Genomic DNA, 115,343 nt, shown 5'->3' on the forward strand with positions numbered 1-115,343 from the left:
GCGCTTTTGCGCGAGGCTGGTCCAGCCGGCGATCGGCGGCCACTGCCCGTCCTCGAGGAACATGGCCGCCGCGTCGCTGTCGCGCGCCAGCGCCCGGGTGGCCGAGGCGATGATGAGCGCCGCGTACCAGTCCACCAGGAGCCCCTCGCGCGCGAGCCCGATGGCCGGCTGCACGAGGTCGCGCCACGGCATCCGCCCGAAGCGGCCATGCGCGAGCCCCACACCGTCCACCAGCCCCGGCACGGCGACGGCGGTGGCGCCCAGCACGTTGCGCTCGCCCACCACCGCCTCCCAGGGGAACAGGTCGCCCGCGGGTCCCGTGCCCGCGAGCGGGTAGTCGGCGGGGTCGAGCCCGGCGGGCGAGCGCATGCCGTAGTTGACGGCATGGGCCCGCCCCTCGGCCGCGCGCCAGACCATCATCGCGCCGCCGCCCGCGGGGCCGCTCATCCAGGGCTCGACCACGCCGATGGCGAACGAGACGGCGACCGCGGCATCGACCGCATCACCGCCTGCCGCCAGCACCTCGGCGCCGATCTCGGCCGCGCGGCGGTGCTGGGCCGCGACGACGCCGCGGGGGGTTTCGATCACGGCCTTGCGGACCTGCTGGGTGCGGGAAAAATTCGAGCTCATGCGGCGGCTCCGGCGGGAAGGATCGGCGAGACGGGCGGGCGCCCCCGACAGGTATGGGCCGGCGCGCGACGGGGCGCAACCGCGATGCCGGGTCTTGGCCGACCCCCGCGCCCGCGCAACCGGGCGGCCTTGACCGCGATCAAGGACAGCCACGCGGGGCGCGCGCGAGACTTTCCCGCCATGGGAGGGTTGGCATGGCAAAGACGCCGCCTGGCACCGAGCGGACGGTCGCGCGCTTCGAAATCCGCGCCCGCGGCTACCTGACGGCGGAAGGCGAGCCGCGCGGCGCCCTGCCGTCCTTCGCCGAGGACCGCGACCAACTCGTGCGCCTCCACGCCGCGATGACGCGGACGCGGGCCTTCGACCAGAAGGCGGTCGCGCTGCAACGCACCGGGCGGCTTGGGACATTCGCCTCGTCGCTGGGGCAGGAGGCGGTCAGCGTGGGCCTCGCGGCAGCGATGCGGCCCGAGGACGTGCTGGTCCCCTCGTTCCGCGAGCAGGGCGCACAGCTGTGGCGCGGCGTGCGGATGGAGGAGTTGCTGCTCTACTGGGGCGGGGACGAGCGCGGCTCGGACTTCGCCGACCCCGCCGTGCGGCAGGATTTCCCGGTCTGCGTCCCCGTCGGCACCCAGTATCCGCATGCCGTGGGGGTCGCTCTCGCCTTCACGCTGAGGGGCGAGGCGCGGGTCGCGGTGGTCGCGGGGGGCGACGGTTCGACCTCTCGCGGCGATTTCCATGAGGCGCTGAACATGGCCGGGGTCTGGCGCCTGCCGGTGGTGTTCGTGATCAACAACAACCAATGGGCGATCTCGGTGCCGCTGGACCGCCAGACCGCCGCGCAGACGCTGGCGCAGAAGGCGATTGGCGCGGGTCTGCCGGGCGAGCAGGTCGATGGCTGCGACGTGATCGCGGTGCGCGACGCGGTTGGCCGGGCGGTCGAGCGCGCCCGCGCAGGCGAGGGCCCGAGCCTGATCGAGTGCGTCACCTACCGGCTGTCGGACCACACCACCGCCGATGACGCGACCCGCTACCGAGAGGACCGCGAGGTCAGCCGCCACTGGGCGGGCGAGCCGTTGAAGCGCCTGCGCGCGCATCTGGGCCGCGCGCATGGCTGGACCAAGGAGGAGGAGGAAGAGCTGCGCGCCCGCATCCACGCGGAGGTCGAGGCAGCGGCCGAGAGGTATTTGGCGATCCCGCCGCAGCTTGCCGCCTCGATCGTCGCACACATCCATGCGCATCTGCCCCCCGACCTCGAGGCCGTGCGCGCGCGCCTCGCGGAGGGCGGCGATGGCTGAGCTGACGCTGATCGAGGCGGTGCGCGCAGCGCTGGCACGCGCGCTCGAGGACGACCCCTCGGTCGTTGTCCTCGGCGAGGATGTGGGCCTCGACGGGGGCGTATTCCGCGCGACCGACGGGCTCTGGCAGCGCTTCGGCGAAAGGCGGGTGCGCGACACGCCCCTGTCCGAGGCCGCCATCGCGGGCGTGGCGGTCGGGCTTGCCGCGCAGGGCTTCCGGCCGGTTGCCGAGATCCAATTCCAGGGCTTCATCCACCCCGCGCTCGACCAGATCGCCAACCATGCGGCGCGGCTGAGAAACCGCACGCGCGGGCGCCTCACCTGCCCGATGGTGTTGCGCGCGCCCTATGGCGCGGGGGTCCACGCGCCCGAGCACCACTCGGAGAGCATCGAGGCGGTGTTCGCGCACATCCCCGGCCTGCGGGTCGTCATCCCGTCCTCGCCCGCGCGGGCCTACGGGCTCCTGCTCGCGGCGATCCGCGATCCCGACCCGGTGGTGTTCTTCGAACCCAAGCGCCTCTACCGCGCGGGAAAGGAGACGGTGACGGACGACGGCACGGCGCTGCCGCTCGACACCGCCTTCGTGGCGCGCGAGGGGCGGGACCTCACGCTGGTCGGCTGGGGGGCCGCGCTGAAGGAATGCCGCGAGGCCGCCGAGACGCTGGCGGGCGAGGGCGTCGAGGCCGAGATCGTCGATGTGGCGACGCTGAAGCCTTACGACGCGGAAACGGTGCTCGGCTCGGTGCGCCGCACCGGGCGCTGCGTGATCGCCCACGAGGCGCCGCGCACCGGAGGATTCGGTGCAGAGATCGCGGCGCGTGTGGCCGAGGACGCGCTCGACGTGCTGCGCGCGCCCATCCGGCGGGTGACGGCGCCCGACACGATCCCGCCGCTGCCGAGGCTCGAGCATCTCTACCTGCCTTCGGCGGGCCAGATCGCGCAGGCGGCGCGGGAGGTGGTGGCATGGCGGTGAGGCGCTTCGACCTGCCCGACCTCGGCGAGGGGCTGGAGGAAGCCGAGATCGTCGAGTGGCATGTCGCCCCGGGCGAGCGGGTGGTGGCCAACCAGCCGCTCGTCTCGGTCGAGACCGACAAGGCGGTCGTCGAGATCCCCGCGCCCTGGTCCGGCGTCGTCAAGGCGCTGCTGGCCGGACCGGGCGAGATCTTGCGGGTGGGCGCGCCGCTGGTCAGCTTCGAGGCCGCCGGTCGGCCCGATCCGGGCGCGGTCGTCGGACGGATCGACCCCGAAGCACCCACCCCGCCGTCCACGGCAGCGCCCGAAGGCGCGCCGAAGGCCCCTCAGGCAACGGCGGCCACGGCACCGGGTGGCCCGGTGCGGGCGATCCCCGCGGCGCGGGCGCTGGCCGCGCGGCATGGCATTTCGCTCGATGCCATCGCCGGCACCGGGCCGGGCGGCGCGATCACACTGAGCGATGTCGAGGCGCTGCTCGCCGCGGCGCCGGAAACTGAAGGCTGGGAAGAACTGCGGGGCGCGCGCCGCGCGATGGCGCGCAGGATGGCGGCGGCGGCCGAGGTGGTGCGCGCCACGCTCCACGATGTGGCCGAGGTGACGGCCTGGATGACGCCGGGATCCGACATCCTCGCGCGCCTCGTGCGCGCGACGGTCCGTGGGGTCGCGGCCGCACCCGTTCTGAACGCGTGGTTCGACGCGGGCGGGCCGTCGATCCGTCAGAACGTGCAGATCGACATCGGACTCGCCGTGGACACGCCCGAAGGGCTTTACGTGCCGGTTCTGCGCGATGCCGCGGCGCTTGGCGGCGCGGAGATGCGTGCCGAGGCCGAGCGGATGATCGCGAACGCGCGCGCCCATGCGTTGGGGCTCGCCGACCTTGCCGAGCCCACGATCACGCTTTCCAACTTCGGGCCGATCGGCGGGCGCCATGCCGAGCTGGTGATCAGCCCGCCGCAGGTCGCGATCCTGGGCGCGGGACGGGTCTATCCGGTCTATCGCGAGACCGGCGTCTGTCTGCTGCTGCCGATGTCGCTCAGCTTCGACCACCGCGCCGCGACCGGGGGCGATGCCGCGCGCTTCATGGCCGCCGTCGTCGCCGACCTGGAACGTCCCGACTGACAGCCGGAGGAAAGAGATGCCCGAGACATTCGCTCACGCCGACGATCTCGGCCCCGAGAAGGTGATCGAGATCACCGACCCCCGCGCCGGGCTGCGCGCCGTGCTGGTGGTGGACAACACCGCCGCCGGCCCTGCCATCGGCGGCTGCCGCATGGCACCGGACGTGTCGGTCGCGGAATGCGCGCGGCTCGCCCGCGCGATGACGCTGAAGAACGCCGCGGCGAGCCTGCCGCATGGCGGGGGCAAGTCGGTCATCTTTGCCGACCCGAAGATACCCGCGGAGGGAAAGGAGCGCCTGATCCGCAGCTTTGCCCGCGCCATCGGCGAGGTGCGAAGCTACATCGTCGGCCCCGACATGGGCACGGACGAGACCGCGATGGCCTGGGTGCGCGACGAGATCGGCCGTGCCGTGGGCCTGCCGCGCGAGGTTGGCGGCATTCCGCTCGACGAGATCGGGGCGACGGCGCATGGGCTGGTCGCCGCGGCGAAGGCGGCCGAGCCCTTCTCGGGCATCGCGCTGAAGGGCGCGCGCGTCGCCGTGCAGGGCTATGGCGCGGTCGGGCGCTGGGTTGCGCATTTCCTCGGGCGAGAGGGCGCCGTGATCGTCGCGGTCTCCGACTCGCGCGGCGGCATCGCAGCGGCGGACGGGCTCGACCTCGACCGGCTCGACGCGCTGAAGGCCGACGGGCGCAGCGTGGCAGAACTCGGCGGCGCCACCCGGCTCGACCCCGGCGAGATCATCGGCGCCGGGTGCGACATCCTGATCCCCGCCGCACGGCCCGACGTGATCCGCGCGGAGAACGCCGGACGCGTGCGCGCGAGGATGGTGCTGGAAGGCGCGAACATCCCCGCGACGGCCGAGGCCGAGGCCGCGCTGGCCGGGCGCGGGATCCTCGTCGTGCCCGACTTCATCGCCAATGCGGGCGGCGTGATCTGCGCCGCGGTCGAGCATCGCGGCGGCGGCGAGAGCGAGGCGCTTGCCGTCATCGCCGAGCGCGTCGGGCGCAACACCGCCGAGGTGCTGGACCGCGCGAGGCGCGACCACACTCTGCCCCGCGAGGCGGCCTTCGCGATGGCGGCCGAGCGGGTGCGCCGCGCGGCCTCGTTCCGGCGCTGACCGCCTCAGCCCAGCCGCACGCGCTTCTGCATCCAGAAGGCGGCAAGCGCCGTGAGCGAGAGCGTCGTCGTCATCAGGATGAAGGCCACCGCCGCGCCGAACGGCCAGTTGTTGAGCTGGAACTGCCCGAACACCAGCGGCGCCATCATCTTGAACTCGGGCCCACCCAGCAGCACGGGCGTGGCATAGGCGTTCATGCCCAGGATGAAGGTCAGGATCGTACCCGCGATGATGCCGGGCAACGCCATCGGCCACAGCACCCGGCGGAACATCGTCATCGGGGCCGCGCCCAGCGAGAAGGCAGCCTCCTCCATCGCCCGGTCGATGCCCTCGATCACGCTCTGCAGGGTCAGGACCATGAAGGGCAGGTTCACGGCGATGATGCCGATGATGACGGCCTGCGTGGTGAACATGAGCTCGGTCGGCCCCGAGGCGAGGCCGAGATCCATCAGCGAGATGCTAAGGAACCCCTGGCTGCCGAACAGCGTCATCCACCCCGCCGCGCGCACCGCGTTGCCGACGAAAAGCGGCATGACGACGAGGATGATCAGCACGTTCTTGAAGCGAGACTGCGTGCGCGCCAGCACATAGGCCAGCGGAAAGCCCATGATCAGGCAGACCAGCGTGCAGAACATCGCCACCCAGACCGTGGTGAAGAATACGTCGAGATAATAGATGTCGGTGAAGAACTTGACGTAGTTCGCGGGCGAGACCGTCTCGATCATCAGCTCGCGCGGGTCGTAGAGGTTGAGGCTGTAGCGCAGCAGCAAGAGCACCGGCAGCACGAGGCCGATCACGGTCATGACGGCCGCCGGGCCCACCAGCGAGCTTGCGGTGATCGGCGATCCGGTGCGGGCGCTGTCGCTCTGCATCCTCGGCTTCCGGGGCTGGCGGCGTGAGGGGCGCGGCCGGGTGGCGGCCGCGCCGGGGTTCGCGTCAGGCGGGGCTCAGCCCTTGAAGTCCTTGTCCCACCACTCCTTGAGGGCCACGTCGTTCTCCATCATGAAGCCGTAGTCCATGTTGACGAGGTTCGCGCGCTCCTCGGGCGTGAAGCCGATGCGCTCGTTGAGATCGGGCGCGACATTGGCGTTCGTCACCGTCGGGTTGTAGCCCATGTCGATGGCGAAATTCTCCTGCGCCCCCGCCTCGAGCATCGCGTCGAGATAGGCATAGGCGCCGTCGAGGTTGGGCGCGTTCTTGGGGATCGCGAAGCCCGAGACATAGGCGATCGCCCCCTCGCTTGGCGCCACCGACTTCACGTTGATGCCGGCGTTCTGCCACTGCACCGTGCGGGCCTTCCACATGATGCCGATGTCGATCTCGCTGGTGGCGAGACCCTGCGCGAAGGCCTCGTTGGTCGGGTAGATGCGCGCCCCCGCCTTGCGCACGTCGATCAGCCGCTGCTGGCCGGGCGCGAGGTTCGTGGTGCTGCCGCCCGCGGCCAGCGCGGCGGCAACCAGCGTGTACTGGTACTGGATGTCGATCAGGCCCAGCCGGTCGCTCCACTTGCCGTCGAACACGTCCGCATAGCTCTTGGGCGCGTCCACCTTGTCGGGGTTGTAGACCGCGACCATGCCCGAATAGATGTGGCCGACGCCGTGGGGGTATTTCATCGACTCGAGCAGGTTGGGCCCGTTCTTCAGGCGGCTGTAATCGACCTCCTGCGTCAGGCCCTGCTCGAACACCTGGTACATGTTGACGGCGCTGAGGCCCTGCAGGTCGGTGGTGCCGCGCGGCAGGCGCCGCTCGGCCGCCATCTTGGCGCGCCGCTCAGGGTCGCCGGCCTGGTCCTGGATCACCTCCCAGCCCGCGGGGATCAGGAAGGGCTGCTCGATGTTCTTGTTGAGCAGCCGCGCATAGTCGCCGCCCCAGGTGCCGACGACGACCCGGCCCTTGGCCTGGGCGCGGGCGACAAAGGGGCTCGAGATCGCGCTGACGGCCGCTAGGCCGCCCATGCCCTGCATGAGACGGCGCCGTGAGATCGGTCTGCTGGTCATGGTCCTCTCCCTTTCTGTGATCGGTGTCACTTTGCCTTCTCGCCGGAAAAGACGAAGGCCGCCGCGGCGGGCCATCCGATCCTGATCCGGTCGCCGACCCTGGGCAGGTCTCCCCCGCCCGTGTTCACCATCTGCGCGATCACGCGGTCGCTGTCCGTCAGGCGGCAATGCAGGTCCACGAGTCCGCCGAGATAGGAGACGAACTCGACCACCGCCTCGAAGCTGTTGTCGGCGCCGTTCGGCGCAAGACCAACGCGCTCGGGGCGAAGGCCCAGCACGGCAGGTCCGGCTTCGACAGCCGCGCAGGCGATCTCGATACCGCCATTGGTGCGGAACCTGCCCTGCCCGTCCGAGGTGCCCTCGAGGAAGCTGCCGCGCCCGACGAAGCCCGCGACGAAGCGGTCGGCCGGGCGCTCGTAGAGGTCGCGCTGCGTGCCGATCTGGCGCACCCGGCCCTCGTTCATCACCACCAGGCGGTCGGCGATGGTCAGCGCCTCCTCCTGGTCGTGGGTCACCATCACCGTGGTGATGCCAAGCTCGCGCTGCAGGTTGCGGATCTCGACCCGGACCTCCTCGCGCAGCTTGGCGTCGAGGTTCGAGAGCGGCTCGTCCAGCAGCAGGATGTCGGGGTGGAACACCAGCGCGCGCGCCAGCGCCACGCGCTGCTGCTGCCCGCCCGAAAGCTGGCGCGGCAGCCGGTCGCCCAGATGCCCGAGCCGCACGAGCCTCAGCGCCTCGGCCACGCGGGTGCCGATCTCGGCCGCAGGCGTCCGGCGCATCTCGAGCGCGAAGGCCACGTTCTGGTTCACCGTCATGTGCGGGAAGAGCGCGTAGCTCTGGAACACCAGCCCCGTGTTGCGCCGCCACGGCGGCAGGCGGGTGATGTCCCTGGCCCCCAGCCGCACGGTGCCGGACGAGGGCTCGACGAAGCCCGCGATCATCCTCAGCGTCGTCGTCTTGCCGCAGCCCGATGGGCCAAGCATGACGAGGAACTCGCCCTCCTCGACATCGAGCGTGACCTCGCGCGTCGCGAGGAAATCGCCGTAGCGCTTGGTGAGGTTTTCGAGTTCGAGACGCGCCATCAGACTGCCCGGCTAAGCTTCACGAAACGGTCGGTCACAAGCATCGCCACCGCCACCAGCACGATCTGTACGACCGAGATGGCGGCGATGGTGGGGTCCACCTTCCACTGCAGATACTGGAGGATCGCGATCGGCAGCGTCGTGCGCCCCGGACCGACCAGGAACAGGGTCATCTCGAGATTGCCGAAGGACGACACGAACCCGAACAGCGCCCCCGCCACCACGCCCGGCAGGATCGAGGGCAGCGTGACACGCCGGAACGTCGTCCAGGGCGTGGCGCCAAGATTCTGCGCGGCTTCCTCGAGCGTACGGTCGAAGCCCGCGAGGCTCGCCGTCACCAGCCGCACGATCCAGGGGATGGTCACCAGCACGTGGCCCCAAACTAGCCCGCCCAGCGAGCCGAGGATCGGCAGCCCGGTGTTGATCTCGGTCTCGACATGGAAGACGTAGATCGCCGTGCCCAGCACCACGCCGGGCACCATCAGCGGCAGCAGCAGCAGGTTGTTGATCGTCTCGCGCCCCCGGAAGCGGAAATGCGCGATCGCGACCGCCGCCGGCACCGCCACCGCGAGCCCGATGGCGGTCGAGATGAGCCCAAGCTGCGCGCTGAGCAGCAGACCGCGGATGAAGCGCTCGTTGCCCATGATCGCGACATACCAGTCGAGCGTGTAGCCGCGCGGCGGGTAGGACGGAATTTCCTGCGCGTAGAACGAGAGCCAGGTGACAAAGCCCAGCGGCAGCACGATATAGAGCATCGCCACCGCAGCAGCCGCCTTGAGCGCGAGGCGCCTCAGGCGTCGGCTGTCGAGGGCGCGGGCCAGCATCTCAGGTCAGCCGGTTCTTGTGGAAGCGGCCGCCCTTCATGATCGCGGCCATGTGGCGCCCCTGCCCTTCCAGCAGATAGATGTCCCTGGTGGGGTCGCCATCGAGCACGATCAGGTCGGCCCAGGCCCCGGGCGCAATGGTGCCGAGCTTGCCGGGGCGGCGGATCACCTCGGCCGCGATGGTGGTGGCGGCGCGGATCACCTCGATCGCGGGCTGCACCTCGGCGCGGATCGCGAACTCGCGGCTCTGCTCATCCAGCAGGTCCCCCAGCAGGTCCGAGCCATAGGCCACCTTGACCCCCGCCGAGCGGCAGTATTCGAGCGACTTGTAGCCGCCTTCCAGCACCATGGCGTTCTTCTCGAGCATCGAGGGCGGCATGCCATAGCCCGCCGCGCGCTCGGCCATCGCGACATAGGCGACAAGGTTCGCCACCAGATACGCGCCGCGCTCGGCCATCAGGCGCGCGCGCGCCTCGTCGATCAGATTGCCGTGCTCGATGGTGCGCACGCCGGCGGTGACGGCACGCTCGATCGCCTCGGCGGCGTAGGCATGGGCCAGCACGTAGCGGCCGAAGGCCTCGGCCTCCTCGACCGAGGCCTCGATCTCGGGGATGCTGAACTGCAGGCTGTCGAGCGGGTCGTTGGGCGAGGCGACGCCGCCCGAGACCATGATCTTCACATGGTCGCAGCCCTGCCGCATCTGCTCGCGCACCGCGCGGCGCACCTCGTCCACGCCATCGACCACCAGCCGAAGATAGGCCTGCCCGTTGCAGCAGGGGCAGTTGTAGCCGTCATTGGTGCGCCCGCGCCCGTCGGAATGCCCGCCCGTGGGCCCGATCGAGCGGCCGGCGATAAAGAGGCGCGGGCCCGTGATCAGCCCGGCGTCAACCGCCTGCTTCACGCCCCAATCGGTGCCGCCCGTGTCGCGAACCGTGGTGAAGCCGCGATCGAGCATCGAGCCCAGCCTGACGGCGGCGCGCGCCGTGGCGAGCGTCAGCGGCACGTCCTCCATCCGCCGCATATAGACTTCGCTGTGCATGCAGTGGACATGGCAGTCGATCAGCCCCGGCATCAGCACGCGCCCGCCGCAGTCGATCACATCCGCCGAGGCCGAGGCGATGGGGCGGTCCGAGACCTCGGCGATGCGCTCGCCCTCGACCAGCACCTCGTATCCGCCGCGCGGCTCGTCGAAGGCGGGGTCGAGCAGGGCGAGATTGGTGAAACGAAGCTGTGTCGTCGCGGCTCCCGGCACGGGCGGCCCTCCGTCAGTGCAGGTTGCGCTTGTGGATGCGGCCACCCTTCATGATGAGGTCGATCCGCCCGCCCTGCCCCGACAGCACGCCGAGGTCTGCCAGCGGGTCGCCGTCGACCAGCAGGAGGTCGGCATGCGCGCCGGGCTTCAGGCAGCCGAGCTTGCCCTCCTGCCGCAGCACCTGCGCGCCAATGAGCGTCGCCGAGCGCAGGATATCGATGGGCTTCATCACCTGCGAGCGGATCTGGAACTCGCGGCTCTGATCGACCTGGAGCTGACCCAGAAGGTCCGAACCGAAGGCTATGGACACACCCGCGCGCTGACAGATCTCGAGCGAACGCAGACCGCCGTCGATCACGAGATCGTTCTTCTCCAGCATCTCGCCGCTCATCCCGAACTCGCCCGCGCGCTCGCGCATGGCGTAGTAGGCGATTAGGTTGGGGATCAGGAACATCCCCTTCTCGGCCATCAGTTTCGCGCGCGGCTCGTCGATCAGGTTGCCGTGCTCGATCGTGCGCACGCCGCAATGGGCCGCGCGCTCGATCGCCTCGGGCGAATAGGCATGGGCGCAGACATAGCGGCCGAAGGCGTGCGCCTCGGTCACCGCCGCGCGGACCTCGTCCTCGCAGAACTGCATGCTGTCGAGCGGGTCGTAGGGCGAGGCGACCCCTCCGGACATCATGATCTTCACATGGTCGCAGCCCTGGCGCATCTCCTCGCGCACGGCCTTCTGCACGCCGGGTACGCCGTCGGCCACGCCCATCGCGAAGACCATGGCGTTGCAGCAATGGCAGCGCACGCCGTAATCGGTGCGCCGACGCGGATCGCTGTGCCCGCCGGTCGGGCCGATCGCCTTGCCGGCGATGAACAGGCGCGGGCCGGGGAACAGGCCCTGATCGACCGCGGTCTTGAGCCCCCAGTCGGCGCCGCCGGTGTCGCGCACCGTGGTGAAGCCGCGATCGAGCATCCCGCGCATCAGCTTCATGGCGTGGGCGGTCATCAGCGTCAGCGGCATCGACTCGAGGCTCGGGATCGACACCTCGCTCAGCACGACATGGACGTGGCAGTCGATCAGCCCCGGCATCAGCGTGCGGCCGCCGCCGTCGATCACCTCGGCGCCATCCGCCTTGATCGGGCGGTCGGCCACCTCGCGGATGGTGCCGCCCTCGATCAGCAACTCGTGGCCGGGACGGGTCTCGCCGACCTCGGGGTCGAACAGGCGAATGTTGCGGAACAGAAGCTGCGCCATGACCGACTCCGATTGATGCCCCCTGATTCATCACCAAAGCTGGATGATCGGGCCTAGTCAACACTCGCGTTTAACGCAGGGGCAAGGACGGCCGAGATCGCCTCGGCGTCGAGCCCGCCGCGGCGGGCGATGGCGACGAGGCGGCTCTCCGAGGGTGGCGGACCGCCCTCGAAGGCGATCTCGCGCCGCTTGCCGACCAGCTGGAAAACCGCCCGCCTGCCATCGAGATCGAGGATTCCCTTCGCGCGCAGGAGCGCCGGGGGAAGCGCCGCCACGGCCGCGCGGAACTCGGCGTGCCGCAGTGGACCATGGGCGCTCCACGACCACGACTCGAACTCGGCGTCATGCGCGTGATGCTCGTGGTCGTGGTGATCGCCCCCGCCCGCGTGATCGTGCCGGTGAGATGGATCGCTGCAGCGGGCGTCGCGACATGTCCCGCGGTCCCTCGCGGGGCCGGGCTCCGGCCCGAAGAGCAGCGCGCGCGGCACGTCGCCGTGGCGGGTCGGCACGGTCCTCAGGCGCGGCATCGCGGCCCTCAACGTCGCGTCGATGCGTTCCAGCGTGCCCGCGTCCACGAGGTCGGCCTTGTTCAGCAGCGCAAGATCCGCGCCGAAGGCCTGATCCATCGCAAGCTCGCTGTCGGCATAGCCCAGCCCCTCGAAATGCGCGGCGTCGATCACGCAGAAGATGCCGTCGAGCCGGGCGCGCGGCTCGTCGTCCAGCGCATCGGCGATGGCCAGCGGGCGCGACACGCCGCTCGCCTCGATCAGCAGGTGCCGGGGCGGCGCGGGCGCGTCCAGCAGGCTGCGCACCGCCGCCACGAGGTCGTCGCGGATCGAACAGCAGACGCAGCCATTGGCCAGCGACACCCGGTCGGCCGCGGTCTCGGCCACGAGGTCGGCGTCGATGTTGATCTCGCCGAAATCGTTCACCAGCACGCCAAAGCGCACCCCCTGCGGGTCGGCCAGCAGGCGCGAGAGCAATGTCGTCTTTCCGGCCCCAAGGAACCCAGTGAGGATGGTGACGGGAACGGGTGCGGCGTCGGTCATTGGCACAGGCTCCTGGATGGCGGTCGGCCGCAGTCTAGGGGCAGGCGGCGGGCAAATGCACCCCCTGCTTGCGCGCGCCGCGCCGGCTATTAAGGTTGCCACGGATCAGGACCGAAGGGGGCAAGTCATGACGAAGGGCGTGGGCGGCTCGACCGCCGAGATCGAGCTTGAGCGCACCCGCCCGGTGCGCGAGCGTATCGAGCCGATCAGCCGCGACGAGCGGCTGGAGCGCATCGAACGCGCGCAGGCCCGGATGGCCGAGGTCGGGGTCGCCGCGATGTGGCTCGATGGCTCGACCAACCTCGAATACTTCACCGGCGTGCGCCACGGGCAGACCGAGCGGATGATCGGCGCCATCCTGCCCGCCAAGGGCGAGCCGGTCTATGTCGCCCCCGCCTTCGAGGTCGAGAAGCTGCGCACAATGCTGACGATCGGCGAGACCGTCCATGGCTGGGAGGAGGACGAGAGCCCCTACGCCCTGTTCGTGACGGCACTGCGCGAGATGCAGATCGCCCGCGGCACCCTCGCCATCGACGAGCAGGCGCGCTTCTTCGTCGTGGACGGCATCCGCGCGGCGGCCGAGGCGGCGGGCGCGGACTATCGCCTGACGCCCTCGGGATCGGTCGCCGCGTGGTGCCGGGCGCGCAAGACCCCGCACGAAATCGCGCTGATCGGCCACGCGATGCGTGCAACGCTGGGCATCCAGGCGGCGGCCGCGCGCATCCTGCGCGAGGGTATCACGACAACCGAGGTGCAGGACTTCCTCGACCGCGCGCACCGCAAGGCCGGCTTCGATTCGGGCTGCCGCTTCGCCATCGCGCTGTTCGGCGAGGCCTCGGCCTATCCGCACGGCGTGCCGCACCCGCAGGTGCTGCGCGAGGGCGACATGGTGCTGGTCGACTGCGGCGCGCCGATGCACGGCTACGTGTCGGACATCACGCGCTCCTACGTGTTCGGCGAGCCCACGGCGCGGCAGCGCGAGATCTGGAACCTCGAGCACGCGGCGCAGGCCGCGGCCTTCGCCGCCATCCGTCCCGGCGTGCCCTGCGGCGCGGTGGACGACGCGGCGCGCGCGGTGATCGCGGGTGCGGGCCTCGGCCCCGGCTATGCCGTGCCGGGCCTGCCGCACCGGACCGGCCATGGCGTGGGCATGGACGGCCACGAGGAGCCCTATTTCGTCAAGGGCAACCGCCTGCCGATGGCGGTGGGCATGACGGGCTCGATCGAGCCCACGATCTGCATCTATGGCGAGTTTGGCGTGCGGCTGGAGGACCATTTCCACGTGACCCCCGAGGGCGCCGCCTGGCACACCCCGCCCAGTCCCTCGATCGACGACCCCTTCGGCAACGTGCCGGGCTGAAGCCCGGCGCGCCCTCACGGCTTCGGAGGCAGCCCCCGGTCGGGGCCCAGACGCTGCGTCGCCTCGTCCGTTGCCTGCTCGGGGAAGCCGGTGAGCGGCCCCGCCTCCTGCGCGTCGCGTTGGATATCGACCGTGCTGAGCGCATAGGCCGTAAGCAGCTCGGCCAGCGAGCGCAGGGCGTGCATGTGGATGCGCTCGTAGCCGTGGCTTGCGTCGATCCCGAAGGTCGCGAGCGCCGTGCGCACGTCCGCCCCCGCCTCGATGGCCGAGGCACTGTCCGAGCGGTAGAAGCGGAACACGTCGCGCTGGAAACGGATCTCGTTCTCGCGGCAAAGCTCGATCAGCTTGCGGGTGGTGTGGTAATCGAACGGCCCGCTCATGTCGGCCATGCCGATGGTCACGCCGAACTCGGCACTGTTCTGGCCCGCGGCGCTGGCGCCATTGTCGACCACCACCATTGACGCGATGTCATGCGTGAGGATGTGGCTCGCGCCGTGGCCCACCTCCTCGGACACCGAGAACAGCCACAGCGTGTCGACGGTCGGCACCGCGGCCGCCTCGAGCATCGCCTTGAGCGCCGCCAGCATCACCGCGACCCCCGCCTTATCGTCGAGATGGCGCGAGACGATGAAGCCGTTGTCGAGGAACTCGGGCTGCGGGTCGATGGCCACGATGTCGCCGATCTCGATACCCAGCTTCGCCACCTGAGCGCGATCGGTGGCAAGCGCGTCGACCCTCAACTCGACCTCGCTCCAGCCGATCGGTGCCGTGTCGACCGCGTCGCCGAAGGCATGGCCCGACGCGAGGCGGGGCAGGATGGAGCCGCGATAGCTGCCCTTTTCCGAGAAGATGGTGGCGCGCGCGCCCTCGGCAAAACGGGCGGACCAGTGGCCGATCGGCACCAGTTCCAGCCGCCCGTTCTCCTTCACGCTGCGCACTTGTGCGCCCAGCGTATCGAGATGCGAGATGATCGCCCGCGCGGGCTGCGGGTCGCGGCCTGCAAGACGCACGCGGATCGCGCCGCGCCGGGTGATCTCGAAGGGCGCGCCAAGGCGGTCAAGCTCGGCGCCCACCGCATGCGTCACGGCATCGGTGAAGCCGGTCGGGCTGGGGATATCGAGCAAGCGGCGCAACTGGTCGGCGAGATAGTCGGTGTCGATGGCAAGGCGTCCCATGGGCTCCCTTTCAATGGTCCGCGGTCGTGGCGCGCGCGCCGGGCGTGCTCGGGGCCGCCGCGCGGGCGCGCGAAAGCGGGAAGAGCAGGTCAACGAAGCGCTCTGCCGTCGGCTGGGGCTCGTGATTGGCGAGGCCAGGGCGTTCGTTCGCCTCGATGAAGGCGTAGTCGGGCTCGCGCGGCGACGTCACCATCAGGTCGATGCCGGTCACCGGAATGTCGATCGCGCGCGCGGCCGTGATCGCGGCCCTGATCAGCGCGGGATGCGTCTCGGCGGTCACGTCGTGAATGGTGCCGCCGGTGTGCAGGTTGGCGGTGCGCCGCACCGGCGTCTCGACCCCCTCGGGCAGCACGTCGTCGAGCCCGTAGCCGGCGGCGGCCAGCGTGCGCTCGGTCTCGGCATCGAGCGGGATTTCGCTCTCGCCCCCCGTCGCGGCGCTGCGCCTGCGGCTCTGCGCCTCGATCAGCGCGCGGGCGGTCGCGCGGCCGTCGCCGATGATCCGCGCTGGGCGGCGGATCGCGGCGGCGACCACCTTGCCGTCGATCACGATCAGGCGCAGGTCCTCGCCGCGCACGCATTCTTCGACCAGCACGCGGTCGCAGACCTCGTGCGCCGCGGCGACGGCACGGGCCACCTCGTCCGCGTCGCTCAGCCCCACCGATACAGCCCGCCCCTGCTCGCCGCGCGCGGGCTTGACGACCACCTCGCCGTGGCGGGCCAGGAAGCCGGCCAGCGCCGCCTCGTCGCACGCCTCGATCTGCTCGGGCACGCGCACCCCCGCGGCCGAGACGATCCGCCGCGTCACCGACTTGTCGTCGCAGATCGACATGGCGACGCCCGAGGTGAACTCGCTCAGCGCTTCGCGGCAGCGCACGGTGCGCCCGCCATGCGTGAGCGCGAAGAAGCCGCCCTCGGCGTCGGTCACCTCGACATGGATACCGCGCCGGCGGGCCTCGTCGACGATGATCCGGGCATAGGGGTTGAGCCCCTCGGCCGGGTCGGGGCCGGTGAACAGCCGCTCGTTGATCCGGTTGCGGCGCTTGATGGCAAAGGCCGGAACGCGGCGGAAGCCCAGCTTCTCGTAGAGCGCGATCGCCCCCTCGTTGTCATGCATCACCGAGAGGTCGAGGAAGGCTGCGCCGCGCGCCTTGAAATGGCTCGCGAGCCGGCGCACGAGCGCCTCGCCCACCCGCGGCCGCGCGGCCTGCGGATGGACCGCAAGGCACCAGAGCGAGCTGCCCCGCGCGGGATCGTCGAAGGCGCGCGCATGATCGACGCCGGTCACGGCGCCGAGGATCTCGCCCGTCGCCTCGTCCTCGGCCACGAAGACCGTGATCGTGCGGCTGTCGCGGCTGGTCCAGAAGAACTCGGGCGCCACCTGCACCATGCCGCGGGCGCCGTAGATCGCGTTCACGGCTTCGGCGTCCGCGCGCGAGCAGAGCCGGCGGATGAAGAAGCCACGCGCCCGTCCCGACGCCGCGCGCCAGGTCGCGAGATCCAGCCGATAGCTGTGCGAGGGGTCGAGGAACAACTCCTGCGGCGCCTTGGCCAGCAAAACATGCGGGTCGCGCACGTAGAAGGCGATGTCGCGCCGGTCGGGCGTCTCCTCGCGCATCGCATCGACGATGGCGGCAGGCTCTTCGAAGGTGTGGGCGAAGATCAGCCGCCCCCAGCCGAGGTCGATCACGGCGTCCTTCAGCGGCGCCTCGCCCCCCGGATGGGCCGGGGCCGCGCCGGCGAAGGCGCTGTCGCGCATCCGGCGCAGGCGATAGCCCTGGTCGCGGGTGGCGTGGGCGGTCTTGCGGGTCATCGGTCTCATCCCTCAGATGCCGTGGTCCTGGAGCCACAGTTCCAGCAGCGCGCACTGCCAGAGCTCCGAGCCACGCAGCGGCGTGATGTGCTCGGCCGGTGCCGCGAACAGCGCGTCGAGATAATCCTCGCGGTACAGCCCCCGCTCGCGTGCCGCCTTAGAGGTCAGCGCATCCCGCGCCATCGCCAGGAACGGCCCGTCGAGATACTTGAGCGCGGGGACAGGGAAATAGCCCTTCGGCCGGTCGATCACCTCGCGCGGCACGATGCGGCGCGCGACCGATTTCAGCACCCCCTTGCCGCCGTCAGCCAGCTTGATCCCGGCAGGCATCCGGGCCGCCAGCTCGACCAGTTCGTGATCGAGGAAGGGCACGCGGGCCTCGAGCCCCCAGGCCATGGTCATGTTGTCGACCCGCTTCACGGGGTCATCGGCCAGCATGATCTCGGTGTCGAGGCGCAGCGCCTTGTCCACCGGATCGGGCGCACCGGGGCGGGCGAAGTGGGCGGCCACCATCTCGCGGCTGGCATCGCCGTTCATCCAGCGGGGCGCGAGGTGGCGGCCCATGGTGTCGTGGTCGCGGTCGAAGAAGGCCCGCGCGTAGTCGCCCAGCGGGTCGTTCGAGCCCGCGAGCTTCGGATACCAGTGGTAGCCCGCGAACACCTCGTCGGCGCCCTGCCCGCTCTGGACCACCTTCACATGCCGCGCGACCTCGCGCGACAGCAGGTAGAAGCCGATGTTGTCATACGAGACCATCGGCTCGGACATGGCCGAGATCGCGGCGGGCAGCGCCTTCTGCAGCTCGGACGAGGGCACGAAGCGCTTGACGTGATCGGTCGCGAAGTGGCGCGCGACCAGGTCGGAATAGGCGAACTCGTCGCCCTTCTCGCCGTTCGCCGCCTCGAAGCCGATCGAGAAGGTGCGCAGGCCCTCCTGCCCCGCCTCGGCCAGGAGCCCCACGATCAGGCTCGAGTCGACCCCGCCCGAGAGCAGCACGCCCACGGGAACATCGGCCACCATGCGTCGCGCCACCGCCCGGCGCAGGCAGTCGAGCAGCATCTCTTCCCACTCCGGGGCCGCGCGGTCCTCGTCCTCGGGCCCGCGCTCAAAGCTCACGTCCCAGTAGCGGCGGTCCTCGGTCGTGCCATCGGGCTCGACGCGGCGGATGGTGGCGATCGGAAGCTTGCGCACGCCCTTGAGGATCGTACGCGGGGGTGCGACCACAGCGTGGAAGCTCATATAGCCATGCAGAGCGGCTGGGTCGATCGCGGTGTCGATGCCGCCTGCGGCCAGCAGCGCCGGCAGGGTCGAGGCGAAGCGCAGGCGCCCGGCCTCGTCCGTCACGTATAGCGGCTTGATGCCGAAGCGGTCGCGCGCGAGCCACAGCCGGCCAGTGGCGCGCTCGTGCACCGCATAGGCGAACATGCCGTGGAAGCGTTCGGGCGCGCGCGGCCCCCAGGCGTGATGGGCCTTCAGAACCACCTCGGTGTCACTGCGCGAGAAGAAGCGGTAGCCCTCGGCCTCGAGTTCGCGGCGCAGATCGGCGTGGTTGTAGATGCAGCCGTTGAACACGAGGTCGAGCCCCAGCTCGGGGTCGCTCATCGGCTGGGCGCCCGCGTCCGAGAGGTCGATGATGCTGAGCCGCCGGTGGCCCAGCGCCACGCGTCCGCGATGAACCGTGCCCACCCCGTCGGGCCCGCGCGGCGCCAGCGCCTCGAGCATCCGCTCGAGGCCCGCCAGCGAGGCCGTGCGCCCGTCGAAGGTGATTTCGCCTGCAAATCCGCACATGCGTCGGGAATCCTTTCGTGTCGAGTCGCGACATGGCGCGCGGCGCAAGCGCCGCGGCCGTCATTGGAAGATCCTGTCGTCGGGTGTCGGGCGCGCCTCAGCCCGTGGCGATGGCGCGCAGCATCCAAAGCGCCTTCTCATGCGCGGACATGCGCGCATTGGCGAGGTCCTCGGTCGCGCCGTCCTCGCGCTCGGCCGCAACGGCGGCGAGCTCGCGCAGGCGGCGCGTCAGCGTCTCGTGGTCCTCGATGAGTTCGGTCAGCATGCCGGCGGCGGGGCGGACCTCCTCCTCCTCGGACAGCTCGGCATGCGAGATCATCTCGGCGAAGGAGACCGGGGCAAAGGCGCCCAGCGCCCGGATCCGCTCGGCCAGCGTGTCCACCGCCTCGAAGAGGTCGCGATACTGCGCCTCGGTCAGTTCGTGGATCGGCTGGAACATCGGCCCGACAACGTTCCAGTGGCAGCCCTGGGTCTTGAGCATCAGCACCACGGTGTCGGCCAGCACGCCGTTGAGCGCGTTCGCGATCTCGGCCCGCCCGGTCACGCCGGTGCGCGGGGTCTCGGCCTTCGGCTCGGTCTTCAGGACCATGCTGGTCACGGAATTCCTCCTCATCGGTTTCGGACAGGCCGGAAGATGGGAGTGGAGATGCAATTTTTCAAGTTTTTTCATATACTTGGGATACATGTCCTGCGTCAGCGGCGCAACCTGCGCAAGGCCAGCAAGGGGGGCAGGCTCCATCGGGCAGGGAGGCCATGGGGTTTACCCCGGCGACGTCGGTGGAGTAAGTGATCCATCCCCGATGCGGAGAACGCCGATGTCCCGGACACCCCGACCGCCCAAGCGGACCGAGAAGCTGCAGCTCATGCTGAGCCGCGACGAGTTGCAGGCCATCGACGACTGGCGGTTCGGCAACCGGCTGCCCTCGCGCGCCGCGGCAATTCGCGAACTGCTGCGCCGCGGCCTTGCCGCCGAGGGCTTCGACGAGCCGCCGACCGACGCCCCCTCGGGCGATTTCCGGGTGGTAGAGGACTAGGCGGCCAGGCTCAGGCGTCAGACTCCCACTGCTCCTCGTCGCGGCGCAGAAGCTCGTAGATGCGCAGCGCCCGCCCGGTCAGCGGGCGTTCCAGTTCGCCCATCACGTCGGTCTGGGCCGCGAGATGGGCCGCTACCTCCTCGAGCTCGGCAAGGGTCGCGCCGCTTGCCGCGATCTCGGCCAGCTTGTGCTCGTCGATGTCGCCGAACAGGCGCATGAGGTCGTCGCGCGTCGCAGTCATTCCGGGGCCTCCCTGTGCCTCGACAGTCAGCGGGGCTCGTCGACGAAGCGCTGCGCGCCGATGCGGCGCACCGTGCTCGCATGCGGCCCCTTCTCGCTGTCGCCCTGATCGAGGGCGAGCTCGACGGGGTCCCCCTCGGCAAGGTCGTCGAACCCCCCGTTCACCACGGCGTTTCGGTGGAAGTAGACCAGCCGCCCGTCGGTGAGCGCGATCTGGCCGAAATCGCGCCCCGAATGCAGCTCGGCGATCCGGCCCTGCAACGGCGCGGCATGGGTCACCGGGCGCCCGGTATGGGTCTCCTGCCAGGCCTTGATGCGGCGTTCCATCGCGTCGAACGCGTCGCGGATCGCGACATAGACGTCCTCGTGCGCGTTCACGTCGCCGGGCTCGCGGTCGATGGCGAACACGGTTGCGGGCGCGCGCGCCTCGAGCCGCACGGCATAGTGCTTGCCCTTGCGATGGTGCTGGTGGGGCGCGTCGATCACGGCGCGGAAGCTGGTGAGCCGCCCGAAATGCTTCTCGAGCCGGGCAAGCCGTTCGCGCACCCGTGCCTCGATGGCCGGCGAGGGGTCCAATCCGTGAAAGGCGATCTCGAGGTCGGTCTGCATCTGCTCTGCCCTCCGCATGGCGCCGCGCGCAGCGGCGCCGATACCATGCAGCGTTTCAGAGCTGGCCGCGGTGCGCCATGATCGAAGTCAAATGCAACCCATGCGCGTGCGGTCAAACGCCGATCCGGCGCCCGGTGGCGGCGTCGAAGACATGCGCGGCGTGGGGCGGCACGGCATAACGCTGCACGGCCGGCAGATCGCTCTCGCGATGCACGCCGGGCAGGCTCGCGACGCATTCGGCGGTGCTTCCGGTCAGCCGGCCATGGACCAGCGTCTGCGCACCGACGGGCTCGCTCATCCCGGTCTCGATCGCGAGCGGGCCGTCGGCGTCGGGCACGAGATGCTCGGGCCGAATGCCCAGCATCACCTTGCCCGCGACCGGGCGGCCCAGCGGGATGCGCATGCCGTTCTCGAGCACGACCCCGTCCTCCGCCCCCTCGCCCGGCAGGACGTTCATCGAGGGGCTGCCGATGAACTGCGCGGCGAACAGCGTGGCCGGGCGCTCGTAGACCTCGAGCGGCGCGCCGATCTGCTCGGCATTGCCCTCGTTCATCACGATCATGCGGTCGGCCAGCGTCATCGCCTCGACCTGGTCGTGGGTGACGTAGAGCGAGGTAATGCCGAGCTTGCGCTGCAGCGCCTTGATCTCGAGCCGCATCTGCACCCTGAGCTTGGCGTCGAGGTTGGAGAGCGGCTCGTCGAACAGGAACACGGCCGGCTGGCGGACGATGGCGCGGCCCATGGCCACGCGCTGGCGCTGGCCGCCGGACAGCTCGCGCGGCCTGCGGGCGAGATAGGGTTCGAGTTGCAACAGCCGCGCGGCCTCGGCCACGCGCGCCGCGATCTCGGGCTTCGGCATGCGGGCGATCTTGAGCCCGTAGGCCATGTTGTCGAACACGCTCATATGCGGATAGAGCGCGTAGTTCTGGAAGACCATGGCAATGTTACGGTCCATCGGCTCGCGCTCGTTCACGCGCTGACCGTTGATGGCGATCTCGCCCGCGGTGACCGTCTCGAGCCCCGCCACCATGCGCAGGAGGGTGGACTTTCCGCAGCCCGAGGGGCCCACGATCACGATGAACTCGCCCTCAGCCACGTCGATGTCGACGCCGTGGATCACCTCGGTCGCGCCGAAGCTCTTGCGGACCTGCGTGAGCGTGAGTGTGGCCATGGGTTACTTCTCGCTCTCGACAAGGCCGCGGATGAACAGCTTCTGCATGAAGATGACGACGAGCACCGGCGGCAGCATGGCGAGGATTGAGGTCGCCATGATGACCGGCCAGTCGGCGATGTCGTCGCCCGACGGGAACATCTGCTTGATGCCCATGACGATCGTGTTCATCTGCGGGTCGGTGGTGATCAGCAGCGGCCAGAGATACTGGTTCCAGCCATAGATGAAGAGGATGACAAAAAGCGCCGCGATGTTCGTCCGGCTCATCGGCACCAGGATGTCGAGGAAGAACCGCATCGGACGGGCGCCATCGACGCGCGCCGCCTCGACCAGCTCGTCCGGCACCGTCATGAAGAACTGGCGGAACAGGAAGGTCGCGGTCGCAGAGGCAATCAGCGGCAGGATCAGGCCCGCGTGGCTGTTGAGCATGCCGAAGCCCGCGACCACCTCGTAGGTCGGCACGATGCGCACCTCGACCGGCAGCATCAGCGTGAGAAAGATCAGCCAGAAGAACGCCTTGCGGCCCGGAAAGCGGAAATAGACGATGGCGAAGGCCGACAGGAGCGAGATCGCGATCTTGCCGAGCGCGATTCCCAGCGCCATCACGGCCGAGTTCATCAGCATCTTCGCCACCGGCGCGTTGACGCCCGCGACCAGCGCCTTGCGGTAGTTCTCGAAGAACTGGTCGCCGGGCAGCACCGGCATGGGCGGGCGCACGATCTCGGGCTGCGTCACCGTCGAGGCCACGAAGGCGAGCCAGATCGGGAAGGCGATGACCATGACGCCCAGGATCAGCCCGGCATGGGTGAGCCACAGCGACCAGCCCCGCCGCTCGACCATGCCGGATTGCGCGCCGCCCGCCATCAGTAGTGCACCCGCCGCTCGATGAACCTGAACTGCACGACGGTCAGTACGCCCACCACCACCAGCAGGATCACCGACTGCGCCGCCGACGAGCCCAGATCCTGCCCGACGAAGCCATCGGCAAAGACCTTGTAGACGAGGATCGTCGTCGCCTGCTGCGGCCCGCCCGAGGTGATGGTGTGGATCACGCCGAAGGTCTCGAAGAAGGCATAGACGATGTTCACCACCAGCAGGAAGAACGTGGTGGGCGAGAGAAGCGGGAAGACGATGGTCCAAAATCGCGTCCAGAAGCGGGCGCCGTCGATTGCCGCCGCCTCGATCACCGAGCGCGGGATCGCCTGCAGCCCGGCGAGGAAGAACAGGAAGTTATAACTGATCCGCCCCCAGGCCGAGGCGACGACGACGAGGCCCATCGCCTCGCCCCCGTTCAGCACGTGGTTCCAGTCGTAGCCGAGCTGGCCCAGATACCACGCGACCACACCCACCCGCGTGTTGAACATGAACAGCCACAGGACGCCCGCCACCGCCGGCGCCACTGCGTAGGGCCAGATCAGCAGCGTGCGGTAGGTCCCCGAGCCCTTGATCAGCCGGTCCGCCAGCACCGCGAGGACGAGCGCCACGCCCATCGAGACCACCGTGACGAGGCTCGAAAAGATCGCCGTGGTGACGAAGCTCGCCCTGTAATAGGGATCGCCCAGCAGGAACTCGAAATTGCCGAGGCCCACGAACTGCGACTTGAGGCCGAAGGGGTCCGGGATGAACAGCGACTGCCAGACCGCCTGCCCCGCCGGGTAGAAGAAGAAGACGGCCGTCACCGCCACCTGCGGAGCGACCAGCAGGAGCGGCAGGAGCCAGCCCTTGAACGTGACGCGCTTTTCCATCGGTCAGGCCCGCGCCATCCCGGGCCTGACCCGGGACCTCCCGCATCGGCAGGAAGCCCCGGGCCCTCGCCCGGGAGGGCGCGCATGTCGTGTCAGCGGTTGGCCTGCTCGAAGCGGCGCAGCAGCGCGTTGCCGCGCTCGACCGCGCTGTCGAGCGCCTGCTGCGCGGTCTTGTTGCCCGCCCAGACGGCCTCCAGCTCCTCGTCGATGATGCCGCGGATCTGGTCGAACGAGCCGAGCCGCAACCCCTTGGAGTTCCCGGTCGGCGCCTTGGCGGTCATCTGCTGGCCGGCGATCTCGGTCCCCGAATTGGCGTCGTAGAAGCCCTCGGCCCTCGTCTTCTCGGCCGCGGCCAGGGTGATCGGCAGGTAGCCCGTGTTCTGGTGCCACCGGGCCTGCACCTCGGTCGAGGACAGGAAGTTGAGGAAGGCGGCGACGCCGTTGTATTCCTCGGCGTCATGGCCCGACAGGACCCAGATCGAGGCGCCGCCGATGATCGTGTTCTGCGGCGCGCCCTCGACCCCACCCCAATAGGGCAGAGGCCGGATCTCGAAGTCGAATTTCGCCTCGGCCTTGACGCCCGCATAGCCCGCCGACGACTCGGTGAACAGCGCACAATCGCCGGCGCGGAAGTTGGCTCCACCCTCGTTGCGGCGGCCGGCATAGACGAACTTGCCCTCCTTCGCCCAGTCGCCCATCGCCTGGATATGGCTGACCTGGACGGGCCCATTGAACACCAGCTCGGTGTCGAGCCCGGCGAAGCCGTTCTCCTTCGTGGCGAATGGCACGTTGTGCCAGGCCGAGAGGTTCTCGAGATGGATCCAGCTCTGCCACGCGGTCGTCATGGGGCAGGCATGGCCCGCGGCCTTGAGCGCGTCGAGCGCGCCGCCCACCGCCTGCCACGTCGAGAGGTCCATGTCGGGGTCGAGCCCCGCGCCCTTCAGCGCGTCGCGGTTGACGTAGAGAACCGGCGTCGAGGAGTTGTAGGGCAGCGAGAGCATCTCGCCCCCGGTCGTCGTGTAATAGCCCTTCACCGGTCCCAGATAGGCGTCCGGGTCGAAGGCCGCGCCGGCCCCGGCCATCACCTCGTGGACCGGCTTGATCGCGCCCTTGGCGGCCATCATCGTCGCGGTGCCGACCTCGAACACCATCAGCATGTGCGGCTGCTCGCCGGCACGGAAGGCGGCGATGCCGGCGTTCAGCGTCTCGGAATAGTTCCCCTTGTGGGTGGCGACCACGACATGGTCGGACTGGCTCGCGTTGAACTGCTCGACCTGCTCGGCCAGCAGCTCGCCCAGCCGCCCGGTGAAGGCGTGCCACCACTGGATCTCCGTCGCCGCGGCGGCCGGCGTCGCCAGCATGGTCAGCGACGCGAGCATCGCCGAGCCCAGATACAGACCTTTCATCCCGCTTCCCTCCCCGAAAGCTCATTGGAGCGCAAAACGCGGCGCCGCGGCCCGATGGCCCCGACTCCGCTTGCGCACAGCCTATCGAAGCATAGTGACATTCATAATACAAACCGATTTTCCTCTTTAACCACATAATATCATGTTATAAGTTTTGCCGCATCTCCCCTCTGCCGCATCCCCTGTCCGCCAGCAGGAAGCCGATGACGATCCGACTTCGCCAGCTCGAAGCCTTCCGCGCGGTCTCGCAGCTTGGCAGCGTGACGCTGGCCGCCCGGCAGCTCGAGATCTCGCAGCCCGCCGTGAGCCGGCTCCTCGCCAGCTTCTCGGACAGCGTCGGCTTCCGGCTGTTCGAGCGCAAGGGCGGCCGCCTGGTGCCGACGCAGGAGTCGCGTTACCTGCTGCGCGAGGTGGGCCGGCTGCTCGACAGCCTCGACCATATCGACCAGCTCACCCGCGATCTCTCGGCACGCAAGGCGGGCCATCTGCGCATCGCCTGCCTGCCGGGCTTCGCCACCAGCCACCTCCCCGCGGTGCTGGCGCGGTTCCTGCGCAACCGACCCGGCGTGACCGTGACGCTCGAGCCCGACCGACCCGAGCGCATCCTGGAATGGATCATCGGCGAGCAATACGACTGCGGCATCACCGACGGGTTCGAGGGGCATCCGGCGGTCGACTGCGAGGTGATCCGGATGCGCACCGTCTGCATCATGCCGCGCGGCCACCGGCTCGAGGCTAAGCCCGAGATCTGGCCCGAGGACCTCGCGGCCGAGCGGATGATCCACACCCGCCGCGACAGCGCCTTCTTCCGCGAGCTTGCCGACGCCTTCGCAGCGCGCAAGGTCCAGATCGACAGCCTGATCGAGACGCGCCAGTTCACCGCCGCCTGCATGCTGGTGGCCGAGGGCGCGGGCGTGTCGGTCGTGAGCGAGATGGACGCCCGCGGCTATGCCGACCGGGGGCTTGCGCTGCGCCCCTTCCGCCCGTCGGTGCCGCACCGGCTCGCCCTGCTGCGGCCCACCCATGCGCGCGCCTCGATGATCACGCTGGAATTCCTCGAAACCTTCGCCGACAGCCTCGCGCCGTTTCGCGAGGACGCGCAGGCCGGGGGCTAGCGCCGCCGCGGCCCATCGCGAGGTTGCACTGGGCCGACGACATCACGGCTTGGAACCGGCAGCCAAGCAATACGGCAGTTCGGTGCCATGCGTGATGGGCCCCGGGGTCTCTCGCGAGCAGCCACAATGACCCCTCGCGTGGAGGCAATCGCCCTCGATCCTCCCCCAATGGTTGAGTCCCCGAGTCGTGACGCCATGTGTGCCTAGCGTGGATTTTCGCTGGATGGTAACGGAAGATCGGGTGAAAGGTCATGGCTGCGAACAGTTTCTTCGGCTTTATGTCTCCTTTTGGGACGGCCTGACTCCAAAAGATGCAGTCCCCGGCGCAATCCGCGCGCAGCGGCGCGTATTTATGGATGTCCTTCAGGTTTCTGGAATTTCCCGCTAAAGTAGAATCTTCGCTCGTCGGACAGAAGCAGGCTCCGCATGCACCTCCCTGCCGCGATGGCTGCCCTGATGCTCGCCCTGCTCGCGCCGATGGCGGGCGGAGCAGGCACGGGCATGCCATCATCGCCCGGCGGGACGCTGACGCTCGAGCATCCCGGCCAGGCGATCGCCATCCTTGGGCCGCGGAGCCGGATCGACGCCTTCTTCGGGGCCGAGGGAGACCGCCTGCGGCTGACCGTCGTGATCGCCCGCACGCAAGGGGGAGGCGACATCCTGCGCGGGCATGTGCTCCTGCGCGACGGCCAGGGCTACACGCTGCGCCTCGGCGGCGGCGATGCCCCGGGCGGCAGCGAATCGTTCCACTTCTTGCGGCGCGGTGGCCGGGTCGATGCCCAACTGCTGATCGAAGTGCCGCCGGGAACCGGAGATGCGGCCGTCTCCGCGCTGTCCGGCATGACCGACGCGGCGCTTGGCCCGGAGGCCGCGATCCCGGCGCATGCAAGCCGGGACGGCGCGGCGGGCCCGCTGCCGGGTGCCAATCCCTTCTATCTCAACCAGCCCGCCCTCCCGCCGGTGCGACCGCAGCAGGCGCGCCTGCCCCTGCCGCCCGCGGGCGAGGGAAGCGCGCAAGCCCCCGCGCTCAGCCCGGCCGCTCCCGGCAAGCCCGTCGCGCTCTCGCGCCACGGCTTCACATCGCGCGCCGGTCCGGACCACATCGCGCGAATCGCCTCGCTCGACTGAGCGCCGCGCCGTCGCCGCCATGGCGCAGACCCGGCGCGGAGATCGCGTGCAGCCGCCGCGCGAATGGTCCTGCGGCGGACCGGCATCGCGGCGGACACCAGCCATTCCCCTCAAGATGATTGATAAATATCAGATTTTTCCAGCCACGGCGCCGTCAGGCCGGTGAGCCAAGGATATTTGCGCAGCCTTCCCTGTGTGAGCACCGTCACATCACGAACGGGTGATTCGGGGCATTCTTGTCTCAACGGCGAACGAGACGCCGCACGACAAGACGCATCGGAGACCAAGATGGCCTACATCGCTTATCCCTTCGCAATCGGACTGGTCGCGCTGGTCGGCATGCTGCCCCTGGTCTGAGGCGGGCCGCGGGGGTGCACGATTCCCCTCCGCGCCGCGCGCCGCACGGGGGACCAACGCGCCACCCGCGAACGGCGGCATCTTGAGTAGAGCGGCGGACACTGCCGCAACGAACGTCACTTCCGAGACTGACATGGCCTGCACCGCATTTCCTTTGTATTAGGCGTCGTCGCGTTCGTCGGGACGCTCCCGCTGATCTAAGCTGAACAGCGGGGCGGCCGCGCGGCCCCGGGAAAACAACGCGCAGCGCACCGGCGGAATTCGCCTGAAGAGGCATGCCTCCCCGGCCCTCCCCAATCACCATCCAAGTCGTCAGCAGCGCCCACGGCACCTCACCCGAGGGCGCGTGACGTTGGCCGGCTCTTATCCATGGGCAGATTCGTCATGCGAAGGGTCGAGATGGCGGCTCTCCCTCGTCAAGTGAATTGGCCCAAACGAAACACGGCGCGGCTCCGGTTCCCCGAAAACCACGCCGTGACGTGCAAAGCGTTCGGTCCTGTCGCTGGCGCTCAGCTCCCCCGGTCAGCCGCCAACCGGAATGCTCCTGCACTCGGCCCATTGCAGGGCGAAGTCATGGATCGACGACGAAGCGATCGACACGGGGTTAGAGCCGCAAGCACTGTACCGTCGGCAGGTTCAAATCGGCAGGGCGCACTGATTGCCTTGTACCGAATTTCGAAGCGCTGATCGTCTGGGCGGGATTTTGCCAAGAAGCCATGCTCGCAATCCGGGCCAGAACCCGATGGTCGGCAAAGTACGCGGCCCGCCAGCCGGCCGCCACCCGATGTCAAATCGGCGAGCGCTCGCAAGGGTCGAGTGCCAGTGCCCTCTCGTAAAGCTCATAGTGGCACCGGGCGGATTCCAGCCAGTTGAAGCGCTCAGTGGCGAGGCGAGTGGCATTTCGGCCCATTCTCTCGCGAAGGTCGCGATCCTCGAAGAGCTCAACGATCTGTCTGGCCAGTTCGACTTCGCTCATGCAATCGCAAAGGACCCTCCCGGCGCTCGCTTTGGCAATATCTTCCGAGATGTTCACGCCCTGTCCGACGAGCACCGGCAATCCCGCATGGAGAGCCTCGGCGATCGAGATGCCGAAATTCTCTTGGAGGGACGGCAGAACAAAAATGTCCGCGGCCGACATTGCCGCCCATTTTTCCTCATCACGCAAGAAGCCGGTAAAAGTGACATTCGAAGAGATGCCGAGCTCGCGCACCATGTCATCGAGCGTCTTCTCGTAGATGCGTGCGCCTGAGCCCGCGATGAACAGATGCGCATCGGCATGCCTTTCGACGACCAGCTTCATGGATCTGAACAACGTCTCGAGGTTCTTCTTGGGATGGAGACGGGACAGGAACAGAATCCGCCTCCCGTCGGCGCCATCACGGAAGCGCCGGCGTACCGTCGCATCGGTTATCGTGCTGCATCTGTCCGCAGGGTCGTCCGCGCCGAGCAGCACCACCTCGGAGTGGAGGAATCGCCCGAGTGTCCGGCCCGCCAGTTGGCGCTCCTCGTTCGTCGCGAAGACGACGAGTTCGGCCTCCCGGAGATTGCGACACTCGATCAAGCGGAGATAAACGGATTTCTTGAGCGCGCGGATGCTCATGGCGAAAGGATCGAGCATGCCGTGTGGTGAGAGAACATAAGGAACGTTATGACGTTGACATGCGCGGCGCGCGATCGTGTTCAGCGGATGCCAGAGCGTGTGGATGTGGACGAGGTCGGCGGCGCGGACGGCGTCATTCAACGCCTCCGCCGCTGTCGAAGCGTGACCCAGCAGGCGGGGGCGGTCGATCGGGAGGACCTTGATGTCGAACTCGCGACTCAACTCGGCGTAAAGCTCCGTGCCGTCATCGGGGCACATCAGGGATGTCGTCAGGATCGAGGCGTCCCAGCCAAACCTGCTTGCGTTCTCCGCAAGACGCCTTACCACGACCGGAGGCCCACCGGCAGAGGGGTGCATATAGGGACAGACCTGAAGGACCCGGCGCACCCGCGTCCTCGGGAGCGCTGAAACACTTGCGACCAAGTCCTTCGACATTCAAGCGCTCCGCCGAAACCAAGAATCGTTGACCATCGGTGCATAATCTTACTGCCTTACAAGGGGAATGACACTCGCGGCATGGGTGCAAAGAGGCTTTTTGACGACAGCCCCAACGGCGTGCAGCTCTCTTTCCTGGCGGACATCAGCCGGTTCCCTTCGCCACACGCCCATCGATCAATCTTACCGGTATATTGTCCGCCGCTTACTCTCCCCAGTGACCTGGGATCACGCGTTGCGATCGCGGAGGAAGCCGTCCATCAATCTTGGTTCTTCGCCCTGGGGTCCCACTTGCGTCAGCTCTCACGGCGACAGCTGCAAATTTGCTCGCTCCGATTTCTGACTCAGCGCGCCGCTCAGGATGGGATCGCGGACGGCAGCGATACGCCTTCAATTGTGCAGGCTAGCTTCTAGGACAGCCGATATCCGCTTGCGAAGTGTGGGGCGTTATCGCGCATGGCGTTAGGGGGAGGGGGGTATGATCCAAAACTCTCAAAACAACCCCATATAAAGTAGAAATCGGTTGTTCTTGATGGTCCAGGCCTCGGGTATGATGTCAGCGTCTTGAGGCATCGATCGGGGATCGCGGTGACGAAGGCGAAGACAAGCGAGGCGCACGACGAGGCGGATGACGACGTCCTCGGCCAGCTGGCCGAGGTCCTCGAAAACAATCCGAGAATGACCGCCGCCATGCAGAGGATCATGGCAGATTTGAACCGCGGCTCAGAACTCGGAGGAGTTCTCTGGCTGCCGGACGATCTTCCCGCGGGAGAGATCAATGCGCGGATCAACGCGGCGCAGGCAACCCTGAAGGACATCGCGCCGCGAGACGAACTCGAGGGCATGCTGGCGAGACAAATGATCGCGACCCATTCCGCGGCGATGGAATGCATGCGGCGGGCGATGATCCCGGGTCAGCTTTTCGAGGGACGGGATCAGAACCTGAAACACGCGGAAAAGCTGCTCGCCCTCTACGCGAAACAGCTCGAGGCGCTCGACAAGCATCGCGGCAAGGGACAGCAGAAAGTCACGGTCGAATACGTGCATGTCGCGCCCGGCGGCCAGGCCGTGGTCGGCAACATCGAGACCGGTGGGGGCAAGCGCCGGCAAGGAGCTCGCTCCCCTGCCGCACTGAAGCCGCAACTCGGCCACACGGACGATACCCCGATCGAGATGCCGGTCCCGCGAGAGGCTGTCAACGTGGAGCCGGACGAAGACTGAAGGGAAGACGCATGAGCGGCTCGCATCCCCGGAACACTGGCCCGATGCTGGAGAGCCCGCGCTGCGGGGCGCGAACGCGCAAGGGCACGCCCTGCCAGGCGCCGGCGGTTGCAGGTCGGAAACGCTGTCGCATGCATGGCGGCGCGAAAGGCTCCGGCGCGCCGCGGGGCAACAAGAATGCGCTGACGCATGGTATGTACACCGCCGAGGCGATCGCCGCCCAAAAGAAGCTGCGCGCCTTCATGAAAGAGGCAGAGGACACGCTCAAGGAATTGTCCGACTAGCCCCCCTGCCCTGCCGGGCTCTTCCGCACTTTGCATCCTCGCGTGGATCGATCGTCCGCATGTCGAGATCCAGGCCCGCTCCCGCCTCTCTGCCGCGTTCCCAGCCTAGGGTCCTCATTCTCTCCTGTTCGTGTCACGTAACTGTCATCACCCCGCCACGACTCTCTATTAGAGTCGGAAAACTCGTTAATCTGCATGAAGGCGTGTGTGATGTCGGACGACCCGAAGATGCCAAAGGACCCTACGCCAGCAGTGCTGGCCGCGATCGAGGCGCTGAGAGGCCATCACGGGTGGGAGCCGGCGGATATGTACCGCGCGATTCGCGGCGCGCTCCGGGTCCCGGCGTCGCGCCCCAGGGCCGCGCCGAAAGCCAACCCGCTGGAAGATCCGCGGCCGCTTACCTGCGACCCGGACACGCTCCTGAGCTGGTTCTAAGCCGCTGTCCGCGCGAGATCCGCTTCTGTCAGGCCAGGCTCCCTCGGGGAGAAGGGCTCGTTGGAGCGTTGTCGTGCTGCGCTCCGCGACGATCCGTGGAGCGTGGAGATCTTGGGCACGCTCAATGAAACAGATCAGTTCTCCAGGCTTTGAGGCTCGGGGCATCCCCTGAATAGACCTGCCCTCGTGAAATCAATCCAGACACAAGAAGGGCGCCGCATTGCTGCGGCGCCCTTCTTGTTATCCTGGACGCTTCGTTGAGCGTCGGCGATCCGCTTGAGACGATCAGATAGAATACCGAATGGTGATCTCGTGCTCATGCAGTGCGAGGAAGCTGGTGCTCAGGGTGCGAACTGTCACCGGGAGTTCACAGACATGACGAGAGGTGAGCAAGCCGTGGCCTGTCGTGCTCGTGCCCGTACGTTGCTGCGCCACTTGGACTGTCTTGTTACTGCCCCGTTCGTCGTCCTCCAAGACGCTCGGGCCGCGTGCGCGGTGTAATCGTGGCGGCACCAGGCGAGACCAGATGCGTGACTCAAAGGCGGCGATAGTCGAGCGCGGTTCGTCTCCTTCAATTTGGGAGCAGAGGGCGGCTGGGCTATGGTTTCTGCAGGTGGCACCAATAAGCGATGCCCGTACTCATTCGTTTCGAACCGGCTTCAGCCGGACCCCTGGCGATTTGATCGGATCACCGAGGAATTCGACGCCCTGAGCTTCGAGAGCCGCTTGGATGCGATCAGAGGTGTCGCGTGACCTGATCTGCGCTGCGCATCCTGCCTCATACCGCTGGATGGTCGCCCAGCCGACGCCCGAGAATGAGGCGAGCTCCTTTGCCGTTATGTTGAGCAATGCGCGAGCGGCCCTGATTTGCGCAGCAGAGATCATTGACGAGTCTTTTTGATATTCTGTATATCAATAAAGGTCACTTTTCAGATCTCCGTACGGGCGCCCCAATGCGATCACGGACACCGACAGTAGAAGAAATCTTTAATCTTGCAGAGGGCGCGTATGCGCCTCGCACGCTTTCAGCGTATCGGGCAGACTTGAACAACTTCATGCGGTGGTGCGAAAAGCTGGGTGAGCGCTGGCTCCCTGTTTCGGCCGAAACGCTCGCCAGGTTCGTGGATGAACATACCGCAGACCACAGAGCCTCGACGATCAGACGCCGCATCGCTGCAGTCGTCTTTGCTCACCGCGTCTGTGATCTTGCGGACCCTACGACAAACAGCCTGGTGCGCCTCGCGGTCCGTCGCGCGGCGCGCCTGAAGGGCGAGCGTCCCGAGCAGGCACAAGGACTCACTCACGCGATCCTCAAACAGATTCTTGATTGCTTGCCGAAAACACTTGCCGGGCTGCGCGACGCCGCCCTCCTGAGCGTTGGCTACGACACGCTTTGTCGGAGTTCGGAGATTGCACGGATTGAGATCAGGCACGTCGCTTGGAACGCCGACGGCACGGGGCGCCTTCTGGTGCCGTATTCCAAATCAGACGGCTTTGGGCGCGGTCGCATCGCGCACCTCTCTCCAGCAAGTTCAGACCGCGTATCCAGATGGCTCAGCGCGGCCTGCATTGCAGAAGGGCCATTGTTTCAGGGATTGCATCTGGGCCGCCCCTCTGGACGACAGCTTGAGACTTGTTCGATCCGACGTCTGGTCAAGCGCGCCGCTCAGAACGCCGACATCCCGGAACCGATGGCTGATCGGCTCTCCGGGCATTCGATGCGCGTCGGCGCCGCTCAGGATATGATGGTGAGCGGCTTCGATACACTTGCCATCATGCAGGCTGGCGGCTGGAAGAAACCCGATGTTGTCTTGCGATATGTAGAGAACTCTGAGACCAGGATGCTCCATCTCCGGCGTTGGAGAATTCTATTGAAGGAGGCCTCGCCATCAAGATCCTACACAGCTTTCCGAGCTGAATAAAATTCCGTTGGCTCTTTCAGTTTCTACGAAGCCAAGTCCGCACCACAGCCTGTGGTTGCGAGCCTGGAAGGCTGCGCCCGCGAAGTATGCGGACTCCACATCTCGGGACTTCAAGGGCCGCGGGCTGAACAACCGGCTCGAGAACTCACACCTACCACTGCGACGAAGAGAGCGAGCGATGCCCCGCTTCAGGTGGATGCGAAGTCTGCAGACCTTCGCCGCTTGCCACTCTTCCGTCCACAACCACTTCAATCAGGAACGATCCCTCTCGAGCAGACCAGTCTTCAAAGGGGCCCGCACCGCCGGACTCGACGAATGGCGGCAACTCTGTTCCCATTAGGTTGTCGCATGGTTAGCTAGACTGAGACTGGCTCGAATTCGCCTGACAGGCCCCTCCGAGACAATTACCTCTGCGCATATTGCTCAATAATTACAATCCAATATTGCAATTCTTAAAATCAATATTTTCAAGTCTCTTGCTTACCCTATATCACGGATATGGAGCGCATTTACTTACCAGATTCCGTATTTCTGATCGCTGAAACTGCGATCCGCGCGGGCTCACAAGATAGCAATTGAAATTTCGAGCACACACGGTAGTCATCTGAAAAAGTAAGCGAGTAACTCTCCCGCTCAGAAAGCCACTCGCGGACACGAACCGCGTCTGCGTTATGCCCGTTCGGAACATCTAGCATTATAAATGCATCCACTTCAGAACTTGCGTTACTCCACTGCGCGTAGTCGACCCAAGAAACCTCCGTCCAGCCGTAGATTTCACCGATGCCGCTTAGTAACTTTGCCGTCCGTGAATCGGTGACGACCAGCAGCCCTGGATGGGCGCTCTCTGCAAGGTGCAGCGCCTGGGTCATGCCCTCGCGAAGCGGAGTTGAGTATAGGCGCTCGGGAATGAGAAAAATTCCTGTGTAAAATGCGCAAACTCCAAACATTGCTATTAAGGCCGAGGGCTTAGCCAAGGGGTACCTCTCAGCCAGAATCAAGACAGACACGACCGCTGCAACGCCCATGAGCGGAATAATGAATGTGAAGTAACGTGGAAGCAGGCGTATTGCGAAGCTCCCATCCGTTTTTGGCAATATAAGCAACACCAGGACGCCGATAAGCGTGGCCAGTACGAGTAGTCCAGCCTTTTTCTGAAATGATGGGCGGTCTTTGAAGAAACCAATCGCGACCAAGGAGGCGCACCCCAGCAGCCAAGTCGGCCATGCACTAACTAACGGGTTATCATACAGGAGCAGGCGAGGAAGACCATACGTGAGACGGACGAAAGGGGACGGCGCAAATCTATCGTACGCGGAAACCCCATGAGCGCTTTCCAGTGAGCCGAGGTGCTGCCAGCGAGCAAGGCCATCGCCGATTAGATTGTAGAGATACACTACATCAATCGCAATGACCACAAATACGCCTAACACCACCATAAGCATCAGACGCTTTGGTGCTCCCATCCACCACCAAACAATTGCAGCTGTCGGCAGTATTAGAAGGGCAGTGATCCGCGTCAGCATTGCAAACCCAAATGCAAGCCCAAACAGAATGGCCAACCAATAATTCAGACCGGAATTCTTGTTCCGAAGCAGCAATATCAAGAGTGCGACCAATAATGATATCCATCCCGCCTCCATCGAATCGATCCAACCCTGACTAATCGGGACAACTAATAGGGGGCAAAACCCGAGGAGTATGATTGAACACACCGCGGCCGTGGTGCCGTAAGCCACATGTCCAAGAAAACCGATGCAGAACAGGATGCAACCCCAAACCAGCCATCGGCCAACCCAAATTCCGTTCGGGTTAGGCCCTACCACCGTCAATCCAACCGCCTGAAGCTCATGAAAGGGCCACCGCATCTCCCAATGAGAAAACTCCGCCACAACTCCCAAGGATGAACCGAGATATCGAAAGTCATCGGAACCTCGAACAGACCAGGAAGTGATACCCAATGATACTCCGGCCAAGGCAAACGCCGCGAAAATAATAACCCCGTATGAAATCCAAGAATTACGGTCCCGATCCTTCATGCCTTATTACTCCGGTATAAGTGTGGTGCCGTTTGCAATTCCCAACCTTCATCCACCTGAAGCCAGAGGCAGGCGGTCGGTTGGGCTTCACCGCGTCTCCGGTGAGGGCTTTATGCGACCTTCCTGGCTGGTTCCCGTTGGGCCGCATAGCCGCTCGGCGTCAAGTTTTCGACTGCCGAGTGCGGCCTTTGATCGTTGTAGTCGATCTTCCCGTCGTTGATCCCCTGACGGGCAAAGGCCATCGACAGGAGCTATGAGGCGTTGAGACATTCTTGGCGCAGCCTGCTCCTCAAAGCCTCTGTGAAGGTATTGTCGTTGGGCTTTCCGGGGACGGAGAAGTCTCGTTAGACACCGCGCCGTTAGGCCCAGAGATCGAGGTCGCGGGAGACGAACTCGGAGCCCTGGTTCACCCGGATCGCTTTGCGGAAGCTGACATCACCGCAGACCCGAACCAGCGTTGTGACCAACTCATCCCCGCGATAGCTGAACCTCTCGTCTAGCGCCGACGAGAAGCGCGAGAGGGCACCAACGATCGTAAACGTTCCGAGCTTCCGCCTGGTCGCGAGCTGGTCGTGCGCGAACTCCATTGCCCGTGTTTGGTTGGCTGCGGTCGCCTCGCGGCGGCCGTCGCGCAGCTTCACCTTCGCCCGGCACTTCGGCGCTTTGTTCCGTAACTGAAGCCCCAACTCGTTGGAGATGCCGTGGACCCGCTTGCGCCTGACCATCCAGCCTTCCCTTCTGAGCAGTACGTGAATCCCCGCGAACGTAATCCAATATTTCTCGAATTGAGTCACCCTCGCATCGCACCGGGCAAAAAAAACTCATTTTCAAAAAACGCTTAGCGTTTGCGCATACCATTTACTCAGATCGGAGAATTTCTTTTCATAATTATCAAACTAAAAAAAATACTCACACCAATCATCGAAACGATTTTTCCATATCTCTCAAATTCTAATATTGGGATATACGCTTTCAAGGTCTTCGCAGATGCAGGATATTCGGCTCGGATAAGTCCCCGGTCTGACGAGACGCGAGCCGGTACGGCGTCCGCACCAACCGTCACTTGAAAGTGTCTCCAAAACTGCACGGGCAAAGTCACCGCCGTTCCTTTGCAGCCAGAAATATCGAATTCTCGGCTACGACCAGACGGGCGCGAAATTTCCTTCGCACACCCATCTGCCGAGGCTACAATCTTATTGATGGCTGTTTCGGTTGACTTGGAAGGGTCATTGGACCGTATCGCGCCCCGCTCCAAATCCAATCGAGAGGAAAACTCCGGGGAAAGGTATTCAGGCGCTCCTCTGTTCGGAAGGCTCACCTGCGTAGTAAGTCCCGCGTATGCAGTTTGAGCGCCTCGGAAAATAAATCCTGACGACGCACAGGCAAAAATTAGGCCGACAACTATAAAACTCTTTAGCCTAAAGCACCCCTCAGAACGCTGCTTTGCAATCCAGTTCGTCAGCAAAAATAAAAAATTCAGCTCGAGAAATACGATAAAGCGAAATGGAAACTGTACACGCCTTATAATCCAAAACTCCCAGATTGGATACGATATTACCGTCATGAACAAAATTATAATAATTGACGAAATACAAAGCGACAAAAGAAGGACGTCACGATTTTTTCTAAAGTATATAGAAAAATAAAATAAGAAAATTCCATATGTGACCGTAATAACAAGTGTCCCAACAAAGGTAAGCGGATTTGGCACGACCGACAGCGACCGCCCAAATAACCATCTTGTTGAATTAAAGTATGGAAGGTAGAGCTTTCCCGGCGATACATCTCCAATCAGAGAAATAGCGGGGACAACGTAAACACCCGACAAAAGGGCCCCGATCAATAAGTGCGCAAGTAGCAATATACTCTGCTTAATGCAGGCTTTCAATTGGATTTTATTGAATAAAAAATAAGTCGGTAAAAAAAATAAAACAAAATGAACAAATAATAATGCAGATGGAATGTGAGACATCATCAATCCAGCAAATGCCGGCGCAAAAATCCAACGCGCATTTCCGCCTCCATTGAGAATCGCGATGAGCCCTAGCAAGAGGAGGGGCGTGAACACATAAGCCGTGACTTCGCCCACCGCCTGGCGGTGAAGCCAATCGCCAAAGAAGTGGTAAGGTCCGACTGTATAAATTGCGGCACCCAAAATGGCAGAAACTGGATCAGCATATCGCACGACCAGAATGTAAAATGTCACTCCAGAAGCTATGAACAACATCCCGCCAGCTAGAGCAAAAACTTCCGAAGGCGTGCACGGCTCGCAGAAAACGTTCGCTATGCTGCTTAGGAAAAACGGTAACGGCGCGTAGAAGAAAAAATCGAACCCTCCGAGCCCTCCCCATAAATTTGGAATATATCTAGGATATATGTTCTCAATACTGTGAACCTTTGAAAACCCAATGTGCCATGGTAAGTTAAAAATAACACTATACCCATAGGGTGTGCCCAACCGTGCGACAAATATTAGGAATAAAATGCATGCACAAAATACATACAAATAACTAATTTTTGACATATTTTTTTTTGTAGACGTCGAAAAAATGAAATTGTTTCGGTTCTCATTTTCATTCCGCATATCCCGCCTCCCCAGCCCCCCCCAGATCCCTTTGTACCACTTATCTCTCGCAGCCCGGCACATCACAAAATAAATCCTGGCGACCTCCCATTGAGCTTTTTAAAAGATTCTTCCGACTTCTGACGCGGAGAGGTAACAACTGAAATCCGCGTAAAGCGCAGAACGTCCGAGTTAATGAAACCCTTTTTTCCATCTAGAATTTTCCAAGGAACTGTGCGAACTGGAGCCTTGAGTCGACGGGAGGCTCCGCGGCGAATTTATGAACGACGAGGTCTTCTACTCGCTCCGAGCGGCACAAATCCCGATCGAGCAGTGGCGCAGCTATTACAACACCGTCCGGGCGTACAGCGGTCTCCGATGCCGTCCGCCTGCGACTGGAGGCCATCACCTCAATTGACCGCACGACCGCCGTGGATTAACGACCCAGCTGGAACGACTAATCTCAGGAAATCGCAATTGGAAGAAACCCAATCTTGTTTTGTGCGACGTCGATAACTCCGAGACCGAGAAGCCCCATCAACGTCGTTCCGCGATGCGAGCAAACGAGCCGTCACAATTGCTCAGCGCTACGCTAGCCGGGTACGAAAAATTCGGCCTGTCAAATGGGAAAATAATAATGTATTCAAGACAAAATTATGTAACACCACTAAACAATATGCAGTGATCCAGCATTCAAGTTTGGCAGAAACTCAAGATGTTTTGCGATCTTCAATTTTGCGCCGATAGCTTGCGACAATTGATCTCGGAACATATCTCAACGATGTGCGATAATTGCGACATGGGAGGCAGTCGCGTATATGTTTGGCTCAGCACTCGTTGTGTTCATGAAGTAGACATTCGGAAATTTTTTTCGAATTGTTTTTACGGTATCGAAGGCACTAAAACTGTAACTCACACCATCTCCCTCACTTTCTTTGTACATTTTCCCTCGGGTTTGAAGCCAAATTGCTGCCTTCCATAGACCTGCCGACTTCAGCGCACGCTTGACCAAGCGAGCAACACGACTCCCCTGCCCGATGTTGTTTGAGTCCGAGATAAGCACACCGCAGCGAGCAACGCGCACCATCTCGCGCGTAGCGGCTCGAAAGTCGGCGACGTGATGGAGCACCGCGGTCTCGATGACCCAATCAAATGAACTGTCATCGAAGGGTAAACACAGGGCATCGCCCTCAATGAGACTGCCGGGCAAAACGTCGCCACGCGCCGCACCACACTCTCTCATTTCTTTAACCGGCTCCACACCAATCACGTGTGCATCTGGAAATGCCTTTTGAAGATACGTAACGCCGCGCCCAGTACCCGCGCCCACATCAAGAAAGGACCCATGGCCAACCTGGCACGCGAACGATTCAAGAAGCCTCAAAGCCACCTTGTGCTCCGGATCTTCGTCAAGGTGAGCTGCGTCGTAATTTGCCGCAGTTCTTGCATAATACGCGCGCTGAATTTCGATTGCGTCTGAGCTATGCGAGTGGTTCATTTAGATCTCCCAATCTTGAGCTTAGGTTTGGCCAGTGATTTCATAATCCAAGATGATCGCGTTATGAGGCGCGCAAATTAAGAGCAAACTGGCCGTTGAACTGGAGCCCGTTTACTGGCCCGCGATGAGCTTGATTATTCAGTTTAGTATGGAGCATCGAAGCGGAGAGGCTGCATGACGACGTCATGGGTCAACGCACGCGAATCGTCTTCGTACTGAGGCAGCCAGGAAAGGGTACTCCGGTCCGCGAGGTCTGCCGAAAGGCCAAGCTCAGCGAGGCAAACTTCTCTAATCGGCGGAAGCATTATGGCGAGCCAACGGACGAGATATCAGGACGACGGCTGCGAACTTGCTTGATTCGACGTCTGGTCAAGCGCACCGAGCAGAACGCCGGAATCCCGGAACCAATTGCTGAACGGCTCTTCGGCCATTCGATGCGCGTCGGCGTTGCAAAGGATATGATAGTGAACGGTTTCTCAACTCTTGCGATCATGCAGGCTGGCGGCTGGAAGAAGCCGGACGTGGTTTTCCGGTATGTTGAGAACAACGAGACTAGGAGCCCCCACCATGGGCGTTGGGCGGCGCTCACACATAAGACGTCAGCATCATCGCGAACCGCAGCACTGGCATGGTAAGCGAACCCCCGCATGCTCCGTTGAACGCCCTTAACGACCGCAACAGCAGCGCTTAACTAAAGCCACAAGACTTTGAGGCGAACCGAAATCTCGTATATTCACCTACGGAGAAACTTTCTGGATCCGCATGACATTGTTAAAATCATCTCGCTCCAGCAATTTTTCCAATAATAATTCCCGAAAAATAAACTATATGCCTTCTTTTTGATCACGCCCCAACCAATTCATGAACTCTTCACTTTCATTTATCAACCCCAATCTCATTAATTGATCCGGTCCGTCATAAAAAGTCGACCGATCCGAGTATAGGCAAAGATCTTTTTTATTTTTTAGGACTTTTTGATACGAATGAATTTCGCCCCAATAACCCCGATCGGTTAGCCGTATTAAAAAATTTTTTCTGTTTTTCTGCGGAAAATCATTTAAGAATTTAAAATGCAGAAGGGCACCGGAAACACTTGCACGCTTTGAATTGTGCACGTAGTGCTGCCCCCTCCAAATTCTCATACCCTTTCGAAATTGAATTAAAGGCGTTTTATACATTATAGGAGAAACATTGAAGCTTCTTGATCGCGTATCTCCGCTTATATCAAAGTAAGGAGCAATCTCGATAGGGTTCTGGGCGCGTGAATAACAGACTCCGGTTACTTGTTCTTTTGGGTACATATCTATCATACGACACACCATCGCGTCATAATTGCTTTTCTCAAGAAATTTGATCAAATCATTAAGTGACACGATTTCCATTCTTGGCCATACAATAAATTCATCTATGTCAACAAATAGGCACCAGCAATTTAATCCGACCGTCTCAGCGGCAGCTTGGACCCACGCGCGCTTGTACGCAAAATTGCCCCTCACACTTATGCGAGTCGCATTAGCTTCAGCATCAATAATTTTCGCAGACTTATCTTTAGATTGATGGTCTAGAATAACAAAGCGGCTAACGCCAATTTTTTTATAGTAATTAAAAAAATACTCTAGTCTTAACTCCTCGTCTCGAGCAACTGCTATTAATGTAATTTCTTTTATTGGCTTTAAATATTTTCGGAGTTTAAATTTTAATTTTTCTTTTACAATCCATTCAATAAAAATAAAACTAATTTTAACTATAAATGAAAAAATTACCCCAAAGAGGCTATCGATTTTTTTCAAAATTAACATGATTTTACTCCTTTTTTTCCCGCAGTAAAATTTTTGGGTTTCGGCATTTGAATAATACCCGGCTTAACGAAGTTTACAGGAAATACACAAGGCATTTTTTGTAAATTCGCTGAGCAGCCGATATGCGGGATTTTCAAAAATTCTTGGGCGATTCGTGATAAAACTTTTTGCACTGACGCTGTCAGCGATTTTTATGTTTTCCTGCTTCCCGAATTAATTTATTGTAATTATATATTATTTTTAGAGTTTGCGCCTCTTCGGAGAAAGCTCCCAGACTTTCATTTAAAGCCGCCTCGCCCAATGAAGCCCGCAGTTCCGAGCTTCGTGCCAGCCTGCAGAGAGCGTCGCACCAGGCGTTTGTAGATTCAACTCGGCAAATGACGCCATCACGGCCATCCGTTACTGCCTCAACGATACCGTCAGCATCGCTAGCGCAGATTGCGAGACCGGAATGCATGGCTTCGAGCAACGCCAGAGGTAGGCCTTCGTAGCGAGACGGCATGGCGAAGATATCAAAACCAGCCATTCGAACCCGGGCATCGTCTCGCCAACCATCAATGATAACACGATCACCTAAGCCCATTTTTCTTGCGCGCAGCTCAAGAGTTGTCCGGAGGGATCCATCGCCAATCCAAACAAATTTCAGATTTGGCAGGATTTTAGCAGCTTCAGAGAAGGCATCGAGGAGGAAGATTGGGTTCTTCTGATCCTCTATGCGGCCGACTGCTCCAACAACGATTTCATCCTGCGACACGGCCCACTGCCGACGAGCATCAGCGCGTGCCTTGATCAGGCTCGAAGCATTGGTGCTGGGGACGGTCGGATGAACCGTCGAAATATCAAGCTCATACAACCCATTCCGCGCACGCAGTTTCGCGGCAGCGGCATCAGATACGCAGATGACGGCGGGGCGTACGCGCGCCAAGACCCCCGCAGCGACGAAATCCCTGAGCGCCCCCAACCGAGCCCCCAAGCTCTTGGCTGAGTGCGTGATATGGATAGTCGAGATCAACGGTTTGCCGCTCGCCCGCGCGGCTAGCAGGAGATCGAGACCATCCTCTGCGACCTGCTGATTTACGTGCACAATGTCCGGTGAATAGACCTCGATGAACGCCTGAACGCGCCTCTGCTGACGCCAGTCGAGCGAAGCGCCCAGACAACGCGTCCGGCGCTGATAGGTATTCGTTAGCGGAAGCCTATGCACCGCCGCGTAGGGCGAGATCTCATTTGCAAGCTGATCCATGGAGCGATCATCGCTCAACAGGATCCGGACGTCGCAACCGGCGAGGCTGAGCCCCTTTGCAAGATACATAAGGTAAATTTCGCCTCCACCGTGAGAGCCTGAGCTTGAGGAGATCAAGAGGGTTTTCATGGGATCCGCGATTGGACGCTGTTTGCAGAGGATAATGCAGAATTCAAGTGAGGGCGCTAATAAAAAATCTGTCACTTCCCTAGAGCGCACTAATGGACCGACATGAACTCGTCCTTAACCCGCTCGGGATCAAACATCTTACACATCTTTCTCTGTCGGTTAACCTTAAACGCTTAGGCACTTCTTGAACTACTCAGGCCCCAAGAAGGACTTGCGTTATCGATTGAATATCTGACTCGCAGGTGTTGCAGCTAAAGCAATGAACCTGTTCATCCCTCTCGGTCCGTGGTTTCGCATCGCATTTCCCGAACTCCGGAACGGCAGGCGTAGACTTCTCGATGGTCGGCGGAAGCACGGGAATAGGATCGAACATTTTGCACTGCTCTCATCCAGAACTGAGCGAACGATTTAAAAATCAACGAGACCATTTCGAAGAAGATCTCTTAGCGATATCGGAGGATGCCAGCCGCCAACGATCCAAGGCCTCGTCGAGGCCCCAGCGCTGTCTCCAATCACGCGCGGCGGCGGCCATCGATTTCCTGAGCGGTAGATCACTGGCGAGGGTGATGATGGATTCGCGAAGCGAGGTCACATCTCCGCTTTCAATTATGCGACCCGTCACGTCGTGGATCAAAAGATCGTGCGCCGAACCAACAGCTTTGCTGGCGATTATTGGCAGTCCCGCCCCGAGAGCCTCGTTCAGCACGACACCCCAGCCATCGTAGCGACTGGGTAGAATAAAAACGTCGGCCGCAGCAAACTCTTCAGGGAGATCGGCAGGATCGACATGTCCGGCAAACATAACCCGGTCTCCAAGGTGATGCACCCGTTCTTCGAGTTCTTCCCGCATCGGGCCATCGCCAAGTATCCTGAGCTCGATCCGTTGCATATCACGAGCGGCCCCCTCGAATGCTTCGATCAGCAAGTCGATACCTTTTCTCGGTATCAGTTGGCCGCTGAAGAGGAACATGACATGCCCCTCCGCGCGTGGCGGAGCCCGATCGGATGCGATACGAAACCGCTCGAGGTCACAGAAATACGGGATGTTGAAGACGGGCACGCCCGGAAAGAGGCGCTCGTATTCGCCTACCGCACGCGAACCGATGGCAAGAATGGCGTTCGCTCGGCAGATCGGTTCCTGAAGGCGCGTGCGCAGCCATCGGCCGAACTTGCCGCGTTTGATGGCATTTGGTGTCTCGCCCCAGTAGGCCCAGGGACGACCCTGCCTGCTCAGCCTGCGCATGGCGATCTGTGCCGTTGGCGACGAGTAGTCGCTGATGATGACAAGATCGGCCCGGATATCCCGCAGGCGGCGGAAAATGGCGGGATTAAACCTTCCAGCTGCCCCATGTCTCGAGAATTGAATTCCGGGAAGGATGGTCTCATAGGGATGAAGCCGCACAGGCGTCCATTGCCGGTCAGCCGCGGTGCCCGCGAAGTAGTCGACAGTGATATCGAACGACCCTGACGCGTCCAGCGCCTCGAAGGTTTCCCGCTGATAGGGCGACGGCATAACGGTTAGGAAGTGGAGCTTCACAACATTGGTGAAAGCGCTCTGTTGGGAACCCGGTCTGACGCCGGCGTCGAGCACGTCAATACTGGTCACGTCCAGCCCCTCGCACGATCTCCCTTAGCGGTCGCTGAGCGCGGCTTCTCATTACTCTTCTGAGCCAGACCCGGCCGAAGAGCCAGAGGGCCAGCGTCGGCAGCAGCGCGGGCGCGACCTGAAGGACGCTGCGCATCGAAAGTGCGGCGGCGAAGAAGCCGGAACAGTAGAGAATTAGCCCATAGTTCGAGCCGACCTGTTTCCCGACACGGTCCCAGTTGCCGGCGGTCGCGCCGAGAAGAAGCCCGGTCACAATGACCCCGAAGAGACCACCAGCCATGTAGGCTTCACCGATGAATGTCGCGGACAGCGTGAGCCCCTCGACCCCAAGCGCCTCTTCGATACCGATGCTCAACCCCTCTGGCTTACCCGGCCAGAGCGCACGGGGGATCGGCCGTATCATCGCCCAGTAAGGAATTTCGAGACCGAGATAGTCGAAGCGGGAAGGAAACACTTCGATCAGCTTGCAGATGTTGATCAGGTTGAGATCGACGAAAAGCGTCTCGCTCTCGAACTCGGCAAAATCGAAACGTGAGAGACCGATGCCACGGAAGGCCAGCATGTAATTCATCCCGAGCACTCCAATCGTTGCAACGACCACGCCGAACGACAGGATATGCGGCGTCTTTAGGTCCGGGCGGGCAAGGATGAAGGCGCCTGTGAATGTGAGCAGATGGATCAGAAACACGCTTCTGGTTCCGTCCGCAAATCCCTTAAACAGGGTAACGGCAAAGATCAAAACCACGAAAAGAAGCGTGAGAGAACGGAATGAGCGAAACCGGGCGAAGATCAGGCCCGCGAGGGGCGGGACGAGGAAGATCAGGAGGCCAACCTCGGTTAGGAGGGTGTTCCACCCGCCTAGGCTGCCACGGGCCCATGCTTGCCAGAACCTCGGAAGAGCCATCTGACGAATAGCTTCCTGGATGTCGAAATTCACGGCCAGCAGGATGTGCAGGTAGGCAAAGAAGGCGATCGCGAAGAACAGTTGGGCTAACAGTCTGGGGGGAACATCATACCGCGCCCCGAAGTCGGAGCCGCGCGCTGTCTTGACAATTATGTGGCGTCCCAAGGTCAGCGCAAAAAAACCCCAGAGGCTTGCGATCGTGCCATTTCGGGCGGTAGCGGTTGAGAGTTCAAGCGCGAACGACTGCTGTGGGAAGAGGAACTCCAAAAAGATGAGCCCGTAGAGCGAAACGAGCATCAAATTGTCAGCGCGGACCATTTGTCTGAGGCCGCTTCGTGCCTCCTGCAGCAGCGCAAGTGCAAGTGCGCCCCCTAAGACCTGTGCCGTTTCGGTGAAGATCACGTCAACATTCGACTGGATGCCGACATGCAGGATCAGGAATGACGCCGCAGAGCAAATTATGCCGGTCGAGAGCGCCATCAGCTGACGGGCTTGACGGGCACTTCGTTCTGGCCACGGACGGACTTGCGACCGGTTGGCGTTCATCCAATCAGGCTTAGCGCTGCAGCAACGTCTTCTAGCGACTGGCGCTCACCCGGCGCCACGGCAGCTGAAGCATGCTGGAGCCAGCTGGGATTGTCGATGCTCCGTTTGATAGCACTCACGATCTCGCGGGCATTACCTGCCTCCATCACGATGCCTGAGACACCATCCTCGATTACAGCACCGCACCTCGGTGTGACGAGGATCGGCAGCCGCCAGGAGCGCGCCTCGAGTTGCGTGAGGCCAAAACCATCGGACAATGTGGGGAATAACATCACGTCGGCATCACGGTAGAAGCGGTCCACCGCTTTACGGGGAACGTTGCCGTGCCAGACAATGTTTCCGCCATTGGTCGCGCTAGGCGACAAAGAGAGTTGGTTCGGTCCGACCACATGGAATTCGACTGGGGCCTCCGACAGGGCGCGCGCGGCCTCAAGAAGCGGGCCAAGGCCTTTTCTCAGATTCACCTGACCAAGAAACAGAACGCGCAGTGGACGGTTCTTGTCGAAGCGCTCCGGGTAAGATCGCCGGAAGCCGAAGGAGCTGGCCGGTGGATCGTAGGCGAGGGGAATAACCTTGAGACGGTCCGCCGAGACGCCCTCAGCGCGCAACGCGGAGGCCGACCAAAGGGAGTTCACCACGATCGTGTCGGCCAGTTCGAGCTCCCGACGCCACCCCGCCCAATATGCCTCTGGAGCCCGTTTCCAACCAGCAGCAAGCTCGGGATAACGCTTTGCTTCCTCTTCAACAATCTCTTCCTCGAAGATGCCGGGATCGATCTGGCCAAGAATCGTGCGCCAGCCCCGAGCCCGAGCGAACTCGAAGATCTGGTCTGCAGCATAGCTGTAGGCAAACAAGGACACTCGTCCTCCACGGAGATCGAGGCGTTCAAGAGATCTAATCGCGCGCACCTGAAACCAAGCGTTCCGGGCGATTATGCTCGTCCAGCCGCTTGGCGCCGTTAGACGAGAACCCACATCTCGAAGCGCCGCTGGGAGGCTGTGCGAGATGACAGCAGCGTCTGAAAGGTCACTTCGGAACCGTGCGCACAGGCCCGCCTTTAGGAAACAGAGAGGACCAAGGTGGGTCGCCCAAATGTCCGTCACGAGGGCGCGCAGAACCTTACGCCGATGGAGTGCGCTGGCCAGTGCATAATTCTCGCGAGCCCCGATCTGGCAGACGATCCAATCGCCGGTCATAGAGAATTCTTTAAGTGGCCCCATCCGAACGCAATTTGCGTAAGGATTTTAGTGTTCGCGTTCTAACCGGAGCACGCGCGTGGCGGTAACGCCAAAGATGCGATGGGATCCGCAGCAAACCGGGTATCACGCCTGCGAACCTGCCCATCTTGAGCGACCACGCGACGCGCTTCACAACCTGCAACGCGCCAAGCCCCCAATAAATTGGTGGATAACGCAAGAACGCGAGCAAGGCCGTGTTGGAGATGTGGGCACTGGTGATCTCTGCCGATACCTGATGTCCCCGAGATGTCGCATGCCGAACCCTGAGAAGCTCTGCCCTCAGAATCTCCCATCCGGCATCTGCAAGCTGCAGCGCGAGATCCGTCTCTTCGACGCCGTAGGCCGGTTGGATCGCGATGAAGCCCCCTGTGGAGAGAAAGGCCTCTCGTCGGTAGACGCATCCGCAGCCAATGAACGTTGCACTTGGCCTAACCGCTGATCTGAGAGGCGGCAAAGCCTCATCGTCATGCCTGATTGAGGCTGCCAAAACACCCGCACGCGGCGACGCCGCCAGGATCTCGGCCGCCCTTGCAAAGTAATCCAGATCGATCGGATGGCTATCGTCGTCAAAACTCGCGACAATCTCATGGTTCGCGGCAGCTATTAGTCGGTTGCGCGCACCTCCCGGCCCGAGGCGCCTCTCTGAATCAAACACGCGAACTCTTGGGAATTTTTCCCTTAGAACCGGCAGGGTGACCGCGTCGCCATGATCGATAAGAACCAAGATCTCATCTGGGGGCGGCCTACACGAGCTAATAACCGAGAGTGACTGTATAAGCGCTTCAGGACGCTCATACGTGGGAACTATCGCCGAAACGGCCAACGCACGCTTACCCGCATTGGCCTTGCTGCCCAAGCGGTTCGATGGCGCGCGCAGGAACTCCCGCAACGACGGAGTTCATGGGCACATCTCGGTTCACGACACTTCCCGCTCCAATCACCGCACCGTCACCGACCCTGACGCCCTTCAGGATGATTGCGCCCGCGCCAATCCAGACATTGGAACCGATGTGCACGGGCCTCGATACCAATGCCTGCGCCGAGATCAGTTCCCCAGTCCGTTTTCCATGGTCATGATCGGTGATGTAGCAGTCTGGCCCAATCATGCAATTGGCGCCAATCTCGATCAATTCGCAGGCATCGAGGAAGACGCGACGATTTATATAACAGTTCCGACCGATCCTGATGCGTGGCGTCATCTTTCGAGCGCCTGTCGAGAGGAGTGTGACGCCGGCTTCCATCGCGACACCCTCCGCTATCTCGACATCCCATGGATTTCTCGGGATGTCGATCGCAAGGAGGCGGCAGTCCTTTCCGATCTTTGCCCCTAGAATGCTCAGCCATGCGCCCCGCATCCTCGCCCCGATGGACGAAGGATACCTCAGGATTCGGTTGACGATTTCATCTCGCCTGACCTGGCAGCTCATCGACAGAACGCGGTTATATTACGAGCATTATTATCGCAACGCAGGGCAGAGACCGTACTGGAGCGCGGCTCTCGTAGATATCTGCTAGATTGGCACGCTGCGAGGCCATAAGCGGTTGCGGATGTGATCCTTCCCATCTCAGCCGGACACGGTATCTACCCAAGCAATTTCATGCGCAGGCTGGCAAGGCCGATCATCGCCCCGGCCCCAGCCAGAAATGAGAGCTTAAGCTGTCTCATGTGCCACTGGGCCGTCTTGGTATACAGCCACCAAGCCTCTGATAGGTGCCCTGTGCGGGTCGCACTTATGACAACTGGCCGCACATGTTGGCAGATGATAGAGCGACGTTGCGCCGCTCGCTCTGCTCCCCCTGGAAATCCTCCGCTGAGTTCGGATTCAACAAGTCTGCGTACACCGGTTGTCGACATCTTATGAATAGCAATCTGATTGCCTTCGTGGATGCGCCGGAAGAGTGTAACGGGGGAGAGTACTTGCCCAAAACCACCGACCTCTCCCAACCTCAATACAAGGTCGTGATCCTCTGCATTCACTCGCTCTTCACGAAAGCCGCCACTCGACAAGAATGCTCGTCTTGAAATGACGATCACCCCACTTCCACCATAATAGCCGAACCCGGCCGCATCGAAGTAACACGGCCAGTAATCTATGATCGGAGGTTTCTGCGTGTAAGCCTCGAGGGATTGACGGCAATGAAAGTCGACGTATCGCCCAAAGAGCATTGCAATATCGCCCTTATCTCCAACGGCGCTCGCGTAGGTCTCCAGAGCCCAAGGCGGCCAGAGGTCGTCGCAGTCGAGGAATGCTAGGTAGCGCCCTGACGCTATGGAAGCCCCGCTGTTCCGGGCAGCGCTGGGTCCGGCATTGGCTTGCCGAGCAATGCGTGCGCGCGGAACTTCCGATGCAAGGAACTCGAAAGTACCATCCGTAGAGCCATCGTCGACAACGATCAATTCGAAGTCGCGAAACGTTTGTGCTCGGACGGACTCAAGGCACTCCCGCAATAAGGGGAGCCTGTTGTATGATGGAATGATAATAGAAAAGAACGGGCTGTTCATCACGATTTTACCGACATGATCGAGCGCTTTATCTTGGCGACCCGCTCGGCGATCTCAAAGCCGAATGCATGATAGAAGAACTGGTAGCCTGGTGGCGCGGACAGACCAGTCGGGCGAAAGCCGCTTCGGTCCTTCCTGATCGTTGCCGCGATGGAGCGCGCCTCCGCCCGGTTTTCGGGCCATGCGCTACGCGCCAATTCGAAGCGCGCCTGATTGATCGCCCATTGCCGTTCAGGGGTCAGTGCGCCAGTGGCCTCAAGATGTGCCTCGAGCCTCGCCTCGATCTTGAGGCGTTCGCGGCGAACGAGAGGCATGTCCTTGGTCGAGAGGGTCCCCGTCTCAAACCGCCGGTACACGGCTCCAACGAAATTCGTGAAGGCGAACTTCTTCCCGGCCACGAGGAGTCGCAGATACAGTTCATGCTCCTGACAGCACGGCTGCTCTTTCCGCCAGCCGGCCACGTCGAGCAGCGCACTCCTCCGCCATAGCGGCCCTCCGGTTTGTGGGAGCTCCCAAAGCGCCAACATGCGCCACGGATCTACCGCGCCCTGAAACTTATGAGCCGGCGAGATTGCCCGGCCACTGACCGCTCCACACCTCAAGTACTCAACCTCAACAGGTCCAACCAAGACATCAACGTCCGGCTTGCTCTGAACCATCTCAAGGTTTGCCTTAAGCTTATTAGGAACCAATTCGTCATCGGCATCAAGGTACTGGACCCACTCGCCTTGGGACAATTCAAGCAACCGATTGCGAGCCACGGCGGCACCTTGGTTCGAGCCACCCTCGAAGCGAATGCGATCACCGAAACTACGAATTATCGCTGGACTGGAGTCGACCGAACCGTCGTCGAATACAATTATCTCACTTTTAGGATAATTTTGAGCCAGCGCGCTCTCAATGCAAGCGCCCACCCAACGCTCGGCGTTAAAACAAGGGATGAGTACAGACACCGCCGGCGTCACGTCAGACCCCAAACACCCACATTTAGTTTATGATCTTCGCCAAATAGTAGAATAATTATATTTTAATTTTGAATTATTTTTAACGCTCTATCATAAAAAAGCCACTCAATCCGCGCATTGTAATTCAGTCAATATTTCAAATACGGACCGGATATCGTACACGAAAAATTTTTTCAAAGACAAGATATGCAACCAGATGAACTTCTTCACGACAACCGGTCAAACGGTGGATTCATTGTCACTGTAAGCAGGAATTAGGGCAATACGTCGCCCATAATGGAAAGAAACCTAAAGCTGCATGGCGGCTCGGATCCGGTCAGAACAGCGCGCTTCGGTGAAGTGAGACAGCAATCGTGCCCGTCCCGCCATTCCCATTCTACGTGCCCGGTCGGGATCGGTAAGGAGCGCGCTTATGGCCTCTGCCATTCCATTGATATCGTGCTCATCGACGAGCAGTCCCGTTTCTCCATCGGCAACAGTCTCCACGAAGCCGTTATGTCGCGTCGCCACTACGGGAACTCCTGACGCCATAGCTTCAAGAAGCGACACCCCCAAACCTTCGGTATCGCCGTTGGGGGCCGTGACCGAGTGCTGGACGAAGATTGAAGCTCTCCCCATCATCTCGGCAACAATCTCCGTTGGCAAGGCGCCATGGAGTGTAACCGCATTCGACATGCCCTCCGCGGCAACAATTTCTGAACAACGAGGCATCAATTCTCCATCCCCGACCAAGTCAAGCCGAGCATCGGAGTGCCGGCGCAAGACCTCCGAGAAAGCCGCAAGAGTCTTGTCAGGCGCTTTCTTTGCTACGAGGCGACCCACGGCGATAATGCGCCCTGGCTCGGCTGAGCTCAACTTGAAGCGGTGTTGATCAATACCGTACGGCGCGATGAAGAGCTTATCCCGAGAGCAACCAAGAGCGATGAGCTTGTCTCTCATGAACTCAGATGCAACGAAAACGCCGGCAGCGGCGCGGAAGACTCTTGCGACATGGCGACCGACGCGTGGCACACGTGCAGCAGCAGCAACTTCGTAGCCGTGCGCATATGCATAGAGCGGCGTTCGTGTAGCATGAGCCAAGTTCACAAAGTTAGCCGCGTAGTCCAAGTACTCCACCAGCAAAGCAGACGGATTATGTTCTTCGAAGAACGCAACGGCCCGCCTGAAGTCATCGCGGCGCAGATCAGCGCGCACATGTCGACGGAAACGCGCTCCCACCGACTTGACAATGCGTTCCGGCAGCGAGCGCGGCGGCTCCCAGGAAGGACACGGGGCTAACATTGGGACGCCCATTTCCTCGGCGCCCTCCAAATTTTGTGAAATTATGATGGTGGCACCCGGCATGATCGTCCGCACGTGAGCGCGGATAAAGGTCTCCGATACTTCGGAGAAACTTGGCGCTGCAATCGCGAGTGGGCCGCGTCTGTAGTTCATTGAAATTAGCTATTGCGCGGGGCCGGAACAGCGTGATCTGCGGCCGACACCTCGATTCCGCTAACGCGCGTCGAGAGTGTAACGGAACGAGGTGCCACAGGTCGAGCACGCGGTAATGCTTCGGCGCTGCGTGCCATTTTACGGGCTAGCCGCTCAGTTTTGTTCATTGCAGCGGTGAGACCAAGACGAAGCGCTAAGCGGAAAATCCTGCGTCGGTCGCGGCTCCCAGTCAGCAGCCCCATAATTACTCTCAGGATCGAAATTGGCCGTAGAGAATCATCACCTCCGCGGCGAACAATTAGGCAATCGGCTAAGCACTGCCAATACTTGCGGCCCGCTCCCCCTTCCGTGATAAGCCGATTAAGGTAGCTGTGCGTTAGTCTCTCAGGGGGGATTATGTGCTGAAAGCGAAGTTTTTCCGAATAAACAAGCATTCCGCCGGAAATCGCCAGCATAAAACAGATTTCGCAGTCGTTTCCACCCGAAAGCGCCCCTCCCGAACGGTCAGTCAGTACTGGAAATCCAGATAAAGCAAAGAGATTCAGAATGTCCGCACGACGGACGGTTAGTCCTGCGCCGAAAAGATTTCGAGGGTCATTATCCGACACCACGACGTGCTCCGCCCCTACCTCATCAGATGCTCCGTAACGATCACCGCAAGCCCAGAAACCGATGCGCGAAAAGACGTAGCTAGGCGGATCGGTCTCAAAAACTGGGATACCTGGTCCGCCGACGGCCGCAAAGCGCGGATCATCCATGAGCCGAGCAGCCTCATCCACGTAGCCGGGGCATAACAGATTGTCATCGTCACAGAAGAGTACCAGTTCGTATTTTGCCTCAAGGGCGCCGCGATGGCGAGCGTAGCTGAGACCTTGTTGCGCCTCGCGCACGACATGCAAGGGTATGCAGGATCGGCCGGCGCGATCCCAAAAATCGCGAGCGATTTCACTCACCCCATCGGTAGAACAATTGTCGACGAGGATGACCTCGAACGGGCGCTGTCCCACCTGCGAGACAAGTGCGGAAAGAACTCTCGCAATCCGTCGCCCGCCATTATAGGTGCAAATTACAACAGAGGTGCCAATCTCGGGTTTGTCGGCTGGCTCCCGCGTCATGGATGCCAAGCCCCAGCCGTCCACCGCTTGACGAACTCTTTAAGCCGCTGTCGAGCGGCGAATCGTGCGACTCTGCCCAGCGCTTTAAAAGCGCTGATCCGATCTCCGGCAAGCCATAACCGCCGCCAGTCATCGAACGGAAGGTTGGCCTCGGATCGCCTGCGAGAAAGGAGGCTCACCACGAGTGCGTCTAAAGGTCCCCGTACAGAGAATGGATGAGGCCGTGAAAAGAGTCGCGATAATTCAGATAGTTCTATTGGTGCATCGCAGTTCCAATAGCGATCAAACACAGTCCGAAACGTCGGCACACGCCCCCTGTCGCTGGCAAAAATATGCCAAATTCGGGCGTCAAAGGCCTTCTCCGGCCTTAGCCCGAGCTGAGCATTGTAATCGGCGGCAAGCTCGATGACGGTCGCATTGCCATCTTCAATCGCGCTGTTTAGCGCCTGCTGGTCGTTGTGCCGACCGGTCACATGCCAGCACGTCTGCCATTTTTCATGCCAAGAGGCCGCCAGCGCATGGGCCGCGGATGTGTCACGCCAATAGACTACCCCAGAGTTCAGAGATACTCGCCTCGGTGGCCGCCAACCGCAGGCCTTAAAGACCTCTTCCTCTAAATCTACGAGAGCAGGCGTATTCCGATGCTGGTCTGCGACAGCGGCAAGGTCAGCGGTCTTGGCCGTAAGGGGAGAGAGATCGCCGCATACAATCGTGTCACTATCGAGGAAAAGGAAATGGCCGTTCACAAAATGGCGCGCCTTTGTCTTGAGGTGGCGGCTCCTCACACGCGCCTCAGCATCAGGGGCTTCTGCAACGACGATGTCGTCGAACCCTCCTTCGATCGCAGAGAGCCCCGGCAACGAGCTCGCATCGGTCAGAAGCGTCACGTGCGCACTCGCGTCCCATGCCCGAACTGAATGTGCTGAAATAGCCGTCATCCGGACATACCGGCTAGGACCATCGGATGTGAGAACGTAGAGATATTTCACATTCTCAACTTGGCTTGTGCTAGAGATACATGACGCTTTAGGGCGCGGGCGGCACGGAGCGGAACTCTGAAATGTGAGAGTAATCTTCGCCCCAGAACAGCCTCCTCAAAGTGCTGCGGCTCGGCCATCGCCCACTTAACGATAGTTGAACTATCAAGCTTCGTGAACACTATTGTGCGATAGCATTCGAGCGCAATCGCTGACAGGCGATCAATGTTCCACTGCGAAACTTTGCGCGCGAAACAGAACGCCGTGGACGACACGCGGCAATCCTCTTCAAGGAATCCTTCGGCGACATAGGCTTCGAGAAGCCGTGCAGAGATAATGTGCTTTAGATCGAGCCAGCGCGCCTCTCCCTCTGCGTGCGTGATCTTTGGGGGCCCTGCAACATCGTCGATGACCACGAGCGCACCTTCCGTAATCCGTTCACGGAAGAGTAGGAGATCCCGATCGAAGCGACCGTCCGCGTCTATCAATAATGCATCGAGACGGGTTGGCAGCTGTGAGGATGCTATCACTTCCTCACTTGTCCCGACGAAGAGAGCAATTGCATGCGAAAGTTCCGCGCGCGCGAAATTCCTTTCGACAATCCGGCGGTTCGCTTCCCGTGCGCCAAACTTGGTGCGAGAAGATGGCTCCCCACTAAAGCGGTCATCCTCGAGCCGATCGATCGTTATAAGCTTAAACTCCGGAGTTGCTAAACTAGCGCCCATGGTGAAGGCAATTGCCGACGCACCGTGCCCTGTGCCGATTTCGAGCGCATTCATGGGAGCGTGCGCGCGCGCAAACTCATAAAGGGCATCATAAACCTCGATGGGCATCGCGCCATTCGCCGCGAGGACGTTCTCGTGAAGGGTGCTCATCTAGTCAAGGCATCCACGCCGACCCCATCAATAGGCCGGTGGTGCGGGGCGGCCGGGCCGGTTAATTGCCACCAGAGCCCTGGCATGCGGCGTCGCTCCGAACATACGAGCCAGCGCTCATCGTCGCTGCAATCGGCAAGTTCCTCGAAGCAGAATGGGTCGCGCGCCCCCGTCCCAAACGCAACGCGGTCGAATGCACGTGCCCTGGTCCACAGACGCTCTCGCGCCTCGCCCGAAGGGTCGGCCCAACGATGGACTTCAACAACGAGCGTCGCATCCCGAAGTTTTCCAAGAACAAAGTCATTTAAGAGCGAGAACTCGGCCCCCTCCACGTCTATTAGCCAGACGGCCCCGCCCCCCCCCTCGAGGGACTGACTCGCTGCATCAACCATGTCGTCGCCGGCTTGTCCAAGGATCGTAAGACGATCGCTAACGCCATTCAGAGCAGCAGTCTCAGCGATCAGTGCGCGGCGGTCAGGCGATGTCTCGAAAGCGACCGCTCGGTCGCACCATCCTGCCCAAAGCGCACCAACCACATAGTAGCCATCGGCGGCGCCGACATTTACGAACGGCCTCGGCACCGAACAGGCTGCCGCAAGATGCTCCAAGAGTTCGCGCTCGTAAATCGCCAAAAGCAAACCCGCGCGGTCCAAGCTATTCCAACCCTTCGCGGGAGCGAGCTTTAGTCCCCTGAAGGGCCCGTAAGCAACCGTACTTCCCAAGCGCTTGTCAATCTCGGCGGCCACTCTTGCGCGAACAGCCCGAAGCGACGGCCCATCGCTCTGAACGAGCGCGGCAATGCCATCTTGTCCAAGCAGACGGAAGGCAAGCGAGGTGCGAATACGTCTCAGTGTGGATAAATCTTTTTTCAACCACATGAACACACACTCACCATCAAGCAGATAAGCTCAACAAGGATTCAGCTGCGGTTGAATACAGCGGGCATTGATCTTATCGGCCCTGGCCTCCCGCGCCTGATATGGAGGCTTTCTTCCACGAAAACGCCCGAAAGATACCAAGATTAGTGCACCTGATTAATCATTTATATCGCTTCAAACTTGGCAAACTGGTTCCATGACCTGCCACCCAATTTGCCCCGCGACCAGGCCGTTGAGTTGGACCGGTAAGCGCTGAGTCTCGCGTGCGACGAAGGACACCGGAGCCGTCTCATACTCATCCAAAATGCCATCGGACTGGCTCCATAACGCAATGCGACAAACAAACTCTCGATTCAGGAGCTGCCCGCCGGGAAAAGTCAGCAGAACTTCCCGCTCTCCCGGCTCGGCAAACGACACATCTGCTCCAGCGTTAGGAGAGTTCGAGGCAAAGACCACCGTACCTTCAGTGGTGAGAAGTGCAAAAGAGAGCGCGAGCTCTCGCGATGGTTCAATTGCCGTCAAGCGGACCCTTACTAGAATTGGTCGATCGAGTGAAAGTGGTAAGTCGCCATTCGCTGAGTCATCATTTTCGATCGCGACACGCGTTAGCTGTACATACTTCTTGGGGTCCGGTGGAAGATGCACATTGATCGCTTCGGAGGTTCCCGCGCCGCGATAGACTGATATGACTTCCTCGGGTTTTCCACTGGTCCTGATCTGTCCTCCTTCGATCAGCAACGCCTTCTCGCATAGCCTTACTACTGATGGGAGTTGATGGCTGACAAATATGACAGTGCGCCCTCCTCCAGCGATAGACTGCATCTTGCCGAGGCAGCGCTTTTGGAATTCAGCATCCCCAACCGCAAGCACCTCATCAACCAACAAGATATCGGGTTCAAGATGCGCAGCCACCGCAAATGCGAGACGAACATACATACCTGAAGAGTATCGCTTCACTGGGGTATCAAGAAATCTTTCGACGCCGGAAAACTCCACGATCTCATCGAATTTACGTCGAATCTCGCCAAATTTCATGCCAAGAATCGCACCATTCAAAAAGATGTTCTCTCTACCAGTCAGCTCTGGATGAAATCCAGTTCCAACTTCTAGCAGAGATGCAACCCGGCCGCGGATTTCCACACGCCCATTGGTGGGGTCAGTGATGCGGGAGAGAATCTTCAGTAGCGTCGATTTACCAGCACCATTACGGCCGATGATTCCCAGAACCTCCCCCTCACGGACCTCGAACGAGAGGTCCCGAAGTGCCCAAAACGTCTCAAGGGTGGATTGCCTGTCGCCGCCGCGTCGAAACCAACGTTGAAACTCATCGGTCAGCATTTCACTCAAGCGCCGATCTCGCACCTCCGCCCCATGACGGATCTGGTATGCCTTACCGAGGCTGTCCACACGGATGGCAATGCCGTCCATCAAATCACGTCGGCGAAGGTTCTCTCGGCACGCTTGAAACGATCGATACCGATCAAAAGCAGAGTGATCGTCGCTGTGAGCGAAATGAGCAGCCCTGGCCAATAGACAGTGCTCTCGCCGCCTAGGATTGCCCAGCGAAAGCCGTCAATTACACCGACCATAGGGTTGAGAGCATAAAATAAGAAGAGCGTCTCTCCCAATTTCTCTCGCACTACCGTGGTGGAGAAGCCGATAGGAGATATGTAGAGACCGAACTGAATGATGAAGGGGATTACGTAACGGAAATCGCGATACTTCACGTTGATTGACGCCAGCAATAGTCCCGGTCCGAGCGCTGATAGAAACGCGAGTGCGGTGAAGATTGGCAGCGTCATCATGCGCCAGCTAGGCCAAAACTGGTAGATCAGCATCAGCGCAATCAGAATCGAGAACGCGATCAGGAAGTCGATAAAGGACGTGATAACCGAAGCGATCGGGATCACCAACCGCGGGAAATAAACTTTTGAGATCAGGGGCGCATTGCCAACAAGCGAGTTGCCGGATGCAGAAAGCGAGTTTGCGAAGAACTGCCACGGCAACATCGCCGCGTAGACCATAATCGCATAAGGTGCCGCACCTTCCGATGGTAGCCCCGCCAGATTGCTGAATACCAGCGTCATCACGATCATCGTCAGCAAAGGTTGCAGCACGGCCCAAAGAACGCCCACCACCGTCTGCTTATAGCGAGCGGCGATGTCCCGCCACGCGAACATGAAGAACAACTCACGATAACGCCAAAGATCGCGCCAGTACTCCTTTTCAGCCCGCCCGGGCTCGAGAATTAGGGTCTCTCTCCTCATCACATGCGCCTACCTCCCCCTTCCTTGCATACTTCTTTTCCAAATCGCATCTGGTGCCATCGCCACGCATCTTCGACGGCAATCTCGAGTGGCTTCTGTGCTCTCCACTTCAGCTTCTCTTCTGCAAGCATCGGATCTGCCCACAGTTCATGTGGGTCTCCCGGGCGGCGAGGGACGTGGACTTTATTAATCAAACATCCGGTGACCGACTCTACGGCCGCCACCACCTCTGAAACGGACGCTCCGCGGCCAGTGCCCAAATTCAAGGCGATTGTCTCGCCACCTGCAATCAGATGATCAAGCGCCGCAATATGTGCCTCCGCAATATCGAGGACGTGCACATAGTCTCGGATCGCAGTCCCATCTGGTGTAGGATAATCATTGCCGAAGACGGAGATCTCGGGCCGCCTTCCGAGTGCTACGTCGAGAATTAGAGGGATGAGATGCGTCTCCGACTCATGGTCTTCTCCAACATCGCAGTCCGGATCTGCTCCCGCAGCGTTGAAGTATCGAAGCCTGACCGATCTAAGCCCATGGGCACGATCAAAACTCTCCATCATCATTTCGGCTGTTAGTTTCGAAGCGCCGTAAGGATTGATCGGGACTTTCGGAGCTCCCTCGTCAATTGGCAACTTGTCGGGCTTGCCATAAATCGCGCATGTAGAGGAGAAGATCAGATTGTTACAATCTGTTTTGCGCATCGCTTCAAGAAGCGCATAAGTTCCCGCGCCGTTGACGCTCCAGTAACGCTCTGGATGGCAAACCGACTCCCCTACCAGAGCGAGTGCAGCAAAATGCATGACCGCGACAGGCTGCTCAGCAGCAAGGACGGCTTCAAGACGCGCCTTATCACGGATGTCACCTTCGACGAGCTTGCCCCACTGTACGAAGCCCCTATGACCGGTGCTAAGGTTGTCGTAAACGATGGGAGCGTATCCTTGTTTCGCCAAGAGCTTGCAGCAGTGGCTTCCGATATATCCTGCGCCGCCCGTCACTAAAATTTTCAATGTCATACCTGCGCGGAGGGGGCCAATAGTAGCAGAAAATTCATACCGATTTGGGATGCGCTACAAGGAGCAATGCCCGAACACTCAATCACAGGAAGCCCGATCCTGCTTGAGTTCCCTCGACAGCTCCTCGATCTCCGCTTTCAGCGCATCATATTCGGCTTGCTTCCGGCGCAGAAACCCCGCCGTGAGGCTGGCTTTTGCGGCTATTCCGGCGGGCGTGAGGAGATAGGCATACTGAAGCTTGTTGGGCGACACCCGGAAGTTCCTGATCTTGACCTCACCCTTCTCGACCAGCGCCTGTATGCAATAGTTTAGCTTGCCCAGGCTGATCCCCACTTCTCGCGAGAGCTGTCGCTGCGAGATCTCCGGATTCTGCTCGATCAGGCGCAAGATCCGGAACCTGATATCGTCGTTATTGTTGGACAATTCGTGAGAGCGTGATGCCCGAGCGTGGGGACAAAGCTACCGCACGGGGGGTGACTCGGCGCCCCTCGAGGATTCTCGCAACGGCACGCTCGAAAGAGCGTTCATATTTGAACGCTATCGCCAAGTGGCCACGCGAGCAAGTGACAAGAAGGACAAGCTTGCGAACGGCCACGGGCTGGCCCTTTCATGTAGACGCGCGCCTTGGGGATGCCCTGTCGAACGGGTAGAAGACTCGTCCATTGATAATCCCTCCACATCAATCCGCGCCGACAGCGGGCCATTATGCAAATTCCAAGCATCCTGATGGGGATTGGACACCTCACAGGAACTCCTGCGCGGCAGATGGAAGCGCACCTGCAACAGCGTGGCCCGAGCCTCCGCATGCATCGCTCACGCAGCGGCAGGAGTTGTGGAGCCGACCGATATGCGGCATGATCAAGACTGAGTGATAAGTCGCCGAGATTAGGGTCCAAATGGCGTAAGATCGCCCCCTAGGATCGATGCGACACGGGCGCACGCGAGGCGTTCGGCGTTTTCCGAAGGATCTTGCAACGCCGTTGAGCGAAAGAAAAACTTGGCATGCGTAGCGTAACAGCGGCAGTTGCCGCAATGGTCCAGAAGGCAGTGTACCGTTGAACTTAAAGCCCAATGACCCTTGGCGAGAGCCGAAGCGCTCTCCACCCGCGTGGGGCGCCGGTGACAGGGCGCCATCTGCCGCACCGCCGCCTGAGGGCGAAACAGACGGCTTTGACATTCGTGCAATCCTTCATCTCCTGTGGATGAAGAAGTGGTTCATCCTGCTTTGCGGGCTGATTGGCACAGCGTTCGCTGCCTGGGAGGTGTCGAAGCAGGTGCCCCGTTACACGGCTTCGGCGCAAGTGATCCTGAACGTCGGCGACGTTCAGGACCCCACCGGGATGCGAAATCCGGTCCGCAGTTACCTCTTCAGCACAGCCAGCATCAACACCGAGTTGCGCAGCCTGCAATCCGAAGATCTGCTGCGACGCGTGGTCCAGTCCCTCGAGCTCCAGAACCACTGGGAATTCAATCCGTCGATTCCACCGCCACCGCAGGCAACGTCGGCTTCGACGCTCGAGAAGCTCTTCACAACCGTGACCGAACCCTTCCGGGATGCGCCGCCGCGGCCCTCCTTCACTCCAGCACTGGGCTCCCCGGAAGCGGCGGAATCAGCCGCCGTGAGCGCGCTTCGCGGTGTGGTCTCGACGCGCAATCTCGAAGGCTCGTACGTCTTCCTCATCTCTGCCCAAACGCTGTCACCAGAGATGGCGCCAGCGATTGTCAACGCCGTGGCGCAGGAGTACGTGGCCTCGCAGCGCGAAAGAAGTTTCAACGAGATCGAAGAATCGATCGTCTGGCTTGGTGAGCGTGTCGCCGAACTGAAAGTCGAACTCGAAACGGCAGAGGGGAAAGTCGCCGATTTTGCGGCTGACGCGTCGCTCCTCGGGGAGGAGGCTCTCGTTGCAGGCAGGCTTCAATTGAAGGCAATGCGCGACCAGGAGGCGGAGCTTTGGGAGACCGCCGAGCGGTTGCGCAAGCAGATCTCCAGCCTCGAGGAACTCAGGAGAAATGACGATTTCCCAGGTATCGCCCGCGCCGCAACCGACCCGGAGCTTCAGCGTCTGGCGCGGGGCCTCAGCCGAGATGATCCAGCCGAGAACGCTCTTCCCGAGTTCGATGCACTCTTCGCGCAACTGATCGTCTCGCTGGGCTCTCAGGCAGAACGCCTAGAGGGCCGTGCGCGCGACCTCGCGGCCGCCGTCACAGAGCTCGCTGCACAGGTCAGCGCGCAGTCCTCCGACCTGATCACCTTGCAGCAATTGAAACGCGAGGCGGACGCCGCCCGGGTGATCTATGAATCGTTTCTCGGCCGGCTGAAGGAGATGTCTGTCCGACAGGGTACGCAGCGATCGGACGTCAGTGTTTTGACGCTGGCACATGGACTGGGCAGGCCAATCTTCACGAACAAGACGAGAGACTCCTTGAAAGGGGGCCTGAAGGGGATCGGCCTCGCCATTATTCTCGTTCTCGCCTTGAACGCCATTCGGACGAGCATCCGTTCGCCGGAGGAGCTCGAGGCGGTGAGCGGGCATTCGGTGATCAGCGTCATTCCGAACGGGCCATCGCGTCACGCGAAGGCGGTGCTCGAGGAGATCGTGGAAAAACCAGGCTCGAGGCTTGGCGAAGCCGTGAGAAATCTACGCACGGCGATCCAGCTCTCGAATGTCGATGTCACGCCGAAAGTGGTGCTCGTGACGTCGTCAGTTCCTGAAGAGGGCAAGAGCGTTCTGGCCGCCGCCCTTGCGCAGACGACGGCACTTTCAGGCAAGCGGGTTCTCCTCGTGGACGCGGACCTGCGCCGGCGCGTTCTGAGCAAATTCTTCGACACGACCGGCAAACAGGGGCTCGTGAGCATCCTGAGCGGCGCCAGCAGCTTCGAAGACGCTCGCATCATCGACCAGCGGACAGGTCTGCACGTGGTGCTCGCCGAGGGGGGTAAGGTCACGCCCGTGGATCTCTTCGAGTCGGACCAGTTCGCGCGGTTCCTGTCGGACGCGCGCGAGCAATACGATCTCGTCGTGCTCGACACTCCACCTGTTCTCGCCGTGCCGGACGCGCGCGTTCTCGCCCAGCATGCAGACGCCACCGTCTACGCCGTCCGCTGGAACAAGACGTCCAGGCGCATGGTGAAAACCGGACTTGGTTCACTGAGCCAGGCGCACGTGCATGTCTCGGTTCTCGCGCTGACGCGCGTCGATCCGAAGCGGATGGATATATATGGATACTACGGTTACGGTACGCGTGGTTACGGCTTGGGGAAGTATTACTCGGCATGACGCGCCGAACGGCCGTTGATCACCGGACCACAGGAGACTGCTCCGTGAAACGCGTGACAGGCAGGCACCCGGAAAGAACTGAATGACGATGAACTGTCAGATGCCCCGTCAGCTCAAGTTTGACATCCAGCATGACACGCCCGCGCCAGCGCTCTCGGAGCATTCGCATACGCCGTGTTATGACAACCTGAACAAGCTCGAATGGCCGCATCATTTTGCGTTCGAGTGTTTCGGAGCGCGGATCGCGGTCCGCTCGGAAAGTATCGAACTGCTCGAGCAACTTCAGAGCTACGTGCCCTCGGTCGCCCGGCCATATGATGGTGAGGTCGTCGACTGCGTGTTCTCGGCGATCCGTGGCGGAAAGAAGCCGAACTCCCGGGTTCGAACCTTCAACATGCTCTATCAGAACCACTCGCCGGTGGTGAGGTCGCGCAAGCCGGAGGACCTCCTCAACGGTTTCGATACATGGCTTCCAATCGTCCTGGCGCATGCAGCGCGGGAGGGCGTTTTCGTTCATGCCGGCGTGGTCGCGTGGAAGGGCCGCGCGATCGTCGTGCCAGGGCCAACCCAGAGTGGGAAGACGACGCTCATCCAGGAGCTCGTGAAAGCCGGTGCTGAGTATTTCTCGGACGACTATGCCGTGATCGATCCTGACGGACAGGTTCATCCCTACCCGAAACCCCTTGCCGTCAAGACAAAAGGAAGCCTCGAGGCGCGGCTAATCCCGGTGGAGGATCTTGGCGGCCGACAGGCGAAGGCGCCCGCACCGGTTGGGCTCGTGATCATGACGCGCTACAAGGAAGGCGCGCGCTGGCGGCCGCAGCTGCTTTCCTCGGGCCAGGGCGCGCTTGCCTTGCTTTCGAATACGGTCGCCGTACAATCGACGCCGGAAAAGTCGATGGAGACCATGGCATCGATCTCGGATCAGGCGCGCGTCGTGCGAACCTCGCGCGGAGAGGCGGCGGAGGCAGCGGGCAAGATCTTGCGAATGATCGATCGCGTCGCGTGACGCAATGCGTTCAGGGAGTTCACGTTGACGGAAACACAGAACACTCCCATGGTCCGGACCGAAGGTCTGATCGTTCAGCCTGCCGGCAAGGAGATCGTCGTCTACGAAATTGCGACCGATCGTGCGAGCGCCCTGAGCGAATCAGCGAGTGCCGTGTTCCAGCTCTGCGACGGCACGAGAGACGCGAGACAGATCGCTGCGGAGATCGGGCAGGACGTCAAGCTTGTAAACGCGGCTCTCGATGGACTTGCGCGTGCCAACCTTCTTGAGAACTCGGGTGCATTTCGGATGGCACGAGGGTCGAGGCCGTCGCGCCGCGAGCTCATGCGAAATGCCGGCCTCACTGCCGCCGCGGCCATCCCATTCGTGACGACGATTTTGACTCCGAGCCCCGCTGCGGCGGTATCGGTTCGAGCTTGCATCGAGGTTCAGGGGATCCCATGCGACCAAAACAATTGCTGTCCGGATGGATTGATTTGCTCGAAGCCACGGAATCCGGACGGAAGTTGCGGCGACCCCTTCCAGTGTATCCCTGACGGATGTCAGTCGCTTCCAGGTTACCCGGATTGCCCCGTGAAACTGCCCAAGGTGACGTGCCAATAGCCTTGAGTGCGGATCGGCACGCGGATCTTTTTGCGCTCGCGAAACGCGAAGCCATCCTGGCAGCGGTCGCCACTTTCCTCGATGCCGAAGGCCTCAGACCTCTTTTCTTCAAGGGCTGGACCGTTGCGCAGTTCTACGACCGCCCGGACGAGCGGGCGATGGGCGATATCGACATCTGCGCAATGCCCAGAGAGTTCAGTGCTGTTCGCAGAGCACTCGAGACACTCGTGCCTCCGGCCGCTCGGGCCGCGACGGAACTGGAAGACGGAACCGTCAACCTTCACATCGCCGCCGGCGCGCCGCACCTGGGCGTGATGGTCGATCTGCATCGACATCTTGCAAAGTATCGGCTCGAGGTCGACGAAGTGTTTGCTCAGGCGCAGGAGCTGCGCGTTGGCGGGCAGGCGCGTATCCTGGTTCCCTGCCCCGAGCATCATCTGCGGATTTGCGCCATGCATTTCGTGATCGATGGTGGCGTGCATCGCCGTCCACTCGAGGACGTTGCTGCCATCGTCGCGGCCTGCACCGAGACCTTCGATTGGCAACGCGCGCTTGGCCATGACCCGATCGTCCGGGGCTGGGTCGCCTGCGCGGTGCGGCTTGCAGAGCAACTCCTGTCGCGCGATCGTGCCGCGGCCCTCCCTGACATGGTGCGCGACGTCGACCCGCCGGCCTGGCTGCTCAAGACTGTGAGAGCCGCGCTCAACCGAGGCGAGCAAATGGACGGTCAACGCATGAGACTCTCCGAGATTTATCGGCTCGCGCCCCGCCATCTTCCCAGGGAGATCGCGGCGCGCTGGCCGAACCCGATCAGGGCAAGCGTCGAGCTCAATCGCGCCTTTGACAACGCGCCGCGCTTCCCGATCCAGCTGGCGCATTTCCTGCGCGGCACCGTGCGCTATGCGATGCGGCCATTGGCTCGCCGGGTGTGATCGTTCTCTGTGATCACACCCAACCGCGCCCCGCGCGCGCGAGCCTTGCGCGATAACACCAGATGTTGCGCAAGGACAGCGCTCGAGAGCCCCATCGTGGGCCTCCAGTGATTGCCCCCGGGCTCTCCGACGCCGGCGACGGCGAGCGTCGGGCTCAATCATGTCTCTCGCGAGGCGTCGCGCCTGGCGCTCCTGGAGGCACATCTCGTTCACGGCATGACGCGCCACGTGCTTCGGCGGCTTGCGTCTGCGGCGTGGTCAACGCTTGGCCGTCCACCGCGCCTTGGCAACTTGCGGCGGTCAAACTCACTCTCTGCCACCGGTTGGCGCCAGTTCGGATGACGGCACCGCAATCTCCCGTCGGGCCCCGAGAAGTTCGAGCAGAACCCGCGCGCGGCCCGCTCCGTCGAGGGCCACGAGGCGTCCGACCTGCCCAGCCAGTGGGCCGGTGAGGAGTTCGACCGCCTGCCCCGGACGGAGTTCACGCGTGAGGTCAACGATGCCCGCCCGGTCTGCGGCCGCGATCAGGCCCTCGACAAGGCCGCGAGGCGCGGCAATCGGGAACGATCCATCCGTCACCAGCTGGGCCACGCCGTAGGTCCCCATGACTGCGCGCCAAGGGCCGCTGGCGAGGTCCAGCCTCACGAAAAGATAGCGGGGGAAGAGAGCGACACGGACCTCGCGTGTACGGCGCGCGTGGCGCACGGTCTTGAGCAGCTTCGGCAGAAAGACCTGAAATCCCTGGTTCTCGAGGTTTGCCCCGGCAAAGCTCTCCTTGTGCGGCTTGCTGCGCACCACGTACCAGCGCGGATCGGTCCCATCCGGCTCCTTGTCGCTGCCCGGCTTCATCCCCTTCTCCCCCAGGCTGCCTGCGCGACGCCGAAAGCCATTCGTGGCCTTCGCGAAGTCAGTCGGCGGGCCTGCTGTTCCGGCGTCGTCGCAAGCGCTCTGCCCCGGCCCACTTGACCTGTCACGGCAACTGCCTTCTCGTCCGCCATGACACGTTCGCCCGGGCCGCAGCGGACCCGATCGAGAGATTGATTTCCGCCCATTATGCCCCGCCTCGGGATGATGACTGCCGTCGCGGGCTCGACGCTCCGATCACGGGCCGGTCTCCCCGCTGCTCCCCAACGACCCAGAGCCCGACGATCTTCGGTGCGCCTTCGGGCAGTTGGCGCGTCCGAGGTATCGTCCGGAATTCTCATGGTCAGGCCGCAACGACTGACGCGAGCGCGAGCGCGACCGCCGCGCCAAACGCCGGAGAGAGCGCTCTCGCATCAATTTTGCCGGGTTCCACCATGTGCGCGGCGAAATCCGGCCGCGCTCAAGCAGGTCTTCGCAGCCGCGGGCCAAACTCCCGGAGCCCCTACTGTGCGTCGGCCAGAGTGCACTCTCCGTTGATGCCGCACACACTCGCACCGCCCTCAAGCAGGAGCAGGTTGGTTTCACCCGGGGTCACGGCGAAATCAAAGATGGTGCCCCGCACACCGATCGTCGCCGCGGGCGTCTGGATCAGGTAGGCGTCCTTCTGACCGCCGCCGGTGATGAAGCGGAAGGCGCCACTGAAGGCCCGAACGACGAACTGGTTGTCGGCCGCCCGGCCGCGGAAGACGAAGGAGTCCAGGATCAGGCTGGAATTGGGGCCGACCACCATGCGCGTTCCGTCCTTGAAGCGGAACGCGACCTCGCCATTCCCGTCGGTTGTCACGCGGTCGCCAAGGGACACTTGCATGCCCGTCTTGAGCGGCTGCTGTCCCACGGTGCCCTCGGTGGTGGCATTGTCCACCACAGCCACCGCCTCACCGATGAGTTCGGCTTCGGCGATACCGGCCTCGGTGAGGATGGCCAAGGCGGCAAGGAAGACGACGAGGATGCGCTTCATACTCAAATACTCTCATTCGTTTGCGATCTGAGACGCGGCCTGCTGCAAATTCCACGCCTGGACGATGTCGCAGCCCGCGTCACAGCCCCCGCCCCCCATGCGCCTCATTCACGTCAAACTCGTTCATCACCTTATATCATCAGGCGTCACGCCATTCTAGAACATTGATGCTGCGCCGCACGCGGGGGTTGTCTTGCGCCGACCTCGATCTTGGAGCGCAGGGGTCCCCGCAGCCCACCACGCATTGCAGGCGACCCGCACCAGATCGGTGCCATGCCCCCCCCCGATCACCGCAGGGAACCGGCCGGAGATCAACCGGCCGGGACGAGTTCCAGCTCGACTGCCTCGGGCGCCGCAAAGTCCTCCATCCGCGTCGGCATCTTGTTGATGAACTCGACAAGCTTCGGGCCGAAACGTCGCGCGAGAGGCCGACAGTCCTCGAGGGCCCGCTCGATCGACGGGGGATCGTTTCGACCGAGGGCCTCGATCAGACGAGCATGCTTCTCCCGCAACTCGGCAAAATCCGCAGAGGCGCTGACAGTCTCATCGCCGACCAGCACCATGAGGCTGACACGATCGGTCTTCCCCTTGAGCGCGACGCCTCCGGCCTCAAGGAAGGCGAAATCGGGCACCTGCTCGGCCGTCGAGCGGCAAACAACGAGATCATACCCGACCTCCTTGCACGCCGACTCAACCCGCGCTGCGACATTGACGGCATCGCCGATGGCCGAGTAGTTGAAGCGCTCGGCCGAGCCGACATTGCCGACGCAAGCGGGACCGGTGTTGATGCCGACGCCGATCTCGATTGGCCCGTCCCGGGCCACGTGCTCCGGCAACCCGAAGGACTGGTCGGCGTTCATCCCTTGCACGGCCGAGCGCATCTTCAAGGCGGCGGCGCAGGCGCGCCTGCAATGATCCGGCTGGCGCAGCGGCGCGTTCCAGAAGGCCATCACCGCGTCGCCAATGAACTTGTCGATCACGCCGGCCTCTTCCGCGATCTCGGCGCCGAGCCTGCTCAGCAGGCGGTTCAGAAAGCTCACCACCTCTTCGGGCGCAAGCCGCTCGCTCAAAGGCGTGAAGTTCCGCACGTCCGTGAACATCACGGTCAGCTCGCAGTTCTCGCCCCCGAGTTGCACCTGGCTGTAGTTTCGCTCGATATCCTTGAGGACCTCGGGATGAACATAGCGGCTGAACGCCGTTCGGATGCCGCGCTTCTCCCGGTCCGTCACGATATAGCGGAAGACGGTCACGATGAACCAGACAGCCAGGCCGCTCCCGAGCGGGAAGCTGAAATCGACGAGGACGCCAAGATCCCGAAAGGCGTACCAGATCCCGAAGGAAATGACGGCCGAGATCGCCGCGCCCACGAGGAGTGCCGTCTGTGCCGTGCCGAAGATCGTTGCGAGGCTCACCGCGAGGCAGGCGATGAGCATCGCGAGGAGTTCGGCGGTGCGCGTCCAGTCCTTCCTGACGAGGAACTGCTGCTGGATGATCTGTTCCATCGCCTGGGCATGCATCTCGACACCGGGCACGGTTTGTCCAAGCGCAGTCCGGTGAAGATCGAAAAGCCCTGTCGCCGAGGTGCCAATGAGGACGATCTTGCCGGAAAGATCGGGCACCAGCGCGGTCAGGCGTTCGTTGTCGAAGATGTCCGCGGCGCTGACATACCGGTCGGGCCGGTACTTGGTGTAGTAGAGAATCACCTCGCCGCGCGGGCCGGTCGGGACATCGAACGCCCCGATCCGCAGGGACTGCACGCGCCCGGCGCCTTCATCGGCATGCACGACATAGGTCTGCGCCCCCTGCGCGATCCGCAGGGATTCCGTGATCAGGCTGGGATAGAGATCCTCGCCGTCGGACCAGAGAAGCTGGACGACCCTGACGGCTTGTGCCGAGTTATCGGCCCTCAGATTGACCGATCCCACCCCTGCCGCGGCCTCCGCGAGAACCGGCAACAGGCGCGCGCCGCCCGGCAGTTTGGTGATGTAGGGGGCGGGATCGTCGCCGGTAAACGCGAAGCCGGCCTTCACGGGCGGCGCGCCGGTCACCTGGGGAGATGAGCCGAAACCCAGGACCACGTTGCCGCGGCGCAAGGCATCGGCGAAGATCTCGTCGTTGCTGAGCTCGCTGATCGTGACGTTGCCGCCTTCGCTCGAACGCAGCACCGGCCCCGGCACCTCCGGGCGCAGACCGCTCGAGGTCATGCGATCGGGCTCGACGAACAGGAAGTCGAAAGCGACAACTGCCGCACCTGCAGCGTGCAACCGGTCGACCAGCTCCGCCAACTGGTCACGCGGCCAGGGCCACTGGCCGAGCTTTTCGAGCGATGGCTCGTCGATATCGACGATCTTGATCGGTGCATCGATATAGGTGCGCGGCTCGGCCCGCTGCAGAAGATCGAAGGCCGTTTGCCGGGCTTCCCGGACAACGAAAGGGTCGAGGATGCGAAGCGTGATCAGGCCCGAGATCGCGACGAGGCTTATGAGGATGATGCTGAGATGGTAGCTGACAAATCGCTTCCAGCGGGCGTTGCGCGGTTTCTGCCCGCCATCCTCCGTCGACCTGTTCTTCCTGCTCCGCAGCACCAAAAAAAAACCGCCCTTCATCCAAGCTTACGCGTCAGATGTGCTCGCACATCACATGCGCGGCAGATGGAAAACACCACGTCCGCGTCCCGGTCATTCGCTGGGAGGGCTCCCCGTCGTACGTATGGCGGAGGAGCCGCTACCAGATGTTGCCACGACAGCGCCGATGACGGCTGCCGGTATCACGACCGCGGCCGCGATGACCGGAAGAGAAATCGCCCCGATCGCGCCGGCCGCGGCGAAGCCCGACCCCGCCGCAGCTGCGCCGCCCGGCACCCCGGTCGCCGCACCGCTCGCCGCGCCCGCGGCGGAGGCGGCACTGCCAGGATCGATCGCCACGCCGAAGCCCGAAAGGCAGCGCGCGCGCCTGTCTGCCGGCGCCTTGAAATCGTCGGGCAAGTGCGTGTCATTGCGGGTGAGATAGAAGGGGTCGACGTCAGAGGTCTGGTACTCATCCTCATCGAGGACGAAAGGCGTGTCCCCCTTGACGGCGCGGATATACTTGCAGCGCTCTTCCTCACTGGCACCGGCCTGCGGACCCGGCGTGCGTGCGTCCCCCTGGGTCACGGCGGCGAGCGTTTCCTGTGCCAATGTGGGGCCCGGCGCGAGCACCGAGAGGGCGAGCGCGGCAGCGGTCACAGCGCCGACGACGGTTCGAGACGGGCGTCGAAAGCAAGCCGGGAGCACGCCGAGGCACCAAGATGATGACGCGCCAAGGGAAGCACGAAAAATCAGACAGCTCGGACGCTCAGAAGACATTCCGGCTCCAATGGCTAAGTGCCTTTCAGCATCCAAACGTATCCCCACGGCGAATTGTTTTCCAGCGGCATCTCCATTGATGCCGAATCCGGACTTCACCGAGCCACGTCAAAAAGCGACATCCGCGCCATCCGACCGGGCGTCAGAAGGCGGCCACCTGGCTCGGGAACTGCAGGAAGAAGGACGGGGTGAGCTGGCTCAGGGCCCGGTTCCAATCGGTCACGAGCTGCGATGAGACAAAGACGAGATCATTGGGGCGCATGCGAAAATCGGCGGCGACCACCAGGTTGGCCGCGTTCTCCGCATCGAGATGATAGGCCGTGACACCGCCAACCCGCGCGGGATCGGTCGATCGGCGCAGCACATAGATCTTCGCGTAATCCGCGGTAGCGAGGTTCAATCGCCCTCCCCCGCCCAGGAGGACATTGGAGAGGCTCATGTATCCCTCGAAGGGCAGCTCCACCTCAGCGTTGCCCAGCTCGCCCGCGATGAAGGCGTAAGGACGCTGCACCGCCCCAAGCTCCAGACGCTCGTTGAAGAGGGCACGGTCGCGCGCGAGCTTTGCCTCGATCTCGTCCTCGATCGCCTTGCGGCGGTCGATTTCCGCCAGTTCCTGACCGCGCAGAAGCAACTGCTCCTGGAAATAGCGCTCCGCCTCGCCCGCAAGATCGGGCGGGAAGCCAACATAGATGCTGTCGCCGTCCAGCAGCAGCAACTTACCGAGGCCGGGATTGCTGAGATATGTCTGAAGACCGATCTGGTAGATCTCGCCACCGCGAAAAATCTGGATCTTCGTGACCTCAGGATCCTGAGCAACGACGCCGCCGGCAATGTTCAAGGCCACTTCGAGACTGAGCGGCTGCAAGGTGATCGGAACCAGGGACGGCGAGCCCACCATGCCTCCGATGGAGACGCGGCGGGAATTGAACTCGGCGACTTCCAGAGTGAAGGCCGGCCGGACACCGGCGGCGACGAGCGCCTTGAAGATCGCTTCCTCGGCATCTTTCAGCGTCATGCCGGCCACACCGATGCGACCGACATCGGGCACGGCAATCGCGCCATCGTCCTGGACGGTGTAGCCCTCGCGCTTGGACTGCGAGGCGATCAGCGCCGGCAGGCCGGCAATGGTCGTGCCCTCCGAACTCACGCTGATCAGAAGCACGTCCCCCATGCCAATGCGGTAAGGTCCGGGATCGATCTGCGGCGGAATCCGGTCGACCACGGGATCGGGGCGGGTCGCTCTTCGAGCCGTCGGCGCCGGCAGCGGGCGGGCAGTTCCATAGGACGCCAGACGCACCGACTCCGCAGCATTCGGCTGGAAGGCTGTCGGCAGACGCGGAGGGATATACGGTTCGAGGTTTGCGGCAGCGGCGGTCTCGTAGGTCAGCGGCACGACCTGCACATCGAGATCCGTCTGATAGAACGGCGCGTTCTTCCCCTCACTGACCTTCGGAACCGTGTAGATGACGCCGCACCCCGTCGATCCAAAAACGAACGCGCAAATAAGCCCGGCCTGCAGCCGCATGAGAGCCCCCGGTCGACTGATCACGGTCACTGAGAGTTCTCTTACCATCTCACGAGGTTGCGGTTAAGCGAGAGTTCCTCGAGCACCGGACTCCCGGGCCGCCTGCCGTCATTCGGTCACATCCGCACCGGGACCGAGCGCTGCGGCACGCAAGGCACGGGGCTCTTTGGGCATTTCGCTCCCTTGGTCGGACAGAGGGACGCCCAGGAAGCCGAGTTTTGTTCTGTGCCACTCCGGCAGAACGACGGCCTGCCGTCCGATCGCCTGCGGCCCAGGTGCTTGCTGGCCCAGACCCCGAAATGTAGTGTTGCCACGTGTTTGGGAGGGAGCCCTTGGGCCGGGGTCGTCTGCATTCGCTCGGAGCGTTCCATGGCGCGTCGGTGACGCGCTTCGCCGTGGTTCTCGCGCTCGTCCTGCTTGCCGCGCGAGAGGCACGCGGCGAGGAGCCGGCGATGCCACCGCGCCCGACGCACAACATCAACGGCATGACAGGCCTCATCGACGTGCCGAGTGCAGACATGCAGCCCGATGCGCAACTGTCATTCACATCGGGATTTTTTGGAGGCTTTCTGCGCAACACGCTCTCGGCGCAGATCTTTCCCGGGGTGGAGGCTGCCTTTCGCTACTCGATCCTCGACGACTTCTTCGGACCTGGCGGAACGCTCTACGATCGCAGCTTCGACGTGAAGTTCCGGCTGATCAGAGAGGGCCCCGAGTGGCCCTCGGTGGTCCTCGGCTTCCAGGATTTCCTTGGCACGGGCATCTACTCGGGCGAATACTTCGCGGGAACGAAACACGTCTTGGACGGAGACCTGGCGATCACCGGTGGCGTCGGCTGGGGACGTTTCGCAGGAACCAATGCTGTCGGGAACCCGCTCTGTTTCGACAACAACACCTTCTGCACGCGCGCCGGGCCGGCCGATACCGGCGGCACGGTCAATTTCGGCGATTTCTTCTCCGGTGAAGACATGGGGTTCTTCGGCGGCCTCTCCTGGCGAACGCCGCTCGACGGGCTCTCGCTCAAGGCCGAATACAGCGATGACGAGTACACCCGGGAAGGCGGCCCGGGGAACTTCAAGCCAAACATTCCCTTGAACTTCGGGGCAGAGTACCGGCCCCTGGAAGGCATCGAGGTCGGCGCATACTACATGTACGGCTCCACGTATGGCGTGCGCGTGACCATCAGTGCAAACCCGTTCCGGCCGCTCCTGGACTTCGACGACGAGCCGGCGGGACGGCCGGTTCAACCTCGCCCAGCCCCCGACCCTGCCGTGGCGGCGCCCCAACTTGGTGAATTGCGCGAAATACTGACGGGCGCTCCGGCAATGCTGCGCTACTCGGACAGCGGAGTCGAACGCGTTGAAGTCGAGACCGGGCGCAACGGACTGCGCTGGGCGACGGCGACACTTCCAAGTGCGGCGGATTACGTTTGCCCGGCCGAGGCCGCGAAGGCGATCGACGCCGAATACGGCGTCATCGATGCGGTAACGTTTCGCCACGCCGACGGCACACCCGTCTGCACCGTGGCACTGCGCCAGGCAGGTCAGGACGCCGTGCGTGCGGAGGTCCGGAAAGGCGCGGATTACCCGACCGACTGGTATGACGACGAGGCTGGCCGGCAAGAGATCGTCGAGCAGCTTGTGGTCGCTCTTGACGCCGACCGGATCGGGCTCTTCGGCATCGAACTCAAGGCGCGAGAGGTCTCGGTCTACATCGAGAACCAGAAGTTCCGCGCCATGCCGCGCGCGATCGGGCGCACCGCGCGCGCTCTTGCGGCCGTGATGCCGCCATCGGTCGAGCTGTTCGAGATCATCCCGGTGGAGAACAGCCTCCCGGTCGTCAGCGTGATGATCCAGCGCTCGTCGCTGGAAGACCAGGTCGGACGGCCGGATGCCGCGCGCGCCGTCTGGTTGTCGGCCCGTGTCCAGGACACCGAGCCACGGGACTGGCGCGATGTTGGGCGCACCATGGATCTGTTTCCGCGCCCCTACTGGTCAGTCGATCCTGCCGTGCGGGTCAACTATTTCGATCCGGACTCGCCGCTGCGTGCAGACCTCGACGGCGTCGTGAGCGGCGGGCTGGAGTTGGTCCCGGGGCTCAGCGCCAATGCGAGTGTGGCCAAACGGATCATCGGGAACCTCGACCAAATCGAGCTCGTGAGCGACTCGGTTCTGCCGCGCGTCCGGTCGGACAACGCCCTTTACCTGCGCGAAGGCGATCCGGGCATCGAGAGATTCACCGGCGACTACCTGACGAAGCTCGACGCGGACATTTACGGGCGCCTGTCCGTTGGCCTGCTCGAGGGCATGTTCGGCGGGGTGAGCGGCGAACTGCTCTGGCAACCGGTTGAGCAGAGCTGGGGGCTCGGCCTCGAAATGAACTGGGTCAAGCAGCGGGATTACGACCAGCTCTTCGGCTTTCGCGACTACGACGTCTTCACGGGCCACGCGAGCCTTTACTGGGACACCGGATGGTACGGGGTGAGCGTGCAAGTCGACGCCGGACGTTACCTGGCCCGAGACTGGGGCGGCACGCTGACGGTGAAGCGGCGGTTCCCCAACGGATGGGAACTTGGCGCTTTCGCGACATTCACCGATGTGCCCTTTTCCGAGTTCGGTGAAGGCAGCTTCGACAAGGGGCTCATCCTCACGATCCCGCTCAACTGGACGCTGCCCTTCGAGACGCGATCGACGATTTCGACCATCGTGCGCCCGGTGACCCGGGATGGCGGACAGCGCCTGATCGTCTCGAACCGCCTCTATCCGATCGTGCAGGATATGGGGCGCGCAGAGTTGCGCGAAAGCTGGCAGGGCTTCTGGAAGTGACCTGGTGCCTCGAACCTCACCTACGGCGCCTTCGCCGGGCACCCATGGCAGTGCTCCTGGCCGCACTGACGGGGTGTTCGAGCGGCGGCCCCGGGACATTCACACGCATCGGAGACACGCTCGTGTCGACACTGGCCACGACCGACGCGGGCGCCCAAGCACCGACGGTCAGCCGGGCCCGACTCAACGAGATTCCCTACGCGACGATTTCCGTGGCGACGGACGAGAGCGCGCCCGCCTACCTCGTTCCGCTTGCCGACAATGGCGGATATCTCGACTACCGCGACACGGCGGGCAACTCGGTGAGGGTGTTCGGCGGCGCTCTCGCCGGCATCGTGGCGGTCGGCTTTGATCTCGAGGGGGTTCGCCACGATGCGCGAGACCCGATCGCTCACGCGACGCCGCTGGCGTTGTGGCCCTCGGAGGTTTGGCGGGAGTATCAGTTCTCGCAGCGCGACCTCGGGCCCTACTCGATCGTGCTCAAATGCGTGATGCAGCCCCAGGGCCGCGAACCGATCGAGATCGTCGAGATCCCCTACGACCTCGTGCGGGTGGTGGAAACATGCAGAAATGTGCGCCGCGCGATCACCAACACCTACTGGATCGACGCGGGAACGGGCTTCATCTGGAAATCGCGACAGTGGGCCGGTCCGAGGCTCGGCCACCTCACGATCGAGGTCATTCGACCCTATTCCAGCTCGTAGCGCTGACGGATGCCACCCTCGGCAAAGGCGCGCTCGAGCGCACGCCGCCCGTCAGTGCCCGCGCATCGCTTCGGGACGCGCGCCTAGCGCGTCGCGCATTCACGATCAATGATGGCCTTGATGACGCCTTCGACCGAATTGTTCGCAGCCCCGTCGAACGCGGGGCTGCGGAGATCCCGCAGGATGACGGAAAGCAGATACGGGTTGCCGTCAGCCGCAACTTCCCGATCGAGATCGGTCATGCAGTTCGCCGTGGCGACCATGGCCGGGTCTTGCAGGTAGTTGTAGTAGTAATAGTGCAAGACAGTTGAGATGAAGCTCTCCCGCCGCCAATCTGGAATTCCATCGAACTCCGCAAAGCTCAAGCTCGCAGCCTCTTCGGCAGTTCCGAGGATCCCGGAACAGACCGCCACGACCAATACCAACCTGCGCCGCATGGTCTCCCTTCGCACCCCTACATCTCACCCAGAGCATTTCGTGACACATAAAGCAACGTTCTCACGCCGCCAAAATGTAGATTGGCAACACTTTTAGGCCATTTTGGGACAATCTGCGGCGCATCCGCCTTAGCGGCAGCAACCTCGGCGCGGTGGCAAAGGTCTTGGCCTCGATACGAAAAACCCTTGCTTCATACTTCCATCCGTCTGCCACGATTGTCGTCGAGGCATGACGGAGAGTGCGGGATCGCAACGTGGAGCGCCCTTCCTGACCCATCTGGCAACGGATGCGGGGGCAGCGGCTTCCGTGCGTTCAGAGCCCGACCGGTTCGCCCGGGCGCTCGCACGGAAAACATGCGCTGATCAACGCTTCGGGAGGAGTGCCAGGTTGTCACGACCCTTGTCGGCGACGGTCGTGGCCGTCGTCTTCACACTGCCTTCCTCAACGACGCGTGTGACCTCGGCATTCTTGCCATGCTCGATCGCCGCTTCATAGTTCTGTCGCGCGAGATCATATTCCCCGAGATTATGGTAGGCGACACCGAGATTCAGGAGCGCGAAGGGCTCGTTCGGATTCTCCGCAAGGATCTCGATGTATTTGTCGCGCGCTGCCGTGTAGTTCTGGGCCTGCATCAACTCCCAGCCCGCTTCGAGATCCCGGCTCCGCTGCGAAGCACATCCCGGCAAGGCGAGACCGAGCGTCAGAAACGCGATTGCGGCGAAGCGGCGCATGACAACCTCCCGTTCCGCCCGATCCGTCGGGCGCAGTGTCGGCAAGCTTAAGGCAGCCGAACGATAGAACGCTACCTCAAGTCTCTGACAAAATGACAGTCAGCATCCCGAACGGATGCGCAAGCGGCGCCAGCATTTTCCAATGGCGTGAGGCTGGCACGATCCTGATCGCATTTCTGCGTCACCGCCGCCGGCCCGAGAGCAACTCGTGCGCACACCCTGAACTCACCCGACAAATCGAGCCCGACACCGCGAGGTGCGGCAGCATCGCTTCGGAGAGGATCAAGCTCAGTGGTTCAGAGCGACACGCGAGCGAGAAGCCTCGGCGTCCGAAAGCCGAGTTTCGGGCGCGTTCACGGTCGAGATTGAAGGCGAAAAAGCAGAGAACCGGTTATCGGCGCCAAGGACCGCGTGGGCGCCAGCAGGCGGCTTCGAAGGCTCGGACGCCGGCGCGAAGTTCAGCACGGCGAAAAGCACCAGGACAGTCACGATCACAACTTGAGAGGCGATCTCCGTCGTCCTGACCGTGATCAGCCGTCCGCGCGTTCGCGGGACTTTACCGTTTTTCATTGCTCGCTCCCACTCCGCTTCCACCCAAGCGTGGCGACCGTTGCGCCGCCTTCGCGACCAGTTGCTCACCGAGTCAAAGAAACCGACATCGGCTGCGCTATGGGCACAGTTCTGATCATGCAGGAGAGTTGGGCCTTAAGATCGCGTGAATCTGGCGAAAAATAGATGAACGCAGCTTCGATTGTGGCGCCGCTCGGAGCGCTTCCGGACTGAGGAGACGCGGCACGGAGCCTGGTTTCGCGAGCTTCGGCTCGAGCCCCCGACATGTCCGAGACGATCGCCGTCGATTGGGGACGGCACACGGGGCTTGCATGTTTGTTCCCGTCCCGGTCGGAATCGATAGGCGCCTTCAGCCACCACGCGCGCTCGGGCTCTGCACCTGCGAGACCTCGCAGGCTTCCCGGTTCTGCCGGATTGACGCGATTGGATCCGCCCCAACATGACCACAAAACCGGGAAAATCCGCGTCGCAGAGAGATGCTCTTGCGCGACCGTCCATGACGGATAAGGATGCCAGCAGTCACCCTTCGCGTTCGTCCCGTCCGATCGGCGCCTGTCAAGATGAGAGAGGGAGATGTCGCGTCTCTTCGATTGCCGCAAGCGAATACTTGTAACCGGTGGTGCAGGCTTCCTCGGCTCCCATCTTCTCGACCGTCTGCTGGAGCAGGGCCATGAAGTGCTCTGCGCCGACAATCTCTTCACGGGCACGAAGCGAAATATCGAGCACCTGCACGACAACCCGCGCTTCGAGTTCCTGCGCCACGACGTGACGTTCCCGCTCTATGTCGAAGTCGACGAGATCTATAATCTCGCATGTCCTGCCTCGCCGGTGCACTATCAGCATGACCCGGTGCAGACGACCAAGACATCGGTTCATGGCGCAATCAACTTGCTGGGGCTGGCAAAACGCCTTCGATGCAAGATCTTCCAGGCATCGACCAGCGAGGTCTACGGCGATCCTGAAGTTCACCCGCAACCCGAAACATACTGGGGAAGGGTCAACCCGGTGGGCCGGCGCGCCTGCTACGACGAAGGCAAACGCTGCGCCGAGACGCTGTTCTTCGACTACCATCGACAACACGCGCTCAAGATCAAGGTTGCGCGCATCTTCAACACCTATGGGCCGCGAATGCATCACGCTGACGGCAGAGTGGTGTCGAACTTCATCATGCAGGCCCTGCGGAACCAACCGATCACCATCTATGGCGACGGGAAGCAAACCCGTTCCTTTTGCTATGTCGACGACATGATCGACGGCTTCCTCAAGTTCATGGCGAGTGACGATGGCCTACCAGGCCCTGTGAACCTTGGAAACCCGGACGAATTCACGATCCTCGAACTCGCGGAGAGGATCATCGCTATGACGGGCTCAAGGTCGGGCATCGTGATGCGAGAGCTGCCCGAGGACGACCCAAAGCAGCGCCAACCAGATATCTCGCTCGCGCGCGAGCGCCTGCAATGGGAGCCGTTCACACGCCTAGAGGATGGTCTCAAGTCCACCATCAGGTTCTTCGAAGACCGGATCACCGAAATGACGGGTGCCGCCCACTGACGCGTCCGGGCAGCCACATCGGGGCGGACGGTACCAGACATTTCGCTCTGCGGCTGGCCTCAACATGCCGGCGACGGGGCCGAGATCAGTGGATCGATGTTCGATCTGCAAGAAATGACTGTAGGGGGGACGCCTGACTCAATATCGGCTCTGGCGTCCGGCTGCGGCAGGATTGCCGGGATCACGTCTGTTCCGACGGCTTCGTGAACCGTCGCGCGGCGGATGGTCGGGCTTTCCGGCTGCTGATCATGCTCGATCGATTCATCCGCAAACGCCTGGTGATCTCGATGCGACGCGAGATGAACCCGACCGACGCAATCGATATTCTGACGGATCTGTTAATCCTACGCGGTGGGCAAGGCTTCATTCGCGCCGAGAATGGCCCAGAGTTCGTCGCCGAGACGGTGCGGGGTTGGCCGAACGACGTTCGCGCGAGAATGGCCTTCATCGAGCCTAATTCACAATGGTACAACGAATATCGCGCGAGCTTCGAAGGAAGACGCCGAGAAAACTTTCATGACGGCGAAATCTTCCAGCGCTTCACGAGGCAAAAATCCTGATCCAAAAATCACGCCACCACTACGCCATCATTCAGCCGCACAGCGCGCCTGGATACTGGTCAGTGGCACCGGACGTCATCACGTCAATGGACCGCACGCCCACCATGGACTAAAACTCCATTTGGACCGACCAATCCGGGCTGCTCACGATTCGGCCAAAGACGAAAGGGCCGCGCATGTTCGATCCCACCACCATCGTGGCCTCGGCCTTCGGGACCTATCTGAGCGAGCTGTATCTTCAGCATTTCTCGACCCGCAAGCCGCAATACGCGACCTTCATCGGGGGCGCGGCGCGGCTGGTGATGGAGCGGCTGGCGAACTCGGACGCGCTCTACCACAACGCCGAGCACACGATGATGGTCACGCTGGCGGGCCAGCAGATCATCCGCGGGCGGCTGCTCGCCAAGGCGCTTCAGCCCGAGGACTGGCTGCACTACACGGTCGCGCTGCTGATCCACGACATCGGCTATGTGCGCGGCACCTGCAGCGGCGACAGGCGGGACGCCTTCGTGATCAACGAGGCGGGCGAGACCGTGACGCCGCCGCGCGGCGCCTCGGACGCCTTCCTTGGGCCGTTCCACATCGAGCGGGCGAAAATCTACGCCCGCGAGCGCTTCGGCCCCTCGGAATACATCGACGAGGAGCGCATCGCGCGGGCCATCGAATACACCCGCTTCCCGGTTCCGCCGGGCCCAGACCATGCCGACACCGACAGCGAGCCCGCGCTGGTCCGCGCGGCCGACCTGATCGGGCAGATGGGCGACCCCTTCTACCGGCGCAAGACCAATGCGCTCTACCAGGAATTCGTCGAGACCGGCGTGGCCCAGCAACTCGGCTACAGCTCGCCCATGGACGTGGTCGAGCGCTATCCCGATTTCTTCTGGGCGCATGTCCAGCCCTATATCGGCCCGGCGCTGCGCTATCTCGAGCTGACCATCGAGGGCAAGGTCTGGGTCGCGCAGCTCTACAACCACATCTTCCAGGTCGAGTACAAGGCAAGCCATCTCGGGCCCTTCCCCGGACCCCAGGCCGAGGGGCCGGGCGACGGCGCGCGCCCGCCCGCGCGCATGCCGCGGCCCGACGCCCGGTGATCGCGGGAGCGGGCAACACCGCTCGCGACAGGCTGTGACAGCACACCAAAGCCGATCACGCGACGCGCAGCGACCATCACCGGCATCGCGCCCCTTGACGGTGGGCAGCGCAGCACCGCCCGGGCCAGACTGGGCGCGGCCTCGTCGTCGCCGCGCGCAAGCCGATTGCCAGACCCTCACTCGGCCCGCACCTGCGCGAAATGGCGGCATCCCTCAAGTCGCGGTGATTTCTGGAACCCCGCGCCGCACCGCGCTATCACGGGCGAGAGACCAACGGGACCTGACGCGGACATGATCCGCGACAAGGAAGTGCGAGAGTTGAGCGAAGGCTGCCCCGACACCACCCGACGCGCGTCGATCCTCGGCGAGCTGAATGGCGGCATTGCAGATCTGGGGGTCCTGCTTCCCTTCACGCTCGGGCTGGTGATGGCGGGGCTCGTCCCCGCCTCGGGCGCGCTCGCGGGCTTCGGGATCGCGTATCTGGTGTCGGCGGCGATCTACCGTGCGCCAATCCCCGTCCAGCCGATGAAGGCGATCGGCGCGGTTGCGCTGGCGGGCGGGCTCGCCTCGGGCAGCCTGATGCTGAGCGGTGTCGCGATGGGGGTGGCGCTTCTGCTCATCGGTCTCAGCGGGACGATCAGACGGCTTGCCTACCTGGTGCCGCAATCGGTCGTCGCGGGCCTTCAGCTCGGGCTTGGCGCGATGCTCGCGCACCATGCCGTCTCGCTCGTCCTGCCGTCCGTGCCTGTCGGGGCCGCGGCCGTCGCGTTCCTGTGGCTTGCCAGCGGGGCTGGGAGGCTGCCGGGCGCGCTTTTGCTCGTCGTGCTGTCGGCGGCGGTGAACGCTGCCTTCGGGGCCGGCCCGTCGCCGGTCGCACCGCCGCCCGGGCTGACGCTGCCGGCGCTTTCCGACCTGCCGGCGGCCCTGCGCGAGGGCGTCGTGCCGCAATTGCCGCTGACCTTGACCAATGCCGTCCTTGTGACCGCGGTCCTCGCGCGCGAGCTGTTCCCCGACCGTCGCGGGCGACTGACCGAGCGGCGGCTCTGCCTGACCAGCGGGGCGCTCAACCTGCTGCTCTGTCCCATGGGCGCGGTGCCGATGTGCCATGGCGCCGGCGGGCTCGCGGCGCATCACCGGTTCGGCGCGCGGAGCGGCCTTGGGACCGGGCTCCTTGGAGCGGCGCTCCTTGCGCTCGCCTTCGCGCCCGAAACGGCCCAGCTTGCGGCGCTGTCACTGGTGCCGCTGCCGGTTCTGGGGGCGCTCCTCCTGTTCGGCGCGGCCGAGCTCGCGACGAGCCGGAGGATCCTCGACGCCACGCTGTCCTGCCGCATCGTGATCGCGATCACCGCGGTCCTGACCTTCCTGCTCGATCCCGCCGTGGCGATCCTGATCGGCCTCGTCGCCGAGGCCGCGCGCCGTGTTATCGTTCGCGCCCTGCTCGCACCCGACGATGCGCGGCACCGCGGTTGAGGCGGCGCCGCGGCTGGATAGTTAACTTTTTCGATATGGTATTCTGGCGGCGGAGACGTAGGTCGACCCAGCTTCCCGCCATGCAGCCGCTTGAAGCCCCGAAGGGGCGGCGCTTGGGCGATGGAACGGGATGACAGGCACCAATCCGGGCAGCGTAGCGACTGCGCCATCGGGCGGAGCGATGCCGTCCGCGGCTGAGCCCGTCGCGCCGCCCCCGATCGCCGGCGCCGCCGAGACGGCCGCCCCGGCGATCGCGAACAGCCTCGGCTGCCACGCCCCACGGGCCCGTCACGCAGCTGTCGGGGGCGAGCGCCACCGCGCCCAGATGGCGCGCGTGCCGGCCCATCTCATGGCCGGGCGAGCGCTGGGCGAGGGGCGCTGGCTGCTGCTCGACGAGCCGACGGCTAGCCGCGACATCGCGCACCAGGCGGCGGTTCTGCGCGCGGCGCGCGGGGCCGCGTCGGCGGGGGCGGGCGTCCTGCCGTTGGCCCGGCGGCACCTAGCACCGGACCTCCGTGCCGCCGTCGGGCCGAGGCCGGGGATCAGCTGTCGCGGGATGCCCCCGGGGCTGCTTGGCCGCCACCGTCGCGGGCCGGGCGCGGGGGCGCGCCGCGATCCGCCCTTTGAGAAGGGAATCATCTGCGGCTAGGATCGGGCGCAGCATCCGCGCGGCATCGCTGCGCCCGCCTCGCTCGAAGTGGTTTCGCGTGACCAACCGCCTCTCCATCTCGGATCTCGGATACCGCTATGGCGACCGGGTCGCCCTCGACGGGGTGTCGTTCTCGGTGGCGGAAGGTCGGTTCTGCGCCCTTCTCGGCCCGAACGGGGCGGGGAAATCAACGCTCTTCGCGCTCCTCACCCGGCTTTTCGTCCCGCATTCGGGCCGGATCGAGATCGCAGGCATCGACCTCGCGCGCGCGCCGCGCGCCGCCCTCGCCCGGCTCGGCGTCGTGTTTCAGCAGCCCACGCTCGATCTCGACCTGACGGTGCGGCGGAACCTGCTCTACTTCGCGGCGCTGCACGGCCTATCCGGCCGCGCCTCGGCCCTCCGGGTCGATGCGGCGCTCGACCTTCTCGGGGTTCGGGACCGCGCGGGCGACCGCGCCCGCGACCTGAGCGGCGGACAGCGGCGGCGCGTCGAGATCGCGCGCGCGCTGGTCCATGAGCCAAGGCTGCTCCTGCTCGACGAGCCCACGGTCGGCCTCGACGCCGCCTCGCGCCGGTCGATCACGGACCACGTCCACGACCTCGCCGCAGGGGGGCTCACGGTGCTCTGGGCCACGCATCTCGTGGATGAGATCCGCCCCGGGGACGATGTCGTGATCCTGCACCGAGGCCGCGTGCTCGCCGCCGCGCAGGCCGCGGCGATCGCGGGGGCAGGAACCCTTCTCGCGCGCTTTCTTGAACTCACGGGCGAGGGCACGGCATGAGGGGCTGGTTGGTCTGCTTTCGCGCGATCCTGCTGCGCGAGGCCCTGCGTTTCCTGCATCAGCGCACGCGCTTCCTTGCCGCGCTGATCCGGCCGCTCCTCTGGCTCGTGGTGTTCGCCGCGGGGTTCCGCACGGCGCTCGGCCTGTCGATCACACCCCCCTACACGACCTACATCACCTACGAGGTCTACATCGTCCCTGGCCTCTGCGGAATGATCCAGCTCTTCAACGGGATGCAGTCCTCGCTCTCGCTGGTCTACGATCGCGAGATGGGCTCGATGCGAATCCTGCTGACGAGCCCGATGCCAAGGGCGTGGCTGCTGTTCTGCAAGGTGGCGGCGGGCGCGGCGATCTCGCTCCTGCAGGTCTATGCCTTCCTCGCGGTGGCGGCGGCGGCCGGGATCGCGATGCCGCCGGCGGGCTATCTCGCCGCCCTCCCGGCGCTCGCGGTGACGGGGCTGATGCTGGGGACCATCGGGCTCGCCCTCTCCTCGATCATCCGCCAGCTCGAGAACTTCGCTGGGGTGATGAACTTCGTGATCTTTCCGATGTTCTTCCTGTCCTCGGCGCTCTACCCGCTGTGGAAGCTGGCCGAGACATCCGACCTGCTCGCGGACATCTGCGCGATCAACCCGTTCACCCATGCGGTCGAGCTGATCCGCTTCGCGCTGCATGGCGAGCTCAATCCGGGCGCGCTCGGCTGGGTGGTCGCGGCGCTCGCCGTGTTCGGGCTGCTGGCGGCCTGGGGCTACGACCCCGCGCGCGGCCTGATCAACCGGCGCGGCTGAAGGGACACGTCAGCGCCGGCAGGCGGTCTCGGGGCGATCGATGCCCAGCGTGTCGAGCGTGTCGGTCTGATGCTGGAAGCCATCGAACGGCGCGATCGCGATGACGGCGTTATGGGTCGCGAGGAGGATCGGCTGGCGCAGTTGCCCGTCCCACGGCCGGAAGCTGCCGCGCACCCCCTTGTAGAGATCGAGCGCCAGATCTCCCGACCGGACGAGTTCGGCAATCCCCGCCCGATCGACCGTGCGACGCTGGCTCACCGCCTCGATGATGCTGCGCACCGCGACCCAGGCCGCCCAGTCGCCGGCCGCCATGTCGCGCCCCGCGGCGCGCCGGAAGCGCTGGTTGAGCTGCGGCGCGCCATAGCGCTCCAGCGTCCAGTGCCAGGCGACCGGCGTCAGCCCCTCGCTGCCTACGACCGGCCGCGGCAGGTAGGTGGCGAAGGGGACGTAGCGGCCGAACTCGCCTTCGGCATCCGCCAGCCAGATGACGTCATAGCGCGCGTCGCCGGTCAGCAGCGCGACATTGCCGAGATCGCGCTGCCGGGGATCGTTGGTCAGCTCGAAGGCGCGCTCGTCGGCGAGGTCGAGGCCGAACTTCCCGATCGAGCGGCGGATCGCCGCCGCCTCGGCCTCGTTCTCCGGCCCCGGTCCGCGCAGCACCAGGACGCGGGTCCACCCCCTGAACCGCAGATGCTGCGCAAGCGCATCCGTCAGCATCGACCGCGACGGCATCGCATGCAGCAGGGCGGGCGCGCAGTCGGCGCCGCGCCAGCGGTCGTCCACATGCCGGATGTTGACGAGCAACCCCTCGCCACCCTCGGCCGCGAGGACCGCGGCCATCGCCTGCTCCGGCAGATCGAGGAGAACGGCGAGTGCGCCCGATGCCCGCGCCGCGCGCACCTCGGCCGCGGCATCCCCGCCGGCAGCAAGCAACCTCTCGTCCAGCACGAAGCCGATGCCGAGCGCCCGGGCCAGCGCCTTCGTCCCCGCGACCGCGAGGCGCGCGCCGTCGACAGGGCGGTGACGGTCCTTCAGCGCAAGCCCGGTGTAGACGCGCTGCGGCTGATAGGCGGGGTCGTCGACGACGCCGAGATAGACGATGCGCGCCGGCTCGGCCGCGAGGGCCGGCAGCGCCAGCACCAGGGCGATGGCGAGGACGGCGAGCCTAGCGATCATCGATCAGGATGCCATAGGGGACCAGACCCGTCGGAGTCGAGGTCAGCGCCCTCAGGCTGGCCGTGTCGACGACGGTCACGTCGTCGGAGAGCCCGTTCGCAACGAAGAGCCGCGACTCGTCGGCCGAAAGGGCAAGTCCCCAGGCACGCTTGCCGACAAGGACATAGTCGAGCACCTCGCGCGCTGCGACATCCACCACCGCCACATGGTTCGCCCGGCCCAGTGCGACATAGGCGCGGCTGCCGTCCGCCGTGATCAGCACGTCGACGGGCGTGACCTGCTCGGGCCGGAAGCCCGTAGGCAGGAAGGCGATGTCGCCGACGAGCTTGAGGCTCGCCACGTCGATGATGTTCACGACGCCGGCGAGTTCCGCCGAGACCCACAACTCCGCCGCGTCCGGCGTCAGTGCGAAGCGGCGCGGCCGCGTGTCGACCAGGATGTCGGCGATCACCGCGTCGGCCTCGAGATCGATGACATGGACGAGGTTCGCCGCCTCGGACGCGACGAAGGCGAGCCGGCCGTCGGGCGTGATCTGGACCCCCTCGGGCTCCTCGCCCGTCTCGTATTCGGCCAGCAGCTCGCCCGTCTCGACGTCGTAGACCGAGGCCGCGGCGTCCTCCTCGTTCGACACCACCAGGCGCCGCCCGTCCGGGTGGAGGTCGAAGGTCTCGGGCGCGGGAACCCCGGTGATCCGGCGCAGCAGCGTCCGCGTCGCCGTCTCGTAGATGGCGATCTGGTCGTCGTCGGCGCAGCCCACGAAGAATTCCGAGCGGTCGGCGCTGAAATGCATGCCGCGCGGGCGGGCGCAGGTCTCCATCGTGTCGACGATCGCAAGGTCGGGGCCGATCACGGTCAGCGTGTTCCCGCGCTCGTTCGAGACGATCGCGATGCCCGACGCGGCCCAGGCGGAGCCGGCGACCGACACCGCGCACAGCGCCCCGGACAGACCTTTCAGCATCGCCCCCAATCTTCCGGTTCCGTTCGTCGGCACTGTACCCGCTTGTGCGAATCTGTCTTATTGTCGCAGTTTCTAAGCATATAAGTTCCGCAAGGGGGAGGAAATACATAATGAAATTGCTCAGGTTCACCCTCGCGGCCGCGATGGCGGCCACATTGACGGGGGGCGCGGTCTCGGCGCAGGAGGAGACGAGCGCCAGCACGCTCTACGGCGATCTTTCGCATGTGACGCAGGACATGCTCGACCGCGCCGCCGGGGACGGGAACAACTTCCTTCACACCAACGGCAACTACCATCAGACCCGCTACTACCCGGCACGGCAGATCAACACCGACAACGTGCGCGGCCTGCGCCCGGCCTGGATCTTCCAGACCGAGATCGTCGACACCATGGAGACGAGCCCGATCGTCGTGAACGGCATCATGTATGTCACCACGGCGTTCAACCATGTCTACGCGCTCGACGCGCGGACGGGGCGGCAGATCTGGCACCACAAGCACAACATGGGCCCCGTGACCACCTATTGCTGCGGCCCGAACAACCGCGGCGTCGCGGTCTCGGGCGACAGGGTGTTCATGGGCACGCTCGACGCGAAGCTGGTCGCGCTCGACGCCAAGACCGGCAAGCAGCTGTGGGAGACGCAGATCGCGGACCCCGAACTCGGCTATTCCGAGACGATGGCGCCGACCGTCGTCAACGACATGGTGCTGATCGGCACCAATGGCGGCGAGTATGGCATTCGCGGCTTCGTCAAGGCCTTCGACGCCGCCACGGGCGAGCTGAAATGGACCTTCCACACCATCCCCGAGAACTCGGTGGGGGTCTGGGCCACGCATGACGCCACGGGCCGTGACATGCTGCGCGACATCGAGGCCGAGAAGGCCGCGCTCGCGAAGATGGGCGATCCCTACGAGACTCTTGGCGGCGGCGTGTGGCAGAACCCTGCCGTCGACCTCGAGACGAACCGGATCTACTTCGTCGTCGGCAACCCCTCTCCCGACCTCGACGGCTCGCTTCGGCCGGGCGACAACCTCTACACCGACAGCCTCGTCGCCGTGGACATGAACACCGGCGAATACATCTGCCACTTCCAGTACATCGCCCATGATGTCTGGGACCTCGACGCAGTCTCGCCGCCGATCATCACGACGGTGAAGGATGGCGGCGGCAACGACGTGAAGGGTATCCTGCACGCGGGCAAGACGGGCTATGTCTATGTCCACAAGGCCGACGACTGCTCGCTGATCCGCTTCTCCGAGCCGATGGTGAGCCAGGAGGGGCGCTGGACCCTGCCGACAGCCGAGGGCGCAAGGATGCTGCCCGGCGCCAATGGCGGCGTCGAGTGGTCGCCCATGGCGATCGACCCCAACCTGCATCTCAGCTACGCGATCAACCTGCACCAGCCGATGACCTACACGGTCAAGTCGAGCCCGTACCCCGAGGGCAAGCTGTGGCTCGGCGGCTCGTTCGACGTGATCCCCGAGGAGGAGCAGTGGGGCAATGTCAGCGCCGTCGACTACAACACCGGCAAGATCCGCTGGAAGGTCCGCACCGAGCAGCCGATGATCGGCGGCATCCTTGCGACGGCCGGCGGGCTGGTCTTTACCGGCGAGGGCAACGGGCTCTTCAAGGCATACGACTCGGCCACGGGCTCGGAACTCTGGCGCTTCCAGGCCGGTGCCGGCGTGAACGCCCCGCCGTCGAGCTACACGGTTGACGGCAAGCAGTACATCGTCGTCGCCGCGGGCGGGAACGCGCAGCTCAACTACAAGCGCGGGAACAACATCATCGCCTTCACCCTTGCCGACTGACCTGTCTGGCGTGATGACATGACGGGGCGGGGCCGCGCGGCCCCGCCCTTTTTCAGGCCGATCGGGAGAAGCTTTCATGAGACATCTCGCCGCCCTCATCTCCGCGTCCCTGGCAGCCACGCCGGCGGTTGCGCAGGATGCCTTCGTGCTTGAGGACGCGGTCGCACTCTGCGCCACCTGTCATGGCGAGGAGGGCAAGCCGATCGATCCAGAATACCCCATCATATGGGGCGAGCAGTATTTCTACATCTACACGCAGCTGAGGGACTTTGCCGCCGGGCGGCGGGCAAGCGACGTGATGACGCCGATGGCGGCGCAGTTCAGCCGCGACCAGATGAAGGCGATCGCAGAATATTTCGCCGCGAGACCTTGGCCCACGATCGAGGCGAGCATGGAGGAAGGCGACGCGGCAATCGCCGAGAAGGGGATCACCGGCGGCCAGTGCAGCGCCTGCCACGGCAAGTGGCAGGGCGATAGCCGCATTCCGCGCCTCGCGGGCCGGCAGCCGGGCTACCTGCGCAAGACCATGCACGACTTCAAGAACGAGGTGCGTACGAACGCGCCCGACAAGACGAGCACGATGAAGCAGCTCGACGACCAGACGATCGACGCGCTCGCGCGGTATCTCGCGACGCTCTGAGATCGCCTGCTACCGCCTGCCCGCCTCAGCGGGCGAGCAACCGGCGCAGCTCGGGCGACGCGACAAGGTCCGCCGCGCGCGCACCGGCGTGATCGCGCCGTGAGGGGTCGGCCCCCTGCTCCAGCAGCCAGGCGACCATCGCGGCATGGCCGCGCTCGGCTGCGATCATCAGCGCGTCGCGTCCGCGCTTGTCCACCGGCGAGAGATCGGCGCCGGCCGCGACCAACGCGCCCGCCGCGGCGATCGCCTCGCGCTCGGGCGCATCGTTGGCATGGCCCGCGGCCCACATGAGCGGCGTGAGGCCGTTGCCGCGCGGCGCGGCGACATCGACCCCCGCCGCGATCAGGACCGAGACGACCTGAGCGAAGCCGCGCCCCGCGGCGTAGATCATGGCGTCCTTGCCGGATGCGTCCGCCCTGCCTGGTTCGGCGCCGCCCTCGATCAGCTGCTGCACCATTCGGGCGTCGCCGTTGAAGGCGGCGGCGATCAGGGGCGTCACGCCCTTGATGTCGGCGGCGTCCGGATCGGCCCCTGCCGCGAGCAGGCGCCGCACCATGGGACGCCGCTTCGCCCTGGCCGCGTGCAGCAGCGGCGTCGCACCCCGCAGGTCACGATGATCCAGCGCCGCCCCCGCCGCGAGGAGGAGGTCGACGACCTCCCCTGCCCCGCGCGCGGACGCGAGGGTCAGCGCGGTGGCGCCGGTCCGGTTCCGCGCCGTCACCGAAGCCCCCCGGGCAAGCATGTCCGCGGCGATGCCGGGACAGTCGAGCGATGCCGCCTCGAACAGCGCCTCGGCAAGTGCCCGGCCCTCGAGCGGCCGCGCCGATTGCTGGAGGTCGCGCGCAAGCGCGAGGCAGACATGGCTTGGCCCCGGCTGGGCCGCCGCGGTCGCGGTGATCGCGGCGACCAGCCCGACGGCCAGCGCGAATGGCGCGAGGCGTCTCATTCCACGACGAACTCGCCGCGGAAGCCCTGCGTCTCGAGTCCCTCGACGAAGAACTCGTAGCGCCCGGGACGGATAGGCACGAAATAGATGTCGATCGCGCCGGCATCGTCGAACTCGATCGCGTGGAGGCCCATCGGCTTCACCTCCCGCTCCTCGATCACCACCTGGTCGATCCAGCTCTCGCGGAACAGCCCGGGAGCGAGAAGCTTGTACTCGTCGCGCCCGTCGCTCTCGATCCGCCAGCGGTAATAGGTGCCGCTCTCGGCCTTGTAGCTTCGGATCGAGAACCCGTCGGCGGCGTCGATCGTCATGGGCTCGAGCCGCGTCGCCCGCCGCGTGGGGTCCTCGGCCGCGGCCGGAGACGAGACGAGCGCCGCCAGCACGAGCAACCGCAGTTGAAATCTCATCGTCCTGCCTCCGGCGTCCTCGGTCGGCCGGCCGGGATCCTACGGCACGGGCCTGCCATCGCCCACGGTAATCAATGGCTTCGCGCGCGTCCATCGCAGGAGGGGCACGGGAGCCCGATGCGGGATGGCCCCCTGCGCCGTGGGGACGCAGCCGCTCCCTTGCTTGGCACGCGCCGGTTTCTCGCGGCGCGGTGCGGAAGATGGCGGGGGCGCCCCCCCGACCGTCACGATCCGGCGGCAGGGGAAAGCGCGAACGGAGTCCGATCCGCGCGGAAGTCGCGAGGCACAATCTTTGCGGTATCTGAATACAATCATGGACTGAAAGATGGGGTAGTTTCTGTCATAATACATTAATTCGGCGGACTTTTTTCTGCCGAAGTAGGCGGGCTCTGCGGCAGGCAATGCCGCGGCAGTCGCGAGACGAGATCCCGCACCCCGATCGCTTCCGGAAGCCCTGCTACCACCGTAACCTTCGGATCGACGGGATCCAGGGGCGTCGGGTCAAGGCGTCCAGTTCGACATCGTCGGAATTTCGTTGCCACAATACTTTCCAAGTGAAGCATTTAATAAAACACGAACATATTGGCTCGGAAGCGCGTAGCCGCTCGTAAATCGTGATGACAATAACCTGCCGCCCGGAACAAATACCGTCGGCGACGCGCGAAGTATTGAATAAGCACGTCAAGATTCAAGTGGGTCAACATGAAAACTCAGAGAATCAGCTCGACCGCATTCATTGCTGCGCTCCTTGGCGGTGCCCTCGCAATGTCGGTAGGTCTTGCGCTTGCCGCGTCGGAATCGCAGAGGATCTGCGAGGCCGGCGACGGCACCCGGGACAAGAGCACCAAGACCTGCGCTTATCCGGTCGTGGAGACGAAGCCCGGCAACAACAACGGCAACGCGACGTGGGAGGAGGAGACGACGGACACCGCCCACGGCACGCTGAAGAACGCGCAATCGACGAGCGATACCAGCTGCGAGGGGCCGGGCGGCAGCACCTCGAAGTGCTGACCATGGCCTCGCCGCCCGAGGGAGCCTCGGGGCGGCGGGTCGTTGAGTCCGGCTGAGATCCGCCGATCCAGCGCCGCCTTTCCGGCGTCGGATCGGTCACTGCCACGAGGTTCCGATACGTATCCTTCTCGGCGTCGTTGCGGTTACCTGGGCCATGGCGCTGTTCTGGCCCGGAGCGCCGGGGCTGCTCGACGGTGCCCTCGGTCGCATGGCGGCCGGGCCGTGGAACTCCGCGCAAGAGCCTCAGGCGAGCGGCATCTATCGCACCGCACAGGTCGGGCGTGGCGACCTCGTCACCAGCGTCGAGGCCGCCGGCACGCTCAACGCCCTCGTCGTCGTCGATGTGGGCTCGCAGATCTCCGGTCTCGTTACCGATCTGTTCGCAGATTTCAACTCGGCCGTGGAGCGCGGGCAGGTGATCGCGCGCGTGGACCCCGAGATCTACGAGGCACGCGTCGCGCAGGACCTGAGCCGGATGCAGCGCGAAGCCTCGGTCGTCGAGGCCGATGTCAGCCGCTTCGCCGCGGGCCAGGTCGTCGAGTTCACCGTCGACGCCTTCCCCGGGGACGTGTTTCCCGGCACCGTGCGCCAGATCCGCAAGGCGCCGCATGTCGTCCAGAACGTCGTGACCTACGTGGTCGTCATCGACGCCGACAACCCCGGCGAATTGATGCTGCCGGGCATGACCGCCAATATCCGCGTCGTCGTCGGCGAGCGGACGGACGTGCTCCTCGTCCCCAATGCGGCACTGCGCTTTCGCCCGGCCCAAGCCGCCGCGGCGCCCGCAGCACCCTCCGTCGGCGCGAGCGGCGCAGCAGGCCCGGCCGGGCGGGTCTTCCGGCTTGGACCGGATGGGCAGCCGGTCACCGTCACGCTCCGCCTCGGTCTCACGGACGGGCGGATGACCGAGGTGCTGTCGGGCGACCTCGGCGAAGGCGACCACGTCATCATGGGACGCGCCGCGGGCGCAGATGCGGTGGCGTCGCCGATCCTCGCCCGCTTCCGGCTGCGTTGAGGGGTGGCACGGTGAGCCTCATCGACATCCAGTCCCCGCGGCACTGCTTCCGCACGGCCGCGGGCCCGGTCTGGGCGCTCGACGGCGTGAGCCTCGCGATCCGCGCGGGCGAGTTCGTTGCCGTCATGGGCCCGTCGGGATCAGGCAAGTCGACCTTCATGAGCATTCTCGGCTGCCTCGACCGACCCACCGAGGGGCGCTACCGCCTGGCGGGCGTCGATGTGGCGAGCCTTGCCGCCGACCGTCTGGCGGCGCTTCGCAACCGCGGCATAGACTTCGTGTTCCAGTCGTTCAACCTCCTGCCGCGGGCGACGGCGCTGGAGAATGTCGGGTTGCCGCTGATCGATCGGCCGATGCGCGCCAGCGAGCGGCGTCGATGCGCCCTCGCGATGCTGGAGTGCCTCGGGCTTGCCGACCGGGCGGGGCATATGCCCTCGCAACTGTCGGGCGGGCAACAGCAGCGCGTCGCGATCGCGCGCGCCCTGGTCGGCGAGCCGCTGGTTCTCCTGGCCGACGAGCCGACCGTCGCGCTCGACAGCCGGACAGGGGGCGAGATCCTGGATCTCTTCCGCAAGTTTAACGCCGAGGGCCTCACCATTGTCATGGTGACCCACGACGCCGGAGTGGCCGCACGCGCGGGGCGCACCGTGACCTTCCGCGACGGGCGCGTCGCGCCGCCCAACGGCGCGCCACACGCCTTCGCGCCGCCCAACGGCGCGCCACACACCTTCGCGCCGCCCAACGGGGCGCCACACATCTTCGCGCCGCCCAACGGCGCGCCGCCCATCGTCGCGATCGGGGAGCACTGACGATGGCCGGTAGCCTGCGCGTGGCGCTTCGCTCGCTCAGTGCCCACCCTCTACGCAGCGCGCTCACCATCCTCGGCATCGTCATCGGCATCGCGTCGGTGGTCGTCATCATCGCCACAGGCACCGGCGCCCGCGAGCGGATCGCCGAGCAGATCGGGAACCTCGGCGCCAACCTCGTCAGCATCAATCCCGGCAGCGCGCGTGATACCAGCGTGCGGCTCGGCAGCAGCAACTCGCCGATGCTGAGCGAGGACGACGCCGCCGCGATCGCGCGCGAGATCCCCGGCCTCGTCGCGGTTGCGCCCGTGCTCTACGCGCGGGCCCAATTCACCGCGGGGCCTCGAACTGGGCCGGGGGCATCGGCGGCGTCACGCCCGACTATTTCAGCGCACGGGAATGGATCGTGGCCGACGGGCAGGAAATGACCCCGGACAACGACGCGCGCGCGGCCAGGGTGCTGCTGCTGGGCACCACGCTGCGGGACAAGCTGTTCGGCGACGCGGACGCGATCGGAGCGAGCCTTCGCATCCGGGACGTCCCCTTCACGGTGATCGGCATCCTCGAGCGCAAGGGCCAGAGCGTCTGGGGCGAGGACCAGGACGATGTCGCGCTGGTGCCGCTCACCACCGCGCGGCGCCACTTCGTCGGCACGAGTCGGGCGAGCCCGCGCTTCGTCCACAACATCACGGTGAAGTTCGGCGACGCCAGCACCGCCGAGGACGTCATGGCGGCGATCGCAGACCTGCTGCGCCAGCGCCACGGGCTTGGCGCGAGCCGCGACGAGAGCTTCCTGATCAGCAACCTCGCGGAGGCCGCGGGCGTCGAGGAGACCACCTCGCGGGTCGTGTCCACCATGCTCACTGCCGTGGCGTCGGTGTCGCTGGTCGTGGGCGGCATCGGCGTCATGAACATCATGCTCGTGACCGTCGCCGAGCGGACCCGCGAGATCGGGCTGCGCCTCGCGGTCGGCGCCCGCCGGCGCGACGTCGTCGCCCAGTTCCTTGTCGAGGCAGCTGCGCTGGCGACGCTCGGCGGGGTCGTGGGCGCTGTGGCTGGCCTCGCAGGCGCCGTCGCCATCGGCGCTTTCGCGGGCTGGCCGGTCGTAATCGACCTGAGCGCCCTGATCGCGGCTGTGGCGATCGCCGCGATCACCGGGCTCGTCTTCGGCGTCTTTCCGGCGGTCCGCGCCGCTCGGCTCGACCCCATGGCGGCATTGCGGATGGAGTAGGTCGGCCCCGGGCGTGGCCATTCCCGCCTCGATGCTTCAGGGCCCTCACGCGACATCGGGCAGGCTGTTGCCCGACCAGGCCGAGCCCGGTCGCGGCTGGCCCGAACGGCGTGACGTCGCTGCACGGGCCGGCGCCGCGACAGGCGCTCATGGATGCACTTAGCAACGCCTGGCGGCGGCGTGCAGGCAGGACGAAAGCGTTCTCAGATCCAGATCGCCGTGACGCGCTCGACCGTCCAGTAGGCCGCGACGATGCCGATTGCGTATATCGCGGCGATCCGGCCGGCGGGCAGCGGCCGGGACCGGAACGCCCTCCATGTCGCGCCGAGCCCGAGAACGGCCGCGACGAACAGGATCTGCCCCGCCTCGACCCCGAGGTTGAAGAACAGGAGCGCCGCCGGCACCGCCTCGGGTGGCAACCCGATCTCGCCAAGCGCCCCGGCGAAGCCGAAGCCGTGGAGGAGCCCGAAGGCGAAGGCGATGGACCAGGGTGGCAGCGCGCGCCGCGCCATGCACTCGCCTCGCGCTTCGCCGAGCGCCTCGGCCGCGACGACGACTATCGAGAGCGCGATGAGCGCCTCGACAAGGGGCCCCGGCAGACTGACATGGCCGAGCGTGGAGAGGCCGAGCGTCACCGAATGCGCGAGCGTGAAGGCCGTGAGCGTCGCAAGGAGCACCCGCCAGCCCACGACGATCATCATCAGCGCCGCGACGAAAAGCAGATGGTCGACGCCGAGAAGGATGTGCTCGACGCCGAGCAGAAAATAGGCGGCCGCCACCTGCCCGAGGCGACGCTCGCCCTCGAGGATCGCCATCGGCGCGCGCGCGTCGAGACGGGACGTCTCGGTCCCGCCATTGGCATAGGTTACGCGCACGAGGACGTCGCCGCCAAAGCGCTCGAGGCCACGGACACCGATCTCCGTCCCCGCGAGGCCGCGGGGGCAGTCGAAGCGCTGCGCCGTCTCCATCCGGGTTCCATCGAGGCGCGCGAGGGGCGGCGTTGCGGGCCGGCAGCCGGCTGGCATGGCCAAGGTCAGCGGAGCGATCCGCTCGCCCCGGGCGGGAACGCGCCAGAGCGTGTCGAACCGTCCGGGCTCGTCCTCGATCATGCTGAGGAGCGCCGAGCGCACCTCGTGCGCGGCGGCACGCCCCGGCAGCGCGCCGGCGAGGAGCGCGAGGACGAGCGCGAACACCGCCGCGTACCTCATTCTGCCGCCCCCTCGATCACGATCTCGTAGCGCGCGCGCAGGCGGGCGACGAGATCGGCCTCGGCGCGCGGCGCCTGCTCCTGGGCGAGATCGGCTGCGACACGGTCCCGAACGGACTCGAAGCCGGGCAGATGCGCGGGAAGCACGGCCCCTAGGCGCACGAGGTGCAGGCCGAAGGCGGACTCGACCGGCCCCTCCCAGCGATCGGGCTCGAGCGACGCAATCCGACTAACGAAGCCCGCCCCGAACACCCGGTCGATCCCCTCGGCGGTGACCTCGTTCAGCGCCCGCGGCAGGAGGGAGGGCCGAGCAAGTTCCGTGGGGTCTTCGATCTCGCGCGTGGCCTTCCGCAGCGCCGCCACCTCGGCATCCGAGCCGAGGAACACCTGCTCGAAGCTGTAGCGCGCCGGCTCGGTGTACCGCGCGTGGTTGGCGGTGAAATAGGCGTGCAGCTCGCCCGCATCCGGCGCCACGACGGCGAGGCTGTCCTGCAGCAGGAACTGCATCTTCTGCCTGAGCTGCCGCCGGATCGTCGCATCGTCGCGGTCGAGGCCGAGGGCGAGCGCCTCGCGGTAGAGCACCTCCTCGGCGATGCGATCCTCGATCAGCCGCTCGCGCGTCGCGGCGTCGGGTCGCGCGCCCCAGGCGCGGGCGTGGCGCTCCTCGAGGAGCGCGACCGTGCGGGCATCGATCACGATGCGTTGCGGCGGCGGCGCCTCGTCCGGGCCGAAGGCCGCGTGGGCGACGAAGAGCGCCGCCCCGAGCACGAGAAACTGCACCAGCGGCTCTCGCGCAAGGCGGCCGGGCATGCGCATGCGTCAGCCCTTGGGCGTGTACCAGATGGGCGAGGTGTAGGCCCGCTCCTGGTGCACCATCGGCACCTCGGCGGGCGGCGTCACCCCGAAGAATTTCGCGTCATAGGCGGTCCAGCGCGGGGTCGGGATCTCGAGCACGCGCGCGTAGTAGAAGGCGCGTTGCCGCGGATCGAACTCGGGATCCGTCCAGACGGTGATCAACTCGGGGTCGCCGATCGTGTTGGTCCAGCTTGCCTCGGCCACATCGACCGTGTTGCCGACCGCGGGCAGCTTGCCGTCCGCGCCGGGCTGGCGCCTGTCGGCATCGCCCCAGACGACATCGTGGACGCGCTCGTGCCGGGTACCGTCCTCGGCGATCCAGCCCTTGATGATCTGGATGCGGTCGAGATTGGCGCCGATCGGGTCCTTGAGCGCGGCGACGAGGAAGCTGGGCGCCCTTCCCTCGGGAGCATCCGTCAGGTCGCCGCCCATCGGCACACCCTTGGTGTAGCCGGTCTCGGCCGGCAGGCGGCTTTCGGCATCCTCGGGGACGTAGTCCCAACCGCCGAAGAAGCGGACGATCATCCGGCTGCCGGTGGTCGCGTAGGTCTCGCGCCGCTCCATCGCGTCGAACAGGGCCTCGCGCGTGTTCTCGGTCGCCCAGACGGCGGCGTAGCCGGCCGCGCCGACTTCCCATTCCATGATCGAAAGGTCGCCATGCTTCATGAACATGCGCGTCACTCGCTCGGGGTTCGGCTCCATGCTGCTGAGCTTGCCGAAGAAGTTGTCCTCCTCGATCGCCGTGAGGCCGGTATGGGCGTCGGTCGACCCGATCAGGCCGAACTTGTAGGGGTTGGTCCCGAGTTCGGGCGCGAGCGCGAGGCCGTTCTTCAGTGCCGAGCGGACGTATTCGAAGTCCAGCATCTCGGGCGTCTTCGCCTCGGTCAGCGTGAGGTTGCCCTTGTCCCAGGTCTCGTAGTCGGCGAACTCGTCGTTGGGCGAGAGGTAAGGGTGCGTCTCGCCATCGCCCTTGGTCTGGGTCGCCTCGTAGAGCGGCTCCCAGCGCGCACGGCCCTCGGCGTAAGAAGAGTCGATCGGCCTGCCGGTGAAGGACTCGATGCGCGGGAACATGCGCCCGTTCGAGAGGTTGCCATTGTGCGCGATCGCCAGCACATCGCCGCCAGTCTTCGCCTCGTAATCCTCCATCCATTTCCACAGGTCGCGCGGGTTGTCGCTGCCCCAGGGCTTCAGCGTCACGAGGGGCTCGACCTGCCGCGCGAAGCTGCCATCGTCGCGATAGATGACATTGCGGTGGAGGTTGTTGCCGGCGGTGTTCGAGGTCCACTCGTAGCCGATGAAGGCGGTAAAGCGCCCGGGTTCGTTCGCTTCCTCGGCCGCCTTGATCGTCTCATGCCAGGCCGAGCGATAGGTGGGCGTGCCGGGCACCGAGAGGAGCGCCGGCGGAAACTTGCCGGCCGAAAAGGTTTGAACGATGTCGAGCGCCGCCTCGATGCCCCTGCCCGAACTGATCAGCTGATACCACTCGCGCCCCTTCGGGTCGGCCAGCGTCGCCGGATCGCCGGCGAAGAGCTTGGGGAAGAAGCCCATGTTGTCCGAATGGTCGGCGACCACGAGGAAGTCGAGCGGGCGCGACAGCTTGACCGGCTGTCCGCTCGAGGCCATGACCTGCTCGCCCCGGGCAAAGCGGTAGGCGGCGGCCGGATCGAGCCGGGCTCCCGCCGCGCCGGCATCCATGGACAATGCCGTATGCAGATGCGTGTCGCCGAAGAACGGCCGCGTGGGGAAATTGCGATCCGCATAGGGCGAGTAGGGCCGCGCCCGCGCCGTGGCCGCAAGCGCCTGCGGGTCCATGCTCGCAGCATCGACGCCGACCGGGGCCGCCTGCTGCGCGAGCGAGGCGACCGGGCCGAGAACCGCCGCCACAGCGATCCCGGCCGATGCGATGCGAAGAATGTGATCCAGTTTCATCATGCCGCTCCTGTCGCGTCGCCAAGGCCCCCACGGCGCGCGGGGCACAGCTTTCCCGCGCGCCTTCATCCCCCGAGCAGAAACAGAACTACAATCCCATACCGCACAATAACGCGTGTTGTGGTATTGCGTCGCGGCCGTCGGCGCGGGGAAGGCTCGGCAACCGGTCGCATGGTCCGGTCCGGTGCCGTCCCCTCCAGACCGGATCGGTTCGATCGTGTCCGAAACGGCCTCCGTCCTCCCTCCAGCCTTCGGCGGCCGGGCCCAGCCTGAAGTCCCGCGGTCGGTTGACCGGTGACGTGAGCGTGGATGCCGGGCAGCCGGGGCGATGCCTACGGCGCCTGCACGACTTCTTGGAGAAGGTTCCACAATTTCGGCAGGGACGAGACTTTCAGGCGTTCATTGCTGGTGTGGACGTTCTCCAGCGTTGGCCCGATCGACACGATCTCCATGGCAGGATACTTCGCGGCGATGTAGCCGCATTCGAGGCCCGCATGGACGACGCTGGTTGCCATCGGGGCGCCGAACAGCTTCGAATAGGACGCGAGCACCGCGCGGTAGAGGCCCGTGCCCGTGTTCGGCGGCCACGCAGGAAACGATCCCCGCTGAATGCTCGTGGCTCCGGCAGCGCGGGCATGAGCCGCGATCCGTTGGGCAAGCGCCTGCAGATGATCGGCGCGGAAGCTGCGCTGGAACGTCGCGATGGCCAGGGCCCTGTCGGTGCTCGTCACGATTCCGATGTTGCTGGAACTCTCCGGCAGGCCGTCGAACTCTTCCGACCACGCAGTCACGCCCTGAGGGATCGCGGCCAGAAGCCTCACGGCATTCGCGGACGCCTCGGCTGACGCCGCCGGTTGCAGCGCATTCGCGGCGCGCGTCAGGGTCAGCGTCATCCCGGCTTCGGCGGGATACCTGACACGCGCGTCGGCCGCGAAATCAGCAACGCGCCGCTCGAGCGCCGCCACGTCGCCGGCCGCGACGGCAATTCCTGCAACGGCCGATGTCGCGATGGCGTTGGCCACGCCCCCACCTTCGATGCCGGTCAGCTGGAACGGGAAGGCGCCCAGCAGCAGCTCGGCGATTAGGATGTTAGCATTCGGCCGGTTCTTGTCGATGTCGAGGCCGGAATGCCCCCCGAGCAAGCCCGACACCTTCAGGTCGAATACCGTCATCTCGGCGGCAAGCGGGGTCATCGCCAGTGGCAGCTCGATGTCCGTGTGGAGCCCGCCCGCGGCGCCGAGCGTGACGGTCGCGTCATCTTCCGAATCGAGATTGATGTATCGCGTCCCCGTCAGCAGGCCGGGATCGAGGCCCGCGGCACCGCTCATGTCCTTCTCCTCATCCGCGGTAATCAGGACCTCGAGTTTCGGATGCGGCTTGGTCGCCCTCTCGACCAGCGTCAGTGCGAGCGCAATGCCGATGCCGTCGTCCGCGCCCAGTGTCGTGCCAGTGGCGCGCACCCAGTCGCCGTCCCGGATCACCGGGATCGGGTCCCTGGTGAAGTCATGGGCCGAGCCCTCGGCCTTCGCGCAAACCATGTCCATGTGCGCCTGCAGGACAACGCCCGGGCGATCCTCCCACCCGGCCGTCGCCGGGACGGTGATCAGCACGTTCCGGTGCGCGTCGCTCGACACCGCGAGGCCCCGCGCGCCCGCCCATTCGACCAGCCAGGCGGAGATCCGGGCCTCGTCCTTGGAACAGCGCGGCACCGCGTTGATCTGCTCGAACGTCGAAAGGATCGCCCGTTCCAGTTCTAGGTCGGCGCCAGTCTGTGCCGAACTCACGCCGACGCCGTGCGCAAGGCACGTCAGTCCGGCGCAGAGCCCCCGTGCGAGGGCCCGGATGCGCAGTGATTTCGCCAGCATCGATCGCCTCTTCGATCCGTCGAGACCGTTGCCCTGAACGCCTCGACCCGGCTGCGTTCATCCGGCGACGCGGGCCGGTCGCCCTGCCGCCGACCGAGACCGGACCATGGCGCCAACGCAAATGGTCGGGCGAGACCGACCGCCGGAACATGTGACAAAAAGGACGAATTCGACGAAATCGACTCGTTCCGTGCGAGTGTAGGCAATACTGTCAGAACAGCGAACCCTGTTATCGCAAGTGGCGATGATGACGCGAGCCACGAGAAGCCGGCGCGGCCGGATGCGAAATGGAGCTGACATGATGTCGGGCCCGTATCGTCGTCGCAGGCGGACGCTCCGGGGCCGGACCTTGGAGCAGCGCATTGCTTGCGGCGTGGTCATTCTCCCGCGGCGTGGCCCGGCCTGCGGCGGCGTGAGCGGGCTGGGTGATGCGAGGCATTCGTGAATTTTCATGGCGCATCACGCACGAGTGTCGTGATGTATTTCATTTCAATGAAATGAACACGACGGCTGGCACGATGATCGGAAGATTGCGTTCAAAGGACCTGTTACGTTCCCTGGCCGTGGCACTCGTCGTTGCGCTTGCCTCGGGGCCATCCTTCAGTCCCGCCCACGCCGAGGCAACGTCGCGCGATGCGCCACCCGCGGAGGCGAGCGCGCCGGCGTCGGCCCGCGCAGAAGGTGCCACGCAATTCCTGGTGAGGACCGAGAGCCCGCGCGAGACGATGGCAAGCTTCATGCGCCTGCGCGATGCGCTGGAAGCCGCGGTGGCAGCCTATCGACAGGACAGCAGCCGCGAGGCGGCTCAGCGCGTGTCCCTGGTCGCCACTCAGATGGGGACGCTGTACGACTTCTCGCAAATTCCTGCGGCTTCGCGAAAGGACCTCGGGAGCGACACGGCCGCCTACGTCCTCGACATCCTCGGCAGGGTTCGACTGCCGCGCCTCGATGAAATCCCCGATCTTGCGACGGTCGAGGAGAAGGGCCTCGATTACTACGCAATCCCCGAAACCCCGTTGCGTCTGGTGCGAATGGACGACGGGGCGCGCACGGGACAATTCCTGTTCAGCGCACACACCGTCGAGGCGGCACCATGGTTCTACCGGGGCGTCGAGCAGTTGCCTCTCCGCAGCTCACTCCCGATCAGCAGCTGGATCGAGGAAAGCCGGCAGCTGACCGGCCCGATGATCCCGGCCGCTCTCGTCGATGCAATCCCGGAGGGGCTGAAGCCGTCGCTGCTCGGCACTCCGGCGTGGAAGGTGCTGGTGGTCGCAGCCCTCGCCCTGTTCGCGGCCGGCATTCTGGTAGCGCTGCGACGCGTGACGCGGCATGGCAGGAGGGCGAGCCGGCACGCAGTGCTCTGGCGGAGGCTCTGCCAGCCGCTTGCCGTCGTCGCCGTGACCATGCTGGTCGAAGACTTTGCCGCCCATCAGCTCAACGTCGCCGGTGCATTTGCGCTCGCGCTCGATACGGTCCTGAACGCCGTTCTCTATCTGGCGCTTGCATGGGCGGTCTGGCTGGCTGCGCTGGCGGGCTTCGAGATGCTGATCGGCGGGCGCGACGCCTCGAGCAAGGACATCGATGCCAACATGCTCCGGCTCGTGGCCAGGATCGTCGGCGTCGTCTGCGTCATCGCGGTTCTTGCCACCGGGGCGCAGGCGATGGGCGTGCCGGTCATCAGCGTTCTCGCCGGTCTCGGCGTGGGCGGTCTTGCCGTCGCCCTGGCGATCCGGCCGACGCTTGAGAACCTCATCGGGGGAATGATCCTCTATCTCGACAAGCCGATCCGCGTGGGGGACTTCTGCAGCTTCGGTTCGCAGAACGGGGTCGTCGAGAACATCGGCGTCCGCTCGACGCTGATCCGGGCAAGGGACCGGACGCTGATCTCGATCCCCAACGCCCAGTTCGCCGACATGCCGATCGTCAACTGGACGCAGTGCGACCAGATGCTGATCGAGGAGACCATCGGATTGCGCTACGACACCGGAGGCGATCAACTCCGCCACGTTCTCGAGAAGCTGCGCGAGATGCTCTGCGGCCATCCCAGCATCGATCCAGAGACGGTGACGGTGCACTTCGCCGGCTATGGCAGTTCCTCGCTCGACGTGTCTATCCGCGTCTACGCCAGGACCCTTGACTGGAACGAGTTCCTTGCGATCAAGGAGGAGGTCCTTTTCCGCGTGAAGGACGTCGTCGAGGGCTCCGGCACTGGCTTCGCCCTCCCCTCGCAGACGCTCTATCTCGGCCGCGACAAGGGGCCGGACCCGGAACTGACCGACAGGGCGAACAGCGAGGTCGCCTCGTGGAGACGGAGCGGAAGGCTGCATGTCCCCCGTCTCGCAGCCGCGGCCATCGAGAGGCTCGCAGGCAGGACCGGCCACCCGCAACCGGCGTCCCCGGATCATCACGTAGCGGAGGCGGAACGCCCTGCGGGCGGAGAGCGCTCGGCCACCGCGTCGCTCGAGCAAGAGGCGGGCGGTGCCGACAAGGCGCTGCATCATGGGCCCCGCGACGAGCGATAACGCGCGGCGGCGAGTTTCCGCGTGGCAGGCGCGGGACGCGAGGCGCGCTCTCTGCGATCATTTGCGTCCCGCGTCGGGACGCTCGCCCCGCGGCGCGTGCCGAAAACCGCTCCGTCAGAACTTCCAGCCGACCGTGAGGAGGCCGTAATCCGACTTGAGGCGCCTCTCCGCGTGGACGTCGTGCATCCACTTGCCCGCCACCGCGAGCCTCCCTCCGGCGAAGGCCGGGGTCCAGACGAAGCCGGGGCCGATGCCCACCGACTCGGACTTGAAATCCCCGAGGCGCGCCCCTGCTCCGCTGTCGCCCGACACCTGCTGATACCAGTAGCCCTTCACCCCGATGGCTACGGTATCCGTGACGAAGTGGTTCGCGGTGAAATCGAGATGGAACTCGGCTCCGGTCTTGTAGTCGGTGTCGTCGTTCTTCGTGTTGATCATGATGCCGGGGGCGAGCGAGACCTCGGTTCTCGAGGCGGGGTCGAACCATGTCACGGCCGCCCCGGTGTCGAAGCTCCAGTAGTTGCGGCCAAGATTGACGCGCTTGTCGAGATCATAGGCGCCTGTGGGGACGATCACCGTCTCGGCCAGCTTGAAGTGGAAGTCGCCGAGGCTCCAGTTCATCTGGAACGGGATCAGGGCCATGTCGCTGAGATTGAAGCTGTCGGCGCTGCCGCGCACCACACCCCCGCCCGGGCCGGTCAGCGTCGCGTCGATCTCGGCATAGCCGAAGGGGACAAGCGCACCCACGGTGTAGCTGCCGCCAAGGACCTTCTTCTCGAAGGTGTAGGTCGCCATCGCGAGATCGAGGACCACCGTCATGTCCAGTGCGGTGTTAACGCGCCCCTGCAGGACCGCCCGGTCAACATCGCCCGACTGCACCCAGACGACATTCGCGACCTGCGCGCCCGGCCTCGGCGGCAGCGCGAGGCCGAGATCGCCAGCGATACCGGGGATGTAATGGCTCGACCCACCCTCGGCCGCATCTGCGCGGTCCGCCGCGGGCACCCCCGCAACAAGGCAGGCCGCGAGACCGAGGGCGCCACGCAGTGCATTTCCCATCGTCATTCTCCTCCGCACTCACTCACGTCGCGTGCCCGCCGATCGTTCCGGGCGCGGTGTCGCCCGTCCGCCGGTGGGGAGCAGGGGGGCGGAAAGCCCTTGGTGGTCGGCCCCAAGGCCCCCGGAGAGATCCCTCCACTCCGTGGCGAGAGCGGAAAACGCAAAGGCATCATCACCTCCCCTCAGGTGATTGCGGCACTGGCCTTGAAGCACCCGAGCGGGATCCCTCGCGGCCATCATCGCAGCATAGGCTTCCTTCGCCGGCGCTCAACATGGGTTCTTCTGCCGCAGACCGCCTCGACAACCGGAACCCCGGCCCGCGGACCTGCGCCGTCGCCAGGAGCGGGACGCCTTGCAGGCACCTCTGCCGATGCATGGCCTGCCCGCGTTCCAAGGCGATCGTCGGACTCGACCCGGGACCGACCCTATAATACAAATCTGCATGTATTATTCAGCAGCGGCCGATCGACGGGACGCGCCGCCACCTGAGCACGCCATGGGAAACGACGATGCTGCGTAGAACGACGCGCCGCCTGGGGGGTACCCAAACAATTCGCTTCGCCATCACGCTTGCCTGCCTTCTCGTCGGAGCCGCCGGGGTCGCCCACGCGCAGGTGGCTGTCGACCGGACGGTCCTTCCGATCGCGGCGCCGCCTGTGCCGAACTTCAATGTGCTCGACGTGCGCGATGCGGTTGCGCCTCCGCTTTTCCAGGTCAAGGCACCCGAGGGCGCGCCGAACGTCCTGATCGTGCTGGTGGACGACCTCGGCTTTGCCGGGACATCCTCATTCGGTGGCCCCGTCTCGACGCCCGAGTTCGACGCACTTGCGGCCGAAGGACTGCGCTTTGTCGACTTCCACACCACCGCCCTCTGTTCGCCCACTCGCACGGCGCTGAAGAGCGGGCGGAACCACCATGTGAACAACATGTCCAGCGTCGCCGAACTCGGCACATCGTTCCCCGGGAGCACCGGCCAGATTCCCGACGCGGTCGCACCTCTGGCCGAGATCCTGCGCCTGAATGGCTACAGCACCGCGGCCTTCGGCAAATGGCACGAGACCGCGGCATGGGAGGTCAGCATCTCGGGCCCCTTCGATCGGTGGCCGACCCGGCAGGGCTTCGACAAGTTCTACGGCTTCATCGGTGGCGAGACGAACCAGTGGGCACCCTTCATTTATGACGGCGTGCACCCGGTCGACTTGCCCGATGACCCGGAATATCACTTCCTCACCGACATGACGGACCAGGCGGCGGCATGGATCCGCTATCAGAAGGCCCTCGCGCCGGATCGCCCCTTCTTCGTCTATTTCGCCCCCGGTGCGGTCCATGCCCCCCACCACGTGCCCGAGGAATGGAGCGCGCGCTGGAAGGGCAAGTTCGATCAGGGCTGGGACGAGCTGCGGGCGGAAACCCTATCGCGTCAGCTTGCGAGCGGGATCGTCCCCGACGGCACGATCCTCGCGACGAAGCCCGATGCCATCCCCGACTGGGACAGCCTGACCGAGGACGAAAAGCGGCTGTTCGCCCGGCAGGGGGAGGTCTTCGCAGGGTACATCGAGATGACCGACCACGAGATCGGACGCGTGATCGATGCGATCGAGGCGACGGGGCAGATCGACAATACGCTGATCTTCCTGATCTATGGTGACAACGGCACGAGCGCCGAGGGCGGGCGCTACGGCCTCTACAACGAGATGACCTATTTCAACGGCGGCCAGCTGACGGTTGACGAATTGCTGGCCTTCTCGGATCGATGGGGCTCGCCGGAGACCTATCCTCACATGGCCGCAGGATGGGCGACCCTCTTCAACACGCCCTTTGGCTGGATGAAGCAGGTCGGCTCCGATCATGGCGGGACCAAGGTCGGCATGGCCGTTCACTGGCCGGCGGGCATCAAGGCCAAGGGCGAACAGCGCGGCCAGTTCTCCCACGTGATCGACGTAGCGCCCACGGTCCTCGAAGCCGCCGGCCTGCCCGAGCCGCGGATGGTCAATGGCGTGCCGCAGGTGCCGATGCAAGGCGTGAGCATGCTCTACGCCTTCGACGACGCGGAGGCGCCGGAGCGTCATGTCACCCAGTATTTCGAGATGTTCGGGAACCGCGCGCTCTATCGCGACGGATGGTGGGCGCGCACGATCCACAAGGTTCCGTGGGACACCGAGGCGCGGCGGCCCCTGGCCGATGACCTCTGGGAACTCTTCGACACCGCGACCGACTTCAGCCTGGCACGGGACCTTGCCGGCGAGCATCCCGACCGGCTGGCCGAACTGCAGGCGATGTTCATGGCCGAGGCCGGGCGCAACCATGTCCTGCCGCTCGACGACCGGCTTGTCGAGCGGGGGAACGCGGCTCTTGCAGGCCGGCCAGACCTGATGGCGGGGCGAAAGACCCTCACGCTCGCCGACGGCATGACGGGGATGAGCGAAAATGTCTTCATCAATGTGAAGAACCGATCGAAGACGATCACCGCCAGGGTTGACGTGCCCGAGGGCGGCGGCCACGGCACGATCCTCGCTCAGGCCGGGCGGTTCGGCGGCTGGTCGCTCTACGTCGCGGACGGAATCCCCGCCTACCGCTACAACTTCCTTGGGCAGGAGGCCTACACCGTCTCGGCGCCAGGCCCGCTGCCCGCGGGAAGCCACGAGATCCGTTTCGAGTTCGCCTATGACGGCGGCGGCCTGGGCAAGGGCGGCACGGGAACCCTCTTCATCGACGGCGAGGCGGTCGCGAGCGGTCGCATCGAGCGGACGCAGCCGATCGTCTTCTCCGCCGACGAGACCGCAGATGTGGGCATCGACCTCGCGACCGCCGTCGTCGAGGAAATCGGTTCCGGAGCGAGGTCGCGCTTCACGGGAAGGATCGAGACGGTCACGATCGACGTGGAATAGCCCGCCAGCTGCCAACAGGCCAACTCAAGACCAACCACGCCGGGTTCGCCCTGGGCCCGAACGTATCGGGACTTGGCGCCACCATCGGCTGGGCACCGCGCAGGTCCGCGGCTGAAGGGCGCGACCACCGCGCCCGGCGAACGGGTCGACACCGCCGCTGCCCGGCGCACCGCGTCGGCGCCGGCCACCGCCTCGTTCTGAACCTGATCTGCCAGCCCCAGCCCACTCACCAGTTGCCGCGCGTAGGGCTCGCCGTCCTCCACGCCGTCGCCGTCCACGTCCTGGGTGTTGGTGCGGTAGCTGTATCCGAGCGCGTTGCAGTCGCCGATCTTCGTCGCGAAGGTCAGGATGTTGATCGCCCCTGCATCGAAGATCCTCTCGCCGACGATGTAGAGCTTCGAGTATTGTGGAGCGGATCCGGTCTCGTGACCATATGCCCGTAACAGGGTCCCGGACACGGCCGTTCCCTCCTTTGCGGGGCGCATGCCGTCCCGACCAGGCGGCGCCGGGCCGGCCTCGGTCATGATGCCGACGGTTTCGCGAGGTCGTTGGCATCCGAAGGCGCCCGGAGTTCCCGGCGCCGGCGCCTGCGCGGTCGCCCGCGGCGCATCGCGAACGGCCGGCCGGGAGCGTCAAAGCCGCATGGAGCGCTGGGGGTTCGTTATCACCGCGCGTGATTTCGGGATCTCGTGCGAGCGCAAACGCCCCTTCGGACCAAGGGCGTCGGCGATGACGAGGGGGCGTCGGGCTGCAGGTGGCTTGGCCCCTCTACGCGACGCGGGTCGCAAGGACGACGCAGCGGCGCCTTCCGGCGAGGCTGACGACGCGTGGGCAACGCCGCCAAGCCCAGCAGCCCGACGCGACTCTAACTTTCCGGTTCGGTTGGTATCGTTGCTGCCAGCCGGAACACCTCGACGGGTTCTCGCAAGCCCTTGAAATCGATCTCGCCGACGGCGTCGGTTCGAAAGGCGTCTTCCACCACCATGCGCGCGCGGGGGGAGAGGAGGATCTCGCCATCCTCGGCCTTGTCGCACAGGCGCGCGGCCAGGTTCACCGTCGTGCCGGAGGCGGTGTAGTCATACCTGCCCTCCGATCCGACCATGCCAACGGTCGCATAGCCCAGCGAAATGCCGACCCCGAAACCAAGCCGGTGGCCCAGCCGCTTCCAGCCCCTGCACAACTCCTGCATCCGCGCACGCATGGCGATCGCCAGGCGCACGGCGTCGCCGGCGGGGTCCTCGCAGGGCAGCGGGTCGTTGAGGATCACCATGATTCCGTCGCCCATGCGCTTGTCGACGCCAGCCCCATGCGACGAGATCAGCTTGCCCATCTCCTCGTGGTAGGTCTGGAGAACCTCGATGGTTTCCTCCGGCTCCGCCGTCTCGCAGAACGCGGTGAAGCCGCGGATGTCGCAGAACAGCGTAGCGATCAGCGCCCGGTGGCTCGACAGCATCTCCTCGCCCCGGGTGACCACCGTCTCCGCCACCGCCGGCGAGAGGAAGCGCTTGAGCCGTCCCATCCGCTCGATTTCGCCCACCTGCTCGTCCACGCGGGCTTCCAGCGAAGCGTTGAGCGCCTGCACTTCCTCGGTGCGTGCCGCGAGCGCCTTGAACTGGCGGACATTCTCGATGGCGATCACCGCCTGGGCGGCAAAGGTTTCGATCAAGGCGATCTCGGTTTCCGTGAAGGGGCGCACCTCGTGGCGGTTGAGGTTGATGCAGCCGAACGCCACCCCGTCCTTGAGCAGGGGGACCGACAGGCGACTTCGCACGCCATCCACCTCGACGAGGCGCACCCGGATGGGATCGCGCGCCCGATAGAGCGGATCGTCGGCAATGTCGGGATTGTGGATCACCCGGCCTTCCCGGATCGATGTCGGCGTCTGGTGCGGAAGGCTCAGGTCGAACTCCTGCCCGATCTCGAAGACCCCCTGATCGGCATCCGAGACGCAGACCAGCCGGGACCTGGTGCGCGCCTCGTTCGCGAGGTGCAGACCGACATCGGGCGAGTCGCAGAGGCGGGCCGCGTTTCGGACGATCGTCTCGAGGACGGGTTTCACGTCATCTGGACTGCGGCTGATGACCTGCAGGATCTCGCGGGTCGCCGCTTCGCGTTCCAGCCGCATCTGCAACTCGCGGAACTGGCGGACGTTGTCGATGGCGATCACCGCCTGCTGCGCGAAGGTCTCGAGGAGCGCGATCTGTTCGGTGCTAAAGGCCATCACCTCCCGGCGATAGACCCCGATGCAGCCGATCGCCATCGCGTCACGCAGCAGCGGCACCGCGAGAAAGGTGCGGATGCCTTCGATCTCGACGGCATCGACACGCTGGCGATCGCCCCGACGATAGCCCTCCGTGTCGGCTATGTCCTCGATGTGGACGACGCGGCCCTCGACGATTGCACGCGGAACCGAGGCGTCGTCGTCGAGCGACCATCGGGTCAGCGCCGTCTCCAGATAGTCGGAGCGCGCGCCGAGGCTCGCGGCGAGGCTTGCATGGGTGCGCGCGTCGTCGACGAGGTAGAGGCCGCCGAACGGCACTCGGCAGAGCCGCCCCGCATTGCGCAGGATGACGTCGAACACCGGCTTCTCGTCGTCGCGGCTCCGGCTGATGACCGACAGGATCTCACGCGTTGCCGCCTCGCGCGCTGACGCATGCTCAAGGTCGGATCCATGCTCAGCCTGGGTTTCCGAGGCAGGGTTCAAGGCAATGTTCCCGGATGGTAGCCGCTCGAAACACTAGAGTGCGAGGCGACTGAAATCCAACGATCCGTTTCGTCGTGCCCCCGGCATGAGACGTGGGGTCCGCGGGTTCCTTCGAAATTTTCGGAACGACGCGGCGTCGGCCACGACGGTGGCCGCGACGACGGTCTGCAACGCCCGCCGCGCGGTTCTCGATGCCGGGCGCCGCGAACGGCCATGCCCGTGGCGGACCGTAGCGGCGCGCCGCGGGCCCAGCCGCTCTCGAACGCCTCGGCGCCTTGCGTCTGCGACGGAGCATGCCGCGTGCCAATGCTCAGCCGGCCGACGGAGCACCCATCGGCCGGGCAACGGGAACGCGACCCCGAACGGTCAGGTCCGCGGCTCAGCGGTCGGGCAGAGGCCGTCGAGCCTCAGGCCTTCCACCTGCGCGTGCGCTCGAACCGGCCACGAACCGCGTCGAGTTCCGCCTGGAGATCGGCGAGAAGCTGCTCGACCTCGGCCTTCTCCCACTCGTAGGCCGGCGTGCTGAGATTGCCGATCGTCGAGATCGCCTTCAAGGCCTTCTCCTTGCGTTTCCCGCTCATGCTCAGGAACTTCTCGCGCTTCTCGCTCACTGGTCTCTCCAACTCCGATTTCATCATCCGGTCATGCTGCGTAGCCGAGCAAGGCGAGAACGCCAAGCCTTTCGCGTCGCGGAGCGGGACTCGAGCACATGATGAAGCCGGGCGGTCACCGCCGGGACCCGTCTCGGCCGGCTCCCACGCGCATCGACGTCGCCCGACCTCTCGCGGAACCGACGCGGAATTGGTCGAGCCGATGGATGCCGCGATCGCTGGCAGCATCGCGAGCATCCCGGGCGCAAGGCGATCGGAGCGCTCGATCACGCTGGCCGCTCCGTCTTCGACGGCGCCAGCCCAGGCGCCCCGGCGCCGCCTCAGCGCCAGCCCGAGGCGAGGAGGCGGGCCTCCTCCTCCGGCGCCAGGGGATCGCCGGCGCCGATTGCGTCGAGGGTCGCCTCGATGGCCATGTCCGCCCCCGCGCCCGAGGCCGGACGGAATGCGCCGTCGGCGGGCACGGCCGCATCCGCCATCGCGGCGATGGCCAGAACCTCCCAGCCGCCGCGGGGCTCGCGGCAGGCGATGCCGACGCGGGGTGCGACGCCGGGGCCGGTCTCGAACTCGCGGCAGGGCCGGCCCGTCGCGTCGCGGAACGTCACGACCGGGCGCACCGCGTCGGCCGAAAGCGTCCCGCTGGGCAATGTCTCGAGCGCCGCCGCAAGCGCCGTGCCCGCCGAGGCAAGCCCGCCAGCCGCGGACTCGGCGGCCTGATCGGCGCGGTCCGCAGGGCCCGCGAGGAACGTGCCCGAGGCAACGCCCAGCAGCAGGGCAACCGACGCCGCCGCGGCCATCGGCAGCCATGCGGGCTGGCGTGCCGCTTGCCGGAAGGCGACCACGCGCCCCGGCGCGGCATCGGCGCCATCCCCGGCCGTGGCGGCCGCACCGACCGGCGCTGGGGCCGCCAGCGCGGCGGCGATGGCCGGCGGCATCTCGCCCGCGTCCGGCAGGGGGTGGGCGGCAGCGAGGCGAGCGTTCAGCTCGCGGAGCCGCCCCGCCAGCGCGCGCGCGGCAGGGTCATCAGCGAGACGCGCCCGGACATCCGCATCCGCCGCGGCGTCGAGTTCGCCATCCACATGGGCCGCGATCTCCTGATCGGCCAGTCGTCTCGTCATGCCGACACCTCGTCCGAAAGCTGCAGAAGGCGCCGCCTCGCGCGGGCAAGGCGGCTCATCACCGTGCCGATCGGAACGCCAGTGATCTCGGCCACCTCCCGGTAGGAAAGGCCCTCGATGGCCACCAGCGCCAGGACGGCGCGCTGGTCCTCGGGCAGCGCGGCCATCTCGCGCCGGACGGCGGCCAGCGTCAGGCTGTCCTCGGCGCGCCGCGCACCGAGACCGCCATCGGACCAGGCCTCGAGCACGTCGTCCGCGGCACGTTCCCCCCGCGACCTGCTCAGCCGCAGGTGATCGAGGAATGCATTTCGCGCGATCCGGAACATCCAGCTGTCGAGCCGGGTGCCGGGGGCGAACTGGTCGAGTCGCGAAAGGGCCTTCACGCAAGCGGTCTGCACGATGTCGTCTCCCAGCTCGGCCGAACCCGACAGGGCCCGGGCGAAACGCCTCAGCCGGGGAACGAGGGCAGCGATCTCCGTCCGAAGCTCGTCTTGCATCGCTGCCTCGATCCTGATGTCGGAAAGGAAACGACCGGGGGCATTTTTTATTCCCCTACGAGGGAATATCTTCTGCCTTCGAAGCGTTTCCATCACTCGAACCGAGCTGCCGAGAAAAAATTCATGAAGCGATTGAACCCCCTGCTGGGAGCGATGCTCCTTCTGGTGCTCTGCGGCCTTGCGGACCGCATCGAGCCCGCCCTGAGGCTTGGCGGCCATGCGCTGGCCGATGACGGGGGTGACGGCGGCGATGGGGGCGACGGAGGCGATGGCGGCGACGGAGGCGATGGCGACGGGGACGGCGACGGAGACGACGGCGGGGGCGACGACGGCGACGACGGCGACGATGGGGACGATGGCGACGACGACCGCGACGATGACGACCGCGACGATGACGATGATGACTCGCGGGGCCTGCGCGGCACGGCTGTCGGCCGGGCGCTGAGCGGCCTGTTCGGTGGTAACGAGGGGGGGCGGGAGACGCCCAGCTTCCGTCGCAGCGAGATCATCGGCCACGGGGTCGACGGTGCGGCTCGCGCCGCCCTCGCCGATGCAGGGTTCCGCGAGGTTGACCGCTACACGCTCGCCTCGCTCGGCCAGAGCGTGACGCGACTGGGCCTGCCGCGCGGGCTCGACGCCGAGGAGGGCCTCGCGGTCGCGGCCTCGCTGGCGCCGGGGGCACTCTTCGAGCTCAATCACCTGTATTCGCCCGAGGGCACCGGGTGTGCCGGCGATGGCTGCTGGGGCGCGCAACTCGTCGGGCTCTCCGCCCTGCCCGAGAACGCCTGCGCCGACGGCGCGCCGATCGCGATCGTGGACACCGGGGTCGAGCGGTCCCACCCCGCCCTTCGCGGAGCGGCAATCACCGCGCGCAGCTTCCGCGATGCCCGTGCCGAGCCCGCATCGCGCGTTCATGGCACGGCGATCGCGGCCCTGCTGGTCGGCCGGGGCGAGGACGGCGCGCAACCCCTCGCACCGGGCGCGCGGCTTCTGGTCGCCGAGGCCTTCGGCCGCGAGATCGACGAGCCGAGGGCCGACCTCGTCGCCGTGCTGCGCGGGCTCGACTGGGCGGTCGGCGAGGGCGCCCGGGTCGTCGGCCTCAGCTTCGCCGGAGCCCCGAACCGGGTGCTCGAGATCGGCATCCGTGCGGCCACCGCACGTGCCAACCTGGTCGCTGCGGCCGGCAATGACGGGCCGGGCGGAAGTCCAGCCTATCCCGCCGCCTATCCCGAGGTGATCGCGGCAGCCGCCGTGGACAGCCGCCAGCGCCCTTACCGGCGCGGCAACCGCGGCACCTATCTCGACGTCGCGGCACCCGGCGTAGGCGTCCGGTCGGCCGACGCCGGCGGCGGGGCGGCGGACTTTACCGGCACGAGCTTCGCGGTGCCCTTCGTGATGGCGGCGATGCTCCGGGCCCGAGCCGAGACCGGCGGCGATCCTGCCGCGGCGCGCCATCTGCTGATTTCCGCAGCGCGCGACATCGGCGCCCCCGGCCGGGACGAGATCTACGGCTACGGCCTGCTCCAGGCTCCGGGCGAGCGCTGCTGGTGAGGCGGCAATCGGCCGCTCGCGCGCTTTCGCGAGGGAATCTTGCACTGTTCGGGGAATAAGCCGCTCTCGCCCGCGTTCTCCATCCGACCCCCTCAGCGGTTCGGCGGGGGATGAGACGGGAGTGACGGGAATGCAATCCAACAAGGTGGTGTGGCTCGGCCTTGCGATCCTGATGGCCGGCTGCGGCGCGGGCGAGCACAAAACGAAGGAACTGTCGAAGGCTTTCGCGCCGACGCCGGAGACCAGGACGCTGGAGCGCGCGCTACCCCCGACCCGGGCGCCGTCGGCGGACGAGTTCCGCAGCATGACGGTCGTCAGCCTGCTCGACGGCCGGTCCGAGCGGATCAGGATCACGCCCTTCGGCAATGGCGTCCGCATCCGCGAGGAGAGCGGCTGCATCTCGACCCGTGTTCTCGACTGGTTCTCGCCAAGCGACAGCTACGCCAACTGCGGCACCTCGAAGGACTGGCACACCGCCTCCGGCACGGTCCGCGTCATCGACGATCTCTACCCGCTCACCGTGGGAAGCACGGGGCGCTATGAGCGCCGGGCCGTGTCGCATACCGGAAAGGTCTCGACCCGCGAGACGCGCTGCGAGGTGACCGATGCGGTCGAGGTGCAAGGCCCCGGCAAACATGCCCGACCCGCATACGTCGTGACCTGTGACGACGGGCGCGTCCGCCGGACGACATGGTACGCCCCCGGTACGGGGCCGGTCGCCTATCGCGAGGACCACCACGAGGACGGCGTGCGCGAGGCCTGGGTTCGCGCCGACTGAAGGCGGCTGACCGGGCTGCGGCGACGGGACGCTCCCGGTCGACCCGGCCGCGCGGCGAACATCCCGCCGGCCCGGGCGCGAGGGGCCTGCACTGAAACCCGAGAGAGGATGACGAGACCATGGATGGCACATCGATCCATCTTGCAGCCGAGGCGCCGGTCGCGGGGGGCGAACTCCTGTTCCGGCCACCCGCGGGCCGCCGCGGCCTCGCCTGCTGGCTGGCGCTGCCGAACGAGGTCGCGCCGGGAAAGGCGCCGCTCGTGGCGGTGCACGGCATCCACCGCGGCGCCGAGGCGCAGGCACGCGCCTTCGCAGCACGGGCCTTCGCCGAGGGGCGTCCCGTGATCGCGCCGCTGTTCGACCAGGCCGCCTGGCCCGCCTACCAGCAGGTCGTTCGCAAGGGCCGGGCGGATCTGGCCCTGCTCGCGCTTCTCGACGACCTGCGGGCCATCGGGGTCTGTGGCGGGCGGCGGATCGCGCTTGCCGGCTATTCCGGCGGCGGGCAGTTCGCACATCGCTTCGCCATGCTCTATCCCCATATGATCGAGCGGCTGACGGTGACCTCGGCGGGCTGGTTCACCTTTCCCGACGCGGCCCCCTTCCCCTATGGCCACGGCCCCGCGCCGAAGGCTCGCGGAGACTGGGGCACGCGCATGGCGGCCGGTCTCGGACGGTTCCTTGAGCTTCCGGTCGCGGTCTGCGTCGGGGCGCTCGACGACCAGTCCGACCCGACCCTGCGCCACCGACCGGACCTCGATCTCCAGCAGGGCACCAACCGCGTTGCCCGCGCCCGCGCGTGGGCCGAGACGCTGCGCTCCGCGGCCGGGGCGCGCGGCATCGCGGCACGGGTGACCTTCAGCCTCCTGCCCGGATGCGGCCACGACTTCGGCGACTGCGTCACGCGCGGAGGGCTCGACCGGATCGTGCTGCCGCAGGGCGCCGCCGGTCCGGACCCCGACAGCCGCTGAACGGACGTCCGGTCCGCCTCGCCGACACACATCCCCGACCTTGCGACCGAACCCCAGTCACGGAGAGCGCGATGCCGAAAGTCACAATCCTCCCGTCCCAAGCCTGGCGGCGCGCCAAGCGCGCCTTTTCCACCCGTCGCGTGCGCTGGGAGGATGCCGTCGGCCTTGCCGACCCGATGTCGCCCGTCGTCTCGGGGGACCTGGTCCTCGCCCGTGTGGAGACGCTCGGCTCGCACAAGCGCCTCCAGCTCGAATGCGGCCGGCCCTCGCAGCTCTATCCCGGCGACCTGATCGTCGCGGCCTGCGCGGATCGCTATGCGCCCGACCAGTTCGAGGGCGTGGCCGAACTCGGCCGCCGCGGGGCCGACCTGCTCGCCGGCGGCGGCATCATCGGGCGGATGCGCCACCGGAACGCAAGGATTTCGGCTCCGACGCGGGTCGTCCCGCTCGGCCTCATGACCGACGCGGGCGGCGAGGTGATCAATGTCGCCCGCTACGGCCTCGCCCGGCGCGAGCGCCCGCGCGGCCTGCCGGCGGTCGCGGTGGTCGGCGCCTCGATGAACGCGGGCAAGACCACGGCGGCGGCCAGCCTCGTGCACGGGCTGTCCCGCGGCGGGCATGCGGTGGCAGCGATCAAGGCGACCGGAACGGGCGCGTGCGGCGATTTCACCAGCTATGTCGACGCCGGCGCGCAGTTCGTCGCCGACTTCACCGACGCCGGCATGGCCTCGACCTACCGGCTGGCCCTGCCGCGGATCGAGGCCGGTCTCGACAGCCTGCTGGGCCACGCCGCCGAAGCAGGCGCCGACATCGCCATCGTCGAGCTGGCTGACGGGCTGCTGCAGCGCGAGACGGCGGCTCTCTTGCGCGCGGCGCATGTGCGCGATGCCTTCGCGACCTTCGTGTTCGCGGCGCCCGACGCGATGGCCGCGGCCGGAGGTTGCGCCATGCTGCGCGCCCTGGGGATCGAGCCGGCGGTCCTGACGGGCACCGTGAGCCTCTCGCCCCTCGGCGCCGCCGAGGCCGAGGCGGCAACGCGCCTGCCGGTCACGGGG

General features: G+C 64.6%; 99 protein-coding genes and 3 pseudogenes (2 of these 102 running past the window's edge). 39 read left to right on the plus strand and 63 right to left on the minus strand.

Features of this window, described 5'->3' with window-relative positions; genetic code table 11:
* A protein-coding gene (locus tag M1105_RS07475) for a gamma-glutamyltransferase (protein ID WP_249579730.1) crosses the window boundary here: on the minus strand, nt 1-630 show its start. Its footprint begins 951 nt before the window's first position; 630 of the gene's 1,581 nt are visible here — the first part of the coding sequence; it begins with the start codon at nt 628-630; its stop codon lies off the left edge, out of view.
* Between the two features lie 194 nt (nt 631-824).
* Here M1105_RS07475 and pdhA point away from each other — a divergent pair, with 194 nt between their 5' ends.
* From pdhA to M1105_RS07495, 4 genes are read left to right on the plus strand one after another with little or no spacing between them, the layout of a single operon-like run.
* A complete protein-coding gene (pdhA, locus tag M1105_RS07480; RefSeq protein ID WP_249579731.1) occupies nt 825-1,925 on the plus strand; it encodes a pyruvate dehydrogenase (acetyl-transferring) E1 component subunit alpha in 1,101 nt (366 codons plus the stop codon).
* Nucleotides 1,918-2,898: an alpha-ketoacid dehydrogenase subunit beta gene (locus M1105_RS07485; protein ID WP_249579732.1), complete on the plus strand. Its 981-nt coding sequence runs from the start codon at nt 1,918-1,920 to the stop codon at nt 2,896-2,898. The genes pdhA and M1105_RS07485 overlap by 8 nt, the downstream gene beginning before the upstream one ends.
* A complete protein-coding gene (locus tag M1105_RS07490; protein ID WP_249579733.1) occupies nt 2,889-4,016 on the plus strand; it encodes a dihydrolipoamide acetyltransferase family protein in 1,128 nt (375 codons plus the stop codon). Before M1105_RS07485 ends, M1105_RS07490 begins: the two co-directional genes overlap by 10 nt.
* Nucleotides 4,017-4,032: 16 nt before the next feature.
* The gene (locus M1105_RS07495; RefSeq protein ID WP_249579734.1) at nt 4,033-5,133 is read left to right on the plus strand and encodes a Glu/Leu/Phe/Val family dehydrogenase; all 1,101 of its coding nucleotides are present in this window, start codon (nt 4,033-4,035) and stop codon (nt 5,131-5,133) included.
* Between the two features lie 5 nt (nt 5,134-5,138).
* On the opposite strand, the gene M1105_RS07500 is transcribed toward M1105_RS07495, so the two are convergent.
* The 7 genes from M1105_RS07500 to M1105_RS07530 form a co-directional block, all read right to left on the minus strand.
* Entirely contained in the window at nt 5,139-6,005 is an 867-nt protein-coding gene (locus tag M1105_RS07500) for an ABC transporter permease (RefSeq protein ID WP_249579735.1), read from the minus strand.
* A gap of 75 nt (nt 6,006-6,080) precedes the next feature.
* A complete protein-coding gene (locus tag M1105_RS07505) occupies nt 6,081-7,130 on the minus strand; it encodes an ABC transporter substrate-binding protein (RefSeq protein ID WP_249579736.1) in 1,050 nt (349 codons plus the stop codon).
* A 26-nt stretch (nt 7,131-7,156) separates the two neighbouring features.
* Nucleotides 7,157-8,212, minus strand: a complete 1,056-nt coding sequence (locus M1105_RS07510; protein ID WP_249579737.1) for an ABC transporter ATP-binding protein — start codon at nt 8,210-8,212, stop codon at nt 7,157-7,159.
* On the minus strand, nt 8,212-9,036 hold the full coding sequence (locus tag M1105_RS07515; protein ID WP_249579738.1) for an ABC transporter permease: 825 nt from the start codon (nt 9,034-9,036) through the stop codon (nt 8,212-8,214). The genes M1105_RS07510 and M1105_RS07515 overlap by 1 nt, the downstream gene beginning before the upstream one ends.
* A gap of 1 nt (nt 9,037) precedes the next feature.
* On the minus strand, nt 9,038-10,288 hold the full coding sequence (locus M1105_RS07520; RefSeq protein WP_249579739.1) for a metal-dependent hydrolase family protein: 1,251 nt from the start codon (nt 10,286-10,288) through the stop codon (nt 9,038-9,040).
* A 13-nt stretch (nt 10,289-10,301) separates the two neighbouring features.
* Nucleotides 10,302-11,537, minus strand: a complete 1,236-nt coding sequence (locus M1105_RS07525) for a metal-dependent hydrolase family protein (protein ID WP_249579740.1) — start codon at nt 11,535-11,537, stop codon at nt 10,302-10,304.
* A gap of 53 nt (nt 11,538-11,590) precedes the next feature.
* Nucleotides 11,591-12,586, minus strand: a complete 996-nt coding sequence (locus tag M1105_RS07530; protein ID WP_249579741.1) for a CobW family GTP-binding protein — start codon at nt 12,584-12,586, stop codon at nt 11,591-11,593.
* Between the two features lie 127 nt (nt 12,587-12,713).
* Between M1105_RS07530 and M1105_RS07535 the strand changes: the two genes are divergently transcribed.
* The gene (locus tag M1105_RS07535) at nt 12,714-13,946 is read left to right on the plus strand and encodes a M24 family metallopeptidase (RefSeq protein WP_249579742.1); all 1,233 of its coding nucleotides are present in this window, start codon (nt 12,714-12,716) and stop codon (nt 13,944-13,946) included.
* 14 nt (nt 13,947-13,960) lie between these two features.
* Here the strand turns inward: M1105_RS07535 and M1105_RS07540 are convergent, their stop codons facing one another.
* From M1105_RS07540 to M1105_RS07555, 4 genes are all read right to left on the minus strand, one after another.
* On the minus strand, nt 13,961-15,121 hold the full coding sequence (locus M1105_RS07540) for an osmoprotectant NAGGN system M42 family peptidase (RefSeq protein WP_249579743.1): 1,161 nt from the start codon (nt 15,119-15,121) through the stop codon (nt 13,961-13,963).
* Between the two features lie 10 nt (nt 15,122-15,131).
* Nucleotides 15,132-16,931, minus strand: a complete 1,800-nt coding sequence (ngg, locus tag M1105_RS07545) for an N-acetylglutaminylglutamine synthetase (RefSeq protein WP_249579744.1) — start codon at nt 16,929-16,931, stop codon at nt 15,132-15,134.
* 12 nt (nt 16,932-16,943) lie between these two features.
* Entirely contained in the window at nt 16,944-18,716 is a 1,773-nt protein-coding gene (locus M1105_RS07550; RefSeq protein WP_249579745.1) for an N-acetylglutaminylglutamine amidotransferase, read from the minus strand.
* Nucleotides 18,717-18,813: 97 nt separating this feature from the next.
* Nucleotides 18,814-19,305: a Dps family protein gene (locus tag M1105_RS07555; protein WP_249580153.1), complete on the minus strand. Its 492-nt coding sequence runs from the start codon at nt 19,303-19,305 to the stop codon at nt 18,814-18,816.
* A 226-nt stretch (nt 19,306-19,531) separates the two neighbouring features.
* Between M1105_RS07555 and M1105_RS07560 the strand changes: the two genes are divergently transcribed.
* Nucleotides 19,532-19,750 carry a hypothetical protein gene (locus tag M1105_RS07560; protein ID WP_249579746.1) on the plus strand — a complete coding sequence of 73 codons (219 nt, stop codon included), beginning with the start codon at nt 19,532-19,534 and terminating at the stop codon, nt 19,748-19,750.
* A 10-nt stretch (nt 19,751-19,760) separates the two neighbouring features.
* Here the strand turns inward: M1105_RS07560 and M1105_RS07565 are convergent, their stop codons facing one another.
* The 6 genes from M1105_RS07565 to ugpB all read right to left on the minus strand — a co-directional run bounded on the left by M1105_RS07565 (nt 19,761) and on the right by ugpB (nt 24,921).
* A complete protein-coding gene (locus tag M1105_RS07565; protein WP_249579747.1) occupies nt 19,761-19,991 on the minus strand; it encodes a hypothetical protein in 231 nt (76 codons plus the stop codon).
* 26 nt (nt 19,992-20,017) lie between these two features.
* A complete protein-coding gene (locus M1105_RS07570; RefSeq protein WP_249579748.1) occupies nt 20,018-20,599 on the minus strand; it encodes an HPF/RaiA family ribosome-associated protein in 582 nt (193 codons plus the stop codon).
* Nucleotides 20,600-20,711: 112 nt separating this feature from the next.
* Complete coding sequence (ugpC, locus tag M1105_RS07575) at nt 20,712-21,770, minus strand: sn-glycerol-3-phosphate ABC transporter ATP-binding protein UgpC (RefSeq protein WP_249579749.1); 1,059 nt, start codon at nt 21,768-21,770, stop codon at nt 20,712-20,714.
* A gap of 3 nt (nt 21,771-21,773) precedes the next feature.
* On the minus strand, nt 21,774-22,610 hold the full coding sequence (ugpE, locus tag M1105_RS07580) for a sn-glycerol-3-phosphate ABC transporter permease UgpE (protein ID WP_249580154.1): 837 nt from the start codon (nt 22,608-22,610) through the stop codon (nt 21,774-21,776).
* A gap of 23 nt (nt 22,611-22,633) precedes the next feature.
* Nucleotides 22,634-23,515: a sn-glycerol-3-phosphate ABC transporter permease UgpA gene (ugpA, locus tag M1105_RS07585; RefSeq protein WP_249579750.1), complete on the minus strand. Its 882-nt coding sequence runs from the start codon at nt 23,513-23,515 to the stop codon at nt 22,634-22,636.
* Between the two features lie 92 nt (nt 23,516-23,607).
* On the minus strand, nt 23,608-24,921 hold the full coding sequence (gene ugpB / locus M1105_RS07590) for a sn-glycerol-3-phosphate ABC transporter substrate-binding protein UgpB (protein ID WP_249579751.1): 1,314 nt from the start codon (nt 24,919-24,921) through the stop codon (nt 23,608-23,610).
* 203 nt (nt 24,922-25,124) lie between these two features.
* Between ugpB and M1105_RS07595 the strand changes: the two genes are divergently transcribed.
* On the plus strand, nt 25,125-26,036 hold the full coding sequence (locus M1105_RS07595; protein ID WP_249579752.1) for a LysR substrate-binding domain-containing protein: 912 nt from the start codon (nt 25,125-25,127) through the stop codon (nt 26,034-26,036).
* A 426-nt stretch (nt 26,037-26,462) separates the two neighbouring features.
* Entirely contained in the window at nt 26,463-27,164 is a 702-nt protein-coding gene (locus M1105_RS07600; protein WP_249579753.1) for a hypothetical protein, read from the plus strand.
* 1,144 nt (nt 27,165-28,308) lie between these two features.
* Here the strand turns inward: M1105_RS07600 and M1105_RS07605 are convergent.
* Entirely contained in the window at nt 28,309-29,556 is a 1,248-nt protein-coding gene (locus M1105_RS07605) for a glycosyltransferase (protein WP_319936775.1), read from the minus strand.
* Between the two features lie 588 nt (nt 29,557-30,144).
* Between M1105_RS07605 and M1105_RS07610 the strand changes: the two genes are divergently transcribed.
* The 4 genes and pseudogenes from M1105_RS07610 to M1105_RS07625 form a co-directional block, all read left to right on the plus strand.
* The gene (locus M1105_RS07610) at nt 30,145-30,777 is read left to right on the plus strand and encodes a hypothetical protein (protein WP_249579754.1); all 633 of its coding nucleotides are present in this window, start codon (nt 30,145-30,147) and stop codon (nt 30,775-30,777) included.
* A gap of 44 nt (nt 30,778-30,821) precedes the next feature.
* Nucleotides 30,822-31,061 (plus strand): HGGxSTG domain-containing protein, encoded by a 240-nt coding sequence (locus tag M1105_RS20810; protein ID WP_319936784.1) that lies wholly within the window; start codon nt 30,822-30,824, stop codon nt 31,059-31,061.
* 1,319 nt (nt 31,062-32,380) lie between these two features.
* The gene (locus M1105_RS07620) at nt 32,381-33,418 is read left to right on the plus strand and encodes a tyrosine-type recombinase/integrase (protein WP_249579756.1); all 1,038 of its coding nucleotides are present in this window, start codon (nt 32,381-32,383) and stop codon (nt 33,416-33,418) included.
* Nucleotides 33,419-33,473: 55 nt separating this feature from the next.
* Nucleotides 33,474-33,758: pseudogene (locus tag M1105_RS07625) on the plus strand (DDE-type integrase/transposase/recombinase); the annotation flags it as partial.
* 169 nt (nt 33,759-33,927) lie between these two features.
* Here M1105_RS07625 and M1105_RS07630 read toward each other — a convergent pair.
* The 4 genes from M1105_RS07630 to M1105_RS07640 all read right to left on the minus strand — a co-directional run bounded on the left by M1105_RS07630 (nt 33,928) and on the right by M1105_RS07640 (nt 38,038).
* The gene (locus M1105_RS07630; protein ID WP_249579757.1) at nt 33,928-35,454 is read right to left on the minus strand and encodes a hypothetical protein; all 1,527 of its coding nucleotides are present in this window, start codon (nt 35,452-35,454) and stop codon (nt 33,928-33,930) included.
* A 110-nt stretch (nt 35,455-35,564) separates the two neighbouring features.
* Nucleotides 35,565-35,696, minus strand: coding sequence for an integrase core domain-containing protein (locus M1105_RS20920; RefSeq protein WP_406600607.1), 132 nt, complete (start codon nt 35,694-35,696; stop codon nt 35,565-35,567).
* A 117-nt stretch (nt 35,697-35,813) separates the two neighbouring features.
* A complete protein-coding gene (locus M1105_RS07635; protein WP_249579758.1) occupies nt 35,814-36,248 on the minus strand; it encodes a hypothetical protein in 435 nt (144 codons plus the stop codon).
* Between the two features lie 68 nt (nt 36,249-36,316).
* Nucleotides 36,317-38,038 (minus strand): hypothetical protein, encoded by a 1,722-nt coding sequence (locus M1105_RS07640; RefSeq protein WP_249579759.1) that lies wholly within the window; start codon nt 38,036-38,038, stop codon nt 36,317-36,319.
* 250 nt (nt 38,039-38,288) lie between these two features.
* On the opposite strand from M1105_RS07640, the pseudogene M1105_RS07645 reads away from it, so the two are divergent.
* A pseudogene (locus M1105_RS07645) lies at nt 38,289-38,435 on the plus strand (integrase core domain-containing protein); the annotation flags it as partial.
* A 357-nt stretch (nt 38,436-38,792) separates the two neighbouring features.
* Here M1105_RS07645 and M1105_RS07650 read toward each other — a convergent pair.
* The gene (locus tag M1105_RS07650; protein WP_249579760.1) at nt 38,793-39,515 is read right to left on the minus strand and encodes a class I SAM-dependent methyltransferase; all 723 of its coding nucleotides are present in this window, start codon (nt 39,513-39,515) and stop codon (nt 38,793-38,795) included.
* 185 nt (nt 39,516-39,700) lie between these two features.
* Here M1105_RS07650 and M1105_RS20925 point away from each other — a divergent pair, with 185 nt between their 5' ends.
* Nucleotides 39,701-40,150, plus strand: coding sequence for a tyrosine-type recombinase/integrase (locus tag M1105_RS20925; RefSeq protein ID WP_406600608.1), 450 nt, complete (start codon nt 39,701-39,703; stop codon nt 40,148-40,150).
* Between the two features lie 189 nt (nt 40,151-40,339).
* Here the strand turns inward: M1105_RS20925 and M1105_RS07655 are convergent, their stop codons facing one another.
* The 18 genes from M1105_RS07655 to M1105_RS07740 form a co-directional block, all read right to left on the minus strand.
* Nucleotides 40,340-41,314: a glycosyltransferase family 2 protein gene (locus M1105_RS07655; RefSeq protein ID WP_249579761.1), complete on the minus strand. Its 975-nt coding sequence runs from the start codon at nt 41,312-41,314 to the stop codon at nt 40,340-40,342.
* A 181-nt stretch (nt 41,315-41,495) separates the two neighbouring features.
* A complete protein-coding gene (locus M1105_RS07660; RefSeq protein ID WP_264759552.1) occupies nt 41,496-42,686 on the minus strand; it encodes a glycosyltransferase family 4 protein in 1,191 nt (396 codons plus the stop codon).
* Nucleotides 42,687-43,101: 415 nt separating this feature from the next.
* Nucleotides 43,102-44,292 carry a glycosyltransferase family 4 protein gene (locus M1105_RS07665; RefSeq protein ID WP_249579762.1) on the minus strand — a complete coding sequence of 397 codons (1,191 nt, stop codon included), beginning with the start codon at nt 44,290-44,292 and terminating at the stop codon, nt 43,102-43,104.
* Nucleotides 44,279-45,676, minus strand: coding sequence for an O-antigen polymerase (locus M1105_RS07670; RefSeq protein ID WP_249579763.1), 1,398 nt, complete (start codon nt 45,674-45,676; stop codon nt 44,279-44,281). Before M1105_RS07670 ends, M1105_RS07665 begins: the two co-directional genes overlap by 14 nt.
* A gap of 62 nt (nt 45,677-45,738) precedes the next feature.
* On the minus strand, nt 45,739-46,596 hold the full coding sequence (locus M1105_RS07675) for a glycosyltransferase family 4 protein (protein ID WP_249579764.1): 858 nt from the start codon (nt 46,594-46,596) through the stop codon (nt 45,739-45,741).
* 352 nt (nt 46,597-46,948) lie between these two features.
* Complete coding sequence (locus M1105_RS07680) at nt 46,949-47,869, minus strand: glycosyltransferase family 2 protein (RefSeq protein WP_319936776.1); 921 nt, start codon at nt 47,867-47,869, stop codon at nt 46,949-46,951.
* A complete protein-coding gene (locus M1105_RS20815) occupies nt 47,811-48,407 on the minus strand; it encodes an acyltransferase (RefSeq protein WP_319936777.1) in 597 nt (198 codons plus the stop codon). Before M1105_RS20815 ends, M1105_RS07680 begins: the two co-directional genes overlap by 59 nt.
* A gap of 155 nt (nt 48,408-48,562) precedes the next feature.
* A complete protein-coding gene (locus M1105_RS07690) occupies nt 48,563-49,483 on the minus strand; it encodes a glycosyltransferase family 2 protein (protein ID WP_249579765.1) in 921 nt (306 codons plus the stop codon).
* Nucleotides 49,483-50,448, minus strand: coding sequence for a glycosyltransferase family 2 protein (locus M1105_RS07695; RefSeq protein WP_249579766.1), 966 nt, complete (start codon nt 50,446-50,448; stop codon nt 49,483-49,485). The genes M1105_RS07690 and M1105_RS07695 overlap by 1 nt, the downstream gene beginning before the upstream one ends.
* Nucleotides 50,449-50,736: 288 nt before the next feature.
* Nucleotides 50,737-51,882, minus strand: coding sequence for a glycosyltransferase (locus tag M1105_RS07700; RefSeq protein WP_249579767.1), 1,146 nt, complete (start codon nt 51,880-51,882; stop codon nt 50,737-50,739).
* A gap of 5 nt (nt 51,883-51,887) precedes the next feature.
* Nucleotides 51,888-52,997, minus strand: a complete 1,110-nt coding sequence (locus M1105_RS07705) for a glycosyltransferase (protein ID WP_249580158.1) — start codon at nt 52,995-52,997, stop codon at nt 51,888-51,890.
* A complete protein-coding gene (locus M1105_RS07710) occupies nt 52,994-53,884 on the minus strand; it encodes a putative nucleotide-diphospho-sugar transferase (protein ID WP_249579768.1) in 891 nt (296 codons plus the stop codon). Before M1105_RS07710 ends, M1105_RS07705 begins: the two co-directional genes overlap by 4 nt.
* 98 nt (nt 53,885-53,982) lie before the next feature.
* Nucleotides 53,983-54,849 carry an O-methyltransferase gene (locus M1105_RS07715; protein WP_249579769.1) on the minus strand — a complete coding sequence of 289 codons (867 nt, stop codon included), beginning with the start codon at nt 54,847-54,849 and terminating at the stop codon, nt 53,983-53,985.
* Complete coding sequence (locus tag M1105_RS07720; RefSeq protein ID WP_249579770.1) at nt 54,846-55,727, minus strand: hypothetical protein; 882 nt, start codon at nt 55,725-55,727, stop codon at nt 54,846-54,848. The genes M1105_RS07715 and M1105_RS07720 overlap by 4 nt, the downstream gene beginning before the upstream one ends.
* 174 nt (nt 55,728-55,901) lie before the next feature.
* A complete protein-coding gene (locus tag M1105_RS07725; protein WP_249579771.1) occupies nt 55,902-57,155 on the minus strand; it encodes an ABC transporter ATP-binding protein in 1,254 nt (417 codons plus the stop codon).
* Nucleotides 57,155-57,994 (minus strand): ABC transporter permease, encoded by an 840-nt coding sequence (locus M1105_RS07730; RefSeq protein WP_249579772.1) that lies wholly within the window; start codon nt 57,992-57,994, stop codon nt 57,155-57,157. Before M1105_RS07730 ends, M1105_RS07725 begins: the two co-directional genes overlap by 1 nt.
* Nucleotides 57,994-59,007, minus strand: a complete 1,014-nt coding sequence (gene galE, locus M1105_RS07735) for a UDP-glucose 4-epimerase GalE (RefSeq protein ID WP_249579773.1) — start codon at nt 59,005-59,007, stop codon at nt 57,994-57,996. Before galE ends, M1105_RS07730 begins: the two co-directional genes overlap by 1 nt.
* Nucleotides 59,008-59,085: 78 nt before the next feature.
* Nucleotides 59,086-59,430: a MarR family EPS-associated transcriptional regulator gene (locus M1105_RS07740; RefSeq protein ID WP_264759554.1), complete on the minus strand. Its 345-nt coding sequence runs from the start codon at nt 59,428-59,430 to the stop codon at nt 59,086-59,088.
* Nucleotides 59,431-60,062: 632 nt separating this feature from the next.
* On the opposite strand from M1105_RS07740, the gene M1105_RS07745 reads away from it, so the two are divergent.
* The 3 genes from M1105_RS07745 to M1105_RS07755 all read left to right on the plus strand — a co-directional run bounded on the left by M1105_RS07745 (nt 60,063) and on the right by M1105_RS07755 (nt 64,829).
* On the plus strand, nt 60,063-62,285 hold the full coding sequence (locus M1105_RS07745) for a GumC family protein (protein ID WP_264759555.1): 2,223 nt from the start codon (nt 60,063-60,065) through the stop codon (nt 62,283-62,285).
* 82 nt (nt 62,286-62,367) lie between these two features.
* Entirely contained in the window at nt 62,368-63,294 is a 927-nt protein-coding gene (locus M1105_RS07750; protein WP_249579776.1) for a phosphoenolpyruvate carboxykinase (ATP), read from the plus strand.
* A gap of 605 nt (nt 63,295-63,899) precedes the next feature.
* Nucleotides 63,900-64,829 (plus strand): nucleotidyltransferase family protein, encoded by a 930-nt coding sequence (locus tag M1105_RS07755; protein ID WP_249579777.1) that lies wholly within the window; start codon nt 63,900-63,902, stop codon nt 64,827-64,829.
* Nucleotides 64,830-65,135: 306 nt separating this feature from the next.
* On the opposite strand, the gene M1105_RS07760 is transcribed toward M1105_RS07755, so the two are convergent.
* From M1105_RS07760 to M1105_RS07780, 5 genes are all read right to left on the minus strand, one after another.
* Complete coding sequence (locus M1105_RS07760; protein ID WP_249579778.1) at nt 65,136-65,678, minus strand: transcriptional activator RfaH; 543 nt, start codon at nt 65,676-65,678, stop codon at nt 65,136-65,138.
* A gap of 517 nt (nt 65,679-66,195) precedes the next feature.
* Nucleotides 66,196-66,711 (minus strand): FecR family protein, encoded by a 516-nt coding sequence (locus M1105_RS07765; RefSeq protein WP_249579779.1) that lies wholly within the window; start codon nt 66,709-66,711, stop codon nt 66,196-66,198.
* A gap of 311 nt (nt 66,712-67,022) precedes the next feature.
* The gene (locus tag M1105_RS07770; protein WP_249579780.1) at nt 67,023-69,317 is read right to left on the minus strand and encodes a CHASE2 domain-containing protein; all 2,295 of its coding nucleotides are present in this window, start codon (nt 69,315-69,317) and stop codon (nt 67,023-67,025) included.
* Nucleotides 69,318-69,389: 72 nt separating this feature from the next.
* A complete protein-coding gene (locus M1105_RS07775) occupies nt 69,390-69,935 on the minus strand; it encodes a hypothetical protein (RefSeq protein WP_249579781.1) in 546 nt (181 codons plus the stop codon).
* A gap of 262 nt (nt 69,936-70,197) precedes the next feature.
* Nucleotides 70,198-71,580, minus strand: a complete 1,383-nt coding sequence (locus M1105_RS07780; RefSeq protein ID WP_249579782.1) for a polysaccharide biosynthesis/export family protein — start codon at nt 71,578-71,580, stop codon at nt 70,198-70,200.
* A 332-nt stretch (nt 71,581-71,912) separates the two neighbouring features.
* On the opposite strand from M1105_RS07780, the gene M1105_RS07785 reads away from it, so the two are divergent.
* Together M1105_RS07785 and M1105_RS07790 are read left to right on the plus strand one after the other, a co-directional pair.
* A complete protein-coding gene (locus M1105_RS07785) occupies nt 71,913-74,405 on the plus strand; it encodes a YjbH domain-containing protein (RefSeq protein ID WP_249579783.1) in 2,493 nt (830 codons plus the stop codon).
* Nucleotides 74,406-74,527: 122 nt separating this feature from the next.
* A complete protein-coding gene (locus tag M1105_RS07790) occupies nt 74,528-75,109 on the plus strand; it encodes a YjbF family lipoprotein (protein ID WP_249579784.1) in 582 nt (193 codons plus the stop codon).
* A gap of 83 nt (nt 75,110-75,192) precedes the next feature.
* On the opposite strand, the gene M1105_RS07795 is transcribed toward M1105_RS07790, so the two are convergent.
* From M1105_RS07795 to M1105_RS07805, 3 genes are all read right to left on the minus strand, one after another.
* A complete protein-coding gene (locus M1105_RS07795; RefSeq protein WP_249579785.1) occupies nt 75,193-75,546 on the minus strand; it encodes a hypothetical protein in 354 nt (117 codons plus the stop codon).
* Between the two features lie 363 nt (nt 75,547-75,909).
* Nucleotides 75,910-76,278 carry a tetratricopeptide repeat protein gene (locus tag M1105_RS07800; RefSeq protein ID WP_249579786.1) on the minus strand — a complete coding sequence of 123 codons (369 nt, stop codon included), beginning with the start codon at nt 76,276-76,278 and terminating at the stop codon, nt 75,910-75,912.
* 288 nt (nt 76,279-76,566) lie between these two features.
* Entirely contained in the window at nt 76,567-76,848 is a 282-nt protein-coding gene (locus tag M1105_RS07805) for a hypothetical protein (protein WP_249579787.1), read from the minus strand.
* Between the two features lie 573 nt (nt 76,849-77,421).
* On the opposite strand from M1105_RS07805, the gene M1105_RS07810 reads away from it, so the two are divergent.
* The 7 genes from M1105_RS07810 to M1105_RS07840 all read left to right on the plus strand — a co-directional run bounded on the left by M1105_RS07810 (nt 77,422) and on the right by M1105_RS07840 (nt 83,738).
* Nucleotides 77,422-78,399, plus strand: coding sequence for a UDP-glucuronic acid decarboxylase family protein (locus tag M1105_RS07810; RefSeq protein WP_249579788.1), 978 nt, complete (start codon nt 77,422-77,424; stop codon nt 78,397-78,399).
* A 203-nt stretch (nt 78,400-78,602) separates the two neighbouring features.
* Entirely contained in the window at nt 78,603-78,959 is a 357-nt protein-coding gene (locus M1105_RS07815; RefSeq protein ID WP_249579789.1) for a transposase family protein, read from the plus strand.
* 176 nt (nt 78,960-79,135) lie between these two features.
* Nucleotides 79,136-80,050 (plus strand): hypothetical protein, encoded by a 915-nt coding sequence (locus M1105_RS07820; protein WP_249579790.1) that lies wholly within the window; start codon nt 79,136-79,138, stop codon nt 80,048-80,050.
* A 291-nt stretch (nt 80,051-80,341) separates the two neighbouring features.
* Complete coding sequence (locus tag M1105_RS07825) at nt 80,342-81,520, plus strand: putative sulfate/molybdate transporter (RefSeq protein WP_249579791.1); 1,179 nt, start codon at nt 80,342-80,344, stop codon at nt 81,518-81,520.
* A gap of 181 nt (nt 81,521-81,701) precedes the next feature.
* Complete coding sequence (locus M1105_RS07830; RefSeq protein WP_249579792.1) at nt 81,702-82,169, plus strand: hypothetical protein; 468 nt, start codon at nt 81,702-81,704, stop codon at nt 82,167-82,169.
* Between the two features lie 58 nt (nt 82,170-82,227).
* A complete protein-coding gene (locus tag M1105_RS07835; protein WP_249579793.1) occupies nt 82,228-82,950 on the plus strand; it encodes an ATP-binding cassette domain-containing protein in 723 nt (240 codons plus the stop codon).
* On the plus strand, nt 82,947-83,738 hold the full coding sequence (locus M1105_RS07840) for an ABC transporter permease (RefSeq protein WP_249579794.1): 792 nt from the start codon (nt 82,947-82,949) through the stop codon (nt 83,736-83,738). The genes M1105_RS07835 and M1105_RS07840 overlap by 4 nt, the downstream gene beginning before the upstream one ends.
* A 9-nt stretch (nt 83,739-83,747) precedes the next feature.
* Here M1105_RS07840 and M1105_RS07845 read toward each other — a convergent pair whose 3' ends face one another.
* Together M1105_RS07845 and M1105_RS07850 are read right to left on the minus strand one after the other, a co-directional pair.
* Nucleotides 83,748-84,914 (minus strand): type 1 periplasmic-binding domain-containing protein, encoded by a 1,167-nt coding sequence (locus tag M1105_RS07845; RefSeq protein ID WP_249579795.1) that lies wholly within the window; start codon nt 84,912-84,914, stop codon nt 83,748-83,750.
* The gene (locus tag M1105_RS07850; RefSeq protein ID WP_249579796.1) at nt 84,904-85,872 is read right to left on the minus strand and encodes a PQQ-dependent catabolism-associated beta-propeller protein; all 969 of its coding nucleotides are present in this window, start codon (nt 85,870-85,872) and stop codon (nt 84,904-84,906) included. Before M1105_RS07850 ends, M1105_RS07845 begins: the two co-directional genes overlap by 11 nt.
* Before the next feature lie 110 nt (nt 85,873-85,982).
* Here M1105_RS07850 and M1105_RS07855 point away from each other — a divergent pair, with 110 nt between their 5' ends.
* Together M1105_RS07855 and M1105_RS07860 are read left to right on the plus strand one after the other, a co-directional pair.
* Complete coding sequence (locus M1105_RS07855; protein ID WP_249579797.1) at nt 85,983-87,683, plus strand: pyrroloquinoline quinone-dependent dehydrogenase; 1,701 nt, start codon at nt 85,983-85,985, stop codon at nt 87,681-87,683.
* 76 nt (nt 87,684-87,759) lie between these two features.
* A complete protein-coding gene (locus M1105_RS07860) occupies nt 87,760-88,323 on the plus strand; it encodes a c-type cytochrome (RefSeq protein WP_249579798.1) in 564 nt (187 codons plus the stop codon).
* Nucleotides 88,324-88,348: 25 nt separating this feature from the next.
* On the opposite strand, the gene M1105_RS07865 is transcribed toward M1105_RS07860, so the two are convergent.
* Nucleotides 88,349-89,269, minus strand: a complete 921-nt coding sequence (locus M1105_RS07865; RefSeq protein ID WP_249579799.1) for an ankyrin repeat domain-containing protein — start codon at nt 89,267-89,269, stop codon at nt 88,349-88,351.
* Entirely contained in the window at nt 89,266-89,676 is a 411-nt protein-coding gene (locus M1105_RS07870; RefSeq protein WP_249579800.1) for a hypothetical protein, read from the minus strand. Before M1105_RS07870 ends, M1105_RS07865 begins: the two co-directional genes overlap by 4 nt.
* Before the next feature lie 765 nt (nt 89,677-90,441).
* Here M1105_RS07870 and M1105_RS07875 point away from each other — a divergent pair.
* From M1105_RS07875 to M1105_RS20935, 5 genes and pseudogenes are all read left to right on the plus strand, one after another.
* Complete coding sequence (locus tag M1105_RS07875; RefSeq protein ID WP_249579801.1) at nt 90,442-90,687, plus strand: hypothetical protein; 246 nt, start codon at nt 90,442-90,444, stop codon at nt 90,685-90,687.
* A 154-nt stretch (nt 90,688-90,841) separates the two neighbouring features.
* A complete protein-coding gene (locus M1105_RS07880; protein WP_249579802.1) occupies nt 90,842-91,702 on the plus strand; it encodes an efflux RND transporter periplasmic adaptor subunit in 861 nt (286 codons plus the stop codon).
* Nucleotides 91,703-91,713: 11 nt separating this feature from the next.
* On the plus strand, nt 91,714-92,511 hold the full coding sequence (locus tag M1105_RS07885) for an ABC transporter ATP-binding protein (RefSeq protein ID WP_249579803.1): 798 nt from the start codon (nt 91,714-91,716) through the stop codon (nt 92,509-92,511).
* 2 nt (nt 92,512-92,513) lie between these two features.
* Nucleotides 92,514-93,193 (plus strand): annotated as a pseudogene (locus M1105_RS20930) (ABC transporter permease); the annotation flags it as partial.
* Nucleotides 93,194-93,424: 231 nt separating this feature from the next.
* Nucleotides 93,425-93,739, plus strand: a complete 315-nt coding sequence (locus M1105_RS20935; RefSeq protein ID WP_249580159.1) for an ABC transporter permease — start codon at nt 93,425-93,427, stop codon at nt 93,737-93,739.
* Nucleotides 93,740-93,942: 203 nt separating this feature from the next.
* Here the strand turns inward: M1105_RS20935 and M1105_RS07900 are convergent, their stop codons facing one another.
* From M1105_RS07900 to pepD, 4 genes are all read right to left on the minus strand, one after another.
* Nucleotides 93,943-94,947, minus strand: a complete 1,005-nt coding sequence (locus M1105_RS07900; protein ID WP_249579804.1) for a HupE/UreJ family protein — start codon at nt 94,945-94,947, stop codon at nt 93,943-93,945.
* Nucleotides 94,944-95,726 (minus strand): peptidyl-prolyl cis-trans isomerase, encoded by a 783-nt coding sequence (locus M1105_RS07905; RefSeq protein WP_249579805.1) that lies wholly within the window; start codon nt 95,724-95,726, stop codon nt 94,944-94,946. Before M1105_RS07905 ends, M1105_RS07900 begins: the two co-directional genes overlap by 4 nt.
* 39 nt (nt 95,727-95,765) lie before the next feature.
* Nucleotides 95,766-97,730, minus strand: a complete 1,965-nt coding sequence (locus tag M1105_RS07910) for a DUF3604 domain-containing protein (RefSeq protein ID WP_249579806.1) — start codon at nt 97,728-97,730, stop codon at nt 95,766-95,768.
* Nucleotides 97,731-98,062: 332 nt separating this feature from the next.
* Nucleotides 98,063-99,595 (minus strand): beta-Ala-His dipeptidase, encoded by a 1,533-nt coding sequence (gene pepD / locus M1105_RS07915; RefSeq protein ID WP_249579807.1) that lies wholly within the window; start codon nt 99,593-99,595, stop codon nt 98,063-98,065.
* A gap of 428 nt (nt 99,596-100,023) precedes the next feature.
* On the opposite strand from pepD, the gene M1105_RS07920 reads away from it, so the two are divergent.
* The gene (locus tag M1105_RS07920; protein WP_249580160.1) at nt 100,024-102,117 is read left to right on the plus strand and encodes a mechanosensitive ion channel family protein; all 2,094 of its coding nucleotides are present in this window, start codon (nt 100,024-100,026) and stop codon (nt 102,115-102,117) included.
* Between the two features lie 114 nt (nt 102,118-102,231).
* Here the strand turns inward: M1105_RS07920 and M1105_RS07925 are convergent, their stop codons facing one another.
* A complete protein-coding gene (locus tag M1105_RS07925) occupies nt 102,232-103,176 on the minus strand; it encodes a SphA family protein (RefSeq protein WP_249579808.1) in 945 nt (314 codons plus the stop codon).
* A 509-nt stretch (nt 103,177-103,685) separates the two neighbouring features.
* Between M1105_RS07925 and M1105_RS07930 the strand changes: the two genes are divergently transcribed.
* Nucleotides 103,686-106,064, plus strand: coding sequence for an arylsulfatase (locus tag M1105_RS07930; protein WP_249579809.1), 2,379 nt, complete (start codon nt 103,686-103,688; stop codon nt 106,062-106,064).
* A gap of 865 nt (nt 106,065-106,929) precedes the next feature.
* Here the strand turns inward: M1105_RS07930 and M1105_RS07935 are convergent.
* From M1105_RS07935 to M1105_RS07950, 4 genes are all read right to left on the minus strand, one after another.
* Nucleotides 106,930-108,645, minus strand: coding sequence for a GAF domain-containing protein (locus M1105_RS07935; protein ID WP_249579810.1), 1,716 nt, complete (start codon nt 108,643-108,645; stop codon nt 106,930-106,932).
* Between the two features lie 530 nt (nt 108,646-109,175).
* Entirely contained in the window at nt 109,176-109,379 is a 204-nt protein-coding gene (locus M1105_RS07940; RefSeq protein WP_249579811.1) for a hypothetical protein, read from the minus strand.
* A gap of 320 nt (nt 109,380-109,699) precedes the next feature.
* Nucleotides 109,700-110,494: an anti-sigma factor family protein gene (locus M1105_RS07945; RefSeq protein WP_249579812.1), complete on the minus strand. Its 795-nt coding sequence runs from the start codon at nt 110,492-110,494 to the stop codon at nt 109,700-109,702.
* The gene (locus M1105_RS07950) at nt 110,491-110,991 is read right to left on the minus strand and encodes an RNA polymerase sigma factor (protein WP_249579813.1); all 501 of its coding nucleotides are present in this window, start codon (nt 110,989-110,991) and stop codon (nt 110,491-110,493) included. The genes M1105_RS07945 and M1105_RS07950 overlap by 4 nt, the downstream gene beginning before the upstream one ends.
* Nucleotides 110,992-111,114: 123 nt before the next feature.
* On the opposite strand from M1105_RS07950, the gene M1105_RS07955 reads away from it, so the two are divergent.
* The 4 genes from M1105_RS07955 to M1105_RS07970 all read left to right on the plus strand — a co-directional run.
* Nucleotides 111,115-112,542, plus strand: a complete 1,428-nt coding sequence (locus tag M1105_RS07955) for a S8 family serine peptidase (RefSeq protein ID WP_249579814.1) — start codon at nt 111,115-111,117, stop codon at nt 112,540-112,542.
* A gap of 130 nt (nt 112,543-112,672) precedes the next feature.
* On the plus strand, nt 112,673-113,320 hold the full coding sequence (locus tag M1105_RS07960; protein WP_249579815.1) for a hypothetical protein: 648 nt from the start codon (nt 112,673-112,675) through the stop codon (nt 113,318-113,320).
* 119 nt (nt 113,321-113,439) lie between these two features.
* On the plus strand, nt 113,440-114,288 hold the full coding sequence (locus M1105_RS07965) for an alpha/beta fold hydrolase (protein ID WP_249579816.1): 849 nt from the start codon (nt 113,440-113,442) through the stop codon (nt 114,286-114,288).
* A gap of 71 nt (nt 114,289-114,359) precedes the next feature.
* A protein-coding gene (locus tag M1105_RS07970) for a P-loop NTPase family protein (RefSeq protein ID WP_249579817.1) crosses the window boundary here: on the plus strand, nt 114,360-115,343 show its 5' portion. The gene runs 114 nt beyond the window's last position; 984 of the gene's 1,098 nt are visible here — the first part of the coding sequence; it begins with the start codon at nt 114,360-114,362; its stop codon lies off the right edge, out of view.

This window comes from Thermohalobaculum sediminis (genome assembly GCF_023487995.1).
Taxonomy (GTDB): domain Bacteria; phylum Pseudomonadota; class Alphaproteobacteria; order Rhodobacterales; family Rhodobacteraceae; genus Thermohalobaculum; species Thermohalobaculum sediminis.

What these genes read in the sequence shown, in the direction of transcription:
- pdhA (WP_249579731.1), top strand. Translation starts at nt 825, where the DNA reads ATGGCAAAGACGCCGCCTGGCACCGAGCGGACGGTCGCGCGCTTCGAA.
- M1105_RS07485 (WP_249579732.1), top strand. Translation starts at nt 1,918, where the DNA reads ATGGCTGAGCTGACGCTGATCGAGGCGGTGCGCGCAGCGCTGGCACGC.
- M1105_RS07490 (WP_249579733.1), top strand. Translation starts at nt 2,889, where the DNA reads ATGGCGGTGAGGCGCTTCGACCTGCCCGACCTCGGCGAGGGGCTGGAG.
- M1105_RS07495 (WP_249579734.1), top strand. Translation starts at nt 4,033, where the DNA reads ATGCCCGAGACATTCGCTCACGCCGACGATCTCGGCCCCGAGAAGGTG.
- M1105_RS07500 (WP_249579735.1), bottom strand. Translation starts at nt 6,005, where the DNA reads ATGCAGAGCGACAGCGCCCGCACCGGATCGCCGATCACCGCAAGCTCG.
- M1105_RS07505 (WP_249579736.1), bottom strand. Translation starts at nt 7,130, where the DNA reads ATGACCAGCAGACCGATCTCACGGCGCCGTCTCATGCAGGGCATGGGC.
- M1105_RS07510 (WP_249579737.1), bottom strand. Translation starts at nt 8,212, where the DNA reads ATGGCGCGTCTCGAACTCGAAAACCTCACCAAGCGCTACGGCGATTTC.
- M1105_RS07515 (WP_249579738.1), bottom strand. Translation starts at nt 9,036, where the DNA reads ATGCTGGCCCGCGCCCTCGACAGCCGACGCCTGAGGCGCCTCGCGCTC.
- M1105_RS07525 (WP_249579740.1), bottom strand. Translation starts at nt 11,537, where the DNA reads ATGGCGCAGCTTCTGTTCCGCAACATTCGCCTGTTCGACCCCGAGGTC.
- M1105_RS07530 (WP_249579741.1), bottom strand. Translation starts at nt 12,586, where the DNA reads ATGACCGACGCCGCACCCGTTCCCGTCACCATCCTCACTGGGTTCCTT.
- M1105_RS07535 (WP_249579742.1), top strand. Translation starts at nt 12,714, where the DNA reads ATGACGAAGGGCGTGGGCGGCTCGACCGCCGAGATCGAGCTTGAGCGC.
- M1105_RS07540 (WP_249579743.1), bottom strand. Translation starts at nt 15,121, where the DNA reads ATGGGACGCCTTGCCATCGACACCGACTATCTCGCCGACCAGTTGCGC.
- ngg (WP_249579744.1), bottom strand. Translation starts at nt 16,931, where the DNA reads ATGACCCGCAAGACCGCCCACGCCACCCGCGACCAGGGCTATCGCCTG.
- M1105_RS07550 (WP_249579745.1), bottom strand. Translation starts at nt 18,716, where the DNA reads ATGTGCGGATTTGCAGGCGAAATCACCTTCGACGGGCGCACGGCCTCG.
- M1105_RS07555 (WP_249580153.1), bottom strand. Translation starts at nt 19,305, where the DNA reads ATGGTCCTGAAGACCGAGCCGAAGGCCGAGACCCCGCGCACCGGCGTG.
- M1105_RS07560 (WP_249579746.1), top strand. Translation starts at nt 19,532, where the DNA reads ATGTCCCGGACACCCCGACCGCCCAAGCGGACCGAGAAGCTGCAGCTC.
- M1105_RS07565 (WP_249579747.1), bottom strand. Translation starts at nt 19,991, where the DNA reads ATGACTGCGACGCGCGACGACCTCATGCGCCTGTTCGGCGACATCGAC.
- M1105_RS07570 (WP_249579748.1), bottom strand. Translation starts at nt 20,599, where the DNA reads ATGCAGACCGACCTCGAGATCGCCTTTCACGGATTGGACCCCTCGCCG.
- ugpC (WP_249579749.1), bottom strand. Translation starts at nt 21,770, where the DNA reads ATGGCCACACTCACGCTCACGCAGGTCCGCAAGAGCTTCGGCGCGACC.
- ugpE (WP_249580154.1), bottom strand. Translation starts at nt 22,610, where the DNA reads ATGGTCGAGCGGCGGGGCTGGTCGCTGTGGCTCACCCATGCCGGGCTG.
- ugpA (WP_249579750.1), bottom strand. Translation starts at nt 23,515, where the DNA reads ATGGAAAAGCGCGTCACGTTCAAGGGCTGGCTCCTGCCGCTCCTGCTG.
- ugpB (WP_249579751.1), bottom strand. Translation starts at nt 24,921, where the DNA reads ATGAAAGGTCTGTATCTGGGCTCGGCGATGCTCGCGTCGCTGACCATG.
- M1105_RS07595 (WP_249579752.1), top strand. Translation starts at nt 25,125, where the DNA reads ATGACGATCCGACTTCGCCAGCTCGAAGCCTTCCGCGCGGTCTCGCAG.
- M1105_RS07600 (WP_249579753.1), top strand. Translation starts at nt 26,463, where the DNA reads ATGCACCTCCCTGCCGCGATGGCTGCCCTGATGCTCGCCCTGCTCGCG.
- M1105_RS07605 (WP_319936775.1), bottom strand. Translation starts at nt 29,556, where the DNA reads ATGTCGAAGGACTTGGTCGCAAGTGTTTCAGCGCTCCCGAGGACGCGG.
- M1105_RS20810 (WP_319936784.1), top strand. Translation starts at nt 30,822, where the DNA reads ATGCTGGAGAGCCCGCGCTGCGGGGCGCGAACGCGCAAGGGCACGCCC.
- M1105_RS07630 (WP_249579757.1), bottom strand. Translation starts at nt 35,454, where the DNA reads ATGAAGGATCGGGACCGTAATTCTTGGATTTCATACGGGGTTATTATT.
- M1105_RS20920 (WP_406600607.1), bottom strand. Translation starts at nt 35,696, where the DNA reads ATGGCCTTTGCCCGTCAGGGGATCAACGACGGGAAGATCGACTACAAC.
- M1105_RS07640 (WP_249579759.1), bottom strand. Translation starts at nt 38,038, where the DNA reads ATGCGGAATGAAAATGAGAACCGAAACAATTTCATTTTTTCGACGTCT.
- M1105_RS07650 (WP_249579760.1), bottom strand. Translation starts at nt 39,515, where the DNA reads ATGAACCACTCGCATAGCTCAGACGCAATCGAAATTCAGCGCGCGTAT.
- M1105_RS20925 (WP_406600608.1), top strand. Translation starts at nt 39,701, where the DNA reads ATGGGTCAACGCACGCGAATCGTCTTCGTACTGAGGCAGCCAGGAAAG.
- M1105_RS07655 (WP_249579761.1), bottom strand. Translation starts at nt 41,314, where the DNA reads ATGTTAATTTTGAAAAAAATCGATAGCCTCTTTGGGGTAATTTTTTCA.
- M1105_RS07660 (WP_264759552.1), bottom strand. Translation starts at nt 42,686, where the DNA reads ATGAAAACCCTCTTGATCTCCTCAAGCTCAGGCTCTCACGGTGGAGGC.
- M1105_RS07670 (WP_249579763.1), bottom strand. Translation starts at nt 45,676, where the DNA reads ATGGCGCTCTCGACCGGCATAATTTGCTCTGCGGCGTCATTCCTGATC.
- M1105_RS20815 (WP_319936777.1), bottom strand. Translation starts at nt 48,407, where the DNA reads ATGAGCTGCCAGGTCAGGCGAGATGAAATCGTCAACCGAATCCTGAGG.
- M1105_RS07690 (WP_249579765.1), bottom strand. Translation starts at nt 49,483, where the DNA reads ATGAACAGCCCGTTCTTTTCTATTATCATTCCATCATACAACAGGCTC.
- M1105_RS07700 (WP_249579767.1), bottom strand. Translation starts at nt 51,882, where the DNA reads ATGAACTACAGACGCGGCCCACTCGCGATTGCAGCGCCAAGTTTCTCC.
- M1105_RS07705 (WP_249580158.1), bottom strand. Translation starts at nt 52,997, where the DNA reads ATGACGCGGGAGCCAGCCGACAAACCCGAGATTGGCACCTCTGTTGTA.
- M1105_RS07715 (WP_249579769.1), bottom strand. Translation starts at nt 54,849, where the DNA reads ATGAGCACCCTTCACGAGAACGTCCTCGCGGCGAATGGCGCGATGCCC.
- M1105_RS07720 (WP_249579770.1), bottom strand. Translation starts at nt 55,727, where the DNA reads ATGTGGTTGAAAAAAGATTTATCCACACTGAGACGTATTCGCACCTCG.
- M1105_RS07725 (WP_249579771.1), bottom strand. Translation starts at nt 57,155, where the DNA reads ATGGACGGCATTGCCATCCGTGTGGACAGCCTCGGTAAGGCATACCAG.
- M1105_RS07730 (WP_249579772.1), bottom strand. Translation starts at nt 57,994, where the DNA reads ATGAGGAGAGAGACCCTAATTCTCGAGCCCGGGCGGGCTGAAAAGGAG.
- galE (WP_249579773.1), bottom strand. Translation starts at nt 59,007, where the DNA reads ATGACATTGAAAATTTTAGTGACGGGCGGCGCAGGATATATCGGAAGC.
- M1105_RS07750 (WP_249579776.1), top strand. Translation starts at nt 62,368, where the DNA reads ATGACGATGAACTGTCAGATGCCCCGTCAGCTCAAGTTTGACATCCAG.
- M1105_RS07760 (WP_249579778.1), bottom strand. Translation starts at nt 65,678, where the DNA reads ATGAAGCCGGGCAGCGACAAGGAGCCGGATGGGACCGATCCGCGCTGG.
- M1105_RS07765 (WP_249579779.1), bottom strand. Translation starts at nt 66,711, where the DNA reads ATGAAGCGCATCCTCGTCGTCTTCCTTGCCGCCTTGGCCATCCTCACC.
- M1105_RS07770 (WP_249579780.1), bottom strand. Translation starts at nt 69,317, where the DNA reads ATGAAGGGCGGTTTTTTTTTGGTGCTGCGGAGCAGGAAGAACAGGTCG.
- M1105_RS07780 (WP_249579782.1), bottom strand. Translation starts at nt 71,580, where the DNA reads ATGCGGCTGCAGGCCGGGCTTATTTGCGCGTTCGTTTTTGGATCGACG.
- M1105_RS07795 (WP_249579785.1), bottom strand. Translation starts at nt 75,546, where the DNA reads ATGCGGCGCAGGTTGGTATTGGTCGTGGCGGTCTGTTCCGGGATCCTC.
- M1105_RS07800 (WP_249579786.1), bottom strand. Translation starts at nt 76,278, where the DNA reads ATGCGCCGCTTCGCCGCAATCGCGTTTCTGACGCTCGGTCTCGCCTTG.
- M1105_RS07805 (WP_249579787.1), bottom strand. Translation starts at nt 76,848, where the DNA reads ATGAAAAACGGTAAAGTCCCGCGAACGCGCGGACGGCTGATCACGGTC.
- M1105_RS07810 (WP_249579788.1), top strand. Translation starts at nt 77,422, where the DNA reads ATGTCGCGTCTCTTCGATTGCCGCAAGCGAATACTTGTAACCGGTGGT.
- M1105_RS07820 (WP_249579790.1), top strand. Translation starts at nt 79,136, where the DNA reads ATGTTCGATCCCACCACCATCGTGGCCTCGGCCTTCGGGACCTATCTG.
- M1105_RS07825 (WP_249579791.1), top strand. Translation starts at nt 80,342, where the DNA reads ATGATCCGCGACAAGGAAGTGCGAGAGTTGAGCGAAGGCTGCCCCGAC.
- M1105_RS07830 (WP_249579792.1), top strand. Translation starts at nt 81,702, where the DNA reads ATGCCGTCCGCGGCTGAGCCCGTCGCGCCGCCCCCGATCGCCGGCGCC.
- M1105_RS07840 (WP_249579794.1), top strand. Translation starts at nt 82,947, where the DNA reads ATGAGGGGCTGGTTGGTCTGCTTTCGCGCGATCCTGCTGCGCGAGGCC.
- M1105_RS07845 (WP_249579795.1), bottom strand. Translation starts at nt 84,914, where the DNA reads ATGATCGCTAGGCTCGCCGTCCTCGCCATCGCCCTGGTGCTGGCGCTG.
- M1105_RS07850 (WP_249579796.1), bottom strand. Translation starts at nt 85,872, where the DNA reads ATGCTGAAAGGTCTGTCCGGGGCGCTGTGCGCGGTGTCGGTCGCCGGC.
- M1105_RS07855 (WP_249579797.1), top strand. Translation starts at nt 85,983, where the DNA reads ATGAAATTGCTCAGGTTCACCCTCGCGGCCGCGATGGCGGCCACATTG.
- M1105_RS07860 (WP_249579798.1), top strand. Translation starts at nt 87,760, where the DNA reads ATGAGACATCTCGCCGCCCTCATCTCCGCGTCCCTGGCAGCCACGCCG.
- M1105_RS07865 (WP_249579799.1), bottom strand. Translation starts at nt 89,269, where the DNA reads ATGAGACGCCTCGCGCCATTCGCGCTGGCCGTCGGGCTGGTCGCCGCG.
- M1105_RS07870 (WP_249579800.1), bottom strand. Translation starts at nt 89,676, where the DNA reads ATGAGATTTCAACTGCGGTTGCTCGTGCTGGCGGCGCTCGTCTCGTCT.
- M1105_RS07875 (WP_249579801.1), top strand. Translation starts at nt 90,442, where the DNA reads ATGTCGGTAGGTCTTGCGCTTGCCGCGTCGGAATCGCAGAGGATCTGC.
- M1105_RS07880 (WP_249579802.1), top strand. Translation starts at nt 90,842, where the DNA reads ATGGCGCTGTTCTGGCCCGGAGCGCCGGGGCTGCTCGACGGTGCCCTC.
- M1105_RS20935 (WP_249580159.1), top strand. Translation starts at nt 93,425, where the DNA reads ATGCTCGTGACCGTCGCCGAGCGGACCCGCGAGATCGGGCTGCGCCTC.
- M1105_RS07900 (WP_249579804.1), bottom strand. Translation starts at nt 94,947, where the DNA reads ATGAGGTACGCGGCGGTGTTCGCGCTCGTCCTCGCGCTCCTCGCCGGC.
- M1105_RS07910 (WP_249579806.1), bottom strand. Translation starts at nt 97,730, where the DNA reads ATGAAACTGGATCACATTCTTCGCATCGCATCGGCCGGGATCGCTGTG.
- pepD (WP_249579807.1), bottom strand. Translation starts at nt 99,595, where the DNA reads ATGCTGGCGAAATCACTGCGCATCCGGGCCCTCGCACGGGGGCTCTGC.
- M1105_RS07920 (WP_249580160.1), top strand. Translation starts at nt 100,024, where the DNA reads ATGCGAGGCATTCGTGAATTTTCATGGCGCATCACGCACGAGTGTCGT.
- M1105_RS07925 (WP_249579808.1), bottom strand. Translation starts at nt 103,176, where the DNA reads ATGGGAAATGCACTGCGTGGCGCCCTCGGTCTCGCGGCCTGCCTTGTT.
- M1105_RS07930 (WP_249579809.1), top strand. Translation starts at nt 103,686, where the DNA reads ATGCTGCGTAGAACGACGCGCCGCCTGGGGGGTACCCAAACAATTCGC.
- M1105_RS07945 (WP_249579812.1), bottom strand. Translation starts at nt 110,494, where the DNA reads ATGACGAGACGACTGGCCGATCAGGAGATCGCGGCCCATGTGGATGGC.
- M1105_RS07950 (WP_249579813.1), bottom strand. Translation starts at nt 110,991, where the DNA reads ATGCAAGACGAGCTTCGGACGGAGATCGCTGCCCTCGTTCCCCGGCTG.
- M1105_RS07955 (WP_249579814.1), top strand. Translation starts at nt 111,115, where the DNA reads ATGAAGCGATTGAACCCCCTGCTGGGAGCGATGCTCCTTCTGGTGCTC.
- M1105_RS07960 (WP_249579815.1), top strand. Translation starts at nt 112,673, where the DNA reads ATGCAATCCAACAAGGTGGTGTGGCTCGGCCTTGCGATCCTGATGGCC.
- M1105_RS07965 (WP_249579816.1), top strand. Translation starts at nt 113,440, where the DNA reads ATGGATGGCACATCGATCCATCTTGCAGCCGAGGCGCCGGTCGCGGGG.